61 protein-coding genes and 1 tRNA gene (1 of these 62 cut by a window edge) are annotated in these 101,840 nt (G+C 36.7%); 46 read left to right on the top strand and 16 right to left on the bottom strand.

Annotated features, from left to right (window positions below; genetic code table 11):
- Positions 1 to 495 precede the first annotated feature (495 nt).
- From fucP to JOD96_RS13600, 7 genes are all read right to left on the bottom strand, one after another.
- Positions 496 to 1,797 (bottom strand): L-fucose:H+ symporter permease, encoded by a 1,302-nt coding sequence (fucP, locus tag JOD96_RS13630; protein WP_209564788.1) that lies wholly within the window; start codon positions 1,795 to 1,797, stop codon positions 496 to 498.
- A gap of 87 nt (positions 1,798 to 1,884) precedes the next feature.
- A complete protein-coding gene (locus tag JOD96_RS13625) occupies positions 1,885 to 2,331 on the bottom strand; it encodes a MaoC/PaaZ C-terminal domain-containing protein (protein WP_209564787.1) in 447 nt (148 codons plus the stop codon).
- Between the two features lie 82 nt (positions 2,332 to 2,413).
- The gene (locus tag JOD96_RS13620) at positions 2,414 to 3,478 is read right to left on the bottom strand and encodes a Gfo/Idh/MocA family protein (RefSeq protein ID WP_209564786.1); all 1,065 of its coding nucleotides are present in this window, start codon (positions 3,476 to 3,478) and stop codon (positions 2,414 to 2,416) included.
- 53 nt (positions 3,479 to 3,531) lie between these two features.
- On the bottom strand, positions 3,532 to 4,758 hold the full coding sequence (locus JOD96_RS13615) for an extracellular solute-binding protein (RefSeq protein WP_209564785.1): 1,227 nt from the start codon (positions 4,756 to 4,758) through the stop codon (positions 3,532 to 3,534).
- Positions 4,758 to 5,897 (bottom strand): CaiB/BaiF CoA transferase family protein, encoded by a 1,140-nt coding sequence (locus tag JOD96_RS13610; RefSeq protein ID WP_209564784.1) that lies wholly within the window; start codon positions 5,895 to 5,897, stop codon positions 4,758 to 4,760. Before JOD96_RS13610 ends, JOD96_RS13615 begins: the two co-directional genes overlap by 1 nt.
- 1 nt (position 5,898) lies before the next feature.
- Positions 5,899 to 7,044: a CaiB/BaiF CoA transferase family protein gene (locus JOD96_RS13605; protein ID WP_209564783.1), complete on the bottom strand. Its 1,146-nt coding sequence runs from the start codon at positions 7,042 to 7,044 to the stop codon at positions 5,899 to 5,901.
- Positions 7,041 to 8,189 (bottom strand): ABC transporter substrate-binding protein, encoded by a 1,149-nt coding sequence (locus JOD96_RS13600; RefSeq protein WP_209564782.1) that lies wholly within the window; start codon positions 8,187 to 8,189, stop codon positions 7,041 to 7,043. Before JOD96_RS13600 ends, JOD96_RS13605 begins: the two co-directional genes overlap by 4 nt.
- A 325-nt stretch (positions 8,190 to 8,514) precedes the next feature.
- On the opposite strand from JOD96_RS13600, the gene JOD96_RS13595 reads away from it, so the two are divergent.
- From JOD96_RS13595 to JOD96_RS13555, 9 genes are all read left to right on the top strand, one after another.
- Complete coding sequence (locus JOD96_RS13595) at positions 8,515 to 9,279, top strand: SDR family NAD(P)-dependent oxidoreductase (RefSeq protein WP_209564781.1); 765 nt, start codon at positions 8,515 to 8,517, stop codon at positions 9,277 to 9,279.
- A 195-nt stretch (positions 9,280 to 9,474) separates the two neighbouring features.
- On the top strand, positions 9,475 to 10,329 hold the full coding sequence (locus tag JOD96_RS13590; protein WP_209564780.1) for a fumarylacetoacetate hydrolase family protein: 855 nt from the start codon (positions 9,475 to 9,477) through the stop codon (positions 10,327 to 10,329).
- Between the two features lie 18 nt (positions 10,330 to 10,347).
- Complete coding sequence (locus JOD96_RS13585) at positions 10,348 to 11,361, top strand: zinc-binding alcohol dehydrogenase family protein (protein ID WP_209564779.1); 1,014 nt, start codon at positions 10,348 to 10,350, stop codon at positions 11,359 to 11,361.
- A gap of 71 nt (positions 11,362 to 11,432) precedes the next feature.
- Positions 11,433 to 12,230 carry an SDR family oxidoreductase gene (locus JOD96_RS13580; RefSeq protein ID WP_209564778.1) on the top strand — a complete coding sequence of 266 codons (798 nt, stop codon included), beginning with the start codon at positions 11,433 to 11,435 and terminating at the stop codon, positions 12,228 to 12,230.
- Positions 12,231 to 12,236: 6 nt separating this feature from the next.
- Entirely contained in the window at positions 12,237 to 13,067 is an 831-nt protein-coding gene (locus JOD96_RS13575) for an amidohydrolase family protein (protein WP_209564777.1), read from the top strand.
- Positions 13,068 to 13,248: 181 nt separating this feature from the next.
- Positions 13,249 to 15,390, top strand: coding sequence for a bifunctional aldolase/short-chain dehydrogenase (locus tag JOD96_RS13570; RefSeq protein ID WP_209564776.1), 2,142 nt, complete (start codon positions 13,249 to 13,251; stop codon positions 15,388 to 15,390).
- 335 nt (positions 15,391 to 15,725) lie between these two features.
- The gene (locus JOD96_RS13565; protein ID WP_209564775.1) at positions 15,726 to 18,230 is read left to right on the top strand and encodes an L-rhamnose mutarotase; all 2,505 of its coding nucleotides are present in this window, start codon (positions 15,726 to 15,728) and stop codon (positions 18,228 to 18,230) included.
- 196 nt (positions 18,231 to 18,426) lie between these two features.
- A complete protein-coding gene (locus tag JOD96_RS13560) occupies positions 18,427 to 19,491 on the top strand; it encodes a Gfo/Idh/MocA family protein (protein WP_209564774.1) in 1,065 nt (354 codons plus the stop codon).
- Positions 19,488 to 21,068: a sodium:solute symporter gene (locus tag JOD96_RS13555; protein WP_209564773.1), complete on the top strand. Its 1,581-nt coding sequence runs from the start codon at positions 19,488 to 19,490 to the stop codon at positions 21,066 to 21,068. Before JOD96_RS13560 ends, JOD96_RS13555 begins: the two co-directional genes overlap by 4 nt.
- A 368-nt stretch (positions 21,069 to 21,436) precedes the next feature.
- Here JOD96_RS13555 and JOD96_RS13550 read toward each other — a convergent pair whose 3' ends face one another.
- Positions 21,437 to 22,651 (bottom strand): MFS transporter, encoded by a 1,215-nt coding sequence (locus JOD96_RS13550; protein ID WP_209564772.1) that lies wholly within the window; start codon positions 22,649 to 22,651, stop codon positions 21,437 to 21,439.
- Positions 22,652 to 22,752: 101 nt separating this feature from the next.
- Between JOD96_RS13550 and JOD96_RS13545 the strand changes: the two genes are divergently transcribed.
- From JOD96_RS13545 to JOD96_RS13400, 30 genes are all read left to right on the top strand, one after another.
- The gene (locus JOD96_RS13545) at positions 22,753 to 23,571 is read left to right on the top strand and encodes an AraC family transcriptional regulator (protein WP_209564771.1); all 819 of its coding nucleotides are present in this window, start codon (positions 22,753 to 22,755) and stop codon (positions 23,569 to 23,571) included.
- Positions 23,572 to 23,922: 351 nt separating this feature from the next.
- Complete coding sequence (locus JOD96_RS13540) at positions 23,923 to 26,109, top strand: alpha-rhamnosidase (RefSeq protein ID WP_209564770.1); 2,187 nt, start codon at positions 23,923 to 23,925, stop codon at positions 26,107 to 26,109.
- A 242-nt stretch (positions 26,110 to 26,351) separates the two neighbouring features.
- The gene (locus tag JOD96_RS13535) at positions 26,352 to 27,977 is read left to right on the top strand and encodes a hypothetical protein (RefSeq protein ID WP_245188415.1); all 1,626 of its coding nucleotides are present in this window, start codon (positions 26,352 to 26,354) and stop codon (positions 27,975 to 27,977) included.
- 139 nt (positions 27,978 to 28,116) lie between these two features.
- A complete protein-coding gene (locus JOD96_RS13530; protein WP_209564768.1) occupies positions 28,117 to 29,238 on the top strand; it encodes a glycosylase in 1,122 nt (373 codons plus the stop codon).
- 248 nt (positions 29,239 to 29,486) lie between these two features.
- Positions 29,487 to 32,765, top strand: coding sequence for a glycoside hydrolase family 2 TIM barrel-domain containing protein (locus JOD96_RS13525; RefSeq protein ID WP_245188414.1), 3,279 nt, complete (start codon positions 29,487 to 29,489; stop codon positions 32,763 to 32,765).
- 203 nt (positions 32,766 to 32,968) lie between these two features.
- A complete protein-coding gene (locus JOD96_RS13520; RefSeq protein ID WP_209564766.1) occupies positions 32,969 to 36,373 on the top strand; it encodes a glycosyl hydrolase in 3,405 nt (1,134 codons plus the stop codon).
- 280 nt (positions 36,374 to 36,653) lie between these two features.
- The gene (locus tag JOD96_RS13515) at positions 36,654 to 38,087 is read left to right on the top strand and encodes a sialate O-acetylesterase (protein ID WP_209564765.1); all 1,434 of its coding nucleotides are present in this window, start codon (positions 36,654 to 36,656) and stop codon (positions 38,085 to 38,087) included.
- A 182-nt stretch (positions 38,088 to 38,269) separates the two neighbouring features.
- Complete coding sequence (locus JOD96_RS13510; protein ID WP_245188413.1) at positions 38,270 to 40,600, top strand: DUF5703 domain-containing protein; 2,331 nt, start codon at positions 38,270 to 38,272, stop codon at positions 40,598 to 40,600.
- A 6-nt stretch (positions 40,601 to 40,606) separates the two neighbouring features.
- Positions 40,607 to 43,057 (top strand): polysaccharide lyase family 1 protein, encoded by a 2,451-nt coding sequence (locus JOD96_RS13505; RefSeq protein ID WP_209564764.1) that lies wholly within the window; start codon positions 40,607 to 40,609, stop codon positions 43,055 to 43,057.
- Positions 43,058 to 43,297: 240 nt separating this feature from the next.
- The gene (locus JOD96_RS13500) at positions 43,298 to 45,316 is read left to right on the top strand and encodes a glycoside hydrolase family 127 protein (protein ID WP_209564763.1); all 2,019 of its coding nucleotides are present in this window, start codon (positions 43,298 to 43,300) and stop codon (positions 45,314 to 45,316) included.
- Between the two features lie 612 nt (positions 45,317 to 45,928).
- The gene (locus tag JOD96_RS13495) at positions 45,929 to 49,303 is read left to right on the top strand and encodes a SusC/RagA family TonB-linked outer membrane protein (protein ID WP_209564762.1); all 3,375 of its coding nucleotides are present in this window, start codon (positions 45,929 to 45,931) and stop codon (positions 49,301 to 49,303) included.
- 18 nt (positions 49,304 to 49,321) lie between these two features.
- Complete coding sequence (locus JOD96_RS13490) at positions 49,322 to 51,289, top strand: RagB/SusD family nutrient uptake outer membrane protein (RefSeq protein ID WP_209564761.1); 1,968 nt, start codon at positions 49,322 to 49,324, stop codon at positions 51,287 to 51,289.
- Between the two features lie 94 nt (positions 51,290 to 51,383).
- Positions 51,384 to 53,093 carry a polysaccharide lyase gene (locus tag JOD96_RS13485; RefSeq protein WP_209564760.1) on the top strand — a complete coding sequence of 570 codons (1,710 nt, stop codon included), beginning with the start codon at positions 51,384 to 51,386 and terminating at the stop codon, positions 53,091 to 53,093.
- Between the two features lie 225 nt (positions 53,094 to 53,318).
- Positions 53,319 to 53,996, top strand: coding sequence for a DUF3826 domain-containing protein (locus JOD96_RS13480; RefSeq protein ID WP_209564759.1), 678 nt, complete (start codon positions 53,319 to 53,321; stop codon positions 53,994 to 53,996).
- 105 nt (positions 53,997 to 54,101) lie between these two features.
- Complete coding sequence (locus JOD96_RS13475) at positions 54,102 to 55,808, top strand: polysaccharide lyase (RefSeq protein WP_209564758.1); 1,707 nt, start codon at positions 54,102 to 54,104, stop codon at positions 55,806 to 55,808.
- 287 nt (positions 55,809 to 56,095) lie between these two features.
- Positions 56,096 to 59,194: a DUF6298 domain-containing protein gene (locus JOD96_RS13470; protein WP_209564757.1), complete on the top strand. Its 3,099-nt coding sequence runs from the start codon at positions 56,096 to 56,098 to the stop codon at positions 59,192 to 59,194.
- Positions 59,195 to 59,352: 158 nt separating this feature from the next.
- Positions 59,353 to 60,753, top strand: coding sequence for a glycoside hydrolase family 140 protein (locus JOD96_RS13465; RefSeq protein ID WP_209564756.1), 1,401 nt, complete (start codon positions 59,353 to 59,355; stop codon positions 60,751 to 60,753).
- A 157-nt stretch (positions 60,754 to 60,910) separates the two neighbouring features.
- A complete protein-coding gene (locus tag JOD96_RS13460) occupies positions 60,911 to 62,479 on the top strand; it encodes a glycoside hydrolase family 28 protein (RefSeq protein ID WP_209564755.1) in 1,569 nt (522 codons plus the stop codon).
- A 106-nt stretch (positions 62,480 to 62,585) separates the two neighbouring features.
- Complete coding sequence (locus JOD96_RS13455) at positions 62,586 to 63,503, top strand: glycoside hydrolase family 43 protein (RefSeq protein WP_209564754.1); 918 nt, start codon at positions 62,586 to 62,588, stop codon at positions 63,501 to 63,503.
- A 67-nt stretch (positions 63,504 to 63,570) separates the two neighbouring features.
- Positions 63,571 to 65,433 carry a six-hairpin glycosidase gene (locus JOD96_RS13450; RefSeq protein ID WP_209564753.1) on the top strand — a complete coding sequence of 621 codons (1,863 nt, stop codon included), beginning with the start codon at positions 63,571 to 63,573 and terminating at the stop codon, positions 65,431 to 65,433.
- A gap of 151 nt (positions 65,434 to 65,584) precedes the next feature.
- Positions 65,585 to 68,335 (top strand): glycoside hydrolase family 78 protein, encoded by a 2,751-nt coding sequence (locus JOD96_RS13445; RefSeq protein WP_209564752.1) that lies wholly within the window; start codon positions 65,585 to 65,587, stop codon positions 68,333 to 68,335.
- Between the two features lie 156 nt (positions 68,336 to 68,491).
- On the top strand, positions 68,492 to 69,919 hold the full coding sequence (locus tag JOD96_RS13440; RefSeq protein ID WP_209564751.1) for an acetylxylan esterase: 1,428 nt from the start codon (positions 68,492 to 68,494) through the stop codon (positions 69,917 to 69,919).
- Between the two features lie 261 nt (positions 69,920 to 70,180).
- Positions 70,181 to 72,631: a glycosyl hydrolase family 95 catalytic domain-containing protein gene (locus tag JOD96_RS13435; protein ID WP_209564750.1), complete on the top strand. Its 2,451-nt coding sequence runs from the start codon at positions 70,181 to 70,183 to the stop codon at positions 72,629 to 72,631.
- Positions 72,632 to 72,864: 233 nt separating this feature from the next.
- A complete protein-coding gene (locus tag JOD96_RS13430) occupies positions 72,865 to 74,430 on the top strand; it encodes an MGH1-like glycoside hydrolase domain-containing protein (RefSeq protein ID WP_209564749.1) in 1,566 nt (521 codons plus the stop codon).
- Between the two features lie 184 nt (positions 74,431 to 74,614).
- Positions 74,615 to 77,371 (top strand): alpha-L-rhamnosidase, encoded by a 2,757-nt coding sequence (locus tag JOD96_RS13425; RefSeq protein ID WP_209564748.1) that lies wholly within the window; start codon positions 74,615 to 74,617, stop codon positions 77,369 to 77,371.
- A 137-nt stretch (positions 77,372 to 77,508) separates the two neighbouring features.
- A complete protein-coding gene (locus tag JOD96_RS13420) occupies positions 77,509 to 78,654 on the top strand; it encodes a sialidase family protein (RefSeq protein ID WP_209564747.1) in 1,146 nt (381 codons plus the stop codon).
- 158 nt (positions 78,655 to 78,812) lie between these two features.
- Positions 78,813 to 79,706: a sugar phosphate isomerase/epimerase family protein gene (locus tag JOD96_RS13415; RefSeq protein WP_209564746.1), complete on the top strand. Its 894-nt coding sequence runs from the start codon at positions 78,813 to 78,815 to the stop codon at positions 79,704 to 79,706.
- A 226-nt stretch (positions 79,707 to 79,932) separates the two neighbouring features.
- Positions 79,933 to 82,662 (top strand): glycoside hydrolase family 20 zincin-like fold domain-containing protein, encoded by a 2,730-nt coding sequence (locus JOD96_RS13410; protein WP_209564745.1) that lies wholly within the window; start codon positions 79,933 to 79,935, stop codon positions 82,660 to 82,662.
- Positions 82,663 to 82,937: 275 nt separating this feature from the next.
- Positions 82,938 to 86,459, top strand: coding sequence for a malectin domain-containing carbohydrate-binding protein (locus tag JOD96_RS13405; RefSeq protein WP_209564744.1), 3,522 nt, complete (start codon positions 82,938 to 82,940; stop codon positions 86,457 to 86,459).
- Between the two features lie 199 nt (positions 86,460 to 86,658).
- A complete protein-coding gene (locus tag JOD96_RS13400; protein ID WP_209564743.1) occupies positions 86,659 to 89,085 on the top strand; it encodes a sugar-binding domain-containing protein in 2,427 nt (808 codons plus the stop codon).
- A 58-nt stretch (positions 89,086 to 89,143) separates the two neighbouring features.
- On the opposite strand, the gene JOD96_RS13395 is transcribed toward JOD96_RS13400, so the two are convergent.
- The 3 genes from JOD96_RS13395 to JOD96_RS13385 form a co-directional block, all read right to left on the bottom strand.
- The gene (locus tag JOD96_RS13395) at positions 89,144 to 89,731 is read right to left on the bottom strand and encodes an archaemetzincin (RefSeq protein ID WP_209564742.1); all 588 of its coding nucleotides are present in this window, start codon (positions 89,729 to 89,731) and stop codon (positions 89,144 to 89,146) included.
- A gap of 212 nt (positions 89,732 to 89,943) precedes the next feature.
- Positions 89,944 to 90,021: transfer RNA gene (locus tag JOD96_RS13390), tRNA-Val, on the bottom strand.
- Between the two features lie 167 nt (positions 90,022 to 90,188).
- Complete coding sequence (locus tag JOD96_RS13385) at positions 90,189 to 91,415, bottom strand: bifunctional folylpolyglutamate synthase/dihydrofolate synthase (RefSeq protein ID WP_209564741.1); 1,227 nt, start codon at positions 91,413 to 91,415, stop codon at positions 90,189 to 90,191.
- Between the two features lie 130 nt (positions 91,416 to 91,545).
- Between JOD96_RS13385 and JOD96_RS13380 the strand changes: the two genes are divergently transcribed.
- Both JOD96_RS13380 and JOD96_RS13375 read left to right on the top strand, forming a co-directional pair.
- Complete coding sequence (locus JOD96_RS13380) at positions 91,546 to 92,238, top strand: MotA/TolQ/ExbB proton channel family protein (protein ID WP_209564740.1); 693 nt, start codon at positions 91,546 to 91,548, stop codon at positions 92,236 to 92,238.
- Positions 92,239 to 92,241: 3 nt separating this feature from the next.
- Complete coding sequence (locus JOD96_RS13375; protein ID WP_173972596.1) at positions 92,242 to 92,637, top strand: ExbD/TolR family protein; 396 nt, start codon at positions 92,242 to 92,244, stop codon at positions 92,635 to 92,637.
- 299 nt (positions 92,638 to 92,936) lie between these two features.
- Here the strand turns inward: JOD96_RS13375 and JOD96_RS13370 are convergent, their stop codons facing one another.
- The 3 genes from JOD96_RS13370 to JOD96_RS13360 form a co-directional block, all read right to left on the bottom strand.
- Positions 92,937 to 93,836: an energy transducer TonB gene (locus JOD96_RS13370; protein ID WP_209564739.1), complete on the bottom strand. Its 900-nt coding sequence runs from the start codon at positions 93,834 to 93,836 to the stop codon at positions 92,937 to 92,939.
- Positions 93,837 to 94,146: 310 nt separating this feature from the next.
- Positions 94,147 to 95,373: a Glu/Leu/Phe/Val dehydrogenase dimerization domain-containing protein gene (locus JOD96_RS13365; protein WP_209564738.1), complete on the bottom strand. Its 1,227-nt coding sequence runs from the start codon at positions 95,371 to 95,373 to the stop codon at positions 94,147 to 94,149.
- 142 nt (positions 95,374 to 95,515) lie between these two features.
- Positions 95,516 to 96,091 (bottom strand): chalcone isomerase family protein, encoded by a 576-nt coding sequence (locus JOD96_RS13360; RefSeq protein WP_209564737.1) that lies wholly within the window; start codon positions 96,089 to 96,091, stop codon positions 95,516 to 95,518.
- A 437-nt stretch (positions 96,092 to 96,528) separates the two neighbouring features.
- Between JOD96_RS13360 and JOD96_RS13355 the strand changes: the two genes are divergently transcribed.
- The 5 genes from JOD96_RS13355 (at position 96,529) to JOD96_RS13335 (ending at position 100,860) form a co-directional block, all read left to right on the top strand.
- A complete protein-coding gene (locus tag JOD96_RS13355; protein WP_209564736.1) occupies positions 96,529 to 97,671 on the top strand; it encodes an acyl-CoA dehydrogenase in 1,143 nt (380 codons plus the stop codon).
- A 139-nt stretch (positions 97,672 to 97,810) separates the two neighbouring features.
- Complete coding sequence (locus JOD96_RS13350; RefSeq protein ID WP_209564735.1) at positions 97,811 to 98,788, top strand: M20/M25/M40 family metallo-hydrolase; 978 nt, start codon at positions 97,811 to 97,813, stop codon at positions 98,786 to 98,788.
- 35 nt (positions 98,789 to 98,823) lie between these two features.
- A complete protein-coding gene (locus tag JOD96_RS13345; protein WP_209564734.1) occupies positions 98,824 to 99,501 on the top strand; it encodes an SDR family NAD(P)-dependent oxidoreductase in 678 nt (225 codons plus the stop codon).
- A gap of 78 nt (positions 99,502 to 99,579) precedes the next feature.
- A complete protein-coding gene (locus JOD96_RS13340; protein WP_209564733.1) occupies positions 99,580 to 100,188 on the top strand; it encodes a SprT-like domain-containing protein in 609 nt (202 codons plus the stop codon).
- Between the two features lie 72 nt (positions 100,189 to 100,260).
- Positions 100,261 to 100,860, top strand: coding sequence for a hypothetical protein (locus tag JOD96_RS13335; RefSeq protein WP_209564732.1), 600 nt, complete (start codon positions 100,261 to 100,263; stop codon positions 100,858 to 100,860).
- Between the two features lie 95 nt (positions 100,861 to 100,955).
- Here JOD96_RS13335 and JOD96_RS13330 read toward each other — a convergent pair whose 3' ends face one another.
- A complete protein-coding gene (locus JOD96_RS13330) occupies positions 100,956 to 101,717 on the bottom strand; it encodes an ABC transporter ATP-binding protein (RefSeq protein WP_209564731.1) in 762 nt (253 codons plus the stop codon).
- Positions 101,717 to 101,840, bottom strand: partial view of an MlaE family ABC transporter permease gene (locus JOD96_RS13325; protein ID WP_209564730.1) — the end only. Its footprint extends 623 nt past the window's final position; only the last 124 of its 747 coding nucleotides appear in the window; its start codon lies beyond the right edge, outside the window — the gene reads right to left on this strand; its stop codon occupies positions 101,717 to 101,719. The genes JOD96_RS13330 and JOD96_RS13325 overlap by 1 nt, the downstream gene beginning before the upstream one ends.

Raw genomic sequence — 101,840 nt, 5'->3', positions numbered from 1 at the left:
AACTTCAAAAGCTCTATAGGGGTCATATAAAATTCTTAGATTGCAAAGTTCTTGTTTTATTTTGACATTTCCTCCCCAAGCTTTGTGCTTCATCCGAAATCATAGTGCTTCTCCCAAAGAACTTAAGGCATAAATATTTCGTCCGCTAAAAAGAAGAATTACATATTTCTCACACTACTAAAGTGAGACCCTTTTAAATTAATTTTATTGCCTAATTGGTTTTCTCCAATTAGACTTCTCCTCATCTAAACAAAATAAGTTTCTTAAAAACGATATTTTTATAGCTAATTCAGTTCATTATTAAGAATGCCAGATACAATCTATATGGTATAATGAATTATGATTTATAATACTTTTATAAAATATATAGAGTAAATGTTTTATAAAGCATATTTTATTGTAAAATGAGAATTAAAAAACTCCATCATTTCTGATAGAGTTCTGAATGTTTTAAAAAAAATAATTGTATTTCTATGAAGGACTTATTGGGAAATACTATTTTACTGTTCTTACCCTTCTTCCAAAAAGACCAAAATAAAGTATTATAATAAAGCAAAACAGTGGAATGATATATCCTGACTGAATATCGTCATGTTTAATATCGATTAAAGTTCCCATAGCATAAGGAAGTATTGCTCCTCCAACAATTGACATTACTAACCAGGAAGAGCCTGTTTCAGTATTGGATTTTAGTCCCACAAGACCCAAAGAAAATATTGTTGGAAACATAATTGACATAAAAAAACCGATTCCCCCTAATGCATAAATTACATAAATTCCTGTTCCGTATATGGCAACTAGGCAAAGAATAACACTTATAACACAATAGATAGAAAGGAGTATATGATCTTTTACAAATTTTAGAAAAAAGGTCCCGATAAAACGTCCAGCCATAAATAAAAACCCATAAATGCCTAAATAATATCCCGCTGTTTTTTCATCTAATCCAGCCCCTTGTTGTGCAATTCTAATAAAAAAGCTTGTGATACATACCTGAGCACCCACATAGAAAAACTGTGCTACTACGGCCCAACTTAAGTGAGAAAATTTCAAAACTGAGAAAAATCCCGGCTTGATTTCGGTTTCAGTATGTTGTGGTTTCATGCTAGGCAAATGCATAAAATAAAATATCACAGCAACTAGAATCAATACAGTACCTAGAATTATATAAGGAAGTTTTACTGCGGATGCTTCCTGTAATAGATAAGCCGCTTTGGTAGCTTCTGGCATAGCTGCCATTTCGGTTGCTGTATGATTCTTTCCTGAAAGTATAAATAATGAGCCAACAATAGGCGCAACCATTGCGGCCAATCCGTTGAATGATGCAGCTAAATTTAATCTTTTAGAAGACGATTCTGCCGGCCCTAAAATTGCTGCATATGGATTTGCACTTGTTTCCAGAATAGTCAATCCACAGCCGATTACAAATAGAGCAAAGAGAAATAATTCATATGTTCTTGTATTCGCTGCTGGAACAAATAGAAAGGCACCTGCAGCAAAAACCAGTAATCCGGTAATTATACTATTTTTATAGCCAAATTTTTTAATGAGTATTCCAGCTGGAATAGCCATAATAAAATACGCAAAAAATACTGAGGTATCAATCAATGTCGATTGGCGATTGTTTAATTCGCATGCCTTCTTTAAATGAGGAATCAAGATAGAATCGAGATTATGTGCCATTCCCCAAAGGAAAAATAAGCTTGTAATTAAGATGAATGGCAAAAGATATTTATTGCCATTTCCTCCTTCAGTTGGTACTTGGTGCTGATCGCCGGTTTGGTTTGTTATTTGCATTGGTTAAATAGTTTTATTTTAGTTTAAAAGGATAAAAGCTCAGAGATAAAATTATATTCAGGCTTTTATTAGCCTGTCTTTGTAGCTCTATAATAATTTTTTCTTCACTAGAAGCAAATGATCACATACCAGAACAACTTCTCCTTTCTGATTGATAATTTCCACATGTTCTGTAACAGTTCCCATATCAGCTTTTTTAGCTTCTCCTTTTTCAGAAATAGTAATTTCAGAATGAATAGTATCACCGATATGAACAGGCTTTACAAATCGCATACGATCATATCCTTTTGAAAAAGCTTCAGGATTTATTTCAGATGCTGTTAAGCCAATTCCAATACTAAAGACCATTGTTCCATGAGCAATTCGTTGTCCAAAAGGTTGCGTCTTACACCATTCTTCATCCATATGATGGGGAAAGAAATCTCCAGTATGGCCGGCATGAACCACAAAATCAGTTTCGGTTATGGTTCTTCCGAATGTTACTCGTTTATCATTGAGTTTATAATCTTCAAAAAAAGTTGATTTGAAATACATAGTTTTTAGTTTTATAAATTTGAAAGCCAAAATTTGAAAAACACATTTGTTCAGGATTCAAAATTTTGGCTTTCGACTTAAATTATAATTCGTTTAGAGAGATTCCACCCTTGTTACTTATATAACATGCTTCAACCACTTTCATGGTATCTAAAACATCCTGAACACTTGCCAGTAATTTAGAATCTGAACCTTCTTTAAATCGCATTAAATTCGACATGGTACCTATGAAGGCTTCCGGAAACCAGGAACCTTCAAGATTCACTTTTTTCCATTGATATTCGCCATTTTCATTTTCAACGGCATATTCAAAAATGTCAGGAAGACCGTTAGGATAATTCATCAATAAGCCCATTTTTGCTTTAATAGCGCCCTTTGTTCCTTCCCATTTAATATAGCTTTCTTCGTGTTCTGGTCCAAAGTGATGATCGTGATTAGTATTGATGACGACATGCATGTTTTCGCCATAATCTAAAATAATTGTTGAGCGGCTTGAAGATAATTTCTTTAACGGATGCTTGGCTGTTTTTGCCATTACACTCTTCGGATTTCCGAGAAAGGAGCGAATGCAATCGATATAATGAACACTATGAAAAAGAATTTCCAATCTGGCGTGTTCCTTAATTAAGGGAAACAATTCCCACGGAGTATTTACTGTCACTTTAAACTCAAGATCATATAAATCTCCAATCATTCCTTCATTAATCAAATATCTTGCAGCGCTTACAAATGGAGAAAACCTAAGCTGAAAATTAATTGCAGCAACCAGGTTTTTCCTTTCACAAACTTCAACGATTTCACGTGCTTGTGCCAAATCATTACCCATTGGTTTCTGAATTAGAACTGCAGCACCGTCGGGAAGTTGTTCTAAAATCTCAATATATTGATCAGGTAAAACGGTAATGTCATAAACAGTATTTTTAGGAGTATTTTTTACGGCTTCGGAAACATTCTCAAAAACGTGTTCAATTTTGAATTGTTTCGCTAGATCATGCGCTTTCGATATTGTTCTGTTAGTAATGCCAAATACGGTAAAGCCAGCCATTTCGTAAGCAGGCAAATGCGCATCTTTCACAATTCCACTTGCACCGATGATGATAACAGGCTGTTTGGTTTCGGGCAGTAAAGGTTTGTATGGAATATTCATTTTTTAATGTTTTGGGTTCGTAAATCTTGTCAGAATATAAGTTTGACAAGTTCTTAGTTCCTTAATTGCTGAATCGCACTTTGCGTCTCCTCTAAAAGTGTTTCAGACGTAATGTCAGTTTCTATTGCTTTCAATACCATTTGATCAATCAATTCAGCTACTTTTGGCCATATTGCAGTCTGTGGTAAAGTAAGTGCGTTCTCGTGCAGCATTTCTAATTTGTGATAAAACGGAATAATCTTGTTTATTTCAGAATCGTTCCATGTTGATTTTCTACATCCGATTCCGCCTTCGATAGTTAAAAGTTTATCATTTTCAGGAGAAATTGCAAATTGTAAAAAATCATACGCTACTTTTTGATGTTTACTTCCCGAACCAATAGTATACAGCCAATATACATTTAGAGAAGCTGTTTTATGATTTTTATCAAATGGAAGTTGGGTGATATCAACTTTACCTTTTACTTTAGATTTCTCAATTACTTCGCACATCGAAGCAAATCCAAACCAGTTAATGGCCATCGCTGCTTGTCCTTCGGCGAAAGCCAAACCAGCCTCTACTGAGCCAAAACTTTTAGATTTTGGATGAACAGCATTTTTATTATTAACAATAGATCTGTAGAAATCTAAAGCTTCTACTGCTGAAGACTGATTGATGTTAATATTATTTAGCTTGTTTGTTAAAGTACCGCCACGAGTCCATAATTGAAGGCAAAAATCAAAAACCATATTGTGACCATCCGGGAAATTGGCAAAAACACAACCATATAGTTCTTCTTCAGGCCGGTTAAAGAAAGTTGCAATCTGAACAAATTCTTCCCATGTTTTAGGAGGCTGAAGTTCATAACCAAATTGCTTTTTGAAGTTTTCTTTTTCTATTGAATTTTCAAACAGGTCTTTTCGAAAAATCAGACATTCTGGCCCATCATGAAACGGAAGCCCATAAGTGCCACGATTAATTTGCTGTAAATGCAATAGCGAATTGTGCCAGCCATCAGGATAATTTTGAGGAGGATTTACATTGATAAATGAAGTTAAATCCAGAATCGCATTTTCGTTTGCTGCATCAAAAACCCAGTCTGTATTAAGGTGTGCAATATCCCATTTTCCATTTAGAAGCCCTTTTTTTGTAATTGTTTCTTCGTAAAGATCATGCAATTCTAAGGGAATCATTTCAGCTTCAGCCTGAATATTATTTTTCAGACAAAATACATCCCACAGCTTTTGCAGAGTAGTTTCAAAAGGGGCAAATTTTCTAACAGCGATTCTTATTTTTTCCATCAGCAATCAATAAATTCTTTAATAATTCGCTCGTTATCCTGGCCTAATTTTGGAGAACCTTTACCTGAAATTAAATATTCACCGTCAATTTTTATTGGGCATCTGGTTGTTTTGTACTGATATCCATCAGTCATTTGAACTTCTTGTGTAAAGTCTAAAACCTTAAAACCATCTTCTGCAAAAAGCTGTTGATAATTTAAAACACTTGCACACCAAATGTCTGCCGGTTCTAAAATATTTAACCAAAATTCGGTATTCTGAGTTTGCAGGTGCGAAGCAAGAATATTTTTGATTGCGTCTCGCAGCACAAATTTATTTTCCGGGAATTCCAGTAATGCATCACATTTTAAGAGTGAAGCCAAAACAGGAATGGATCCCATAGCCAAAGCTAAGTAGCCATTTCTTGTTTGGTAAATTCCGTATGGTGCTCCCAAATAGGCATGCGCACTGTTGCTTTTTGTTCTTACAGGTAATTCGCCTCCATCATTAAAATGTGTAGTAATCGTTTCAAACTGAAAATCGTAAGCAGATTCTAACATGCTTACTTCAATTTTTGCTCCAATATTATGAGTTGCTTTTCTGTATAACCCAGCCAGAATGCCCTGGGCCAAATGTGCACCAGCCAGCATATCAACTATTGATAATCCCATTGGTACAGGGCCATCATCCTGATTACCGCTTAGCCAGGTCAGGGCAGTAAGGGATTGTAATAATAAATCCTGTCCCGGTAAATCTTTTAAATCAGGATGAGTGCCAAAGCCTGAAATCGATCCGTAAATCACACTTGGATTTATTTCTTTGACGTCATCATAGCTTAATCCAATTCGTTCCATAACTCCAGGTCTGAAATTATGCATGACAACATCGGCTTTTGCTAATAATTTTTTTAATTTTTGTAGTTCATCGACTTGTTTAAAATCAATTGCAAAAGATTCTTTGTTTCTATTGATAGTATGAAATACAGAAGATTCTCCATTCATTATCAAATCAGAAGTATATAAGGTACGGCATATATCGCCAGTTCCCGGTTTTTCAATTTTTATAACGCGTGCGCCTAGATCAGCTAGTCTTAAACTGGCTGATGGACCCGAAAGAAACTGGCTGAAATCTATGACTAAATAATCTTCTAAAGGTTTCATTCTAATCGTTTAAAAATTGTTTGTGTATGTTCTCATTATCCTCACCCACTTTTGGAGCTGCTTTTTTACTTATCAAAATATCTCCGTCTAATTGTATTGGACTTCTGGTGGTTACCAGGCTTTTGCCATCTGAATTTTTTACGGTTTGTTTTAAACTCAAATCATCTACAAAAGGCTGACTGTCCAGTTCTTTGTAATTAAGAACTTTGCCACACCAGATTCCTTCTTTTTGAAGTAAGTTAATCCAGTAATCTACTTTTTGTGTAATTATTTTTTTACTTAATATTTTTCTTATTTCATCTCTTGAGGCAAACCATTGGTGTTTATCAGCATACTTGCTTAAATCTAATCCAAGGGTTTTTCCGATAAAAAGTAAATCGCCCATTGCTAAAGAAAGATAACCGTCCTGAGTTTGATAAACCCCATACGGAGCACTCAAAAACGCATGAGCACTTCCTTTTACATCTCCTCTTTCCGGTAATTGCCCGCCATCATTCAGAAAAGAAGTAATAGCTTCAAATTGAACATCCAGAATAGACTCCAATAAGCTTACTTCTACCAAAACCCCTTTTCCAGTTTTAGCTCTTTTGAGTAAGGCAGCCAAAATTCCCTGAACAAAATGGTTTCCACACATTAAATCGGCTACAGCCAATCCAAACGGAACCGGTCCCTGACTTTTTCTTCCGCTTAGCCAACTTAAGCCCGAAAGAGATTGCAATAGCAAATCCTGTCCCGGTTTTTTTGCCCATGGGCCTTTATTTCCATATCCGGTTATTGTTCCATATATAATTTTTGGATTTATTGTCAAAGTCTGATCAAAATCTAATCCTATCTTTTCCATTACACCAGGTCTAAAATTATGCGTCATAATATCAGCTTTGGCAATCAGTTTCTTTATTAAAACCAGATCATCCGGATTTTTAAGATCGGCTGCAAAAGATTCCTTATTTCTGTTAATGGTATGAAATAACAAACTGCTGTCATCAACAAAAAGATCTTTAATACTTAATTGCCTGCAGGCTTCACCCTTTATTGGCCGTTCAATTTTTATAACTCTCGCACCCAAATCGGCCAATTTTAAACCAGCAGAAGGACCGGCCAGAAACTGACAGAATTCAAGAACGATTAATCCTTCTAAAGGTTTCATGTTGTTTGCAGGTTTAAAGATTTAGCGTAAAGCGCATCTATTTCTTCTAAAACTTGTTCCTCGTTACCGCCATTCATCAAATAGTCACGAACAATATCTCCTGCATGATCCTGAAAATACATATGTCCGGAATACCTCGGACGAAGAAAAGCTCTTTCTAAAGCAGGTAAGGTATTTTTGAAATAATGATGAGTTAATTGATTGATTCTTTCGCTTTTCCATGCTTGTAAATGTCCTGGCTGGCCTCCATTATCCGCAAAAATATTCTGTTGTACGTGCGACGAGCCTGTAAATTCTGCATATTTTATAGCTTCCGAAATGTTTTTGCTAAAAGAAGAAACTGCAAGGCCTGTTCCTCCCAAAGAAGAAATCATCGATTTATTATTTAATTTAACTAAATCATAAAAATGAAGAAGTTTTCGGCTATACCCTGTTCGCGAATAATTAGAATAACCATAAGCAAAAGGACAATAAGCGATTTCATCTGAGTTGACCATAGCTTCATACACCTGAATTGGGTTTCTGTTAAAATTTGCAGGATCAATAAGCTGAGCTAATTCTCTAAACATTTGCAAAGCTTTTTTTCCTGTTTCTTTTGAAGCAACTTTATCTTCAGATTGAAAAGGAGCTTCATTCAAACTACAGCAAAACATATAAAAACTCATTAAAACATCTACAGGAATACCTGCAAAAGCGACAAGTCCTTTTTTTGCTAAAATCAGTAACTCGTCATAAGTCTCAGGTACTTTTAAACCTTGTTTTTCTAGAATGTCCAAACGTGCCGCCGCCACCGGAGTAGCGGCATCAATAGGCAAAGCCCAAAGTTTGTTGCTGAAAACATAACTTCCGTACGAATGCCCAACAGTATTTGCTTCCTGATCTTTAATGTAATCAGCCGAAAGATGATCGGAGAGGGGGAGTATGGCGTTAGTATGCGCCCCAAAACCTGTCCAGGGATGATCGATAACCAATAAGTCAAACCTTTTAGCCAAATCTTCGATTGAAGCATCTGCAAATTCCTGTAAACTTCTTTTCTCCCAGGTAATTTCAATTTCCGGATTTAATTCGGTAAAGCGCTGTGCCGTTGCAACCACAGGTAGTAAACCTCTTGTATGATTCCACGTTATACCTTTTAATACTGCCATTTTTATAGAATTATGTTGTCGTGATGTTAAATAGAAATAATAAATGTAAAAAATACAATTACAAAATTATAAATAAGATTGAGATGACCAAGAAAATGTAACTTTTTACATTAATTTTTTTGCACAAAGTTTGATAACGATGTATTTTTTTTACAATGGCAATAAAAAATGTTATAATTTTTTAAAGAATGATCATTTTATTATATTAGTAAAAAAATAAAATGCAAAATTATATTTAATCGATTACATTTGTAATTGTGTTTTTTACATTTATTATTTTTGCCAAATTATTACAATATATTTTAAGGACTAATACAGATAAATAATGTTTTCATTACAAAATAAAAAAGCTGTCGTAACCGGAGGCGGCAGCGGAATTGGAAGAGCAATTGCAACCCTTTTCGCAAAACAGGGCGCGGAAGTACACATACTAGATTTAACTCTCGAAAGTGCTAAGGAAGCAGTTGAGGATATTAAAAAATTGGGAGGAACAGTGTTTTCGTATGCTTGTAACGTAGCCAGCCAAAAAGAGGTTGTAGCCACTTTTGAGTCGATTGGAAATATTGACATACTAATTAATAATGCCGGAATTGCCAATGTGGGGAAAGTAGACACGACATCAGAATCTGATTTTGACCGTGTTATGGAAGTAAATGTAAAAGGAGTTTATAATTGCTTGTATGCTGCAATTCCGCAATTCAGAATTTCAAGCGGCGGTGTTATCATCAATATGGCTTCTATCGCAGCGTGGGTGGGTATACCAGACAGATTTGCTTATTCTACAGCAAAAGGAGCGGTAATGGCGATGACATTATCAGTAGCTAAAGATTATATGAACGAAAATATCAGATGTAATTCTATTTCACCTGCAAGAGTTCATACACCATTTGTAGACGGTTTTATTTCAAAAAATTATGCCGGAAAAGAAGCAGAAATGTTTGAAAAACTATCCAAATCACAACCAATAGGAAGAATGGGAAAACCTGAAGAAATTGCTGCTTTAGCTTTGTACCTGTGTAGTGATGAAGCCGGATTTATTACAGGCTGCGATTATCCTATCGATGGTGGTTTTATCAAGTTAAATAATTGAGAAAAGAGGCTAAGGTTCTGAGATGCTAAGATTCTAAGGTTTTTTTAGACTTAGAACCTCAGAACCTTAGTTTCTTAGAACCTTAAAAAAAGAAAAATAAATAATTAAAAAGTTACTAAGGTTTTAAGTAGCCATGAGAAAAGAAAACTTAGAGCCTCAGAACCTTAGCAACTTAGAACCTTAAAAAAGAAAAAAATGAAATTAATACGTTTTGGAGAAATCGGAAAAGAAAAACCAGGAGTTTTAATTGGTGAAAAAAGATATGATGTTTCGGCAATTGTTTCGGATTTTAATGAAAGTTTTTTTGAAGAAAATGGTCTCGAAAAATTGCAAAAAGCATTAGCCGATAATCCGACTTTGCCAGAAGTGGATGCAAATGTGCGTTTAGGTTCCCCTGTGGCAAGGCCATCTAAAATAATATGCATTGGTTTAAACTACGTAGATCACTGTAAAGAAACAAACGCACCGATTCCAACAGAGCCAATTATATTTTTTAAATCAACGACTTCTCTGTGTGGTCCCGATGATGATTTGATTATTCCTAAAAATAGTGAAAAAACAGACTGGGAAGTTGAACTTGCATTTGTAGTTGGAAAAAAAGCAAGTTATGTCGAAGAAGCAGAAGCATTAGACTATGTTGCAGGATATGCTCTTCTTAATGATTACAGTGAAAGAGCTTTTCAGCTTGAGCGTGGCGGGCAATGGGCAAAAGGAAAAGGAAGTGATACATTTGCTCCCCTCGGACCATTTTTGGCCACTAAAGACGAAGTAAGAGATGTAAACAATTTATCAATGTGGCTTACCGTAAATGGTAAAAAATACCAGGATAGTAATACCTTAAATTTAGTTTTCAAGATTCCATATTTAGTGCATTATTTAAGTCAGTTTATGACCTTGCTTCCTGGTGATATTATCAGTACCGGAACACCTCCGGGAGTTGGTCTGGGTATAAAACCAGATCCGATTTATCTTAAAGCAGGAGATGTTGTAGAATTGGGAATCGAAGGTTTGGGTACAAGTAAACAAACTGCGGTTGCATACTCTAAATAATTTAAAGAAAAATCTAAGATGAAATTTATAGTATGTGAAAAGCCACAGGAATTTATTCTGAAAGAAAAACCAATTCCCGAACCAAAAGACGGGGAAGTTTTACTGAAAATAAAAAGAATCGGAATTTGCGGAACAGATATTCATGCTTTTGGAGGGACACAACCTTACTTTGAATATCCCAGGATTTTGGGGCATGAACTTGCAGCAGAATATATTAAAGGAAACGCCAAAGGTTTTACACCAGGAGATAAAGTAACTTTTATTCCTTATTTTAATTGCGGAAAATGTGTTGCCTGTAGAAACGGACTCACAAACTGTTGTGTCAATATTAAAGTTTTTGGAGTTCATATTGATGGCGGAATGGCTGAATATGTTACAATTCCGGAGCAATATTTACTTCATGGCCAGGGTTTAGATTACGATGATCTTGCTTTGGTTGAACCTTTAGCAATTGCAGCTCACGGTGTAAGAAGAGCAGCGGTTAAGGCGACAGATACGGTTTTGGTAATGGGTGCAGGACCAATTGGAATTGGACTTATTCAGTTTGCTAAAATCGCCGGAGCCAGAGTTATTGTTATGGATATTAATGAGTACAGACTAAATTTCTGTAAAGAAGCGCTCAACGCAGATGCAACTATAAATCCATTAAACGACGACGTCGCAGCAAAACTGGCTGAAATTACAAATGGTGATATGGCCAATGTTGTAATTGATGCAACTGGAAACCGAAATGTAATGAATGGAGCTTTTAACTACATTTCTCATGGAGGGCGATTTGTTTTAGTCGGACTTCAAAAAGGAGAATTGAGTTTTAGCCATCCTGATTTTCATAAAAGAGAATCTACTTTGATGAGTAGCAGAAATGCAACAATTGAAGATTTTGAATATGTGATGAAATGCCTGAAAGAAGGGAAAATAGATCCAAAAAAATACATTACGCACAGAACTGGTTTTACAGAAATGATAGATGATTTTGCAAAGCTAATAGATCCTAAGAATAATGTCATCAAAGCATTAATCGAAATAGAATAATTTGTATCTGTAAAATTTAAGTCGAAAGAAACCTTTTCAGGTTTAGCTAGATAACCTTAATAACCACAAAAATGGATTTAAATTTAAAAAATAAAGTTGTTGTTGTTTCCGGTTCAGCCGGAAAGAAGGGCAGTATAGGAGAAACTATTATTAACCGGTTAGCAGATGAAGGCGCAATTCCGGTTTTGGTAGACAGAAATGACAGAGGTTTTGGTTATGCTGAAAATCTTCAAAAAAGAGGAATCGATTCTATATTCGTTCAAACCGATGTAACCGATCCTGTTGAAATGGAAAATGCAGTAAAAACTATTGTAGAAAAATACGGGAGAATCGATGCCTTAATTAATAATGTTGGAGTAAACGACGGAGCCGGCTTAGATTCAAGTTACGAGGATTTCATGAATTCTCTAAAGCTGAACGTGGTGAGCTATTTTTTATTGGCCAAATTTTCACTTCCGTACCTAAAGGAGTCTAAAGGAAATATCCTGAATATAGGTTCTAAAGTTGCTTTGACAGGACAAGGAGGAACTTCAGGTTACGCTGCTGCAAAAGGAGGAGTTCTGGGGCTTACCAGAGAATGGGCAGTTGATTTGATTCAATTCGGAATTCGCTCGAATGCAATTATTATCGCCGAAAGTTATACTCCGGCATACGAAGACTGGATTAAAACATTACCAGACGGAGAAGTTGTTTTGAAAAAAATCAATAAAAGTATTCCGTTTGAAGGAAGAATGACAAAAACAGAAGAAATTGCAGATACAGCACTTTTCATTATTTCAGATCGTTCTTCTCATACAACCGGGCAATTTGTTTTTGTTGATGGAGGATACGTACATCTGGATCGTGCTTTAATCAACGATGTAAATTAAAATTCTATGAATAACAGAATTGACGCACATCAGCATTTTTGGAAATTTGATCCTGTAAGAGACAGTTGGATCGATCATACCATGCAGAAAATTCAAAAGGATTTTTTGCCGGAAGATCTTTTGTGGCTGCTTACAGAAAATAATTTTGAAGGCTGTGTAGCTGTTCAGGCAAGTCAATCTGAAGAAGAAACAAAATTTTTAGTAGATCTGGCAAAAAACAATGACTTTATAAAAGGTGTTGTAGGTTGGGCAGACTTGTGCAGTAAAAATATTGCAGAAAGATTAGGTCATTTTTCAAGTCAGGAAAAAATTAAAGGTTTCAGGCATGTCGTTCAGGGAGAACCGGATGATTTTATGTTTAGAAAAGATTTTCGAAATGGAATTGCTGCATTAAAACAGTACAACTACACATATGATATTCTCATTTTTCATCGTCAGTTACCCGCAGCAATAAATTTAATTCAGACTTTTCCCGATCAGGCATTTGTTATTGACCATATTGCAAAACCGGATATTAAATCGGGTGACATATTATTGTGGAAAAAAGGCATCGAAGAAATTGCAAAACATGAAAATGTCTTGTGCAAAATTTCAGGAATGGTGACCGAAGCCGATTGGAATTTATGGAAAACGGATGAATTAAAACCCTATCTTGATGTTGTCTTTGAGAGTTTTTCTATCGATAAACTAATGTTTGGCTCTGACTGGCCAGTTTGCAATGTAGCGGCAGATTATGCTACAGTTGTAAAAACACTTGAAGATTATATTTCGCATTTTTCAATTGAAGATCAAAATAAGATTTGGTATCAAAATGCAAAATTATTCTATAAACTCTGATTTAAATAAAGATTATACAAAAAAGCGCTTCCAAAATCAACTCCGGCTGATAAATTTGGAAGCACTTTTTTTATGCTAAAAAAATATCGCAAAAAGTGATTTTGACAAAGGATAGTACAGGATAGTTATATTTTTTACATTCTCTTATTTTACATTCAGATTGATAGTTAAAATAACGCAAATGTCGAATACAATTATAACCAATATGAATTTTAAGCACGTCAGCTATTTATGGGATGAGAGCAAAGCATCGGCTTTGTCAGGAGATGAAGTAGCGCTTTTTATTTATCGTTCCAATATACTGGGAGCCGATTTAAGGCTAACCAACTATGGGGGAGGCAACACCTCGGTAAAGATCACAGACAAAGACCCCTTAACGGGAAGCACTTCGGAGGTAATGTGGATCAAGGGCTCTGGAGGCGATATCGGCACACTGACAAAATCAGGCTGTGCAGCCCTATATTTAGAAAGGCTCCGTAACCTTGAAAACGTTTACAGAGGCATTGAATTCGAGGACGAAATGGTGGAATTATTTAATCACTGTATTTTTGATCTGGCTTCAAAAGCGCCATCCATCGATACACCCCTGCACGGGTTTTTGCCCTTCAAACATATCGACCACCTGCACCCCGATGCAGCCATTGCCATTGCAGCGGCCAAAGACGGGGCGAGAATCACCGAAGAACTCTTCAACGGCGAAATCGGCTGGGTAGGCTGGCAGCGTCCCGGCTTCGACCTTGGATTACAATTAAGGGCATGCCTTGAAGAGGCAGCCAAAAAAGGAAAAAAACTAAGAGGCATCATACTGGGCTCCCACGGATTATTTACCTGGGGGGAGACCTCATACGAAAGTTATATCAACACACTGGAAGTAATTGAGAAATGTGCTGAATACCTGGAGAACAGCTACGAAAAAAAACGTCCCGTATTCGGAGGACAAAAAATACAGAGTTTACCGGAAAACGAACGTAAACTAAAAGCGGCAAAAGTAGCTCCAATTTTAAGAGGATTCTGCTCGTCAGAGCGCCAGATGATCGGGCATTATACCGACGATGCGAGGGTTCTGGAATTCATCAACTCAAATGATCTGGAAAAACTGGCCCCGCTAGGGACTTCCTGTCCGGACCATTTTTTGAGAACCAAAATCAGCCCGTTGGTTTTGGAACTCGATCCAAACGAGGACCTGTCCGACCCGGAAGCCGTAAAAGCAAAACTAAAACCTGCTTTTGAAGCCTACAGGGCATTATACAAAGAATATTACAACAACTGTAAAAAAGATAATTCGCCAGCCATGCGTGACCCAAATCCAGTGGTAATATTATATCCGGGAGTTGGAATGTTCACTTTTGCCAAAGACAAAACCATGGCAAGACTGGCATCTGAATATTATGTGAATGCAGTAAATGTGATGAAAGGCGCCGAAGCCGTTTCAGAATACACCTCACTTCCGCATCAGGAAGCCTTTGATATCGAATACTGGTTACTCGAAGAAGCCAAGCTTCAAAGAATGCCAAAACCAAAAGCACTCTCTGGAAGGGTAGCACTGATTACCGGATCGGGCGGAGGAATAGGCAAGGCGATAGCAAAGAAATTTGCCCAGGAAGGCGCCTGTGTGATCATCAACGATATCAACGAGGAACGCCTGCAGGAAACAACAGCAGATTTCATTAAATCATTTGGAAAAGATACCGTCGCAGGCACATTATTGAATGTCACCGATGAGAAAAGCACAGAAAAAGCATTAGACGAAGCTTGTCTGGCATTTGGAGGCGTGGACATTGTGGTGAACAATGCCGGAATCAGTATCTCCAAATCAATAGCCGAACACAGCCTTGAGGAATGGGACCGTTTATACGATATCCTGGTAAAAGGGCAGTTCATAGTTTCAAAAGCTGCAATAGAAGTCATGCGCAAACAGGGATTTGGAGGGGATATAGTGAACATCGTCTCCAAGAATGCGGTAGTTGCAGGCCCTAACAATCCGGGTTACGGCTCGGCCAAAGCCGCCCAGGCACACCTCACGCGCCTTATGGCGGCAGAACTGGGTACGGATAAAATCCGTGTGAACACGGTAAACCCCGATGCAGTGATCTCCGACTCGAACATCTGGTCGGGAGGCTGGGCAGAAGGACGTGCAAAAGCATACGGGGTTACCGTAGAGGAGCTTCCGGCATACTATGCCAAACGCACCTTACTGAATGAAATCATATTGCCTGATGATATTGCAAACGCCTGTTTTGCATTTGTGGGCGGTTTACTGGGTAAATCGACCGGAAATGCACTAAACGTAGACGGTGGCGTTGCAATGGGCTTCTATAGATAATAATTAGTTTTTTTAAGTTTGTTTAAGCAAAAGTGGTTTTTTGTGCTATTTGACGCCCGTGTATTCGGGCGTTAAATTTTTTAAACAACAATAGCATAGAGATTTAAATCTCAGAAATAGAAAATCCATTTTTTAAGATGGATTTTTTTGTTTCCAAAAATAAAGATACCTTTTAGAATTTGCAGGAGGGTACAGGATGCAAATATTGCTATGTTCTGTTAAATTGGACAATTATTTAATTAAAGTGTTAAAAACACATTTATTTGTAAAATTAATATTGTTTAAATTGAATGCCTCATAATTTTATTCCAGAAAAAAATCAAAAAAATTAACTAATGCGTTTAAATACTTTCACTAAAATACTGATCTGTTTTGTTATAATCTGTACTACATTCTCGATGAATGCAGCTGAGATATGGGTATCAAAAAATGGAAATGACAAAAATCCAGGAACCAAAGTGAATCCTCTGGCTACTATACAAATGGCCGTTAGAAACGCCCGTGAGCTAAGAAGATTAAAAGATCCCTCGATAAAAGACGGAATCCGAATCATTGTAACGGATGGAACGTATTATTTAAACGAACCATTATTTATCAGACCAGAAGATTCAGGAACTGCAGATAGCCCAACGACAATTGAAGCAGATGTAAATGCAACACCAATCATAAGCGGCGGTATAGAAATAAAAAACTGGAAAAAAATTAGCGTTTTAAATGGTAAAAAAGGGATATTTTGGGTAGCCGATGCACCTCAAAAAGCAGGTGAAATTATCAATTACCGACAATTATGGGTGAACGGAAAAAAAGCCATGAGAGCCAAAAACACTGCCGGAAACCAAATGGATCGAATTCTTTCCTGGGATGCGGCAACAGAAACTTGTTGGATTCCCTTCAAAGATAAATCCATTAAGTACGAACCGGGAATGGAAATGTTTATTGTACAATGGTGGTCGACTGCCAATCTTCGAATTAAAAATATAGAAATACAAAAAGACAGCGCCAGACTTTCATTTGAACAGCCTGAAAGCCGTATTCAGAGCGAACATCCGTGGCCAGCGCCGTGGATTTCTAAAAACAACGGAAACTCTGCGTTTTATTTAAACAACGGAATTTCATTATTGAATGAACCCGGAGAATGGTATTTGGATAAAAAAAATGCTAAAATCTACTATATTCCGAGAGCTGGAGAAGATATGAATTCGGCTAAAGTGACGGTCCCAGTTTTAGAAAACTTAGTACAACTTAAAGGAACAATCGATTCTCCTGTAAGTCATTTTAGATTTAAAGGCATATCATTTCAATACAGCAATTGGCTCCGACCTTCGCAACAAGGCCATGTTCCGTTGCAGGCGGGAATGTACTTGTTAGATGCTTACAAATTGAAAATTCCGGGAACACCAAATCAGACGAATTTAGAAAATCAGGGTTGGGTGGGTCGACCGAGAGCAGCAGTTGAAATAAATTATTCAAATAATATTCAGTTTGAATCTTGTCGTTTTGAGCATCTGGCATCTACTGGTTTAGATTTGAATAAAGGCACAAATCACAATGTCATTAAGGGAAATTTATTTAAAGACATTGGCGGAAATGCGCTTACAATTGGTATATTTTCTGAAGAAGCTTTTGAAGCACATTTGCCTTTAATAATCAAAGATGAAAGAGAAATTTGCTCTGATGAATTAATCGCAGACAATTTAATTACCAATGTTGCCAATGAAGATTGGGGATGTTTAGGAATTGCAGCCGGCTTTGTAAAAAATCTAACTATTGAACATAATGAAATTTCAGATGTTGCGTACAGTGGCATTTCGATGGGCTGGGGCTGGACGCATACCAAAAACGTGATGGAAAACAATAAAATCCTGGCGAACAAAATTCATCATTATGCCAAACATTTACATGATGTTTCGGGAATCTACACACTTTCATCACAACCCAACAGCCGAATCGAAGAAAATTATATCGATAAAGTCTACAACAGTCCCTATGCACACGATCCTTTTTTGTGGCTGTATTTGTATACTGATGAAGGAAGCGAAGGTTTTACCATTAAAAACAACTGGATTGCCGAAAAGAAAATCCTAAAAAATCATAATGGACCAAAAGGAAATATTTGGGAACACAACGATCCGTATGTAAGCACCAAAATTAAAGATGCAGCCGGAATCAGAGCGCCTTATGCAGTTTTAGAAAAAGAAGTTGTAATTGATGAACAGTGGGGATTGCAGGAAATGCCAAAACCGTACGCGATTGAATTAATAGGTTCTGATTTTGATCTCGAAAAAATCAAATCAACTTTGGTTGGTTTCAGAATTGTGGGTCAGGAATTGTACCAATGGAAAAATCATTTGGTGATTTACGGAAAAATGAATCAGCCGGAAAGAACAAAGCGGAAACTAGCTTTGGCTTTTCCTTCTTTAGAAATTAAAATTTATGAAGATTTGGTTTATGACTTTCAAAATTTTGAAAGATGCAAAGACTCTAAACCAGCATCTGAGTGGGAAAATATTGTCTTGGCAGCCAATTTAGTTGATGATTCAAAAATGCAAAAAGAATATGTCGATTATCACACGACGCAATTCGAGAAATGGCCAGAAATCGCAAAAGGATTCTGCAACGCCGATTTTCAGCAATTGCAGGTTTTCAAAAAGGATAGACAATTGATTCTGGTCATCAGTGTTCCGAAAGGAGAAAATCTGGACAAACTAAATCCCAAAACAACAGAAAACAATCCGCGTGTAGACGAATGGAACGCTTTAATGAAAAAATACCAAACGGGAATCGAAGGCGCAAAAACAGACGAAACCTGGATATTTTTAAACAAAGTAGAAAGTAAATAATGGTATATGACTTATCCTAACAGGTTTCCAAAACCTGTTAGGTATTCTTAAGTTCAAAGAAATACAAGCCACAGATTAAAGGATTAAAAGAATTTGTAATCTGTATTAATCTTTTAATCTGTGGCAAAAATATATACCTAACAGGTTTTTGAAACTTTTTAGGATAACATACTATCAAAACCTAAATTAAATACCAATGTTAAAAATAGCCATTCTAGGACTTGGAGAAGGACGAAGCACAATGTCTGCTGCTATAGAAAGTTCAAAATTAGAGCTTGTCAAAATATGCGACAGAAACGAAGATTTGTGTAAACAAAGAGCAAAAGAATTCGATTTTCATTCGTATACAACGAATTATGAAGATATTTTAAATGATGAATCAATAGATATTATTGCGATTTATACACCAGATCATTTGCACGCAGAACATGTAAAACAAGCTCTTCTTCATGGCAAACACGTTGTCTGTACAAAACCGTTTATTGATGACCTTTCTGATGCCAAAGCATTATTAGAATTGAGTAAAACATCGGGCAAAAAAGTTTTCATCGGACAAAGTTCGCGTTTCTTTGAACCTGCTAAAAGACAAAGAGCCGATTTTGAAGCGGGTTTAATTGGGGATTTAATTACCATTGAAGCCCAATATCATGCGGATCACAGATGGTTTTTAAAGAAAGAATGGTCGCTTTTGCAATCGTTTAAATGGTTGTACGGAGGTTTGAGTCATCCTGTAGATTTCATTAGATGGTATCTTCCAAATATTCAGGAAGTAATGGGTTACGGAATGATCAGCAGCAACGGAAAAAATGCCGGATTAAAAAATGAAGACACCATGCATTTCATCTTCAAAGCAACCGACGGCAGAATTGCCAGAGTTAGTGGCGTTTATACATCGCCAACGCAACCTGCACAGCGTGACAGTGGCATGAGTACGATTCTGCGGGCAACAGAAGGAGCAAGTCAGGCCGATTATCACGAATTGCGTTATGCAGTGACAGACAAAACAGGAGAAGAAAAAGTGATTACCTGGGGCGACAGTACTATTAAATATTATTTCCGTTTTGAAGGACAAAGTCATCATGGCGGGGAATATCAAAATTATTTAGAATATTTTGCGGATAGTATCGAGCAAGGTTTTGAAGCTTATCCAAACATGGAAGAAGGAATTGGAACCGTGGCTTTACTTCAGGCAATGGATAAATCTTTGCAAACTGGAATGCCGGTTAAAATCGCCGATATTCTTAACGAATACGGACTATGAACAGTATCTACGATAAATTAACAACGCTCGATTTTATAATTGTTGCCGTGTATTTGGTGACTTTATTGGTCATTGGTTATGTAGTAAGCGTGAAGCAGAGCAAGAAAAACGAAACACTTTTTCTGGCGTCTAATTCGTTGAGCTGGTACAGTATTGGATTTAATATGTGGGGGACTAATGTTGGGCCGTCATCGTTATTGGCTTTTGCGAGTATTGGTTATGCAACCGGAATTGTAGCCGGAAATTTTGAGTGGTATGCGTTTGTTTTTTTACTGCTTTTGGCGATGGTTTTTGCACCCAAATATATTGCGAGTAAAGTAAGTACAATGCCCGAATATATGGGAAAACGCTATGGCGACAGTACGCAGAATATTCTGGCCTGGTATGCTATGGTAAAAATTTTGGTAAGCTGGTTATCGTTGGGATTATTCAGCGGAGGCGTTTTAGTACGTCAGATTTTAGGAATTCCGATGTGGCAGAGTGTTACTGTTTTAGTGATATTTTCCGGGATATTTACGTTTGCCGGAGGCTTAAAAGCAATTGCAAAAGTGAATGTTTTTCAGATGATTTTGCTAATTGTGGTTTCATTGACTTTGTCTTATTTAGGTTTGCAAAAATTAGGCGGAATCGATGTTTTAATTTCCAAAACACCCTCTAACTTCTGGAATTTGGTACAGCCTGCAAACGATGCGCACTACCCATGGCCGGCTATTTTGTTGGGATATCCGGTTGCGGCAGTAGCGTTTTTCTGTACCGATCAATCTATGGTGCAGAGTGTTTTAGGAGCGAAGAATTTAGAACAGGGACAACTAGGAGTAAACTTCATAGGCTGGTTAAAAGTGATGGCTTTGCCATTGTTTATTCTGCCTGGAATTTTATGCTACGCTTTATATCCAGAATTAGGAAGCAATTCTGATTTGGCTTATATGACAATGGTCACAAATTTATTCCCAAGCGGAATGAACGGTTTAGTAATTTGTGTCATGATTGCGGTTTTGGTAGGAACAATTGGTTCTTCTTTAAATGCTTTAAGCACCGTTTTCACCAATGATATTTACGTAAAGAAAATCAACCCGGCAGCGACTATCAAAGATCAAATTAAAATAGGACGTTTGACAATTGCTGCCGGCTGTGTTTTTGCTATTTTGATTGCCATTGCGATTGATAATATCAAAGGACAAAATTTGTTTAATATTTTTCAGGCCGTTTTAGGATTCTTGGCACCGTCTTTATCGGTTGTGTTTTTGCTGAGTGTTTTCTGGAAACGTACCACAAAAAAAGCGGTAAATGCTACATTATCCTGGGGGTCAGCTTTTAGTTTATTTGTTGGAGTTTTATACTTATGGATTTTTCCTGCAGATAAATATCCGGTTTGGCCGCACTTTTTATTGATTTCATTTTACATTTTTGCTGTACTTTTAATTGCAGCAATTATTATTTCATTAACCGATAGAAATCCTGAAGTTAATTTTTCTGATGAAACGGATATTCCTAAGACTAGTAAGAAAGTGAAGTTGTTGTTTGGTTTGTTAGGATTGATGATTTTGGCTTTGTATTTGTTTTTTAATGGAAATTAAGTTTTAAAGGTAAAAATATTCAAACCTTTCCCGTGGTTTCAACCACGAGAAACGTAATATGAGAAATGCAATGTTATATATCTAGCAGCATCCCAGTAGTTGAAACCACTGGCTATGTTTTGAAAAGGATATTTAATAAAAAACACATAGTTTCACTAAGAAAGCTATATGTTTTTTTTGAATTGCCTCCAGTTTTAACTGGAGGTATATATAATAAGAATAAAAAAAGGCTTTAGCCAAATTATAGATATTATTTGGCTAAAGCCTTTGAGCTTTGTATTATTTCTCATCCAGCTAAAGCTGGACGCAATTAAAACTTAATTTTTTAGATAAAAACTTTGCGTCTTAGCGACTTTGCGAGATTAAAACTAATCCTGAGCTTTCTTTCTCTTCTCCAAATTAGGCAAAAACCCAGTAATAACCCCAATCAAAGGCAAAAACGCACAAATCTTAAATACATATTCAATACTTGTGGTATCAGCAATTCTTCCTAAAATAGCAGAACCCAAACCACCCATTCCGAAAGCAAATCCGAAGAAAAGGCCGGCAACAAGTCCGACTTTTCCGGGCATTAATTCAGTTGCATACACTAAAATCGCAGAGAATGCAGAAGAAAGAATTAATCCGATAATTACAGATAAAGTTCCAACCCAAAATAAGGAAACATAAGGCAGCAACATAGTAAAAGGAGCCACGCCAAGAATCGAAACCCAGATTACATATTTTCTGCCGTATCGGTCTCCAATTGGCCCGCCAATCAAAGTTCCTGCAGCAACAGCGCCCGAGAACAAGAATAAATACACCTGAGACTGCTGAATCGAAATATGGAATTTATCAATCAAAAAGAAAGTGTAGTAACTTGTAATACTGCTCATGTAGAAATACTTAGAGAAAATCAGCACCAATAAAATAATCAGCGAACCAATCACCCTGTTTTTAGACAAATGATGCGTTTCAATTTGGTGAGAAGCTTTATTCGCATTTCTTTCAGATAAATGTGCGGTGTACCAAATCGCAATTTTATAAAGGGCAAAAACGCCAACTAATGCAATAATACAAAACCACGCCACATAAGATTGCCCATGCGGAATAATGATAAATGCAGCCAATAAAGGACCGATAGCACTTCCTGCATTTCCTCCCAATTGAAAAATTGACTGTGCTAAACCTTTTTTTCCGCCCGAGGCTAAATGCGCCACTCTGGAAGATTCAGGATGAAAAATCGAAGATCCAATTCCGATTAAACTTACAGATAATAATAGATAAGTAAAGCTTGAAGCAATCGAAACAAGGAAAAGTCCGACCATTGTAAAACACATTCCAATGATTAAGGAATAAGGTCTGGAATTTTTATCCGTATACATTCCCACAAACGGCTGTAAAATAGAAGCGACAATTTGATATGTAAAAGTGATGATTCCGATTTGAGAAAAACTTAAATGAAAATTTTCCTTTATCAGCGGATAAATTGAAGGCACAACAGCCTGTAAAAGATCATTAATTAAATGAGAAAAACTTATGATAAATAAGATCGAATAAGTGGTTTTTTTAACTATATCAGGATTTGCTTTAATAGTGTCCATGAGTTATTTTTTGATTTTTAAATTAAGTTTAAAAACAACAGCTGTATTATTTTTTACAAAGATCAAAAGAATAGTAATGTCAGAATTGCTATATTTGGACAATGAATAACCAGATTCAGACATATCGATTAGCACAGGATTACGGATATCAGGTGAATCCGTCGATACCTGTAATTGGTTATACCGAGATGGTTACCAATGAAATGTGTATCTCGCATTCGCATCCCAGAGGTCAGCTTATTTATGCAACGCGCGGTGTAATGAATGTCGTAGTAGGACATCATATTTGGGTTGTAAATCCGTTGCAGGGCCTATGGCTTCCTGGCGGCGTAGAACATCAGGTAACTTTTCAGAAAGACGTTAATTATTACAGCGTTTTTATCGATCCGTCTGCAATGGGCGGATTGCCCATAAACAGTTTTTCGTTTGATATTCCGATGTTCTTAAAACAATTGATTTTTAAAATTATTTCTTTTGGAACTGCTGGAAATCTTACCCCTTCGCAGCGGAGAATTATAGAAGTTTTTCTGGATGAATTGGCTTTAATTGAACCGAGCGCCACTTTTCTTCCCACAACAAATCACGAAAGATTGCAAAAAGTCGTAGAGCTTTTAATGAGTGATGTTGCAAGTAAAAATACCATAGATCATTATGCCGAAATCTCATTTATGAGTACCAGAACTTTATCCCGATTATTTATTAAAGAATTGGGAATGAATTTCAGCGATTGGCGCACGCGACTAAAATTATTAGAAGCCATAAAACGACTAGGCGAAAAACAATCCATTAAAGAAATTGCTTTTAATTTGGGTTACGAAACGACAAGCGCCTTTATTTATATGTTTAAAAAGCATTTAGGCAAAACACCTTCCAATTATATTTTAGAAGATCAAAATGATTCGGAAAAGATGATTGCTTAGATCATAAGCTAAATTAGAACGCCGATAAAACGGATTTACTTCGTAAAGACGCAGATTTACACAGATTTTAATTTCAGTAAAACAACTTTGTCAAAGTTCAAAACTTTGACAAAGTTATTGAAGAGAACCAAAAGAAAAATCCGTGACAATCTGCGTCTTCGCGATAGCGAATCCGTTTCATCAGCGTCCCATAAAATTCTAACATCATTTTTTTTAGTACTAAAAAAGTGATAAGCCATAATTTTTCCCTTAAAAAATTATCAAAAAGAACTGTTTTTTATGAAATAGCAGGATAGTACAGGTTGTCAAATGTGTAGATAACACTTATCTTTAGCTCCAAAAAAAAGATAAATGCAAAGCCGATTTTCCATATTTAGATTTTTGTTTGTTTGTGTTATTTTATTTTCTACGACGATTTTGTTCGCTCAGGAAAAAACAAAAGAAGCAACATGGATCTGGTATCCAGGTGATTTTGAAGTTTTGTTAAGCAATAAAATGCAGGTAAGACGTACAGAGCGCGAAGCAGTATTTCCACCGCTTTGGCAATATTACAGTCCGTATGCCCTAGTAACTTTTCAAACCGAAGTCGATATTCCGGAACCAGATGAGGTAAAAATCTATACAGAAGGATCTTTTCAATTTCTCTTAGATGGTGTTCAGGTTTATGGACAGCCAAAATCAATAAAAATTCCTGCCGGAAAACACAAAATCTCATTCAAAGTATACAATCAGGAAGTTTTGCCGGCTATTTATATTGCAGGAAAATATGTTAAATCTGATGCGTCATGGAAGGTTACCAACGAAGATAAACTCTGGATTGATGAAGCCGGAAAAGCACAACAATCCGGAACACCATGGATGCCAGTCGGTTCCTGGAATTTCAATTTGCCAGAGAGTAAACCTTCTGAATTTAAACTGACAACCAAACCCTTAAACGCAAAAAAAACAGAAAAAATAGGAGCTGGCACATTGGTAGATTTTGGAAAGGAAACTTTTGGTTATATCAAAATTCATGGCTTAAAAGGAAAAGGCAAAATAGCACTTTATTATGGTGAATCTCGTGAGGAAGCGCTGGATACTGCCAAATGTGAAACACTAAACCATTTATCTTTTGATGGAAACCAGCCTGAAACCTACACTCATGATGGATCGAAAGCATTCCGCTATGTTCAGGTACAGGCAGATGCAACGGTAAAATATGATTCAATTTCGATGCTGTATGAATATTTGCCCTTAGATTATCGTGGAGCATTCAAATCTTCAGACCAACAATTGAATCAAATTTGGGATGTGTCTGCTTACACGATGCATTTAACATCCCGCGAATTTTTCATAGACGGAATTAAACGCGACCGCTGGGTGTGGTCTGGCGATGCTTATCAAAGTTATTTAATGAATTATTATTTATTCTTTGATTCTGCTTCTGTAGAGCGAACACTATTGGCGCTTCGTGGTAAAGAACCTGTAACGGCTCATATCAATATCATCATGGATTATTCGCTGTATTGGTTTGTAGGGGTTTACGATTATTATTTACACACCGGCGATACGAAATTCATCAAAACTTTTTATCCACGAATGAAATCACTGATGGAATTCTGTTTAGAAAGAAGAAACAAAAACGGATTCCTGGAACCTTTAGAAGGCGACTGGGTTTTTATTGATTGGGCAGACGGATTACCAAAAACCGGCGAGGTGAGTTTTGAGCAAATGCTTTTAGCAAGAAGTTTAGAAGCCATGTCAGTTAGTGCTAAAATTGCCGGTGAAAATGAAGACCAAAAACAGTATCAAAAATTAGCGGATGATTTAAAAGCAAAATTATTTGACGTGTTTTGGGATAAAAAAGAAAACGTGATGAAGCATCAGCGTATAGACGGTAAAATGCAGAATATTGTAACCAGATATGCTAATATGTTCGGTATTTTTTTCAATTATTTTACTGAAGAACAAAAACAAAGTATAAAAAAGAAGGTCTTGCTCAATGATGATATTCTTAAAATCACAACACCATACATGCGTTTTTACGAGTTGGAAGCCTTATGTGCTATGGGCGAACAAGATTATGTGTTGAAAGAAATGAAAGACTATTGGGGCGGAATGTTAAAAGAGGGAGCAACTTCTTTCTGGGAAGAATACAATCCAAATAAAAAAGGAACAGAACATTTAGCAATGTATGGACGACCTTATGGAAAAAGTCTTTGCCATGCCTGGGGTTCTAGTCCAATTTATTTATTAGGAAAATATTATTTAGGAGTAAAACCATTACAACCAGGTTATGCCGAATATGAAATCAAACCGAATTTAGGTGGTTTACAATGGATGCAGGGAAAAGTGCCAACACCAAACGGTGAAGTTGAATTGTATTGCAGCACCAAAGAAATAAAAGTAAAAGCAGCTGAAGGCGAAGGAAAATTGATCTTCGAAAGTTCAAACAAACCGAAAACAAATTCAGGAACGATTACAGAATTAGCAAAAAATAAATATCAATTGATTGTGCAGCCGAATGTGGAGTATAAAATAAGTTATAAAGCAATTTAAGTTCTTCGTAATTAGTGCCTAGTCCTTAGTGATTAGTTGTTAGTCCTTAGTTTGGAACGTCTAGTTTGTCATTCCGAGGAACGAGGAACCACACACGTAACCACAAGATTGTCGACTATTGTTGCGGAATTTCTAGTGCGATTTCTCCCTTCGGTCGAAATGACAAAAAGCAAAAAAATAAAAAAACAATGTTTTCAAAAAATACAAAATACAATTTCAAATTAAAAACAGTTTTTCTACTGATGTTTTCAGTGTGCTTTCAATTTTCAGTTTTAGCACAAAATTCAAGCTGGAAACCCGCCTCTTTTGAACTCGTAAAATCAAACTACAAAACATTCAAAACCACACAATACGCACATGTATTTGCGGGAAGTAAACATAATATTGTTCGTTTAGCTCCGGAATTACAAGGTCTGACAGGAGTTGAACTTCCTTTAAATCAATATAAAAATGCAACAAATGCTCCATTACAATTAAAATTTAAAGAAACTGTTCAGGTTTTGATTGGTATTTTTAATGAAAATAATTCCGAATATCTTCCGGCAGATAAAATTCAAAATGCAAAATTGGTTTTAGAAAACGGACTGACCATTACAGGTTTACCTCCCGTAAATGTGTATGCCGTTTCCTATTCAAAAGGAACACAGACGATAAATCCGGGAAAAGGATTATTTGCCTTTTTAGGAGTGGTAAAAGCTTCTGAAAAATTAGAAAAAAGAAACGCAGCATTTCCAGACGGAAAACTTTGGAATCCAACTTTTATTGTAGAAGGATTTTCAGATGAAAAACCACTTTTCGAAATTATGGGAGGAGAAAACAAACCCGTTATTGATGAAGGAATGTCTGGAACAGAAGGAATTCAGGGAGGTTTTGAAGGCGGAAGAGTAGTAAAAGTAGGCGATACGTATCATATGTTTCCAACAGAAAGAGCAGGAGAGAGAGGTGTTGATTATTACTACGATCGTGTAAAAACCAGAATTGGTCACTGGACAAGTAAAGATGCCATCACTTGGAAAAGAGAATCAACCATTTACCAAGCCAGCGGAACTTATGCCGTTACAGAAGATGATAACCCAATGAATGATCGCCGTGCCGCAATTTGGTCGTATATGCCGGTTTTTAACGAAAAGGCAAACAAATGGTACGGTTATTATTTGGCTTATACGGTTAGTAAAGAAATAGAACCAAATCACTCTTTTGGAAGAATTTGGAGATGCGAATCTACCGTAGAAGGAATCAACGGAATTGGCGGACCTTATAAAGATATGGGAATTATTATGGAACCGGGATTAGATTCCCAGCCTTGGGAAGGACGTCAGGGAGTTGCTTCATTTTTCCCCTATAAAGTTGGCGATAAATATTTCGGATTTTACAGCGGTGCTTATCCATTTAATTCTTGGGCAGATTATCCCAAGAAATCAGGTAAAGGCTGGTTTGTGGCTTTGGCCGAATCAAAAAGTTTAGAAGGGCCATGGCAAAGAATGAACAAAGGTTTGGAACCCATTAAAACAATGCACCCAACTTTTGTCGAAAATCCGATCGTGAGCCAATTACCAAATGGAATGTACATCGCTATTTTTGACGGAGGCCCAGACGGCTGGGGACATCACTTACCCAATATGATGGCATATTCATTATCTGCAGACGGCATTAAATGGTCAGAAGCAAGATATTTACCCATAGAAACAAAAGTCAATAAATGGTGGGATATTATGAGAACGCCTTTATGCTTAATTCCAGAAGGAAACGATGTCTACACAATTGTGTATAATGCTATTGATTTAAAAAGAAGATTTCATCCAACAGGAATGGTAAAAGTTAAACTGAACAAAGATGTGATGGAAACAAGATTATCAGAATTGAAATAGAAGCAAGAGTAGAGAATAGAACATAGAATATAGAAACTTTGCGACTTCGCGACTCTGCGAGATTATTTCACCAGCATAGTTTCACAAAGATTAGAAAAACTTAGGGCCTTAGCGACTTCGTGGCAAAACAACATAACGAATGAAAATTAAATATTTACTAATAACCATTTCAGCACTTGCCATAACCGGCTGTGCAACCAAATACAAGAAACGCGACATTACCGAAACCGTAATGCAGGAAATTTATAACGAAATAAAAACACCTTATAAATACGGTTTAGTGATGGTTCTAACAGACAACTCCTATAAAATGGATTGCCCGAGCGTGTTTAGAAAAGACGGTAAATGGTTTATGACGTATTTAATTTACGACGGAAGAGGTTACGAAACCTGGCTTGCCGAAAGCGATGATTTACTAAACTGGAAATATCTGGGAAAAGTAATGTCTTTCTCAGAAAATGAAAAACATTGGGATGTTAACCAAAAAGCAGGATATATTTCGCTGCAAGATCCAACCTGGGGCGGAAGCTACGAATGGAAAAAATACGATGATAAATACTGGATGAGTTATTTTGGCGGAGACAGTAAAGGTTACGAAGCAGGAGTTTTATCTATCGGAATGGCATATACAAAAGAATCACCAACAAAACCACACGAATTCGAAAGATTAGAGAATCCGGTTTTAACACCAAAAGACAAAGACGCCAGATGGTGGGACAATAGTACGATGTATAAAAACAGTGTGATTCGCGATAAAGACAAAGTTACGGGGCACAATTTTATCATGTATTACAATGCGCGAGGCGATAGTTTAAATCCTGCAAAAGGCGCAGAGCGTATTGCTATGGCAGTATCGAACGACATGAAAGAGTGGAAACGTTATGGCAATAAACCTTTAATCAATCATCATAAAGGAATCTCAGGAGATGCTTATATTCAGCGTATTAATGATACCTGGGTTATGTTTTATTTTGGAGCTTTTTGGACGGGGTGGAATCAAGGTGCATTTAACCGTTTTGCAGTTTCGAATGATTTAGTAAACTGGACAGACTGGAAAGGAGAAGATTTAATCAAATCATCTGAACCCTATGATGATCTGTTTGCACACAAATCATTTGTTGTAAAACATGACGGAGTAGTATATCATTTTTACTGCGCCGTAAACAAAGCCGAACAAAGAGGAATTGCCGTTGCAACTTCTAAAGATGTAGGAAAAAGCAGATTGAATTTTGTTGCACCGCCGGAGAAGAAGAAAAGATAAAAGTATTAAGATATAATGAGTTCTAGAGCTGACAGGTTTTTAAAACCTGTCAGCTCTAAACCAGAAGATAATTAAAGACACAATTTTGTCATTTCGAGGAACGAGAAATCACACTAGTAACCACAAAGATTGGCGATTATAGTTGCGGAATTTCTAGTGCGATTCCTCCTTCGTCGGAATGACAAAAAAATAAAAATAAAATAATGTTTAAGCCAAATCATATTCAGCAATTTTTCAACTTTCGATTTTTGACTTTCGATTTTTTGACAGTAGTTTTAATTCTCACATCTTACACGACTCATGCCCAATCCGTAACAGGAGAACCTGCGGGAATACCTGAATTACATAAAAAATACCAATTTGCGCCTTGGGAAGATCCCACCGTTACAAGCATTAATAGACAGCCATCAAGAGCGACCGCATATTCATATACAAGTATTGAAGACGCTTTAAAAGGCGACAGAACCAAAAGCCGAATCCAAATGCTGAACGGCGATTGGGATTTTAAATATGCCGTAAATTTAAAAGAAGCAAATAAAGAATTTTACAAATCAAAAGTGTCGGCTTGGGACAAAATAGAAGTGCCGTCAAACTGGGAAATGAAAGGATATGATAACCCAATTTACAAAAGTGCCGTTTATCCGTTTCGCCCAATAAACCCGCCTTATATTCCGAAAGATTATAACGGAATTGGTTCTTATCAGCGCAGTTTTACAGTTCCCGCCAATTGGAAAGATATGACCGTAACCCTGCATTTTGGAGCCGTAAGTTCAGGATTTCAGGTTTGGTTAAACGGAGAATTTTTAGGTTATGGCGAAGATAGTTTTCTGCCATCAGAATTTGATATTACGCCGTATTTAAAAGAAGGCGAAAATGTAGTTTCGGTGCAGGTAATTCGCTGGGCAGATGGTTCTTATCTCGAAGATCAGGATCACTGGCGTATGAGCGGCATCCAACGTGAAGTTTTCATTATGGCAGAGCCAAAACTGCGCATTCAGGATTTCTTTGTTCAAACCAAACTAGACAAACAATACACGGACGCGATTTTTAAACTGCGTCCGAAAGTACAAAATCTGACAGGAGAAAAAGTTAAAGATTACACCATGAATGTTCAATTGTACGATGCCAATAATATAGCAATGTTCAAAGAACCGCTTCAAAGACCTGTGCTCGATTTAATCAACGAAAGTTATCCTCGTCTGGACAATGTTCGTTTTGGATTTTTTCAGGAAACCATTCAAAATCCAAAAAAATGGAGTGCCGAAGAGCCGAATTTATACACAATGGTTCTTTCAATAAAAGATAAAAACGGCAATGTTACCGAAGCCAAAAGCTGTAAAGTAGGTTTCCGTTCGATTGAATTCTCCAAGGAGAATGGAAAAATGCTCATCAACGGAAAAGAAACCTATGTCTATGGCGTAAACCGTCACGATCATCATCCGACAAGAGGAAAAGCCGTTACCAGAGAAGATATCAAACAAGATATTACCACGATTAAAAAGTTCAATTTCAATTTTATACGTACCAGCCATTACCCAAACGATCCTTATTTTTACGAATTATGCGATCAATACGGAATCATGGTGATGGACGAAGCGAATCAGGAAACACACGGAATTGGCGGTAAATTGAGCAACGATCCTAAATGGACAAACGCTTATCTGGAGCGCATGACCCGAATGGTAGAACGAGATAAAAATCATCCGTCTGTCGTGATGTGGAGTTTGGGTAATGAAGGCGGAAAAGGACCAAATCACGCTGCAATGTCGGGTTGGGTGCATGATTTCGACATTACGCGTCCCGTGCATTACGAACCGGCACAGGGAAATGCAAAACTAGACGGATATATTGATCCGCTTGATCCTGGATATCCTAAAACGATTGATCACGCGTACCGTTTTGAAAATCCGCAGGATGATTCGTATGTCGATATGGTGAGCCGTTTCTATCCAGGCGTTTTCACTCCCAAATTTTTAGTCGATCAAAAGAAAGATACAAGGCCCATTATTTTCGTTGAATATTCTCATGCCATGGGAAATTCAGTTGGAAATTTAAAAGAATTATGGGATGAATTCCGCTCACTTCCAAGAGTAATCGGAGGTTGTATTTGGGAATTTAAAGATCAGGGATTGGTAAAATTTGATTCCAGATCAGGACAGAATTATTTTGCTCACGGAGGAGATTTTGGCGAAAAATACCACGACGGAAACTTCAATACAAAAGGAATTGTAGATTCTAACGGAAAACCAAAAGGATCAATTTTTGAGAATAAATGGGTGTATCAGCTAGCAATTTCGACTTTAAACGGAAATCAGTTAGAAATTAAAAATCGCCAGTCGGTTAAATCATTAGAAGCTTATATTCCGGTTTTAAAAATCTTAGAAAACGGGAATATCATTAAAACTCATATTTTAAAACCTTTAAAAGTCGAGGCAGGGCAATCAACGATTTTGAATGTAAGTCAGTATCTGCCAAAAATGAAAAGCGATGCCGAGTATATTTTGAATATAGAATTCCAACTTTCTAAAGATGAACTTTGGGCGTCAAAAGGTTACGCTGTCGCGGAAGATCAATTTGTGTTGAAAAAGAGAGAAGCAGTTTCGCCTGAATCCAAAAGAGAAACTTTAAACGTTTCAGAGTCCGATTCTGATTTTAAAATCAAAGGAAAAACTTTCGATATTACAGTCAATAAAGAAAATGGTGCTTTGAGTTCGTATATTTTCAATGGAGAAGAACAAGTTTTTGCTCCATTACTTCCAAATTTTGTTAGACCCTTGACAGATAACGATAAAAGAGGCTGGAAATCTCAAAAATTGTTGAAACAATGGTACAAAGCAAAACCAAAATTGGTAAACATTTCAATAGACAAATCGGCTTCGGAAATTAAAATTACAAGCGATTACGAAATTATAAAAGACAGTGCCAGCGTAAATGTGGTTTACAACATCCTGCCAAACGGATTGATAAAAGTAGATTACAGTCTAAAGGCTTCGAACAAACTGCCAAACATTCCAAAAATCGGAATGCAGATGGGTGTTCAGCGAAAATTTGACCAGATTTCGTGGTACGGAAAAGGGGAATTGGAAAATTACAACGACAGAAGTTTTGGTTCGTTTGTGGGCAAATATTCGCTTCCAATTAATGACTTTATCGAACATTATGTAAAGCCTCAGGAAAATGGAAACCGATGTGATGTGAGATGGATGGCATTGACAACACCACAAAAAAACAGCGGATTTTTGATCGTAAACGATTCAAAAGTTTTAAGCATGAGCGCATGGCCGTATACACAGGAAAACCTGAGCACTGCCACACATACATACGAATTAAAAGATCCGGGATTTTTAACGGTAAATATCGATCTAATGCAAATGGGAGTTGGAGGAAACGACAGCTGGACATTGGTTGCTCAGCCAATTGAGCAATATCAAATTAAATCAGGAAATTATCAATATAGTTTTTATTTGACCCCTTTCAGCGGTTCAAAAAATGAATTAGAAAACAGTTTAAAGAAATTAAAATATTAAGTAAGATCTATCTATCCTAACAGGTTTCCAAAACCTGTTAGGTATTTTAGTTTAGGAAAATTAAAAATTAAAGATATAGTTTGTCATCCTGACGAAGGAAGGATCACACTAGCAGCTCGACAAAGATTGGCGATTCTCTGTGTAGAGTTCCGTGTGTGATCCTTCCTTCGTCAGGATGACAAAAGAAAAAATAAGCAATAACAATGTTTCAAAAAAAACACTTCTTTTTTATCCTTCTGTTTGCGAGCTTAGTCTCCGCACAGGAAATCCATAAAAAAGAAAAAACACCTTTTCAACCAACCCTAGAATCCTCAAAACCGTGGACCTATTGGTATTGGATGCAAAGCGCCTATTCTAAAGAAGTCATTACGGCTGATTTAGAAGCGATGAAAAGAGCAGGGATCGAAGGTGCATATTTAATGACGATAAAAGGCCCGGCAAATCCGCCATTGCTTAATCCGCCGGTTTTGCAGTTGAGTAAAGAATTCTGGGAATTGGTGCGTTGGGCTTTAATTGAAGCAGATAGAGTAGGAGTGAAAATTGGTTTTCATCCCGCAGATGGTTTTGCCGTTGCCGGAGGGCCGTGGATTACGCCCGAACTATCAATGCAAAAAGTAGTTTGGAAAGATACAATTGTTAGCGGAAACAACTTCAAAAACCTAAAATTAGCCGTTCCAAAACATTACAAAGACTATTATAAAGACATTGCGACATTTGCGATTCCGGTGCAAGAAAGTTTTATTACATCGAATAAAAAACGTCCAAAAATAACATCAACCAATCCGGAATCTGATGCGACAATTTTAAGTTCATCAGAGAAAGACGGATTATTTAGAATGCCGAAAAAAGGATGGATTCAATATGAATTTGAGGAACCATTTTTGTGTAAATCCATTCAAATAGAAACCAAAGGAAATAACTATCAGGCACATCGCTTAATTGTTGAATACAGTAATGATGGCGTAAATTTTAAAAGTTTAGGAAGACTAACAACGCCGCGTCATGGTTGGCAGGATGTCGATGCATTTTATACCCACAGTATTATACCCACAAAAGCCAAATATTTCCGTTTTGTTTACGATCCCGAAGGAACAGAACCCGGCGCAGAAGATTTGGATCCAGCAAAATGGAATCAAGGCTTAAAAGTCGCCAAAATCTATTTGTCAAGCGAACCTTTAATCGATAATTATCAGGGGAAATCGGGAGCGATTTGGCGTTTAAGTCCGCAAGTAACCGAAAAAGGAATCAGTACAGAAAACTGCATCGATCCTTCAAAAATGATTAATATTTCGAAATTTGTGGATGCAAATGGAGTTTTAAACTGGAAAGCTTCCGCGAAAGCGAATTGGAGAATCATCCGTTTCGGTCAGACTTCTACAGGTCATGAAAATGCAACGGCCGGTGCGGGAAGAGGTTTAGAAGTAGACAAGTTCAATAAAGAAGCCATTCGTTTTCAGCTCGATCATTGGTTTGGAGAAATGCTTCGCGTTGCTGGTCCCGAATTAGCATCAAAAGTGGTTAAAATCCTGCACATGGACAGCTGGGAATGCGGAAGCCAGAATTGGTCGCCTGTTTTTAGAAACGAATTCAAAACCCGAAGAGGTTACGATATTGTAGATTATCTGCCTGTAATGGCGGGAATTCCCGTAAAAGATATTCAGACTTCTGAGAAAGTTTTATACGATGTTAGAAAAACAATTTCAGAATTGGTGGCCGATAATTTCTTCGGGACTTTAAGACAAATTGCCGATGATGCAAATATAAAATTCAGTTCAGAAAATGTAGCGCCAACCATGATGAGCGATGGACTTTTACATTTTAAATATATCGATTATCCGAGTGGTGAGTTTTGGCTGAAAAGCCCAACGCACGACAAACCAAACGATATGTCAGACGCCATTTCGGCCGGACATATTTACGGAAAAGATATTATTCAGGCCGAGGCTTTCACGGCTTTAAAAATGGATTGGGACGAACACCCGGGAAATTTAAAAGTGGTTGCCGATAGAAATTATGCACTTGGAATTAACCGTTTTTTCTATCACGTTTTTGTGCATAATCCGTGGCTGGACAGAAAACCCGGAATGACTCTGGACGGAATAGGAACCTATTTCCAGAGAGACCAGACTTGGTGGGAGCCCGGAAAAGCTTGGTTTGAATACTGCCAAAGAGTGCAGTTTCATTTACAAAAAGGAAAACCGGTTATTGATTTGGCTGTTTTTATTGGCGAAGATTTGCCTTCTCGTTCTGTACTTCCGGATCGTTTAGTGCCTTTTATTCCGAATGTTTTTGGAGCAGCAAGAATTGAAAGCGAGTCTGTTCGTTTAAAAAATGAAGGACAGCCAACCGCAAAGATGCCAAAAGAAGTATCCTATTCTAAAAATTTAACCGATTTATCACAATGGACTAATGCGATGAATGGTTATCAATACGATTCATTCAATTCGGATGTTTTGATTAACCGCGGAAAATTTGAAAACGGAAAAATATCGTTTGGAGGCGGAATCGAATACGGCGCTTTATTGTTTCCGGGAAGTCATAAAATGGCACCAAATAAACTGCTTTCTTTGGCTTCTGCCGAAAAAATCCTGCAGTTAGTAAAAGACGGTGCAACGATTTTCGTAGATGAAAAACCAAATTTACAGCCTGGCTTACAATCCAATGAAGATTTTAAAAAATGGCAAAATGTTGTTGATGAAATTTGGAACAATTCAAATGCAACAACTTGGAAAATAGGAAAAGGAACAGTTATTAAGTTACCGTATTTAGAAAATGATTTTGCTTCAATTGGCATTACACAAGACGTTTATTTTCCGAAATTAAACAGGGCCGATTCTGAAACCATTGCTTGGGCACATCGCAAATCGAATACAGAAGATATTTACTTTATTTCGAATCAAAAAGGAGAAAAAAGATCGTTTGAAGCTTCGTTTAGAATTATTGAAAAAATTCCGGTTTGGTACAATCCGGTGACCGATACAACTTCGGCTTTAGCCAATTGGAAAATCGAAAATGGCAGAACAATTGTAGATATTAATTTGGATGCAAACGAATCTGGTTTTGTCATTTTTAAAGAAAACACAAAAGAAGTTCTGGCACAGGGTTATCAAAAAGGTTTAGAATTTGAAAACGTTCAGACATTAGATGAAAATTGGGAATTGCAATTTGATCCGGAATACAAAGGTCCAAAAGAAATAGTAAAAATCAACAAATTGTTTGATTGGAGCACTTCTGAAAATGAACAAATTAAATATTATTCCGGAACTGCAGTTTATAAAAAAGATTTTGTCTGGAAAGGAAAAGACACTGATAAAATCTGGATTGATTTAGGTGAAATTGCCAATATAGCCGAAATTAAAATCAACGGAAAAGATTGTGGCACGCTTTGGACTTTTCCTTATAAAACAGCTATTTCGCAAGCCTTGAAAAAAGGAAAAAACACAATCGAAATCAAGATCACCAATACATGGGCGAACCGTTTAATGGGCGATCAGAAATTACCAAAAGAACAAAGGTCAACGTGGACAAATGCGACTTATAGATTAGAAGGAGAACCGTTGTTGAAGGCGGGATTATTTGGGCCAGTAAACATTGTAAAAGAAAAATAAAAGTTAGCCACAGATTAAAGGATTAAAAAAGATTATTAATCTGTGATAAGAGAAAAGTAAAATCAATTGCCTCCAGCTTCAGCTGGAGGTTTAGAAAAAATTAAGTATTGGGCTTTAGCCAAACTATTTTTTTTGGCTAAAGCCTTAGGAATTGAAAAATTTTATGACCTCCAGTTAAACTGGAGGCAATTCAAATAATATAGAAATAAAAAAATAAAAATATAGCCAAAGAGAAAAAATCTAAATAATCCTTTTAATCTGTGGCAAAATAAAATAGAAAATGAGAAATTTTAAAAATTCAATTATTGCATTTGTTATTGCTTTGTCAAGCTTTCAACTCCATGCAAAAATCAAACTGCCGGCATTATTTACAGATAATATGATGCTGCAGCAAAAGGCTAATGCACCTATTTGGGGCTGGGCAGAAAAGAACGCAAATGTTGTAATAAAAACATCTTGGAATTCTAAAACCTATAAAGTAAAAGCGGACAATTCCGGAAAATGGAAAACAGAATTGCAAACACCATCATTCGGCGGACCGTTTACTATTGAAGTGTCAGAAGGAAGCGAAAAAATAACAATTAAAAACGTTTTAATTGGCGAGGTTTGGCTTTGTTCCGGACAATCGAATATGGAAATGCCGTTAAAAGGATTTCCGGGTCAGCCCGTTAAAAACGGAAACGAAATCATCGTGCGTTCAAGCAATAAAAATATACGATTAATTACAATTCCGCGTGCTACGGTTTTGGAACCTTTACAAGATTTTGAAGGAAAATGGGAAGTCGCATCGCCAAAATCAACCTCAAATTTTAGCGCAACGGCCTGGTATTTTGGTTCGCTTTTGCAGGAAGTTTTGGATGTTCCGGTTGGTTTGATTCATGTTTCTTACGGCGGTTCAAGCATGGAAGCCTGGATGAATCAGGAAATGCTGAAAGATTTTGCCAGCGCTAAAATTCCGACTACAAAAGAAGAACTGGCAAAAGATCCCAATCGTGTGCCGACGACTTTATTTAACGGAATGCTTTCGCCTGTAATTGGTTACGGAATAAAAGGTTGTATCTGGTATCAGGGAGAATCCAATTATGAAAGAGCTTCGGAGTATACCGCTTTGATGAAAAAAATGGTTTCAAGCTGGAGAATGTTATGGAAACAAGGAGATTTTCCTTTTTATTTTGCCCAGATTGCACCGTTTAATTATGCTTCTTTTCATCCAAAAGACTATTTGGAGAAATACAATTCGGCTTATTTGAGAGAAGCGCAGTTTAAGGCTTCAAAGGAAATTCCGAATTCCGGAATGGCCGTTTTAATGGATGTTGGCGAAGAAAATAACATTCATCCAATGGACAAAGAAAAAGGCGGAAACCGACTAGCTTTTCAGGCTCTGGCCAAAACATACGGAATTGAAGGTTTCGAATTCGAAAGTCCGAAATACAAATCAATGGAAATAAAGGACGGATCTGTAACAGTTTCTTTTGATGATGTTGCGAACGGAATTACCTCTTACGATAAAGAAGTTTTAGGCTTTGAATTGGCAGGAGAAGACAAAGTTTTTTATCCGGCGAAAACGGTTGCCCGCAGAAAATCAGTGGTTTTAACTTCAGATAAAGTAAAGAAACCTGTTGCTGTTCGCTATTTATGGAAAGATTTTGCAAAAGCAGAATTGTTTAGTGCGGGAGGTTTGCCGGTGTCGTCTTTTAGAACGGATGAATGGTAATTTTATAATTTGATAATTGTTAATTATGAGTTTGAAATCTAGTTTGTCATTCCGAGGAACGAGGGATCACACGCGTAAATCGACAAAGATTGAAGACATGCCGCGCGGAGTTTCGAGTGTGGTTCTTCGTTCCTCAGAATGACAAACCAGACGCTTAAAATGAAATAAATAAAATAATAAGTTTGAAAAATACAATTTACATCTTCTTTTTCTTCATTACGCTTTTCGCGAAAGCGCAAATTCCTGTGCTTGAAAATTACGATCAGGTTTGGAAAACGCAGAGCCAAAATTCATCAGAATCTATGCCTTTAGGGGGCGGTGATATTGGTATGAATGTCTGGGTAGAAAAAGGTGATTTGTATTTTTATTTTTCGCGAAGCGGGACTTTTGACGAACACAATACTTTATTGAAATTAGGGCGTGTAAAAGTAACCTTAACGCCAAACCCATTTGCAGGGGCAGCAGGTTTTCATCAGGAATTAAAATTAAAAGACGGTTATATTATAATTGGGCAGAATGACACAAAAATTAAACTTTGGGTTGATGTTTTTAAACCAATAATTCATTTGGATTTAGAAAGTAAAAATGCCTTGAAAATGACGGCTTCGTATGAAAGCTGGCGTTATAAAAACCGCGATTCAAAAGGAAAAGCAAATAATGCCAATTCCTATAAATGGGCGCCTCAGGGAGAAATTGTTACGTATAAAGATTCGATTTCATTTGAAAACAACGGCATCAAATTCTATCACAGAAACAGGGAAAATACCGTTTTTGATGTGGCAGTGAAACAGCAGAAAATGGAATCGGTAAAAGACCAAATGCTAAACCCGATTGCCAGTTTGACTTTTGGCGGATTTATGACCGGTGATAATTTAAAACCAGACGGAACGTATCTAGGAAAATACCAATCGACAGATTTTAAAGGGTTTAATTTATCAAGTATAAAACCCTCTAAAAAACATTCATTACAGCTTTATTTAAATACCAGTCAATCCGATTTAAATAATTGGAATAGTGAATTAAAAAGTCAAATTTCATCAAACAAAAACACTTCAAAACAAGCAGAAAAAAACACGATAAAATGGTGGAATAATTTCTGGGACCGCAGTTTTATTTTTACGCAGAAAAATCAATCGATTAAGAAAGATTCGGTGTATCAAATCGGGCAGAATTATCAGTTATTCCGTTATATGTTAGCATGTAACGCTTATGGAAAATACCCAACCAAATTTAATGGCGGACTTTTTACAGTTGATCCCGTTTTTACCAATCCAGATTTAGATTTCACGCCTGATTTTAGAAATTGGGGAGGAGGAACCATGACGGCTCAAAACCAGCGATTGGTTTATTTTCCGATGATAAAAAACGGAGATTTTGACATGATGAAATCGCAGCTGGATTATTATTTGAGTTTACAGAAAAATGCTGAATTAAGAAGCAAAGTTTATTGGAATCATAACGGTGCTTCTTTTACAGAACAACTGGAAAATTTCGGTTTACCAAATCCTGCAGAATACGAATGGAAACGTCCCGAAGATTATGATCCGGGTATGGAATATAATGCCTGGCTGGAGTATGAATGGGACACGGTTTTTGAATTCTGCCAAATGATGTTGCAGCAAAAAGAATATGCAGGCGAAGACATTCAGAAATACAATTCGTTTATTATCAGCTGTCTTCGTTTTTTTGATGAACATTATCAATATCTGGCGAAACAACGAGGAAGAAAAGCCTTAGACGGAAACGGAAAATTAGTTTTATATCCGGGTTCAGGCGCTGAAACTTATAAAATGGCGTATAATGCCAATAGTACAATTTCGGCTTTACAGGTAATTACAGCCAATCTTTTAAACCTTTCTGAAAAAGAACTATCAAACGAAGGACTGGAATATCTAAAAGGTTTTCAAAAGAGAATTCCGCCTTTGAATTTTGGGCAAATTGAAAATCATAAAGTTTTGGTTCCGGCGAAATCCTGGGAAAGAGTCAATAACTCTGAAGTACCCCAATTGTATCCCGTTTATCCGTGGGGCATTTATGGTATTGGAAAACCAGATTTAGAAACGGCTTTAAATACTTATAAATACGATTCAGATGCGGTAAAATTCAGAAGTCATATTGGCTGGAAACAGGATAATATTTTTGCGGCAAGATTGGGTTTAACCAAAGAAGCTGCGAAATATAATACAATGAAAATGGCAAATTCAGACCGACGTTTCCCTGCCTTTTGGGGACCGGGTTTTGACTGGGTTCCGGATCATAATTGGGGCGGCGCAGGAATGATTGGCATGCAGGAAATGCTTTTGCAGGAAAGTGATGGAAAAATTTATCTTTTTCCATCCTGGCCAAAAGACTGGAACGTTCATTTTAAATTACACGCAAAACAGAATACAACCGTTGAAGTACAATTGCTAAACGGCGAATTGAAAGTTTTAAAGGTAATTCCGGAAGGAAGAAAAAAAGACATTATAAATCTGTTAGGAAAATCTGAAACAGAAAAAACGAAATTAAATTAAACCAAAATGATAAAGAAATTAATGGGTTCTTTGACTCTGGCAATGCTTTTAACGGCAAATGCACAAGCACAGAATACAGATAAACAAATTGTAAAAGTAGACTTTGATTTTTTTCAAAGAAGATTAGAAGAAGTTCACGATCCGGGTTATGATTCCTGGGTGATTAATGAAGGAAAAGAAGATGCTAAATCCTTCAATACTGTATCCTTTAAACTAAAAGGAAACTTTACATCGAAATGGTATAAAGTTGGAATGAGCGCTCCGCATTATAACAGATTAGGAAGCGACGGTTTGATTACGGCTGAAAATTTAGAATTGAAAATCAGCGGATTGAATGCTGGAAAACATACGCTTTTGACTTTTCATAATGCTTTTGATGTGATTACGGGAAAAACCTTTTCTCCAATAAAGATTTTCGTTAACGGAAAGCTTCAGGAAACGGTAAATGCGAGTCAGAGAGCCAATGCTAAAATTGATGCGGCTATGTCGTATATTACTTTTAATGCTGAAAAAGGGAAGGATGTGATCGTTCGTTTTGAAATTGATCCGACTTCTAATCCTGATGTTATAAAACAGATTGTGATTAATGGTTTTGAAATTGATACGCCAAACTTAATGAATCAGGCGCGTACACCGGAGCCAAAAAATCGTGACGAACATGTTGAAGTATCCAAAACCTTAATCTTAAAATGGGATGCTCCAAAAAGTGTTGCGTCTCATAAATTGTATTTTGGTGAAGACAGAAATGCGGTAGAGAATGCAACAGATTCTTCAAGAGAATTCAAAGGAAAACTGACTGCTAACTCTTTTACAGTTTCCGATTTATACAGTGGTACAACTTATTACTGGAGAGTTGACGAAGTTGATGCTAAAGGCGAGGTAACGTTAGGAAATGTTTGGTCGTTTAAACCTGCACAATTGGCTTTTCCGGGAGCGGAAGGTTACGGACGCTATGCCGTAGGAGGTCGTGGTGGAAAAGTGATTGAAGTAACGAATTTAAACGATGATGGACCAGGAAGTTTACGCGATGCTGTCAATCAGGAAATTGGACCCAGAACGATTGTTTTTAATGTTTCGGGAAATATAAAACTTGCTTCGAGATTAGTGGTAAATCAGCCTTATGTTACTGTTGCGGGACAAACAGCGCCGGGCGAAGGAATCACGATCAGCAGAGCGCCAATTGGGTTGACTGGAAATGACGGTGTTGTACGATTTTTGAAAGTTAGAATTGGCGGCGGAAGAACTTTTGACGGGATGGGATTAACTGGTGCAGATTACAGCATTATTGATCACTGCTCAATCAGCTGGACGATCGATGAATCATTTAGTTCTCGTAGTGCCCATCATATTACATTGCAAAGAACTTTAATTTCTGAAGCTTTGAACGTGGCGGGTCATGGTAAATACGAAGAAGGGAAAATGCACGGTTATGCAGCAACAATTGGCGGGGATATCGGCAGTTTTCATCATAACTTATTGGCGCACAACTACGGTAGAAACTGGAGTATTGGCGGCGGTTTAAGCGGTGACGGATTCTACACAGGAAGATTGGATATCACAAATAATGTGGTGTACAATTGGGGAAAAAGAACAACTGACGGAGGAGCAAATGAAGTGAATTTTGTAAACAATTATTACAAACCCGGAGGTTCAACGGCAATTTTTGTGGCCTTAAATGCACAACATGAAGGAGTTGGAAAAGGAATGCAGCGTTATTATTTTGATGGAAATGTTATGCCGGGTTATTTTGATGAGAAATCTCAGGAGAAAGGAAGAAAATTTACTACCACAAATAAAGAGAAAGTCGACTATGAAACTTTTGTAGACAAACCCTTTTTTGCATCGTATGTAGCAACACAATCAGCGAAAGCGGCTTATAAAAATGTACTTTCAGATGTTGGTGCCAATCAGCCGTTTTTTGACAAACATGATAACCGAATTGTGGATGAAACTTTAAAAGGAACTTTTACTTATAAAGGAAGCAAAAGTGGTTTGGCAGGTATGATTGACAATGAAGAAGATGCCGGCGGATGGCCAAATTTTGCCTCTGAAACTCGCCCTGCAGATTGGGATACGGATCACGACGGATTGCCAAACTGGTGGGAAAAAGCCTTAAGTTTAAACGAAAATTCAAAAGCCGGAGATTTCTCCGATGCGAATCAGGATACTGACAAAGACGGATTTACACAATTGGATACTTATTTAGACTGGATGGCACAGCCTCATTATTTTGTGAATACTGGAGATAAAAAAGTTTTAAATGCAACTGATTTTTTCAAAGGATATGAAAATAAACCAGTTTACACGTTCTCAGATCTTAAAAACGGAAAAGTGGTTTTACAAGGAAAAGAAATTCAGTTTACAGCTATCGAGAAAGGATTAGCTTCTTTCATCCTAACCGTAAAAGATGCAGACGGAGATTCAATGAACAGAACTATCAATTTCTTTGTGAAATAAAAAAGAAGTTGCCACGAATTACACGAATTTCCACTAATTTTTTTCCGCACTTATTCTAAAAATAATTTGTGGAAATTCGTGTAATTCGTGGCAAGATAAAAATCTGCAAGATCTGCGTGAAAAAATTAACCCCGCAGATTTTGCAGATTAAGCAGATAAAAAGAAATCCGTTTTAATCCCCGTTTTACTTTAGCAATCCGTATCATCCGCGTTACAATAATTCACAACAAAATTATTAAAATGAAAAAGAACATCATCATATCATCTTTATTCCTTTCAACAGTAATTTTTGCTCAGAATAAAGGTTTAGTTGCCAATTCAGAAAGTCCCTATTCGAAATTGCAAAGCGTCGGCCTGCAAGATGTAAAATGGACAAACGGTTTTTGGAAAGAGCAATTTGATGTCGAAACCAAAAATACACTGCCGTACATGTGGGATTTGTATCATAATGATGAAATTTCGCATGCGTATAAAAACTTTGAAATTGCAGCCGGAGAAAGTAAAGGAACTTTTAAAGGACCTTCATTTCATGATGGTGATTTCTACAAGATTTTTGAAGGAATGGCAGCAACGTATGCCGTTACAAAGGACAAAAAACTAGATCAGGAAATGGATAAAGCCATTGCGCTTTTCGCGAAAGTACAGCGCAAAGACGGCTACATTCATACTCCGGTTTTAATTGATGAACGTTGGGGAACTTTAGGGCCTGAAGAAGTTAAAAAACAATTGGGTTTTGAAAAATACAACATGGGGCATTTAATGACTGCGGCCTGCATTCATTATCGTGCAACCGGAAAAACGAACTTTTTGAATATTGCAAAAGGTGTTGCCGATTTCTTATATGATTTCTACAAAAAAGCTTCTCCGGAATTGGCTCGAAATGCCATTTGCCCGTCACATTATATGGGAATTGTCGAAATGTACAGAACGACCAAAAATCCGAAATATCTGGAATTGGCCAATAATTTAATTGACATTCGTGGAACCACAAATGACGGAACCGATGACAATCAGGACAGAATTCCGTTTAGACAGCAAACCACCGCAATGGGTCACGCCGTAAGAGCGAATTATCTATACGCCGGAGTTGCCGATTTATATGCAGAAACCGGAGAAAAGAAATTATTAGACAATTTAGAATCTATTTGGGATGATGTGACCTACCGAAAAATGTACATTACCGGTGCTTGCGGTTCTTTGTACGATGGAGTTTCACCAGACGGAACTTCTTATAACCCCACAGAGGTACAAAAAATTCATCAGGCTTATGGCCGTCCTTTTCAATTGCCAAATGCTACGGCTCATACAGAAACCTGCGCTAATATTGGAAATGTTTTGTGGAACTGGCGTATGCTGCAAATTACCGGCGATGCCAAATATGCTGATATTGTAGAATTGGCTTTGTATAACAGCGTGCTTTCGGGAATGGATTTAGAAGGAGAAAAATTTCTTTACAACAATCCGCTGAATGTTTCTAATGATCTGCCGTTTGAACAGCGTTGGGGAAATGAGCGCAAAGGTTATATTGCCTTATCAAACTGCTGTGCGCCAAACGTAACACGAACTGTTGCCGAAGTTGGAAATTATGCTTACAATCTTTCAAAAGAAGGTTTGTATGTGAATTTATACGGAAGTAATCAATTGAAAACAAAATCTTTAAACGGAGAAGAAATCGAAATTGAACAGCAAACCAATTATCCTTGGGACGGAAAAATAACTTTAAAAATTATAAAAGCACCCAAAGATTTACTGAATTTCTTTTTAAGAATTCCGGGTTGGAGTCAAAATGCTTCGGTTTCAATTAATAATGCAAGTATTAATGATAAAATTGCTTCTGGTACGTATTTGCAATTGAATCAAAAATGGAAAAAAGGAGATGTAATCGAATTAAATCTTCCGATGCCGGTAGAACTGATGCAGGCAAATCCGTTAGTCGAAGAAGTTAAAAATCAGGTTGCTGTAAAAAGAGGACCTTTGGTGTATTGTTTAGAATCAGATCAGCTTCCGGCAAATACTAGTGTAAACGATGTTGCTCTGGATATCAGTTCTAAATTCAATACCAGCTTTTTTACTTTAAACAATAGAAAATTATTAAATATTGAGGCCAATGCTATAATCTCTGTAGATAATTCGTGGAACAAAACATTATACAAGCCTCTTTCCTCCAACGATGTGACTTCAGTTCCGGTAAAATTGATTCCGTATTTTGCCTGGGGAAATAAAGGAAAAGGCGAAATGACGGTTTGGATGTCGCATTGAGCTGAGGTTAATAATTGGTAGATCAATGAATTTTAAGGTTTTAAAATCAATCATTGGTCAGAATTTACCGTTTAAAAAGATTTTTTTTTGATATTCCATTTCTAAAATTATATAACTAGCCTTCAATGTATTTGTAAGTTTTTTATTTTGAAAAAACTATTGTTTTTAACTCTCTTAAAACTTAAAAATATAAAATACTACCGCCACCTAATAAATTCTATATCAGTTGACCAGCTTCTAAATTTTGAAAAATAAACAGGTTAAAGGAAGTTTTGCTTTGTTTTTTATTGTTTTATGTTTTAAAGCGTTTAAAAATTTAACAAAAACTCAAAGCAACTCTTTCTTTTTTTTCTTTCGTGTATTTTTTCTTTCATATTTTTATCAATATAATTTTTTTAACTGATTTTTTTTGAGATTATACGATTCATACAGGATAGAACAGGACGGTTGTAATGTAGCGTCGTTATATTTTTGGAATACAAAAAATAAATGTGTTTTTGACATTTAAAGAAATACTTTAAGATTTATTTAAATATTTTTTATCTTGAATAGACCCATAATTTTTTCATGACTAAACTAACAATCTAATAACCTAACCAAAAAAAACAATTTATGAAACAAGCACTTATAAAAAGATGTAGTTTTCTTTTGTTTACACTGATGAGTGTATTGAGTTATGCTCAAAACTCAGAACATGTAATAGTAACAGGAACAGTTACTGATAACTCAGGACTGTTGATTCCTGGAGTTAACGTGACTGAAAAATCTACAAAAAATACTGTAACTACAGATTACAGTGGAAAGTACAAAATTAAGGTAAAGAGCGGAGCAACATTGGTTTTCTCTTTTATCGGAATGAAAAAAGTCGAGTTGCCATTAAACGGACGTGTTATTGTTAATACGAGCATGCAGGATGATTCTAATCAATTAGAAAACATTGTAGTGGTTGGTTATGGTACTCAGAGAAAAAAGGAACTTACGGGTGCTATTGCTACAATAAACACGGACAATCTTATTGATTTGCCAGTAACAAACCTTTCTGATGCTTTGAAAGGATTAGTTCCGGGTGTTTCTGTTACAAGTGGATCAGGCCGTCCCGGAGAGGCTGGAAGTATTCAGATTCGTCAGACTTTCGGATTTTCCAAGGATGGAAACTTTACAATACCGTTGGTAATCATTGACGATATGATACAGGTTGACCCTGCGACTGGTAAACCAACACTGGAACAGTTCAACAGATTAGATCCTTCTGAAATTGAAAGTATGACTGTTCTAAAAGATGGTTCTGCGGCTATTTATGGTGCCCGTGCATCTCAAGGTGCAATTGTTATAAAAACAAAACGTGGTAAAGCTGGTAAGGCAAAGTTCAATTACAACAGTCAGTTTGCTGTAAATGATGCGGTTAGTCATAGTAAAGTATTAAATGCTTATGAGTTTGGAGTTTTTAGTAATAGATATTTCACCTCTCAAAACCCTACTATTGAAACGTTTAAATTGTATTCTCCGGCTGAACTGGAAGAAATGAAAAATTTAGATTATAATTGGTTAGAAGAAGCCTGGAGACCAGCGATTCAACAAAAACACACTTTTTCTGTTAGTGGCGGTAGTGAAGACGTTACTTATTTTGCAGGAGCTACTTATTTTACTCAGGATGCGAATCTGGGATATCAAAAATATGACAAATGGAATTTCCGTACAGGAATAAACGCTAAAATTGCAAAAGGATTAGATTTTTCTGCTTCGATTTCAGGTAATGCCGGAACTGTTGATAAATCTTTTACTAAAGCGTCAGCTAATATTAGTGATGGTAGTTACGCATCTGCTTCAGGTGGGGAACAGGCTGATTATGGATTTTTACTTCACATGCCACAGCATGTTCCGTGGCAGACAGTTGTTGATGGAAAACAATATTATGTATCGCCATTTCCTAACTCAAATAAAAATTTCCAAAGCGCTAATGCTAATAACAATATTGCCGGATGGAATTATTTTGCGAACCTAAATAATGGTTCACACCAGATTACAGAAGATAATTCATATAATGTTAATGCTTCTTTGAATTATAAGATACAAGCTGTTAAAGGTTTGTCTTTCAAAGTTAACTATGCAAGAACTCAAAGTTCAAGCTATACAGAACAGATTCAATTACCTTACGATCTGGCAAGAATCAGAAACTATGAGTTGTTAGGTAATCACCTTGCAAGTGCAGCGAATCCTACTTTTTATAATGCCACAACAAATCCTGATGGTGATTATATTTTGGATACAAACATAAGAAATTCAAGGGTTTATTATAATAATACTGATAGTAAAAGTACTCAAGGAGACTTTTTAATTAACTATGACAGAACTTTTGGAGATCATCAGATTGGAGCAATGGTTGGTGGTGAAGCTTCAGAAGTTTATAATACATTTACGCGTTTAGCTTTCGAACAAACGGGCAAAGATTACTTAGGAGATTACCGTACAGCAGGGACATTAAGTCAGTCAAATAGCCAGGCAACAAAGGTTGAAGGAGGAACATTATCATACTTTGGACGTTTCAATTATAACTATAAACAAAAATATTTATTCCAGTTTCTTTTCCGTAGTGATGCTTCTACGAAATTCGCACCTGAAAATTATTGGGGATATTTCCCATCACTTCAATTGGGTTGGGTAGTTTCTAAAGAAGAATGGTTTGAAAAAAATGTACCATGGGTTGATTTCTTTAAAATTCGTTACTCTATCGGTAAAACAGGAAAAGACAATATACAACCATGGAGGTGGTCTCAGTTTTATGATGTTATTGTTGATAAAGGTTTTCAATTTGGGTCTAATGGAGGAACTAATGGTATAGGTTTAACACCTAGAGTAACTCCTAACAGAGGTGTAACATGGGACACTACAGTAAAAAATAACTTAGGTTTTGATTTGAATGTTTTAAAGAACAGACTGAATATTACTGCAGATTTCTATTATGATAAATCAACAAGCATATTAACAGATATGAGTAGTGCTACAGGCGTACCAATTTCTGTTGGAGGTGCATTTGCAGAACAAAACTATGGTGCAATTGATGCATGGGGATCAGAGTTTAGTATCTCATGGAGTGATAAAATAAAAAGCGACGTTAGCTATGATGTGGGAATTAATTTTAGCTTTAACAATAATGAAGTAAAAAAATATCCTGATCAGGGTAATGTACTTCCGTCTAATAATGCAACAAGAGTAGGAAATTCTGTTGGTTTCAACCCGGTTTGGGGATTCAAAGTATGGAAAGGAACATCTACTGGTGACGGTATTCTTCGTACAGATGAAGATATTGCCAACTATTGGGCTTATTTAACAGAGCGTGCAACTGAAGTTGGCGGTACGCCAAAGTATTTTGATATCAATTCTGCTTCAGGAATAAGAAAAGGTTCATTGGCCTATCAGGATGTTGCAGGACAACTTAACCCTGATGGAACTTTAGCACCTGCAGATGGTCAGATCGCAAAAGATAATGATTATGTGAAATTGGCAAATAGCAGTAGAACTTACGGGTTTACTACAAACTTAGGATTTAAAGCCAAAGGGTTTTATCTAAGAACTCAAATTGCAACTTCATGGGGAGGAACTAACTTCGTTGATTTAGTAAACCAAGGAACATCATCGACTCACAATATGTGGTCTCGTGAAAGTTTCTGGAGTGATATGTATTCTGAGGATAACCCAAATGGTAAATATCCTAACGTAGCGCAATGGACCTATATGTCAAGCCCTTCAGATTTCTGGGAAATAAATACTTTCCGTTGTTTTGTTAGAAACTTAAGTGTTGGATATGAAATTCCTAAAAAGGTTTTCAAAGATACTAAGATATCAGGCATAACTTTAGGAGTTACCGGGAATAACCTTTGGGATTTATACAATCCTTATCCGGATCATTACCGTAACATGTATGATAATTCTTCTGTAAACTATCCTACACTTAGAACATGGTCGCTTAATTTTAACGTATCATTCTAATTTAAATTAAAAGTAATTATGAAAACACCATTTAAATATATAACATTATCGCTTTTGATGGCATTAGGTACTTCATGCAGTGATGATTTTTTAGAAGATAAGAAGAGTATTGGTTTGTATGATGATACGTTTTACCAAACTCAGGAACGTGCGCAGGCCTATGTAGATAACCAGTACTATGATTTTTTTAGTGCATATAAATCTCCTATATCAACTGTAGTCGGATCATTTACTGATACCAATTCCAGATTAACAGAAGAGCTTGGAGGCACACAGGATTATATCAATCCAAACAAAACCTTAGTTAATGCTGCAGAAGCGAGCACTTATTACGGTGCTAAACTTACAACCAGTATTAATAATCATCCTTACAACAGAATTAGAGAATGTAATGCTTTTCTGGAAGAAATTGATGTAAAAGGTTCTAATCTGGATAAAACATTTCGCGACCGTGCAAAAGGACAGATGTATTATCTGAGAGCTATACAATATTTTGATTTAATGCGTACCTATGGCGGAGTTCCTATTGTAACTACGTACCAGAATGCATCAGCAGACGATCCAACTATTCAGTTGCCAAGAGCAAAAGTTTCTGAAGTTGTTGCTCAGATAGTAAAAGATTTAGATATGGCAGCTTCTTTATTACCAGGAAGATGGGATACTGAATACGGTCGTTTTACAAGAGGAGCAGCTTTAGCTCAAAAATCAAGAGTTTTACTAACTTTTGCAAGTCCGTTGTTTAATAAAAACTGGGATGGTGCTAATGACCGCTGGGACGCAGCTTTGAAAGCCGGACTGGAAGCAGAGGCTCAATTGACACAAGACGGATATGGATTGTATGGCAATTCAATCAAACAATGGGAGTCAATGTTTCTAATAGATAATGCATTTTGCTCTGAAGCGATAACTGTTCAGCTTTGTGGATCAGGTGTAACACCTAATGTAACAAATAATTCATGGGAGAAAGGAATTCGTCTGCCTAGTTTAGGTGGAAGTGGAGGAATCTCTGCTCCTAAAGAAATGATTGATTTGTTCCCTATGAAAAATGGTTTAAGACCAACAGCAGCAAATGGATATAATGATTTCACTTTTTTTGTTGACAGAGACCCTAGGTTTTACAGAACATTTGCTTTTTCTGGAGTAAAATGGGGATATAAAGAAACCCCAAATGCTGTTCTATGGGCTTATCGTTGGGTAGATGGCAGTAACAAAGCAGGTTTCTCTGAATCAAATAATTCAATTTCAAGCCCGGCATTTGTTAGAAAAATGAGTAATACAGCGGCAAGTAAAGAAACTAACTTCCAATATTCAGGAACTGATATTATGGAATATCGTTATGCTGAATTATTGTTAAACATTGCAGAATGTTATGCAGCATTGGGTCAGACAAATAATGCTGTAGCTTATTTAGGAAGAATTAGAAGCCGTGTTGGTATTCCTTCTGCAAATAATTACGGAATAGGTACTCCGACAGATAAATATGCAGCAATTGAAGCAGTTTTATATGAGCGCAGAGTAGAATTAGCTTACGAAGGAAAACGTTTCTGGGACGTTCAGAGATGGATGTTGTATGATAACGCAGTGCTTCCTGGACTTAGTGGGGGGACTGTTACTAAGTTAGGTTTGACCCCAATTAATGGAACAAAACGTACAGGAAACTTTTTACAATACAAAAATACAGCAGCATCATCAACTACTGATCCTTTAACTGCTGCTCGTGCCGGTATTGTAGTAGATCCGGACGCAGCTAATTTTGATGCACAGCTAACAGCCTTGGCAGCGTTTTATAATACCAACTTTACTCGTACCGCATTAGTTACGCCTATGGATAGCTTTAATGGTGCAGCTGTTAATATTAAATTTAATCCTAATTATTATATTAATGGGCTTCATACAACCCCATTGACTCAAAACCCATGGTTATTACAAACTATAGGCTGGAATGATAATTTTGGAGGAACTGGAACTTTCAATTATCAAGAATAAATATCAAATGAATTAGTATATAAACTTTTCACCTGTATTCGTCAAAAGATACAGGTGATTTGTTTAAACAGAATTACCAAAAGAAAGAATTAACATGAAAAATTCCGCATTATTTATCGCATCCCTGCTTTTTTTAGGAAGTGCAAAATGTTTTGCTCAATATCCGAAGATAAGCCCAGAAGTTCAGGCTCAGGAAAAAGCAATTAAAGAAGAAGCTGCAAAACTTTCTGATGAGGCTTGGGAAAAAGCTTTAGTTGTTATTGAAAAAGAAGCCAGACAAGGAAAACCATACATTCCGTGGGCATCCCGACCAAATGATTTACCACAGGCAGAGATTCCTGCTTTTCCAGGAGCTGAAGGAGGAGGAATGTTTACTTATGGAGGTCGTGGCGGAAATGTTTACACTGTGACAAGTTTAGAAGATCGCGGACCTGGGACTTTACGTGAAGCCTGCGAACAAGGAGGAGCCAGAATTGTAGTTTTTAATGTTGCCGGAATTATCAGAATCAAAAGTCCGTTAATTATTCGTGCACCTTACATCACAATCGCAGGACAAACTGCTCCTGGTGACGGAATTTGTATTGCAGGAGAATCAATTTGGATTGATACTCATGACGTAATTATCAGACACATGCGTTTCCGCAGAGGAGAAACTTTTGTAGGCCGTCGTGACGATGCAATTGGAGGAAATCCTGTTGGAAACATCATGATCGACCACGTTTCTGCAACTTGGGGATTAGATGAAAACATGTCTATGTACAGACACATGTACAGCCCGGGTGCAGGATATCCGGACGAAAAGAAACCAACAGTAAACATTACAATCCAAAACAGTTTATTTGGAGAAGCTTTGGATACGTACAATCATGCTTTCGGTAGTACTTTAGGAGGAGAAAATTGCTCTTTTATGAGAAATATGTGGGCAAATAACGCGGGTAGAAATCCTTCAATCGGGTGGAACGGGATTTTCAATTTTGTGAATAACGTCGTTTTCAACTGGTATAACCGATCTACTGATGGGGGAGATTATACAGCCAACTACAACATCATCAATAACTTTTACAAACCAGGCCCGGTAACCGATTTAACACAGCCAATAAGCTACAGAATCTTAAAGCCGGAATCAGGAAGAAGTAAATTGTCTTATATGGTTTTTGGTAGAGCTTACGTAAACGGAAACATTGTAAATAACAACGAAAAAGTAACAAAAGACAACTGGGATGGCGGAATTCAGATTGAAAATAAAAAAGGTGAATTAATGTCTTATGATGAAGCCAAAGATTATTTTGCTAAAATGAAAAGCGACAAGCCTTTCCCAATGCCTTGGTTCCGCCCGTTCATGAAAGCAGACGAAGCATACGAATTTGTATTGAAAAACGTAGGAGCAACTTTACCAATTAGAGATAAAGTAGATGAAAGAATCGTAAGAACAGTAAAAACAGGAGTTCCTGAATATGCAAAAAGATTAGAGAAAAAAGAATTCTACCAATTCGAGCACAGACGTTTACCAATGGATTCCTATAAAAAAGGAATTATTACAGATATCTCTCAGGTTGGAGGATACCCGGAATACAAAGGAAAACCATATGTAGATACAGACAAAGACGGTATACCGGATGCATGGGAGAAAAAATACGGATTAAATCCAAACGACCCATCAGATGCAAAAGGAGATTTAAACGGTGATGGATATTCTAATATCGAAGATTACATCAATGGTGTAAATCCGGCAATAAAAGTAGACTGGAAAGATTTAGCTAATAACAAAGAAACTTTGGTTAGACCTTTATTAGATTTAAAATAATTTTTGAAAACATAGCAGTAAATAATTGAAAGTTTAAATCTTCTTTATAATGCTGTAAAATTGCTCTCAAAGTCGCTAAATCTCAAAGATTATAAAAGTAAAAGCATAAAAAACTTTGCATCTTAGCGACTTTGCGAGTTTAAAAAAGTAAAATAGACAAAAAATCAATTGACTTTTTTTAGCCACAGAAACTATGTTTTACAATACAATTAAAAAATAAAAATCATGGCACTAAGTAAAATAAATGCTGTTCTATTATTGTTGGTATTTGCATTTTCAACTTTAAATGCACAACAGCATCTGGATCCGGAATATGTTAAGGTTACCAACGAAAGAGCAGCAAAAATCGTTACCAAATTAGATTTACAAAATGCTGAAAAAGAAAAAGCAGTTTCAAATATTATCGCGCAGCAATTTAGAGATTTAAGCGAAATTCAGGATGGAAGAGATGCTGAAATCAAAAAAGTTAAAGAAGATGCGGGTTTAGCAAAAGAAAAACAAAATGAAAAAATTGATAAACTGAAAGCAAAAGCAGACGAATCAATTGCAAAATTGCATAAATCTTATCTTAAAAAATTAGGTAAAGAATTATCAGAAGACAAAATTACTGAAGTTAAAGACGGAATGACTTATGGCGTACTGCCTATAACAGTTGCAGGCTACAATGATATGCTTCCTAATTTAACCGCAGAACAAAAAGATTATATCTACAAAGCTTTAGTTGAAGCCAGAGAACATGCAATGGATGGTGGTTCCTCTAAAGAAAAACACGGCTGGTTTGGTAAATACAAAGGAAGAATCAATAATTATTTATCCAAACAAGGTTACGATTTAAATAAAGAAAGTAAAGATTGGCACGAGCGTGTTGAGCAAAGAGAAAAAGCAAAAGCAGGTAATAAATAGTCCCCGGTCCTTAGTGATAAGTACTTAGTAAAGAGTAAGAATTCAAAAACACTAAGAACTAATCACTAAGAACAAGTTACTAATCACTAAGAACTATACTAACAAATGCAAAATATTTTCCCCAACCATACTTTAAAAAGAACATTTTTGGCATTGTCATTTTGTTCACTTGTATCTTCGGCGTACGCACAATATCCCGTAATTCCAAAACCAGTTCAGGAAAAAGCGGATGCGTTGCTGGCTGACGAAGAAAAAAGACTAAACGAAATTTGGACCAGCAATTATCATATTATTCAGGAAGAAGCCAAACATGGAAAACCTTATTTACCCTGGGCATCTTACCCAAAGGATTTTGTTCAGGCAGATATTCCTGCTTTTCCTGGAGCTGAAGGTGGCGGAGCGTTTACACAAGGCGGCCGTGGCGGAAAAATATTTGTAGTTACCAGTTTAGAAGACAGCGGAAAAGGAACTTTTAGAGAAGCCTGCGAAGCAGTAGGAGCAAGAACTATCGTATTTAACGTTTCCGGAATTATTCAATTGAAAAAAAGAATCAGCATGCGTGCGCCTTACGTAACCATTGCAGGGCAAACTGCACCGGGTGACGGAATTTGTATCGCTGGCGAAACACTTGAAATCGATACGCATGACGTCATTATCCGACATGTACGCTTTAGAAGAGGGGCTACAGAAGTGACCAGAAGAGACGATGCCTTAGGCGGAAACCCAATGGGAAATATTATCATAGACCACTGCTCAGTAAGCTGGGGATTAGACGAAAATATTTCGCTTTACAGACATCAGTTTGCAGCGAATGCAAAATCGAAACTGGAGAAATTGCCGGCTTGTAATATTACCATTCAGAATACCATTTCATCAGAAGGTTTAGATACGTACAATCACGCTTTTGGAAGCACAATTGGTGGATTAAACAGTACGTTTATGCGCAATTTATGGGCAGATAATATCTCCAGAAACGCTTCTATCGGAATGTACGGCGATTTTAATTTTGTAAACAATGTGGTATTCAATTGGTGGAATCGTACGTTGGATGGCGGTGATTATCGTTCGATGTTAAACATCATCAATAATTATTTCAAACCGGGACCAATTACTCCTGCAGATCAGCCAATTCGTTACAGAATTGTAAAACCGGAATCAGGTTATATTCAGCCAAAACAATATGGAAGAGCCTATGTTTCAGGAAATTTTATGGCTGGATCTCCAGAAGTTACAGCAGATAACTGGAACGGCGGGGTACAACTGGAAGATCTTCCGGAAGCTGAAAAGAAATCATTTTTAGAAGCAATCAAACAGCCAAAACCATTCTCAATGCCTGCCTTCAAAATTATGAAAGCTGAAGAAGCGTATGAATTTGTTTTGAATAACGTAGGAGCAACAATTCCAAAAAGAGATGCCGTTGACGAAAGAATTATTAAACAAGTACGCACCGGAAAAATTGAAGTAAAAGACGGTTTAGAAAACGCAATTGGAAAGGAATTTATTAAAAGAAGATTGCCTGCTGACTCTTATAAAAAGGGAATTATTACACATCCTGATCAGGTTGGCGGATATCCGGTTTACAAAGGAAAATCCTATAAAGATTCTGATAATGACGGAATTCCGGATGCATGGGAAAAGAAATTCGGACTAAACCCAAATGATTCTTCCGATGCCAACAAAGATGCAAACGGAGACGGATATACCAATATCGAAAAATATTTCAACGGAATTGATCCAAAATCTAAAACAGATTGGACAAAAACAGAAAATAACACCGATACATTGGCTAACTTAAAAGAATTATTACAATAAAGTCTTAAATTTAGTCACCAGATATCCTAAACGTATCCTAACAGGTTTCCAAAACCTGTTAGGTATAATGAAGATAAAGAATAAACCCAAAGTTTGTCATTTCGACGAAGGAGAAATCACACGCGTAACTCGACAAAGATTGACGATTTCAGAACGGTGTTTCTAGTGCGATTTCTCCTTCGTCGAAATGACAAGATTGAGGAAAATGTAAATTTTAAAATAATATTGAGTTGAATTTTATCCAATTAAAAAATATAATTCCTTCTTTCAAAAACACATTAGTTTTAATGTGTTTTACTCTGTCATTTGTTGGAAACATCATAGCACAAAATAATTTCCCCGACATTATCAAAACCAAAGAAGGAAAACTTTCTTTCACAACAGATAATAAAGGAAACCAAATTCTTGATTTTTCTTATGCCGGATATATGGCTTCTGAAAAAGCAATTCCGAATTTAGAAAACAAAATTTTCGTTTCACGACAAGAAGAAGATGCCACTCAAAAAATTCAAAACGCCATTGATTATGTCAGCAATTTAAAGCCTGATAGATCGGGTTTTAGAGGAGCGGTTTTGTTAGACAAAGGAACTTTTAAAATCAGTGGGACTTTATACATCAGAAAATCAGGAGTAGTTTTAAGAGGAAGCGGCAATAGCGAAAACGGAACCGTTCTTCTGGGGACCGGATTAGAAAGAGAATCCCTAATTAGAATTTTGGGTGTAAACGATAAAATGTACAAAGATACTTTTGAATTCAACAATGCTTATACGCCTTTAGGAACTCAAAAAATTCAATTAAAAAACACTTCAAAATTAAAAGTTGCTGATGAAATCGAAATCAGCAAACCTTTAACGGATAATTTTATCAAGGAATTAAACATGCAGGATTTTGGAGGAGAAACCTCCTGGATTGGCTGGAAAAAAGGAGCCTGGGATATGACATGGAATCGTGTTGTAACCAAAATTAACGGAAATGAAGTTACGCTAAACGCGCCAATTACCATGTCTCTGGATGAAGTTTTCGGAACTTCAAAAGTAACTGTTTATTCCTGGCCGGGCAGAATTGAAAATAACGGAATCGAAAATATTTTCATAAAATCAACTTTTAATCCTTCCAATTTAAAAGACGAAGAGCATCGCTGGCAGGCTATTAGCATTGAAAACACTAGAAATGCGTGGGTAAAACAAGTTAATTTCAAACATTTTGCAGGCGGAGCAGTAACCATTTTAAAAACTTCACAGCAAATTACAGTTGAAGATTGTATTGCAACAGAACCAATTTCTGAAATAGCGTCTTTTAGAAGACATACTTTTTATACTGAAGGGCAGCAAACACTTTTCCAACGTTGTTATTCAGAATTCGGAAATCATGATTTTGCGGTTGGAGGATTTGGTACCACCGGGCCAAACGTTTTTATACAATGCGAATCGCATTTGCCGTATGAGAATAGCGGAGCGATAGGAAGCTGGGCAACCGGAGTTTTATTTGACATTGCCAATATCGACGGAAAAGCATTGAGTTACAATAACAGAGAACAAGGCGGAAGAGGCGCCGGATGGACTGCAGCGAATTCTGTAATTTGGGAGTCATCAGCATCAAAAATAGAATGTTACAGTCCGCCAACAGCTCAAAACTGGGCTTTTGGAGTTTGGGGACAATTTGGAGGAAACGGACACTGGAAAGATGTAAACGGACACATTAGTCCTAGAAGTTTGTTTTATGCGCAGTTAGAAGCAAGATTAGGAAAACTTCCGGTTCAGTCTTTTATTTACGATTTGGGTTCAGAACCTTCGTCAAGTCCAACAATGGAAGTAGCGGCAGAATTGACAAAAAATTCAGCAACAACTGCAAAAAGTTTACCAGAATGGATTGCAGAAGTTTCAAAATTGAATTCGATCAACAGCAATAATTCAGGATTGAAAAATGCTAATGATTTAAAAAGTACAGAAAATAAAACAGCAAAAAATACATCAAAAATTAAAATAGAAAATGGTTTATTGATTTTTGAAGGAAAACTAATCGCCGGAAAAGAAACAAACGTAGCCTGGTGGAGAGGAGATTTAACCGATGATTTTGTCAATAAATCGACACCACATATAACGCGTTTTGTACCGGGAAGAACAGGAAACGGACTCACCGATAAAGTGCAGGAAACAGTAGATTATTTAACGAAAAATAATATTGTTGCCCTGGAACACAATTACGGTTTATGGTACGATCGCAGAATGGATGATCACGAGCGTGTACGACGAATTGATGCCGATGTCTGGCCTCCGTTTTACGAACAGCCTTTTGCGAGAAGCGGACAAGATTTGGCATGGGATCATTTGAGTAAATACGACTTAACAAAATTTAACGATTGGTACTGGAATCGCTTAGCTGAGTTTGCAACCCTTGCAGAACCAAACGGACAATTGTTAATCAATCAGCAATATTTTCAGCACAATATACTAGAAGCCGGAGCGCATTGGTCAAGTTCGCCCTGGCGTTCAGCAAACAATATCAACAATACCGGATTTCCGGAGCCGCCACCGTACGCAGGAGACAAACGTATTTTTATGGCCGAGCAGTTTTATGATATTACGAATGCAGATAGAAGAAAATTACATCAGGGATTCATAAGAAAATCCTTAGAAAATTTTCAGGAAAACAGCAACGTAATTCAGTTAACAAGTGCCGAATATACTGGCCCGCTTCATTTTATGGAATTTTGGCTAGACGAAGCTCAAAAATGGAAAGACGAAACCCATAAAAACGGAATCATCGGCTTAAGCGCAACAAAAGATGTGCAGGATGCTATTTTAAACGATGCCAAAAGAACCAAAACAGTCGATTTAATTGACATTCGTTATTGGTATTATAAAGAAGACGGATCATCTTATGCGCCAGAAGGAGGAAAAAATTTAGCACCAAGACAACACGCCAGAAAATTAAAAACCGGAAAAGAAACAGACAATCAGGTTTATAGAGCCGTTCGGGAATACCGCGAAAAATATCCTGAAAAAGTAATTTTATATTCAACCGATGGTTCTTCAAGATTTGGATGGCCGGCTTTAATGGCGGGAGCTTCAATGCCAAACATTCCAAAAATCGAACTGCCTGAATTTTATTCCGCTTTAAGCGAAATGAAATTAGTTGCCGGAAATATGTTTTCAGACAACCTATGGAAATTAGAAAACAAAGGAAAAAGCTATCTTTTCTATTTAAAAAACGATCAGGAAATTTCAATTGATTTATCAAACACAAAAGGAACTTTCGAAGTATACGTGATAAACGCAACAACAGGAATTTTTACAAAAAAAGCAAACATAAGCGGAGGAAAATCAATAGTAATTCCGCAGTCAGAAATAAAAGAAAAAGTGCTTTTTGTAGTGAAGAAAGGTTAGCCACAGATTTAACAGATTAAAAGGATTAAAAATTAGAATTAAAATTAATCTGCTGAATCTGCAAAATCTGCGATAAAAATTTAAATACAAAGCTTGGAAAAATCCATTAAATCAGTATAATCTGTGGCAAAATAAAACACAATTCAAAACAAACCAAAATGAATCTGAAAAGTAAATATCTCTACGCCCTCGCTATAAGCTTTCTGCTAATGGCACAAAGCGGATATTCTCAATCTGCAGAAAAAGGCGCTTTGCCAAAAATCAAAGTGTCTCAAAATCAACATTATTTTGTAACCGAAAATGAGAAACCATTTTTCTGGTTAGGAGATACCGGCTGGTTAACATTCGGAAAACTGGACAGAGCAGGAGTAGATCAATACTTTAAAGACAGAAAAGAAAAAGGATTCAATGTAGTTCAGGTCATGGTTTTGCACAATATTAATGCTGTAAATGTCTACGGAAGTGCCGCTTTGATTAACGAAGATGTATCTAAACCTTTTATTACCGCCGGAAATAATTTCAATAACAAACAAGAATACGATTATTGGGATCACGTAGATTATACTTTAGAAGTAGCCCGCAAAAACGGAATCTATTTAGCCATGGTTCCGGTTTGGGGAACCAACGTTTCTAAAGGAAATAAAGTCAGCAAAGAACAGGCAATAGAATATGCAACGTTTTTGGCCAACCGTTACAAAAACAAAACCAACGTAATCTGGTTAAATGGCGGTGATACCCACGGAAATGAATTTATGGACATCTGGAACGCGATTGGAAATACTTTAAAAACCAACAATCCAGATCAGTTAGTGACTTTTCACCCTTTCGGAAGAACCGATTCTTCAGAAAACTATCATAACGCAAAATGGTTAGATTTCAACATGTTCCAGTCAGGTCACAGAAGATACGATCAGGATTCAGTGAAAACGAATTTCAAAGAAGATAATTATAAATTTGTTTTAAGAGATTTCGAATTAAAACCAACCAAACCTACGCTTGACGGAGAACCATCATACGAAGGAATTCCGCATGGTTTGCACGACACTTTACAGCCAAAATGGTCCGATAATGATGTTCGTCGTTACGGATATTGGTCGGTTCTTTCAGGTGCTGCCGGTTACACCTACGGACACAATGCCGTAATGCAAATGTTTAGAAAAGGCGATAAACGTGCTTACGGAAACAAAGAATTATGGACATCGGCAATTAATGCACCGGGAGCAAAACAAATGGTTTATATAAAAAAATTGATGTTGCAATTTCCTTTTTTAGAAGGAGTTCCGGATCAAACCTTAATCGCCAACCAAGGATCCGGGTATGATTATTTACCCGCCATAAGAGGACAAAATTACGCTTTGATTTACACCTACAACGGAAAAAGAATGGAAGTGAATATGGGTAAAATTGTCGGTGATAAAGTAAAAGCAAGCTGGTACAATCCAAAAAACGGAAAAGAAATCAAAATTGGAATTGTTAACAATACAGGAACAAAAGAGTTCCAGCCTCTGGGAATCAAAAAAGATGGTAATGACTGGGTTTTGATTTTGCTATCGAAGTAAAAAACATTTAATCGAGCAGTTTGTCATCCTGACGGAGGAAGGACCACACAAGCAACTCGACAAAGAAACTCAACAAAGATTCGCGAAATACTGTGCAGAGTTTCTTGTGTGGTCCTTCCTCCGTCAGGATGACAAAAATGAGAAAACAACAACAACTATGAAAAACATACTAATATTACTATTCTTCATCACAGGATTTAACACCGCTTTCGCGAACGACAGCTGGCTGAATATCCTAAACGAAGGAGGAAACAACAAAGGAATTAAATGTACAGAAGCCATTCAAAACGCCATTGAAAAAGCATCTAAAAACGGCGGAGGAACAATATTTTTCCCTGCCGGGGAATATTTAACCGGAGCATTAAAACTAAAAAGCAACATCACGATTCATTTGGATTCGGGTGCGCTTTTGAAGTTTTCAGACAATTTTGACGATTATCTTCCGTACGTAGAAATGCGTTATGAAGGACTGGTAATGAAATCTTTCTCGCCACTATTCTATGCCAAAGATGCCGAAAACATTACCATAAAAGGAAGAGGAGTTATCGACGGACAAGGAAAAGCATGGTGGAATGAAGTGTACAGAATTGAAACCGCAAAAGGACCAATTCCGCAAACGAAATACCAAAAAATGTGGGAAGAACAAAATCAGGGAGTTGTCTATTCTCCTTATTATAAAAGAACGATTGACAAGAAATTTTTCAGACCTTCTTTCTTTCAGGCCTATGGCTGTAAAAATATTTTAATTGAAGGCGTTACGTTTCAAAATTCACCTTTCTGGACGATCAATCCGGAGTTTTGTGATAATGTAACCGTAAACGGAATTTCAATTTTTAATCCGCATTCGCCAAACACAGACGGAATCAATCCTTCGTCCTGTACCAATGTTCATATTTCAAATTGCCACATTAGCGTAGGCGATGATTGCATTACGATTAAATCAGGTAGAGATGCAGACGGCCGTAAATACGGAAAAGCAACAGAAAATGTAACCATTACCAATTGTACCATGTTAAGCGGTCACGGCGGTGTTGTTATTGGAAGTGAAATGTCTGGCGGAATCAAGAAGATCACGATTTCAAATTGTGTTTTTGACGGAACTGATCGCGGAATCCGTATCAAATCAGCTCGTGGTCGTGGCGGTGTTGTAGAAGATATTCGTGTCGATAATATCGTCATGAAAAACATCAAAGAAGAAGCCATTATTTTGGATTTATTCTACGATAAAGATAATGCTGCAGAACCGGTTACAGAACGTACACCCATTTTCAGAAACATTCACATTAGTAATGTTACAGGCGGAAATGTAAATAAAGCCGGATTTGTTCGCGGAATTTCTGAAATGCCAATTCAGAATATTTCTTTTTCAAATATTAATATGGATGGCAAAGAAGGTTTTACGGTAAATACCGCAACAGATATTGAGTTTCACGACGTAAAAGTAAACGCTACCATTGGTTCGTCTTTTAAAATATCAGATTCAAAAAATCTTATTTTAGATAATGTGGGCTCATCAACACCCATAAAAGGAGTTCCGGTAATTAAAATTGAAAATGCCTCGAATATCATGATCAATAATAATTTTCCATTTAATGCAACAGATATTTTTATTGAAGCTGATGGAAAAGAAACCCAGAGTATTTTCCTGAAAAATAATGTTTTTAATAACGTAACAACAACAGTTAAAAAAGGAAAAGACCTGGATAAAAAAGCGATTACAGAATAAGAAGTTCGCACGATCCTGCAAGGTTTTTAAAACCTTGTAGGTATTTGATTGCGCATAACTATACCTACAAGGTTTTGGAAACCTTGCAGGAAAGAAAAAACAAAGAATGAAAAAAATAGTCATCATACTAATTCTCTTCTTTTTTGCGATGAGTTATTCGCAGAAAAAGAAAGACTTATATCTTTTTACGTCGTTTAGAGAACCCGCAACCGAAGGTTTGTATCTGGCTTACAGCGAAGACGGTTACAACTGGAAAGGTTTGGAAGGATCATTCTTAAAACCAGAAATCGGCGCAAGTAAAATCATGCGCGATCCATCCATCACAAAAGGAGCAGACGGAACCTATCACATGGTCTGGACAACCGACTGGAAAGGCGGAAACGGTTTTGGATATGCCAGTTCTAAAGATTTGATTTATTGGTCAGAACAACAATATATTCCGGTTATGAAAAACGAACCAGAAGTCGTAAACGTTTGGGCACCGGAAATTTTTTATGATGATGTCAAAAAAGAATACATTATTATTTGGGCCTCAACAATTCCGTTTCGATTTGAAAAAGGAGTGGAAGAAGAGAAGAACAACCACAGAATGTATTATGTAACGACTAAAGATTTTAAAACCTTTTCAGATACAAAATTATATTACGATCCAGGCTTCAGCGTGATCGATTGTGTAATAGTAAAGAAAGCGAAGAAAGATTATGTTTTGGTTTTGAAAGACAATACAAGACCAATGCGTAATATAAAAGTAGCCTTCGGAAAATCGCCTTTAGGACCATTCAGTAAAATTTCTGCGCCTTTGACGGAATATTTATCGGAAGGACCAACAGTCGTTAAAGTCGGTAAAAACTGGTTGTTGTATTATGACAATTACGGCTCAAAAAATTATAAAGCCTTAAGCACTTCAGATTTTGTTCATTTTGAAGATGTTTCCTCAAAAATAACTCTTCCGGAAGGACACAAACACGGAACGATTACCACAATATCTGAAGAAGTTTTAAAAGGATTGAAAGACAAGAAATAATGCTCAACGAAACCTAACAGGTTTTTAAAACCTGTTAGGTCTGATCAGTATCAAAAAAGAAAATAAAATGATTACTCTCCAAAACATAAAAACCAACATTTTTACAACAGCCGTAATCGTGTTGATTGCTACAGCTGTAAATGCTCAAAACGACACCGTGCGTTATGTTGGTAAAACACTTTCAAATGTAGATTATCACCACGGGCAGTTGACTCCGGCAGTAGGCGTTCATGCGACGCAGATTATGCGTGCCAGCCGTGAACATCCTGAAAAAGCAGATGGTTTTGGATGGACCTACAATCACCAGCCCACCATGGCATATTGGAATGACACTTTTTATCTGCAATATCTGAGTGATCCCGCGGGAGAACATATTCCGCCTAGCCAGACATTGATTATGACTTCAAAAGATGGTGTGGCCTGGAAAATGCCAAAAGTAATTTTTCCTATTTATCATATTCCTGACGGGTGGAAAAAAGAAGGCGTTGAAGGCGTAGCTAAAAATCTCGACGCGATTATGCACCAAAGAATGGGATTCTATACTTCAAAAGACAAACGACTTTTTGCCCTGGCGTATTACGGAATTGCCATGGATGAAAAAGACGATCCCAACGATGGAAAAGGAATTGGACGTGTCATTCGTGAAATCAAAAAAGACGGAAGTTTTGGCGAAATTTATTTCATCAGATACAACAAATCCTGGGACAAGTCAAAATCGGCTTTTCCATTTTATACTCAGGCAAAAGACAAAGGTTTAAAGAAAGCGTGCGAAGAAATTCTTTCAGATCCTTTGATTTTACAGCAATGGGTTGAAGAAGCCGATCGCGACGACGAATTGATTCCATTAAAAAAACCTTACAAAGCGCTTAGTTCGTATCATTTACCAAATGGCGATGTAGTCGGTTTATGGAAACACGCTTTAACGTCGATCAGTAAAGATGGCGGAAAATCGTGGGAATATATGCCTGTTCGTGCGCCCGGTTTTGTAAATAGCAACGCCAAAATCTGGGGACAAAAAACATCTGATAATCGTTATGCGACTGTTTATAATCCATCAGAATATCGTTGGCCTTTGGCGATTTCAACAAGTGATGATGGTTTGAATTACAAAGATTTATTATTGGTTCATGGCGAAATCAGTCCGATGCGTTATGGCGGAAACTACAAATCTGCAGGCCCGCAATACGTTCGTGGAATTTCTGAAGGTGACGGAACTCCGCCTGACGGAAAACTTTGGGTGAGTTACAGTGTAAACAAAGAAGATATTTGGGTAGCATCGATTCCCGTTCCGGTTACTGCTGTTGTAAACGAAAATGCAAATGATATTTTTAATGAACTTCCTGACGGACAAGAATTAAAGTTATGGAACACCTACGATTTGGCGTGGGCTTCGACCAAAATCGAAAAGAAAGACGGTAAAAAATGGTTAACTTTAAGAGATCAGGATCATTTTGATTATGCCCGTGCAGAACGTGTTATTCCGTTTGCAGAGAAAATGGAAGTCACTTTTACAGTTAAACCGGAACAAAATAATCACGGTTTATTGCAGGTTGAATTTCAAAACAAACAAGGATTGCCTGCCGTAAGATTGACTTTTGATGCGGACGGACAATTGAAAACAAAAACCGGAGCGCGTTTCAATACCATCGCCAAATACGAAGCCGGAAAAGAATATAAAGTAAATGTAAAACTGAATGTGAAAACACGTTCGTACACGATAAAAGTAAATGACGAAAAAGAATCAACAAGGATATTTTATGCTCCGGTAGATGGTTTTGAAAGAATTATGTTCCGCACAGGCGAACAGAGATATTCACCAAATCCGGACACAGCGCCAGACACGGATGACTACGATGATTTGCCTCAAACCGGAAAATTAATCCCGGAAGCAGTTTTTAATATTCAGTCGTTGATAACGAAAAAGTTGTAAAGTTGAGCGCAATCTTGTCATCCTGAGGAACGAAGGACCACACAAGAAACTCCTCAAAGTTGATCGACAATCATTGTCGAGCTACTTGTGTGATCCTTCCTTCGTCAGGATGACAAAAAAGAAGCAATATTTTGTAGACAAACAAATAATAATGAAGAATTTCAAAAATATAGTATTAGCAATTTGTCTTTTAGTAACGCTCGTTTCTAAAGGGCAAATTTCGGCTATAAATTTAACCACAGAAATGGCCGAAAATCCATTGGCTGTGGTTCAAAAGCAGCCCAGATTTAGTTGGCAATTGGTTTCTAAAGAATCGAATGCAACACAAATAGGTTATCAGATTTTGGTTGCTTCATCTGAAGAGAAATTAAAAATTGACGAAGGGGATATTTGGAATAGTTTGAGAATAAACTCTAATGAAAACCTCTATATCGCTTACGGCGGAAATCCGTTAAAAACCGAAACCAAATATTTCTGGAAGGTTAAAGTATGGAATCAGGAAGGCAAAGTTTCTAAATGGAGTAAAACCGCTTTTTTTAGAACCGCTTCATTAGAATCAAATCTAAATCCGGTTTGGATAGGTGCGATTACAAAAGCCGACAGTCATTTGCCCGAAGGCAGAAATTTTCACTCGGCAACTTATAAAAGAGAGAAAAAAGACGCGATCATTAATGCTTCAGATTCTTTGTCACGCAGAAGTATTATGCTTCGTAAATCATTTTCGGTAAAAAAAGAAATCAAAGAAGCGGTTGTTTATATTTCTGGTTTAGGGCATTATGAATTAATGCTCAATGGTGAAAAAGTGGGCAACAGCGAATTTGCTCCTTTATGGACCGATTATGATAAAACCGTCAATTATAATACGTATGAATTATCAGGCAAAGACTTGCAAAAAGGCGAAAATGTTATTGGCGTACTTTTAGGAAACGGCATGTACAATACGCTCGCAGAAAGATATACCAAGTTTTTTGTGAGTTTTGGTCCGCCGACGTTGTTTTTCAAAATGAAAATTACTTACAAAGACGGCTCAGAAGAAATCATAAAATCAGACGAAAGCTGGAAATACAGTAAAAGCCCAATTAACTACAATAGTATTTTTGGAGGAGAAGATTACAATGCCAATTTAGAGCAAAAAGGCTGGAACGGCAAAGGTTTCAAAGATTTGGACTGGAAAAAAGTTGTAATTCAGGAAGCACCAAAAGGAGTTTTAAGACCACAGACTGCACCTCCCGTTACGATTCAGAAACAATATGAAATAAAAACGGTAAAAGAACTGAAACCTAATTTTTATGTTTTTGATATGGGGCAGAATCTTTCAGGATTTCCAACCATTAAAGTAAAAGGAAAAAAGGGGCAGACTATTCGTGTGTGGGTAGCCGAAGGTTTAAATGAAGACGGAACTATTGCGCAGGGAAGATCCGGAAAACCTTATTATTACGATTATACTCTAAAAGGAAAAGGCACCGAAGAATGGACGCCAAAATTCAGCTTCTACGGATTCCAATACATTCAGATAGAGAATATCAATTACAAAGAAGCTAAAAACAAAGAACTTCCTACGGTCGTTGATTTAAAATCGAATTTCATTTACAATTCGGCTGGAGAAGCAGGAAGTTTTGCATGTTCGAACGAAATTTTCAATAAGACGCACGAGCTGATTAACAATTCGATAAAAAGTAATTTCCAAAGCGTTTTTACCGATTGTCCGCAGCGTGAAAAATTAGGCTGGTTAGAAGAAATTCATTTAAATGGTCCGGGTTTAATGTTCAATTATAACCTCCAAAATTTTATTCCTGCCACGATGCAGAATATTTCTGATTCACAACGAGATAACGGCTTAATCCCGACCATCGTTCCTGAATATGTAGTTTTTGGAGGCGATTTTACCGATTCTCCAGAATGGGGCGTGACAGCCGTAATTCTGCCATGGATGTATTACGAATATTACGGCGACGCTTCTTTATTGGAAAGATATTTTCCTGTAATGAAAAAGTACGTGGATTATTTAGGAACAAAATCTACAAACCACATCGTATCTCACGGATTAGGCGATTGGTACGATTACGGAACACACGCAGCAGGATATTCAAAAAACAGTCCGATTGCACTTTCTGCGACAAGTCATTATTTTTATGGAGCGAGTTTGGTGGCAAAGGCAGCTAAATTGTTGAACAAAACAGATGATATTTCGAAATATGAAACTTTGGCTTTAGATATAAAAAATGCTTTTAACAAGGAATTTTTCAATCCAGAAACCAAACAATACGGCACAAACAGTCAGTTTAGTAATGCTGTTCCGGTTTTTATGGATATTGTAGAACCGCAATACAAAGAAGCGGTTATGCAGAATTTAATTGCCGATATTAAAGCAAAAGGTGACCGATTAACAACGGGTGATGTTGGAAACCGTTATTTGTTTCAGGCTCTGGCACAAAATGGCGAAAATGAAACCATGTATAAAATGCACAATCATTATGATGCGCCGGGTTATGGTTTTCAGATTAAATTTGGCCTGACTACGTTAACCGAGCAATGGGATCCGAGAAAGGGAAACTCCTGGAATCATTTTATGCTTGGGCAAATTGAAGAATGGTTTTATCAAAGTTTAGCCGGAATTAAAGCCGACCCGAAAAATCCGGGATTCAGGCATTTTTTCATTCAGCCGGAAGTGGTGGGCGATATGACTTTCGCGAAAGCGGACTATCAATCGGTTTACGGAAAAATTGTTTCGTCCTGGGAAAAGAAAGAGGGTAAATTTATTTTGCAGGTTGAAATTCCGGTGAATACATCGGCAACCATAAAATTGCCAGTTGCAAAAGATACAGAGATAAGAGTAAATGAAAAAGTAACTAAAAACCTGAGATTTGGATCAGGAAAATATACAATTGAATGTAAAATTTAGAACGCAGATGACACTGATTCGCTTTTGCGAAGACGCAGATTATACGGATTTTTTTATTTGCTTTATCAGATTAAAGATTAAAAAAAAATCCGTTTTTATCCGCGTCTTTACGAAGTAAATCCGTTTCATCAGCGTTTAAAATCTCAACAATATAAAATGAAGAATCTCAAAAAAATAATATTTACAATTGCAGCTTCGATTTGTGCTTTGACATTTGCCAATGCGCAAAGCACCTCTGACACTAATTTTAGAGAACCCGTTTCAGAAACATTAAAGAAAATAGAAACTGTTTTTAACGTAACAATAAACGACGACCGAGGCTTACTAAAAGGGAAAGAACTAGATTATGCCGATTGGAGAATCGAACCCGGAAATCTCGCTATTTCGTTAACTAACATTCTGGCACCGTTTGAGTTGATGTATTTCAAACAGCCCGACGGGACTTACATTATCAGAAAATACGAAAACCATAAAGTTTCTGTCGATAAAGGAAAAGAACGTTTGTTCTATTTGGAAAGCCTTTATTCAACTAAACAACAATGGGAAAAACGTAAAAAAGAGTTAAAAGCGTGTATGATTACGTCATTTGGTTTAGACAAGGCGCCCCCAACACCAAAGTCTAAGCCACTTTTAACTCCAAAAAGAATTTATAAAGATTACAGCGTTGAGAATATTGCCCTGGAGATTTTGCCGGGAGTTTATGCAACGGGTTCGATTTACAAACCGTATCCGCTAAATAAAAAAGCAGCAATTATTCTAACGCCAGACGGACATTTCGGCGACGGAAGATATAGAAAAGACGAGCAGTACCGCTGTGCAATGATGGCCAAAATGGGCGCTATTGTAGTAAGTTATGATTTGTTTGCGTGGGGAGAATCATTATTGCAATTTCCGGAACAAACGCACAGAAACAGTATTGCATCGACGGTTCAGGTTTTGAGCGGTATTCGATTATTGGATTATTTGGCAACAATAAAAAATGCCGATGTGACAAGAGTGGGTGTTACAGGCGGTTCTGGCGGAGGTTCGCACACGATGTTTTTAGCAGCTTTAGATGACAGAATCAAAGTTTCGGCTCCGGTTGTAATGGTTTCGTCTCACTTTTCAGGCGGTTGTCCATGCGAAAGCGGACGTGGCATTCACCTTTGCGGTAATGGAACCAATAACGCTGAAATTTCAGCCATGATGGCTCCAAAACCACAATTGATTGTTTCGGATGGAAAAGACTGGACATTGGCAGTTCCGGAATTGGAATTTCCTTTTATCCAGAGAACCTATGAATTGTACGGAAAGAAAGATTTAGTCGAAAATGCACATTTTGCCAAAGAAGGACATGATTTCGGCGTTTCAAAACGTATGGCTCTGTATCCGTTTATGGCAAAATATTTAGGCTTGGATTTAAATAAGGTTAAAAATGATAAAGGCGAAATCGACGAGTCGACTTGTGTGATTGAACCTTATGACAAATTATATGTATTTGGAAATAAAGCCGAAAATTTACCAAAAAATGCTCTGAAAGATATCGACAAATTATACGAAATGTTTGGCGAGAAAAATAATAAGATTTACGAGGTTAAAAAGTAAAAGTTATTTGCCACTAATTTCACTAATTGGCACGAATTTTTTTTGCCACAGATTAAAAAGATTAAAGGATTTTTTTATCTCCCTAATCTGCAAAATCTGCGAGAGTGTTTTTTTTTCACGCAGATGTTGCAGATCTGGCAGATTTTTTAATCAGTGAAAATCCTTTAATATGTGGCAAAATAAATTAGAGAAATTGAAATAAAAATTTTTAAAAAAATTAGTGCCAATTCGTCTAATTCGTGGCAAAAAAATAAATAGAACATGAAGTTAAGAAATAAAATTACAGCAATCTGTCTCGGAATTTTTTCGCTTACTGCAACAGCACAAAACGATCTGAAATTATGGTACGATAAACCCGCTGCCATCTGGAACGAAGCTCTGCCTTTAGGGAATGGTCGTTTGGGAGCGATGGTTTTTGGAGATCCGGCGGTAGAGCGTTTGCAATTGAATGAAGAAACCATTTGGGCAGGTTCTCCCAACAGCAATGCACACTCAAAATCTTTGAAAGCATTACCAATTGTCCGCCAGTTAATTTTTGACGGAAAATTTGATGAAGCACAGGAACTGGCAACGCAGGATATCATGTCGCAAACCAATGACGGAATGCCGTATCAGACTTTTGGAAGCGTTTATATTTCTTTTGCCGGACATCAAAAATATACTGATTATTACAGAGATTTAGATATTACCAATGCGACAGCAAAAGTAAAATACAAAGTTAACGGCGTTGAATTTACCAGAGAAATTTTAACCGCATTTTCAGATCAGGTAATTGCAGTGAAACTTTCGGCCAGTAAGCCTGGACAAATTACCTGTAATGTTTTCATGAACAGTCCGATTGATAAAACGGTAGCTTCGACAGAAGGAAACCAAATTATACTCTCAGGTTTAGGAACTAATTTTGAAGGCGTAAAAGGAAAAGTAAAGTTTCAGGGGCGACTTACCGCTAAAAATAAAGGCGGAGAAATTGATGCGAGCAACGGCGTTTTAAGCATCAACAAAGCCGACGAAGTAACCTTATACATTTCGATTGCAACGAATTTTAAAAATTATAAAGACATATCGGGCGATGAAATTGCCAAAAGCAAGGGTTATTTGGCTAAGGCCGAAGTAAAAGATTTTGAAACCATTAAAAAATCACATGTCGATTATTATCAAAAATTCTTCAACAGAGTAGCTTTAGACTTAGGTTCAAATGATTTGGTGCAGCAACCAACAAACGAAAGAATCAGGGATTTTTCGAAACAATTTGATCCGCAATTGGCAGCTCTATATTTTCAGTTCGGGCGTTATCTTTTAATTTCGAGTTCACAGCCAGGCGGACAACCAGCCAACTTACAAGGAATTTGGAATGATATGGTAACACCGCCTTGGGATAGTAAATACACGACAAACATCAATGTCGAAATGAATTATTGGCCGGCACAGGTCACCAATCTTCAGGAAATGCACGAACCTTTTGTTCAAATGGCAAAAGAACTGGCTGTTACGGGTGCAGAAACAGCCAGAATGATGTACGGTGCAAACGGTTGGGTTTTACATCATAATACTGATATCTGGCGCGTTACGGCTCCTGTAGATTCGGCAGCATCTGGAATGTGGCCAACAGGCGGTGCCTGGGTTTGTCAGGATTTATGGGAAAGGTATTTATACACAGGAGATAAAAAATATCTGGAAGAAATTTATCCGATTATGAAAGGAGCAGCAGATTTTTTCCTTGATTTTATGGTTGTAGATCCCAATACAAAATATTTGGTTGTAGTGCCTTCGAGTTCACCTGAGAATACACATGCGGGCGGAACCGGAAAAGCAACAATCGCGTCTGGAACTACAATGGACAACCAGTTGGTTTTTGATTTGTTTACGCATGTTATCGAAGCTTCGAAATTGGTTTCGCGAGATGCTGCTTATGTAAAAAAAGTAAGTGAAGCTCTGGCAAAAATGCCTCCAATGAAAGTGGGAAAACACAATCAGTTACAAGAGTGGCAGGACGATTGGGATAATCCGAAAGACAATCACCGACATGTTTCGCATTTGTACGGATTATATCCGAGTAACCAGATTTCGGCAACAAAAACACCTGAATTATTTGAAGCAGCAAAACAATCACTAATTTACAGAACAGACGAATCCACAGGTTGGTCAATGGGCTGGAAAGTAAATTTATGGGCCAGATTATTAGACGGAAATCATGCTTATAAACTGATTCAGGATCAGTTACACTTGGTAACAGCAGAACAAAGAAAAGGCGGCGGAACGTACCCAAATATGTTAGACGCGCATCAGCCCTTTCAAATTGATGGTAACTTTGGATGCACAGCCGGTTTTGCCGAAATGTTAATGCAGAATCAGGAAGATGCAATTCATTTATTACCTGCTTTACCAAGTGTTTGGAAAGACGGAAGCATAAAAGGTTTAGTTGCCAGAGGCGGATTTGTAATTGATATGACCTGGAAAAACAATAAAGTTTCGGAGTTGAAAATCTATTCTAAAATTGGAGGAAATTGTAGATTGAAAGTAGAGAATACTTTAAAAGGATCTTCGCTTAAAAAAGCAAAAGGGAAAAATACAAATCCGTTGTTTTATGATGTTGAAGTGAAGAAACCGATTATTTCGGATCAGGCGAATCTGAAAAAAGTACAATTGCCAACTTATACTATTTATGATGTGAATATGAAAGCAGGGCAGACGTATACTTTTACAGGGAATTAATAAATGTTGTATCCTAACAGGTTTTTAAAACCTGTTAGGTATTAATTTTAGATAACGATTATCTGAATTGTCTCCAGCTTTAGCTGAAGAATAAAAGAAGAAAATTCTTTGGCTTTAGCCTAACTAAGCATTCGGCTAAAGCCATTGGAGATACATTTATTACAACCTCCAGCTAAAGCAGGAGGCAACTCAAAAACAAGAACAAAAAAACAAAGTTGAATAATAATTCTAATATGTTACAAAATTTCAAATACAAAATAGTTGGTTTTATAATTTTGATTGCAACTTTAAACAGCTGTAAATCGGGCGCAGACTATTCTCAAAAAGGAAAATCGGTTATTTTAAAAGAAAAAAACTTCAAACATTATGTTGACTATTTCAATACGATGGAGGATGAGAATTTAAAATTTGCGATTCCGAATGATTCGGCTTGGACTTGGATGGAAAATAATATTCCGTTGTTTGAATGTCCGCAGCAAAACTTTGAGGAAATCTATTATTTCCGTTGGTGGAGTGCGAGAAAACACATTAAGAAAACACCTCAGGGATTTGCCATTACCGAGTTTTTGGTAGATCGTTCTTATGCTGATAAATACAATATGATTAGTTGTGCGTTAGGACATCATATTAATGAATTTCGATGGGTTCATGATCCGCAATATTTGGAGCAGGACGTTCATTTATGGTTTAGAGGAAATGAGGGCAAGCCAATGAAAAAGTTAAGAACGTTTAGCAGCTGGACTGCGGATGCTTTATACAACAAGTATTTAGTAAATAAAGATGATAAATTTTTACTGGATATGTACCCGGATTTAGTTTCGGAATATAAAGCTTGGGAAGGTGACAGAAAACGCAAAGACGGTTTGTTTTGGCAGTTTGATGTAAAAGACGGAATGGAAGAATCGTTGAGCGGTGCCAGAAAATTTAGAAATGCGCGCCCAACAATTAACAGTTATATGTTTGGAAATGCAACTGCTTTGGCGAAAATTGCAAAGCTAAAAGGCGACGCAAAACAAGAAAGTTATTTTGAGGCAAAAGCAGATACACTGCAAAAATTAGTAGAAACAAAACTGTGGAATTCGAAAAGCGAATTCTTTGAAACCTTTACAGAAAAAGATACTTTAGCGCAGGTGCGTGAAGCAATCGGATTTATTCCGTGGTATTTTAATTTGCCACAAAAAAATAAAGGTTTTGAAAAAGCCTGGGAACAGATTAAAGACGAAAAAGGATTTTCTGCACCTTTTGGTTTGACTACGGCAGAAAGAAGAAGTCCGCGTTTTAGAACTCACGGAACGGGAACCTGCGAATGGGACGGCGCTGTTTGGCCTTTTGCCAGTTCGCAAACCTTGACTGCTTTGGCCAATGTGCTGAACAATTACGATCAGAATTTTGTTACAAAGTCTGATTATTTCAAACAAATGAATTTATATGTAGAGTCCCAATATTACAGAGGAAGGCCGTATGTTGGAGAATATCTGGACGAAACTACAGGATATTGGTTAATGGGCGACAGGGAAAGAAGCCGTTACTATAATCATTCGACCTTCAACGATTTGATGATTACAGGATTGGTAGGTTTACGCCCAAGAGCAGATGAAAAGATTGAGGTGAATCCGTTGATTCCGCAGGATAAATGGGATTGGTTTTGTCTGGATAACGTTTTGTATCATGGTAATATTATTACGATTCTTTGGGACAAAACAGGAGAAAAATATAAAAAAGGAAAAGGTTTCAGGATCTTTAAAAACGGGAAAGAAATTGCGGTTTCTGAGAGATTGGAGAAGTTGGTTTCTGAGTAAGAATGGAACGCGGATGACGCGGATTTCTTCCGTTTGGTTTGTCATCCCGAGGAACGAGGGAACACACTTGGGGATTCGACAAAGATTGTCGACAATCCATGCGGAGTTTATAGTGTGGCCCTTTTCCCGAAGCCTCGGGATCAGGATGACAAAAAAGGGAATAATATTAGCTTAAATTAATACTATGAAAAAGTTTTTTTTACATCTAACCATAATCATTTCGCTTTTTACAATTTCGGCGCAAGCCCAAAATAAAATCAGCGTTACAGATTTAAAATGTGAAATGCTGACCAATCCGGAAGGAATTGACGTTTTGCAGCCGAGATTAAGCTGGAAAATAAAAGCAAACATAAACGATGTAAAACAAACTCATTACCAAATTTTGGCTTCTTCATCTTTAGAAAAACTAAATGCAGGAAATGGAGATTTATGGGACAGCGGAAAAGTGCAAAGTGATGAATCTGTTAATGTAATTTATAACGGTAAAAAACTAAAAGACCGACAAGATGTTTACTGGAAAGTAATTGTTTCTACGAATAAAGGCGAAGTTAAATCAACAGAAAATGCACATTTCAGCATCGGGCTCCTCACCTATGCCGACTGGAAATCAACCCGATGGATTGGCTACGAAAAAGCTTCTCCGGGAGATAGTATTTCGCAGTATTCGAGATTGTCAGCCAGATATTTACGAAAAGAAATCGATCTTAAGAAAAAAGTTAAGAGCGCCAAAGTCTACATCATGGGTATGGGCTTGTATGAGTTGTACATTAACGGAAATAAAATTGGCGATCAGGTTTTGGCTCCCGTTCCTACAGATTATACCAAGAATGTAAAATACAATGTTTTTGATGTGACTTCGCAATTTCAGGAAGGCAAAAATGTGTTGGGAACAATTTTGGGAAATGGCCGTTTTTTTACCATGCGTCAGGATTATAAACCGTATAAAATCAAAACTTTTGGGTATCCGAAAATGGCTTTGCAATTGTTTGTAGAATACACAGATGGAAGTAAAGATGTAATTCGCACAGATGATAGCTGGAAAATTAAGACAGACGGTCCTATTTTATCCAACAATGAATACGACGGAGAAGAATATGACGCCCGCAAAGAAATGAAAGGGTGGAATACCACGAATTTTGATGATAAAAAATGGCTTTCGGCAGAATATGTGCAGGAACCAGGCGGATTTTACGAAGGTCAGATGTCAGCTAATATGAAAATAAAAGGCGAGGTAAAACCTATTTCGATCACAAAAACTCCAAAGGGAACTTATATTTTGGATATGGGTCAGAATATGGTAGGCTGGTTACAATTAAAAGTGAAAGGAAATGCTGGCGATAAAATCACGATGAAATTTGCAGAGTCATTACAAAAAGATGGTTCATTGTACATTGCCAATTTGCGTGATGCAAAAACAACTGATATTTATACTTTAAAAGGCGAAGGCGAAGAAGTTTGGGAACCAAGATTTATTTTTCACGGTTTCAGGTTTGTTGAAATTTCAGGTTTTAAAACAAAACCAGGTTTAGAAAATTTTGTTGGTAAAATCGTTTACGATGACATTGCCACAACTGGAACTTTCGATTCTTCTAATCCGACTATGAATCAGATTTTTAAAAATGCATGGTGGGGAATCAGCGGTAATTATAAAGGAATGCCAATTGATTGTCCGCAGCGAAATGAGCGTCAGCCGTGGTTGGGAGATAGAACGACCGGAGCTTATGGCGAAAGTTTTTTATTTGATAATCAGACTTTGTACGCCAAATGGCTGGATGATATTAAGAACGCACAAACTATAGATGGCGGAATCCCGGATGTTGCGCCTGCCTTCTGGCGTTATTATGGGGATAATGTAACCTGGCCGGGAACGTATATTACGGTTGCAGATATGCTCTATCATCAATTTGGAGATAAAAAAGTTATTGAAAAACAATATCCGTCTATGAAAAAATGGATGGATTATATGGAAGAAAATTATCTGGTCGATGATATTATGACCAAAGATAAATACGGTGATTGGTGTGTTCCGCCAGAATCATTAGAATTAATCCGTTCTAAAGATCCGGCTCGTTTAACGGATGGTGAATTGATTTCGAGTGCCTTTTTCTATCAGCTTCTAAACATTATGAAGAAGTTTGCCGTGATCGCACATGCTGAAAAAGATATTGCACATTATGATGATTTGACCTCAAGAATTAAAAAAGCATTTAACGATAAATATTTTAATACGGCAAAAAATAATTACGCCAATAATACGGTAACGGCTAATTTACTGCCTTTGACCTTCGGAATGGTTCCGGCAGAACTGCAGCAGAAAGTTTTTGAAAATTTAGTTCATGAAGTAGAAGTGACTAAAAATGGCCATGTAAGCACAGGAGTAATTGGAACGCAGTTTTTAATGCGAACGCTGACTAATTTTGGTCGGGGCGATCTGGCTTTCAAATTAGCATCCAACAAAACCTATCCGAGTTGGGGTTATATGGTCGAAAATGGCGCAACTACAATTTGGGAACTTTGGAACGGGAACACGGCCGATCCTGCTATGAATTCTCAAAATCACGTGATGCTTTTGGGCGATTTACTAATTTGGTATTATGAAAATATGGCCGGAATAAAAAGCAATCCTGAAACTCCGGGTTTCAAACAAATCATTATGAAACCAGATTTTAATGCGGGTTTAACTTATGTAAACGCTTCATATGAATCCATTTGCGGAACCATTAAAAGCGACTGGAAGAAGTCTAAAAGCAAACTTGACTGGAAAATTACGATTCCTGCAAACAGCTCTGCGTTGGTTTATCTGCCTGCTTCTGAGGCTTCTGCTGTTACCATAGACAATCAAAAATTAGACAAAGCTTTTTCAACTTCTTACAAATTAGAGCACAATTATCTGGTTTTAAATTTGTCATCCGGTTCTTATTCTATTTCTGTAAAGCGTTAATTTTAGACAATTCGGGACAGTACAGGATACATCTTTAATTTTTTAGTGTCATTTTTACATTTATTAAATAATTTTGTGCGAAAAATTATTAGGAATGTATTTATAATCAAAAATTTTAATTCATAATAAAATTAAGAATGAAGATAGCAAAATTGATATTTGTCTTGTTTGGACTGTTCCTTTTAGGAAGTTGTAAATCGGCTTTAGAAAAAAAGACCTGGAAAGAAGGTATTTTAGTAGATGAATTTATTTATGATAAAGCACCTTATCCGTCTTGCCATGCAGTTACAATTGTCGAAACAACAAATGGCGATTTAGTTTCATCCTGGTTTGGAGGAACAAAAGAAAGACACCCTGATGTTTGTATTTATGTAAGCATCAAACCAAAAGGAAGTGATAAATGGGGTGAAGGCGTTAAAGTAGCCGACGGCGTTATGCCGGAAGGCCCAAGACTACCAACATGGAATCCGGTTTTGTATCAAATTCCGGGTGGTGATTTAATGCTTTTCTACAAAATAGGACCAAAACCATCAGAATGGTGGGGCGTAATCAGAACTTCATCTGATGGAGGAAAAACCTGGTCTGAGGCAAAAAAAATGCCGGATGGTTTTTTAGGGCCAATCAAAAATAAACCGGTTTTATTAAGCAACGGAACTTTATTATGTCCGTCAAGTATTGAAGGTGACGGCTGGAGACTGCGCATGGAATCGACTCCTGATTTTGGCAAAACCTGGGTAATGGGCGATACGCTTCCGAGAGGAAAACAAAAAATCAATGCCATCCAGCCCAGTATATTATTCCACAAAGACGGCAGTATTCAGGCCATTGGCAGAACCAGAAATAGAGCTATTTTCAGCACTTTTTCAAAAGACAACGGAAAAACGTGGTCTGATGTAGAATTGATCGGACTTCCAAACAACAATTCAGGAACAGATGCCGTAACCCTTAAAAACGGAAAACATTTATTAGTGTACAATCACGTTTTGCCTCCCGGAAAAGAAGCAAAAGGCCCAAGAACGCCTTTGAATGTTTCTGTTTCTGATGACGGAATTAACTGGAAAGCCGCTTTGGTTTTAGAAGATTCAAAAATCAGCCAATATTCTTATCCGTCTATGATTCAGAGTTCTGACGGAATGGTGCATATTGTTTATACCTGGAGAAGAGAAAAACTGAAATACGTAAAAGTCGATCCAAGCAAACTAAAAGCATTTCCTATCAAAAACGGAATCTGGCCTGGTGATGAAAATAAAGTTGTAACGGCTGTTAAGGCTGAAGAGGAATAAGATTTAAAAAATTTAACCATTAAGATATTAAGTTTATTAAGCAGCACAGTTGAAAAAAAATAACCATTAAGATAAGCTTAATTTTCTTAGATCATAAAGTTTATTAAGCATTGCTACGCTTAACTTCCTTAATATCTTAATGGTAAAAACTAATATTTATGAATTTAGCTCATTTCAAGAAAAGCAATATTATCGCAATCTTAGCAGTTTTATCCTGTTCATTCAACAGTTGTGCAACGGCTCAGGCATCAAAAAACGAACAACAGTATAAAGTGGCAGTTTGCGACTGGATGATTTTAAAAAGACAAAAATTAGGTGCTTTCGGTTTAGCGGCAGAAATTAAAGCTGACGGAATCGAACTGGACATGGGAGGATTAGGAAATCGCCCAACTTTTGAAAGTAAATTGGGAGATCCCGTAGAACGACAAAAATTCCTCGATAAATCGAAAGAAACAGGAGTTGGAATCAGCTCCATTGCGATGTCCGGATTTTATGCGCAGTCTTTTGCCAAAAGAGAAATTACCCCAATGATCGACGACTGCATCAAAACGATGAAAGATATGAACGTAAAAGTGGCATACCTTCCGTTAGGAACTCAAAGTGATTTGATTAAATATCCCGAATTGCGTCCGGAAGTAATCAGGAGATTAAAATGGGCAGGAGAACAAGTTGGTAAAATTGATGGCGTTATTGCAATTGAAACTTCATTAAGCGCGAAAGAAGAGAAAAAGCTGTTGGAAGAAGTGGGTTCAAAATATATCAAAAGTTCTTTCAACTTTGCGAATGCAGTAGATAACGGCAGAGATATTGTATCAGAATTAAAAATCTTAGGCAAGAAACATTTAGCTCAGATTCACGCTTCAAATACCGATAAAGTCTGGCTGGAAAATGATACAGCGATTGACATGCCAAAAATAAAACAAACGCTGGATGAAATGAAATGGAGTGGCTGGCTTATTGTAGAGCGTTCTCGCGATGTTACGCAAGTACACAATGTAAGAGCCAATTACGGCGCTAACGTGGCCTATTTGAAAAAGATTTTTCAGAATTAATTATTTATAGCCACAGATTAAAGGATTAAAAAGATTTTTTTTATCTGTGAAAATCTTTTAATCTGTGGCAAAAAAGCATCTCATTTTTGTCATCCCGAGGAACGAGGGATCACACTCGGACTCGACAAAGATTGGTGATTTTCTGTGAGGAGTTTCTAATGTGATTTCTCCTTCGTCGAAATGACAAACCAGATCGATAAGACTCCAAGAATAAAAACACAATACAATGAAATATTTAAGCTTACTTTTTTTAGGTTTCTGCGTCTCTTTCGCGACAGCGCAAAATGTCACAATTGTTAGTGATGCCAATGCGCCAAGAGCAAAATTTGGAGCCGAAAAACTATCCGAAACATTATCTGCCAAAGGATTCAAAATCAATACTTCCAATAAAATCACAAAATCAAAAGATCAGGTAATTGTTATTGGAGAAAAAGGAACTGATTTTTGGAAACAAAATGCAAAAAACGCCAAAATCGACGATAGCAAACTGACAAAAAAAGAAGGTTTTCAAATTCGCAGTCAAAAAAATATCATTTACATTGAAGGAACAGATGCAACCGGAGCGCTATATGGCGCAATGGAATTAGCAGACCGAATTAAAGATTCTGGAAAACTTCCATCAGAAATCAATATCGAAGACAGTCCCGAAATGGTTTTAAGAGGCGCTTGTATTGGCGTTCAAAAACCAGTTTATCTTCCGGGAAGAGATGTTTACGAATATCCGTACACGCCGGAAACTTTTCCTTGGTTTTACGATAAAAAGCTTTGGATTAAGTATTTGGATATGCTGGTAGAAAACAGAATGAATTCCTTGTATTTATGGAACGGGCATCCTTTTGCATCTTTGGTAAAATTAAAAGACTATCCGTTTGCGCTTGAAGTAAGCGAAGCCGATTTTAAAAAGAATGAGGAAATCTACAAATTCCTAACCGAAGAAGCCAACAAAAGAGGTATCTGGGTCATTCAGATGTTTTATAATATCATTGTTTCCAAACCTTTTGCAGAACATTATAATATAAAAACGCAGGATCGTTCGCGACCAATTACACCAGAAATTGCCGATTATACCAAAAAATCAATTACAGCATTTATCGAAAAATATCCAAATGTCGGATTATTAGTTTGCCTTGGCGAAGCCATAAATACGATTGATGACGATGTCGAATGGTTTACCAAAACCATTATTCCCGGCGTTCAGGACGGATTAAAAACACTGGGAATCAAAGAAGAACCGCCAATCATTTTGCGCGCTCACGATACAGATGCACCTTTGGTTATGGAAAAATCACTCCCTTTGTATAAAAATCTGTACACGATGCATAAGTATAATGGCGAATCATTAACGACATACACTCCGGGCGGACCTTGGGGAGAAATTCATAAAAAATTAAGCTCGTTAAATTCCGTGCATATTTCTAATGTACACATTTTGGCCAATTTAGAGCCTTTTAGATATGGCTCACCAGAGTTTATCCAAAAAACAGTTCAGGCGATGCACAGCGCCCACGGAGCCAACGCATTGCATTTATATCCGCAAGCGTCCTATTGGGACTGGCCTTATACAGCCGATAAAACCAAAACCGGAGAACGATTACTCGAAATGGATCGCGACTGGATTTGGTACAAAGCATGGGCGAGATATGCCTGGGACAGTAAAAGAGACAAAAACGAAGAAATTAAGTTTTGGGATAAAGATCTGGCGGCTAAATACGGAACCGATTTAGAAGCTGCAGACAATATCAAAAAAGCATACGACGAATCTGGAGAAATTGCGCCAAAAACCTTAAGACGTTTCGGAATCACAGAAGGAAACCGCCAAACGTTATTGCTAGGAATGTTCGAAAGCCAATTGGTCAATCCGGCAAAATGGCGTGTGTATCCCGGATTTCACGAATCGTGCGGACCAGCGGGAGAACTGCTTTTAGAATATGCTAAAAAAGAATGGAATAAGCAGCCACATTCAGGTGAGCTTCCAACCCAGATTATTGCCGAAATCACAGAACACGGACGATTGGCTGTTGAAGCAATCGACAAAGCCGAAAAAAGCGTAACCAAAGACAAAGAAGAATTTCTGCGTCTAAAAAACGACATTCATGCTTATAAAGCTTTTGCCGATTTCTTTTCAGAAAAAGTAAAAGCTGCTATATTGGTATTACGATATAGTTATTCTAACGATATTACCGATCTGGACAAAGCAATGCCTCATCTGGAGAAAAGCATCGAGCATTACGAGTTATTGGTAAATTTAACCAAAGATAGTTATCTCTATGCCAACAGTATGCAAACCGCACAACGCCGAATCCCGATTGGAGGCGACGACGGAAACAACAAAACCTGGGCAGAATTGTTACCACATTACGAACGTGAATTAGCCAATTTTAAAAGAAATTTAGATTTGCTAAAAGCATCAAAAGATGGTAAAATCGAAACCAAAGAAGGAAAACCATGGCAACCCGTTGATGTAACATTACTAAGCGAAAGCAAAGGAACTTACGCCGTAAAAAATGGCACAAAAGTATACGGAACCCCAATTTCAGAATTGATTAAAGTGGCTCCGGAACTGCAAAACTTAAAAGGAATTGCGTTTGAGGAAACAGAACAAAATGAAAAAGGAACGCATCTGAAATTTAAAAATACCAAACCTGTAAAACTGGTTGTTGGTTATTTCAATTCAGATCAAAAGCGATTTTTATTTCCGCCGAGTTTAGAAACAGATGCTGCCGGAAATGCACACGGTCAGGCCGAAGTAATTTTGGCCAGCGCCATGAATTTAAAAGAGTTACCGCGTGTAAATATTCATACCTATACTTTTCAGCCCGGCGAAAATAAGCTAGATTTGGGCAAAGGAAGAGTTTTGATTTTAGGATTCATAGACGCCAATCAAACCGTTACGCCACGCGATGTGGGCTATATCGATGCAGGAGAAAAAGGTGCGATCGACTGGTTATTTTATTAATAATAATAATTTGGGCGTGTTCGCCGCGGCGAATCGGGCTGTACGTTCCCGCTTCCCGATGAAAAATCGGGAGAGCTCCACTGCCATCCCTCACGCGAGCAATACGTTAACCTAGACCAGACAGGTTTTTATCCCGATGCTTCGGGACTGTTAGGTCTGTTTAAAGAATCAATGATTCCTGCAAGGTTTCCAAAACCTTGTAGGTATTCTCTAAAATGATCGTAAAAAATATCAAACCTACAAGGTTTTGGAAACCTTGCAGGAACTTAGGAAATATGAAAAAAATAGTTTTTTTTATTTTTTGTTTTTTTTCAAGCCTTTGCTTTGTTTGGAGTCAAAGCAAAAGTTCAGTCCGTAAAGAAATTTCGCTGAACTCGTCTTGGGAAACCGTAATATTGGATAATCTTCCGCTGAAAGAAGAAGATTTTGTAGAAAATCCAAAAACTGATTCCAATTGGAACAAGGTAAACGTGCCTCACAATTGGGATCAGTATTATGGTTTTAGAAGAACAAAACACGGCAATCTACACGGTACAGCGTGGTACAAAAAGACATTAAAGCTAGAAAAAAAAGACAGTTCAAAACGCTTATTTTTATATTTCGAAGGCGTAAGCTCTTATGCAACAGTTTGGGTAAACGGTAAAAAAGTGGGCGAACACAAAGGTGGAAGAACTACTTTTACAGTAGACATTACAAAAGCAATTCATTTCGATAAAGAAAATACAATTTTAGTTAAAGCTGCGCATCCGTCCTTTATTGCAGATCTTCCGTGGGTTTGTGGCGGCTGCTCAGGCGAGTGGGGCTTTTCTGAAGGTTCTCAGCCCATGGGGATTTTCAGACCGGTTTCGCTGGTCGTAACAAATGATGTTAGAATCGAACCGTTTGGAGTTCATATCTGGAACGACAAATCAGTTTCAAAACAAAAAGCGATTCTTCATACCAACACAGAAATCAAGAACTACGGTACTACAGACCGAAATCTAACGATCGAGAATATACTTTTTGATGCTTCAGGGAAAAAAACTGTTATTATAAAAAGTGACATCAAATATATTTCTGGGCAAACAAAAGAAATAACACAGACACTTCCGGAAATTTTAAATCCAAAATTATGGTCGCCTTCCAATCCGTATTTATACAAACTCGTAACTTCTGTTTATGAAAACGGAAAAATAATCGATCAGTTAACCACGCCTTATGGAATCCGCTGGGTGAGCTGGCCAGTGAGCCGAGACGGGAAAGACAATCGTTTTTTTATCAATGACGAACCTTTATTTATTAACGGAACCTGCGAATACGAACATTTAATTGGAAACAGCCATTCATTTTCAGACGAAATGATTCATTCCAGAATCGAACAAATAAAAGCCGGTGGGTTTAATGCCTTTCGAGAAGCACATCAGCCGCATAATTTGTTATATCAAAAAGAATTAGACGAAAACGGAATCTTGTTTTGGAGTCAGTTTTCAGCACACATTTGGTACGATACTCAGGAATTCAAAGAAAATTTCAAAACCTTATTACGCGAGTGGATTAAAGAACGTAGAAACAGCCCGTCTGTAGTGATGTGGGGTTTGCAGAACGAAAGTACAATTCCGAAGGAATTTGCAGAAGAATGCACCCAGATCATCCGCGAAATGGATCCGTTATCGGCTTCGCAAAGAATTGTAACGACTTGTAACGGCGGAGAAGGAACAGATTGGAATGTGGTTCAAAATTGGTCAGGAACGTACGGCGGTGATCCTCTAAAATATCACTTGGAAATGAGCACGCAATTGCTAAACGGCGAATACGGTGCATGGCGTTCAGCCGATTTGCATACCGAAGGTGAGTTTGACCAGAAAGGAACGTTGAGCGAAAACCGTTTTTCTCAATTAATGGAAATTAAAGTCCGCGAAGCCGAATCGGTAAAAGATAAAATTGCGGGACAATTCAACTGGCTTTTTGCTTCGCATGAAAATCCGGGAAGAGTTCAAAATGGAGAAGGTTTTAGGGATATTGACAAAGTTGGCCCTGTAAATTACAAAGGACTTTTCACCATTTGGGGAGAACCGCTGGATGCGTTTTACATGTACCGCGCCAATTATGTTTCAAACAAAACCAGTCCGATGGTGTATATTGTTTCGCACACCTGGCCTAGCCGTTGGGATTCGGCAGGAATAAAAAACGGAATCGATATTTATTCTAATTGTGATGAAGTAGAATTGTTTAATGATGTCAATAAATCTTCACTTGGAAAACTAAAAAATCCGGGAATCGGAAAGCATTTTCAGTTTAACAATGTCAATGTTCAGTACAACGTTTTGTATGCTGTGGGTTATGTGAATGGAAAAGCGGTTGCCAAAGATTATATTGTTTTGAACACACTTACGAAAGCACCAAATTTAAATGCTTTAACTGCTGACAAAGCCGATATTTTAAAAGAAAAAAAGGGATACAATTATATTTACAGAGTAAACTGCGGTGGTTCTGAAATGACAGACAGTTCAGGAAATACCTGGTTTACCGATACACACAAAAACGGACAACATACCTATGGTTCTTTGTCGTGGACAGATAATTTTGAAAAATTACCGGATTTCTTCGCGAGCCAAAGAACCACTTTTGACCCAATCGACGGTACAAAAGATCCTGAATTGTTTCAGAGTTTTAGATACGGAGTTGACAAATTGCGCTATGAATTTCCTGTAGCAGACGGAGAATATTTAGTAGAATTATATTTCACTGAGCCCTGGTACGGAACAGGAGGCGGAATGGATTGCAAAGGCTGGCGTTTGTTTGATGTTGCCATAAATGAAAATGTAGTTTTAAAAGATTTTGATATCTGGTCAGAAGCCGGACACGATAAAGCGTTGAAAAAAACATTTTTGGTAAAAAGCAAAAACGGAAAAATTGTGATTTCGTTTCCAAATGTAAAAGCGGGACAAGCAATTATATCGGCAATTGCCATTGGTACAAAAAAGAGATTTGAAAAACCTGCAGATCAATCTCCAAAAAACATTCAGAATCTGGTTTTGGATTCTTATGACAAAACAAACCGGGTAGCTTCGTGGCTCGATATTAATTCAAAGCAATTTTCAGATACTGATGTTGTTTTTACCGAATTGCCAGCGGAACTATTTGGTGCCGATTATATACAGTTTTCGGCAAGTTCTAAAAATAAAGGTTCGTTTACAGCAAAAGAAGAATCTACAATTTTTATCTTGGCTGACAGTAAAATCAAAGAATCTGCTTCGTTATCAGATTATAAAAAAATAGAAGAAAAAGCTAAAAATAGTAATCGTACGGAATTTTCTGTTTACACTAAAAAAGTAAAAAAAGGAGAAAATGTTCTTTTTGATAACTCTCAATCGATAAATACAATTGCAATTGTGCCAACGTATGATATGGGCGAAAAAGACGACTCAAGACCAATCGTTATTATCGAAGCAGAAAAAGCTAAAACGACAGGAATTGGAATCGAAAGAGGAAATTTCAAAAAAGCAGATTATATTGAGTTTACCAAAAAGACAACAAACAGCATTGAGTTTGAAGTAAAACCAGGAGTTGCCGGAATTTATTTGATGCGTTTCCGTTTTATGAATAAAAACGAAACGCCATTAAAAGTCAAATTTAAAATGGAAGATGCCTACGGAATTTTAATGCGAAACGACACAATTGAGTTTTTCCCTTCGTCAGAAAAATGGAAAGTTTTAAACACAACTTCTGGCGGTTATATTAATGCCGGAACGTATAAAATTACGCTGGAAGGAGAGGATTTGAAAGGATTGATGTTGGATAATTTTGAGTTTCAATAGGTTTTTTTTTGAGGGGTAAAGGGGCAGAGGTGCAAAGGTTTTTACAGATGCAAGCACAATCTTGTCATCCTGAGGAACGAAGGACCACACTCTGGATTCGACAAAGATTGGCGACATTCTGTACGGAGTTTCTTGTGTGGTCCTTCGTTCCTCAGGATGACAAAGCGAGAGTAAATAGAAAGAATAAAAAATAATTGTAATGATTAAACATAAAACCATTTTACAAAATACCGTAATAGCTTTAGTAATATTGCTTACTACGACAACTTTCGCGCAAGGGAAACAACCCAGAATAATCGAAGACTTCAATAAAAACTGGAGCTTCAAATTAGGCGATTATCCAACGGCAGTTCAATCCAATTTCAATACAGCAGATTGGCGAACATTACAATTGCCTCACGACTGGAGCATTGAAGGCGCTTTTAACAAAGACAATAAAACAAAGCAGGCACAAGGATTTTTGCCGGCAGGAAAAGGCTGGTACCGCAAGGTTTTTACTGTTCCTGCAAATTGGAAAAACAAAACAGTTTCGGTTGAATTTGACGGTGTTTTTAAAAATAGCGAAGTATTCATCAATGGAAAATCTTTAGGAATTCGCCCAAATGGTTATATCTCATTTGGATATGATTTGTCGCAATATTTAAATTTCGGAAAGGAAAATGTTATTGCCGTAAAAGTTGATAATGATGCACAGCCCAATTCCAGATGGTACACAGGTTCCGGAATTTATAGAAATGTACGTTTGGTCGCCACCGAAAAATTGCATGTAGGGAAGTGGGGAACTTTTGTAACGACTCCCGAAGTTTCTGCAGAAAAATCGAAAATACAGGTAGAAGTTACAATTGATAACGATAACGCTGATGCGAAAGAGTTTAAATTGGTTACTTCTATTTTAAATGCGGAAAATAAGGAAGTGGCGAATTTTACTTCAACAGAAAAAATCGGAGCAAAAATTTCAGAAAAAAAGATTCAGGATTTGGCTTTGAATCAGCCGAAATTATGGAGTACAGAAAATCCGTATTTGTATAAAGTAGTTACGAAAGTGTATGAGAAATCGAAATTGGTTGACAACTACGAAACGCCGTTGGGTTTTAGATTTTTTAGTTTTGATGCCGAGAAAGGATTTTCTTTAAACGGAAAACCAACCAAAATATTGGGAGTTTGCCTGCACCATGATAACGGAGCTTTGGGCGCGGTAGAAAATATTCATGCGGTTCGCAGAAAACTGACTTTGCTGAAAGAAATGGGAGCAAACGCCATCAGGATGTCTCATAATCCACATTCGTTGGAAATGATGCAATTGTGCGACGAAATGGGTTTCATCGTTCAGGACGAAGCTTTTGATGTTTGGAAAAAGAAAAAAGTGACGAATGATTACCATAAAGACTGGGATGCATGGCACAAACAGGATCTGGAAGATTTTATCAAAAGAGACCGTAATCATCCATCGGTGATGATGTGGAGTATTGGTAATGAAATTAGAGAGCAATTTGACTCGACAGGAATTGCAATTACCAGGGAATTAGCCAAAATCGTAAAATCTCTCGATACAACCCGTCCTGTGACTTCGGCTTTGACCGAAAATATAATTGAGAAAAATTTTATTTATCAGTCGGGAGCTTTGGATCTTTTGGGCTTCAATTACAAACATGAAGATTATAAAGATTTTCCGGTTCGATTTAAAGGGCAAAAAATATTGGCTTCAGAAAGTGTTTCGGCACTTCAAACGCGTGGACATTACGATTTACCCGACGGAATCAAGGCCTGGCCAACCAAACACGGCGCTCCGTTTGACGGTAATGCCGATTGGACGGTTTCGGCTTATGATCAGGTGAAATCGTATTGGGGTGCAACGCATGAAGAAAACTGGAAAACGATCAAAAAACAGGATTTTATGGCGGGAACTTTTATCTGGACCGGTTTTGATTATATCGGTGAACCAGATCCGTATCCGTATCCGGCAAGAAGTTCTTATTTCGGAATCATCGATTTGGCGGGACTTCCAAAAGATGTGTATTATATGTACCAGAGCGAATGGACGACAAAACCTGTTCTGCACATTTTCCCGCATTGGAACTGGAAAAAAGATCAGGAAGTCGACGTTTGGGCGTATTACAACAATGCCGATGAGGTGGAATTATTCTTAAACGGAAAATCTCTCGGAAAAAAATCAAAACAAAATGATGATCTTCATATTTCATGGCGTGTTAAGTTTGAACCGGGCACTATAAAAGCCATTTCAAGAAAAGATGGAAAAGTTGTTTTAGAAAAAGAAATTCACACCGCTGGCGAAGCTTCTAAAATTGATTTAAAAGCAGATAAAACCACGATCAAAAATGATACTTACGATTTGGTTTATGTAACGGTTTCTATAGTGGACAAAGACGGGAATCTTCTGCCAAATGCAACAGATTTAATTAATTTTGAAGTTTCCGGAGGAGGAAAGCTGGTTGGTGTCGATAATGGTTATCAGGCTAATCTGGACTCTTTTAAAGCGAATTCGTGCAAACTTTTTAATGGCAAATGTATTGCTATTATCCAATCGAATGGAAAGAAAGAAAAAATTCAGTTGAAGGCTTTGACCGGAAGTTTACAAAGTTCAACAATTGAAGTCAAAGTCGAATAATTTATGGTTCGTAAAGACGCAGGGTTTCCCCAGATCGTTTGAAGTCAGATTTGCCATATCATTTTAAGTTCCATTTTTTCGATTTTAAAAAATTAAGGCAGCTTTTACAGAAGTTTTTTTCCTGATCAATCGGATTTCCGCCTTCGGCATCTCTCATTAGGCACGTTTTGGTTTTGCAATGCGATAAGCCTTCGGTATGGCCTAATTCGTGTAAAACAACTTTATAAAATTGCTCTTTTTTATTTTTATCAGACAATCTAAAATCGGAGACAACGCAAGCTCTGCCAGGATGATATCCTAACCCCATAACACCCCAATCCTGGTGATTGTCTTTTGTGGTACTAATGTCTTTGTTAGAAAGCCCTACGATTACAGAATCTTTGCCAATTTCAGATTTTAAATATTTGATAATACTATCAGCGCGAAATCTATTTCGAGGCTTATTATAAGAGCCAGAAGGAAAATCAATTGATTTTCTAAGTACAACGTTTGAATTAATTTTCTTAATTTTTTCTAATACTTCTTGTGCAGCAATAGACTGAAAGTTCCCTAAAGGCTGAAGAACTATTACTTTTGAATTGCCATTTACTTTGGCTTGCTTACAAGACAGAAATGCAAAAAGCAGTATATAAATTAATTTATTCATGGTGAGGAAAGTTTTTTTGCTGGTTCAAAGATGGTATTATAAAAATTCAATTTTCAAATAGTGAAATTATTAATTATATCAGTTTTCCAAAGATTTTCTGGTCATAATTTTCGTGTTGATCCAATATCGTGTTGATCCGTGGAAATGACAAATGCTTTGCGGAAGAAAAATAAAACCATAAAAAAAACTCCTTAATTTCTTAAGGAGTTTCTTGGTGGGCGATGAGGGGTTCGAACCCCCGACCCCCTCGGTGTAAACGAGGTGCTCTGAACCAGCTGAGCTAATCGCCCTATTTTACTAGGTTGCTATCGTTTGTGATTGCGAGTGCAAATATACGCTAGTTTTTGAGTTCTGCAAAGAAAATCAAATAAAAAATAAAACTTTTTTTGAAATAGATTATATCTTGCTGTTTATGAATTTGTTATTAAAATGATTTTTTTTCAAATATTAAAAGCTTTTACAACAAAGGTAATTCTGCTACTACAAAAGTGCTTCCACCAACATAAATAAAATCATTTTTACCTGCATTTTTCTTCGCTTCCAGAAAAGCAGCCTCTACAGAATCATACTTTTCGCCTTTCAAATTATATTTTTCGGCAGCGTTTTGCAGAATTTCGGTGCTTAAACCCCGCGAAGAATCAGGCCTGCAAAAATAATAGTGAGCCTTTTTTGGAAAAAGAGGCAAAATAGAATCCAGGTCTTTATCGTTTACAACGCCCAAAACAATATGAAGATTTTCAAAAGTCTCTTTCTGGATTTGGTTCATTACAACCGCAAGACCGTGTTTGTTGTGGGCGGTGTCGCAAATTATTTTCGGGTTTTCGCCCAGCTGCTGCCATCTTCCTTGCAGGCCTGTGTTTTTGACAACACGCAATAAGCCTGATTTTACATTTTTATCAGAAACTTTAAATTCACTCTGATCATTCAAAACAGCAATTGTCTGCTGGACAGTTTTTTTATTATGAAATTGATAATCGCCAATTAAATCAGACGGAAAAACTTCTGAAATTAATTCTGAGGCAAAATAAATCGGTGCATTTTTTTCTCCGGCTTTAGCCAAAAATACCGCTTTTGTTTCCGGAATATATTCGCCGATAACAACAGGAATATTTGGTTTGATAATTCCGGCTTTTTCTCCCGCAATTTGGCTGTGTGTCGTGCCTAAAAACTGCGTGTGATCTAAGTCGATATTGGTAATAACAGAAACCAAAGGAGTAATAATGTTAGTAGCATCCAGTCTTCCGCCAAGGCCAACTTCTATTATGGCAATATCTGTTTTTTCGGATGCAAAATAGTCAAATGCCAAACCAACAGACATTTCGAAGAAACTCATGTCATTTGCCTCAAAGAAATCTTTGTGTTTTGCGATAAATTCACACACAAAATTTTCTGAAATCTCCTTTCCGTTTATTTTAATTCTTTCTCTGAAATCTTTTAAATGCGGAGAAGTATATAAACCCACTTTGTATCCGGCCTCCTGAAGTACAGATGCCAGCATATGCGATGTTGATCCTTTTCCGTTGGTTCCCGCAACGTGAATACACTTTAAACCACGCTCAGGATTGCCAAGATGCTCCGCCAGTAATTTAATATTGGTTAAGTCTTCTTTGTAAGCCGAAGCGCCCTGAAGCTGATACATTGGCAGTTGGTTAAACATCCAGTTTGTGGTCTCTTGATAGTTCATTTATTTAGATAAAATAGTTGCAGATTGAAATAATTTTCGATTTTTTTAGTTTATTATTACAGTGAAAATTATCTTTAGTGCAAATTTCAAATATTTTTTAGAATTAATTATTAAAAACCAGAATTAATATATGTTTAGTTTTATTCAATTACAAACAGATACAATCGCGCAAGCCTCAAATGTTGTTATAGAAAAGATAGCACCTGAAACTGAAATTTCAATGTTTGGCTTTATTATGAAGGGGGGAGTTTTCTTAATTCCAATTGCGATTTTATTGTTTTACACTATTTATGTAATCTTTGAGCGTTATATGTATATAAGCCGGGCGTCAAAAATTGACGGCAGATTAATGCAGGATGTTGGAGATAAATTGAACTCTGGTAATATTGAACTGGCAAGAACAATTGTAGAAAGAAGTAATACCGCTGCAGGAAAAATTCTCAAAGAAGGAGTTTTGGTAATCGGCCGCCCAATTGCAGAAATCGAATCAAACATGGACCGTGCCGCCGATATAGAAATTGGTGAAATGGAAAGACATTTGGGCCATCTTGGGCTAATTGCCGGTATTGCGCCAACACTTGGTTTTATCGGAACTATCTCCGGGGTTATCAAGATTTTTTACAGCATCTCAGTTACAGAAAATATTAGTATCGGAAATATTTCCGGTGGTTTATACGAAAAAATGATCAGTTCAGGTTCCGGATTAATTGTGGGTATTATTGCCTATAGTGCCTACCACTTGCTAAACGGAAAAATTGATAATTTTGCCTTAAAGATTCAAAAACAGATTTTAGAATTTGTCAATATAATTCAAAGAGCATAAGATATGTCTATCAAGAGAAAAAGAAGATTTCATGCTGAGGTAGCAACTTCGTCACTAAGTGATATTATGTTTTTCCTGTTGTTGTTTTTCTTAATTATCTCAACACTGGCAAATCCTAATGTTATCAAGATGACATTGCCCAAAGCAAAATCAAATGAAAAAACCAACAAACAGCTTATAAGCTTATCAGTTACAGAAGATAAAAAGTTTTTCATAGATAAAGAACCCGTTGATTTTGAAAATCTGGAGACTTCTTTGATGTCAAAAATAGGAGCAGATAAAGAACAAACTGTTGTTGTCAGAATTCCGTTTAATTTGCAGGTACAGGATTTAGTAGATGTATTGCAGATAGGAGTCAAGAACAATTTGAAATTTGTTATTGCTACCAGCCCAAAATAAGAATAATATCAGGGCGTGACCAGAATAAATAAAATGGGCTAATCAGCTAATGTTGATAAGCCCATTTTTTTATTCTGGTCGGGCTATTCGCCGCTATCTCTCACGCGAGCAAAACAACATTGTCTTTGCGAGGAACGAAGCAATCTCATGTTGTATATCACACAATATTAATTGCTAGTGAGATTGCTTAGTTCCTCGCAAAGATTTACGAGATCTATATAAAAAAAGGCTTTCTGAAATATTTCAGAAAGCCTTTTTTTATATAGATCAAATTCGTGAGAATTGGTGAAATCCGTGTTTTAATTCAGACTAAAATTATAAATAATCTTACCAACCTGTTTTGCAGGAGCGTTATCGTCAGATTCCCATTTTGTATTCATAGCGGCTAATTTTGCCTGATCCAGTAAACATCTTGCTGTGTTAGTAGTTCCTTTTATACCTGGAGTTGCGCTGATTGTTTTACCGTTTTGATCTACCGTAATTTCAACTACAACTTTTCCTTCTTCGTTACAAGTATATTTTGGTGCAGGTTTAGATAATGCTTTTCTGGTTCCTAAAGAATAACCTGAACCGCCACCCGAACCTCCGCCGCTTCCGGCTCCGTAACCGCTTCCTGTGCCAATGCCGCTTCCGGTTCCGTTTCCGCCACCGGTACCACCGCCAGATCCACCAGTTCCGTAATATCCGTTTGAGCCTAAACTACCGTTTGCTTTTCCTTTGTTTCCTGCCGCTTTATCATCTCCGTCACCGCCTTTCTTAGATCCTTTTAGAATACTTGACAAGGCATCATTTGTAGAATTTGAAACTTTTGGCTTTTCAGGAGCAGGTTTTGTTACAGGTTTTTCTACCTGAGCAGGTTTTTTTGGTTTTTCTTTGGTCGGAATAATCACATCATTTTCAGAAGTTGTATTTTCCTGAGTAATGATTGCTTCATCCGGCGTTGCTTTTGCCGGTGTTTGTTTGGCTTCATTTTTTACATTAAGCACTTCACTTTTATAATTTGCTCCAGAGCCTAAATCGCTGTCACCAAAATTTACAGTCACACCGCCACCGCCGCCGCCTTCTGCAAGTGCAACATTGTTATCCGGATTATATGGAGGCCAAAAACGAATAAAAAACAGCAATACAATGATTACCGCATATATAGCAGTAGTGAGTAGTAATGATTTCTTTTGATCTGAAGAAATAGGAGAACTCATTTAATTCTGAATTTGTAAGTGTATTAAATAAAAACGTTTAAAAGTAGTAAAAATTGTTTAGAACATGCGAGAGAATTTAACCGCAAAGTTCGCAAGGTTTTACGTAAGGAACGTCAATTTATTTTTCGCAAAGTCGCAGAGTCGCAAAGCTTTTCTTTTTTAAGTTTTTCTTTGCGACTCTGCGACTTTGCGAGATTAAAACAAACAGCTTTGCGAACTTAGCGTAAACCTTCGTACATTGCGGTTAAATGTTAATAAAAAAGCGAGCTAAAAACTAATTTAGCCCGCTTAAAAATAAAGTATAAAAAAATTATACTAATTGTTTCAGTGCAATCTCAAAAGCAGTTGCGCTAATATTTGTTTTTGATGAGCTCAAAGCATGAGCTTTTACAATTGCATTTTTTATAATATCCGAAGTATCATTAAAAATTGCCTCATCTGTCATCTGAACTTTTTTCTCCATAAAATAAGCAAAGACTCTTGCCATTCCGCAGTTTGAAATAAAATCAGGGATCAAACTTACTTTATGATCTACTTCTTCCATAATCGAACCAAAGAAAATTTCTTTGTCAGCAAAAGGAACATTCGCCCCACATGAAATTACTTCCAGTCCGTTTGCAATTAAGCTGTCTATTTGAGTTTGTTGTACCAATCTTGAAGCGGCACAAGGCGTGAAAATTTCAGCTCCGATAGTCCAGATTTTAGAATTGATTTCCTCAAACGGAATCATATTATCAGCAACTAATTTATTTCCGTCTTTGTTTAAAAACAACGTTCTGATTTCTTCAAAAGAAAAACCTTCTTCGTTGATTAATCCTCCGTCGCGGTCAATAATTCCGATTACTTTTGCGCCCATTTCAGCCAAATAAAAAGCGGCAGCAGAACCCACATTTCCAAATCCCTGAACGATTGCTTTTTTGCCTTTAATATCTCCGCCATATGTAGCGTAAAAATGACGGACAGCTTCTGCAACACCATATCCTGTAATCATATCGGCAACAGTATATTTGCGGGTTACATCTGGTGAGAATTTTGGGTTTTCGATTACCTTGATAACACCTTGGCGCAATTGACCGATTCTGTTGATTTTATCTGCTTCTGTTGGTTTAAAGTGCCCGTTAAAAACACCTTCCTGCGGATGCCATACACCACATTCTTCTGTCATTGGGATTACTTCATGGATTTCATCAACATTTAAGTCCCCTCCCGTTCCGTAATAACTTTTTAGTAAAGGTGAAACTGCTTTGTACCAACGCTGTAAAACTCCCTTTTTGCGTGGATCATTAGGGTCAAAATTAATTCCGGATTTAGCGCCTCCAATAGCAGGACCAGAAACTGAGAATTTAACTTCCATAGTTTTGGCCAAAGATAAAACTTCATTCATATCTAAGCCCTTTCTCATTCTTGTTCCTCCACCCGCAGCTCCTCCACGAAGTGAATTAATTACTGTCCAACCTTCGGCTTCTGTTTCAGAATCTTTCCAGTTAAAAACAATTTCAGGTTCTTTATTTTCAAATTGCTGTAATAAATCTTTCATTTTGTTGTGATATGTTTATTTTGCGTAAAAGTATAAAATAGAATAATGCGAATAATGTATTTTGTATCAATTTTATAAGACAAAAAAAAGAAAGCCGAAAACATTGCGTTTTCGGCTTCAAAATATATCTGAAACTAGAAAATTACATTCCTAATAAGTTTTTCTTCAAAGTTTCGTCAACCGGTTTGTTTGAAAGCCAGATTCCGAATAATGCTTTTTTGAAATCAAATCCCGGAACTTTTCCTTTAAGGACTTCATTTTTGTAAACATTTATTGTTTGGTCAAAAGGATTGTAAGCCAGAACAAAAACATCTTTTTCTGTAATTGCATCACTCAAAAACTTTTTAAAATCTTCAATCCTAGGTCTTAACTCTTCAAGATTGCTTCCCGCTGATTTTTCAAAACCGGTATTCATCGCTTTTGTCAGTTTATTTGAAGAAACCATAGACGAAGTAATTTCTATCCTGATTGCCATTTCTGTATCACTGTCAATAATAAATTGAGGATCCTGACTCAACTGTGATAAATATAATGCCTGAACATACACTTCCAACCACATTTTTGATCTTCCGCCGGCACCATTTAATTGTAATGTTTTGTTTTGGAATTCAATTTTTCTCGGTACTGTAACACCATTAACTTCTAATGTTGTCTGGGCAGAAACGGTCGAAAATTGTAAACCTAAAAGAATGGTTAATACAAGTAAAATCTTTTTCATACGCTATCAATAATTTAATTTTTTAGGGCAAAAATAATCTAATTTATAATTTTTGACTATTTTAATTTGATGTTTTTTTTTAAAATCCTACTATTTATTAATTTGTAGGGTATTCATAATCATAATAGTAGGAGTTGTTTTACGTACATATACGTGTTTTTGTCAGATTTGGTTTTTTTGAGATTATAATAATTTAACAATTTTTAGTGAACGGGTTTTCATCAATAATTTAACTCTTAAATTTTAAAGAAAACATTGTCAATTTGATGTGTGGAAGTCAAAAAATCAATAAAATCACGAAAACGTTATCGTGATTAATGATAATATCTTAAAATTATATGCACGCATTGTTAATTCGCATTTAAAAATTATCTTTGGAAGCCTTTATTTGAGCAAAAAACTTCAAAAAACAAAAACAAAAACAAAAAAATATAAATATGGATTTCAATCTTACCGAAGAACACTTAATGATTCAGCAAGCTGCAAGAGATTTTGCTCAAAACGAATTGTTGCCAGGTGTTATCGAACGTGACGAAAAACAAATTTTTCCGACAGAGCAAGTAAAAAAAATGGGACAATTGGGTTTCATGGGTATGATGGTTGATCCTAAATATGGAGGCAGCGGTTTAGATGCTATTTCATATGTTATTGCTATGGAAGAAATTTCTAAAGTTGATGCTTCGGCCTCAGTGGTAATGTCTGTAAACAACTCTTTGGTTTGCTGGGGATTACAGGAATATGGTACAGAAGAACAAAAACAAAAATATTTACCAGGTTTAGCTTCTGGAGAAATTCACGGTGCTTTTTGTTTGAGCGAACCGGAAGCGGGCAGTGATGCAACTTCGCAAAAAACTACAGCTATTGATATGGGTGACCATTATTTGGTAAACGGAACAAAAAACTGGATTACAAACGGGAACACTGCATCTGTATATCTGGTAATTGCCCAAACGCATCCTGAGTTAAAACATAAGGGAATCAATGCCCTGATTATGACAAAAGATATGCCTGGATTCTCTGTTGGACCAAAAGAGCAAAAAATGGGAATCCGTGGTTCTGATACACATTCATTAATGTTCAATGATGTAAAAGTTCCTAAAGAAAACAGAATAGGTGAAGACGGTTTCGGGTTTAAGTTTGCGATGAAAACTTTGGCAGGAGGCCGTATCGGAATTGCATCTCAGGCTTTGGGAATTGCATCCGGAGCTTATGAACTGGCTTTAAAGTATTCAAAAGAACGTAAAGCTTTTGGAACAGAAATCTGTAACCATCAGGCCATTGCTTTTAAATTGGCAGATATGGCTGTTAATATTGAAGCGGCGCGTCACTTATGTATGAAAGCAGCCTGGGACAAGGACCAACATAAAAACTATGATGTAAGTGGTGCAATGGCAAAACTATTTGCTTCGCAGGTCGCTATGGACACAGCTGTAGAGGCTGTTCAGATTCATGGAGGAAACGGTTATGTAAAAGAATATCACGTAGAGCGTTTTATGCGTGATGCTAAAATTACACAAATTTATGAAGGAACTTCTGAGATCCAAAAAATTGTAATTTCAAGATCAGTTATCGCAGGATAATTTTCTAAATATTAAAAATAGAAATGACCCTTTCAGCTTTTTTGGCTTCGAAAGGGTTTTTTTATAAATATTTTTTTTACTTTCATGACATTATACTTTAACCACTTTACTTAACTTTTATATTTTAATCAAATCTTTTATGAAAAAACTATACTTTCTTCTGCCGTTTATTCTGTTAGGCTGTAAATCAAATACTTCTTCTGTAAGTGATAAACCTTCAAAAGAAAATTCTAAACCTGTCGAAATTACTTATAAAGTAGCACAAACGGAAGTTTCTGATTTTTTAAAATATCTTTCTTCCGATGAATTGGAAGGACGCGAAACAGGAACAAAAGGAATAGAAAAAGCGGCTGAATTTTTAGAAGATTTTTTAAAGAAAAATAATGTGAAGCCTTATTTTAAAACCTATCGTGATACACTGACTAATTTTAAATCGCCGGCATTTAATATTGTTGGTGTTATTGAAGGAAATGATCCGGAACTTAAAAAAGAGTTTGTGGTTTTGAGTGCACACTACGATCATATTGGTGTAGAAAAAAACAAAAAAGAAGATGTTATTAATAATGGTGCAAACGATGATGCTTCCGGAGTAACTGCTGTGGCCGAAATGTCAAAATATTTTGCTCAGACAAAATCGAACAAAAGAAGTATTCTGGTAGTGTTTTTTGCCGGAGAAGAAAAAGGGTTATTAGGTTCTAAAAGCCTGGTTCAGAAACTTAAAAAGCAAAACTTCAATTTATATGCCCAATTGAATATCGAAATGATTGGTGTGCCAATGAAACGTGATTATCTGGCCTACATTACTGGTTTTGATAAATCAAATATGGCTGATAAAATCAATGAATATACAGGCAAAAAAACAATTGGCTTTTTGCCAAAAGAAGCAGAATATAAATTGTTTTACAGATCTGATAATTATTCATTCTACGAAGCTTTCAAAAAACCTTGTCAGTCTATAAGTACTTTTGACTTTGAAAATTTTGAGTTTTATCATCACCCTTCAGATGAATTCAAACTAATGGATATTTCGCATATGACTTCTTTTATACAGGAATTTTTACCTGCTGTAACGCAAATCGCGAGTTCTAATGAGCAGGAAATTACAATGAATAATTAACGGTTCTTTTTGAGCGTTTTGTTTATTTTTGCTTCATGAAAAATATTATTGTAACAGGAACAAGCAGAGGTATTGGTTTTGAATTGGCTTTGCAGTTCGCAAATGCCGGAAATCAGGTATTGGCTATTTCCAGAAAAATTCCGCAGGCACTTTTAGAACATAAAAATGTAACGTGCTTATCTGTTGATTTATCAAACGAATCAGAACTGTATCAGGTTGAAAATTTTCTTTCATCGGCATGGAAAAAAGTAGATGCTTTGGTTCATAATGCAGGCGCTTTGTTGCTAAAGCCTTTTGCAGAAACAACTCAGGCAGATTTTGAAAGTATTTATAAAGTAAATGTATTTGCGGTTGCGAACTTAACCCGTATTTGCCTGCCTTATTTAGATAAAGGAAGTCACGTAGTAACAATCAGTTCGATCGGTGGTGTGAGAGGAAGCTTAAAATTTGCAGGATTAGCGGCCTACAGTTCAAGTAAAGGGGCTGTAATTACCTTAACAGAATTATTAGCAGAAGAATATAAAGAAAAAGGAATTTCATTTAATGTACTTGCTTTAGGCTCAGTTCAGACTGAAATGTTGAATGAGGCTTTTCCGGGTTATCAGGCGCCAATTTCAGCCGAAGGAATGGCAACCTATATTTATGATTTCACATTAAACGGAAATAAATATTTTAATGGAAAAGTTTTAGAGGTTTCATCTACCAACCCTTAATTATGAATTATTATTGTCAGGCTGAGCGGAGTCGAAGCCCTTTACTTCTAACTTTTAACAAATAACTTTTTACCTAAATTGAGCGATACTTTAGCAAAATACATACCCGAACATGCTGTAAAGCCTGTTTTTGAATTGATTGTTGCCAATCAGGTTCATCTGAAAATTGTAAATGAGCGCCAGACGCGTCATGGTGATTACAGACGTGGCCATACAGGTAAGCATGAAATTACGGTAAATGCTAGTTTAAATAAATATCGTTTTTTGATGACTTTGATTCATGAAATTGCACATTTAGTCGCTTTTGAAAAGTTTGGCCGAAACATAAAACCGCACGGGGAAGAATGGAAATTTACTTTTCAGCGATTAATGGTTCCTTTTATTCGTCCTGAGATTTTCCCGGGCCATTTATTACCGCTATTGGCGAGGCATTTTAAGAATCCTTCGGCGAGCAGCGATACCGATACAACATTATCTTTGGCTCTCAAACAATACGATAAAGAAAACGATAAAAATTATGTTTTTGAGATTCCTTACGGAAGCTTGTTCAGAATTAAAAATGGTAAAATATTCAAAAAGATTGCTGTTAGAACAAAACGTTTCGAATGTTTGGAAATCAGTTCTGGAAAATTATACTTGTTTAATCCTAATGCCGAGGTAGAATTAATTAATCAAAAGTTTCAATAAGTAAAAATCCAAATTCCAATTGTAGAAACTGGAATTTGGATTTTTTATTCGGGTTAACTAAATATAAAAAATATGGTAAAAAAACTACTTAAGGTTATTTTTGTTCTGATATTCACTAATTCAATTTATGCACAAGAATCTAATCATATTGAGTTAAAAGAAAAATCAAATCCAATTGTTTATGCTGAGGCTTTTGGCGGTTTTTCATGTATGGATCATTTTGGTCTGATTGGTGGCGGAGAATTAAATTATCAATATAAAAAAGACATTTTTAGCTTTAGGTATTCGCATCTTGCGGGATATGTAAAACGGGATAGTGTATTTTCTTTTGCTAATGTAGAAGATAATGATGAATATGCCTTATTATATGGGAAAAGATGGTCAAATAACAGCCATTCTTTTAGTGTGTCTGCCGGAGTAAGTTCTAATAATTTGAAACTGACCAGCAGAGACTTTGATAATTTTCAATATGAAAGATTTTATGGTATGCCTTTCGAAGCCAACTTTAAATGGTTTTATCCTAAAAGAAAATCTCATTTAATATACAACGCATTAATTCCTAGTATTGGGATTAAATTTTTTGGCACGATATCTAAACATACTTTTGTTGGAGTAGGATTATCGTTAGGTTTCGGATTTAGTAAAAAATACTCAGAAGAAAAGTTAGAATAAACCCAATATCAAAGTTTCAATAAAATATAAAATCCCAAACTCCAGTTATAAGTTGGAATTTGGGATTTTATATTTTAAATAATTGCTATATTTTACTAGCCTTTCAAATAAGCTTCTCTTACTTTTTTGAACAGATTAGAAGAATAAACAAATTTCACAATGTCTTTGTTGTCAGTTCTAAAGATTTCTTCTTTATTTCCCTGCCATGCCTTAAGTCCTTTTTTTAAGAAAACAATATTTTCTCCAATCTCCATAACAGAGTTCATATCGTGCGTATTAATTACGGTTGTAATATTGTATTCTCTAGTAATTTCCTGAATAAGGTTATCAATCAAAGTAGAGGTATTTGGATCCAGACCTGAGTTAGGTTCATCACAAAATAAATACTTAGGGTTGTTTACAATAGCGCGGGCAATTGCAACACGTTTTTGCATCCCTCCAGAAATCTCAGACGGTAACTTTTTATGAGCTTCAACAAGGTTTACGCGCTCTAAAACAAAATCTACACGTTCCTTTATTTTAGCTTTATTATCGTTGGTAAACATTTTTAATGGGAAAGCCACATTTTCTGCTACAGTCATCGAATCAAACAATGCACTTCCCTGAAAAACCATTCCTATTTCGGTTCTTAATTCACGTTTTTCATCGCGGTCTAAATCAGAATAAACTCTTCCATCAAATTCGATGGTTCCTGAATCAGGAGTATGAATTCCCAGTAGTGTTTTTAGTAAGACCGTTTTTCCAGATCCACTTTGTCCAATAATCAGGTTCGTTTTTCCAGTTTCAAAAACTGTCGAAACACCTTTTAAAACTTTACTGTCTGCAAATGATTTTTCTATGTTTTTTACTTCTATCATTATCCTAATAATAATTGGGTTAATATATAATTAAAAAGAATGATACAAACCGATGTCCATACAAATGATACCGTACTGGCTTTGCCAACTTCTAATGCTCCGCCTTTCATATAATATCCATGA

Source organism: Flavobacterium sp. 1355 (genome assembly GCF_017833415.1).
Taxonomy (GTDB): domain Bacteria; phylum Bacteroidota; class Bacteroidia; order Flavobacteriales; family Flavobacteriaceae; genus Flavobacterium.
Note: the sequence above shows the minus strand (reverse complement) of the source record. Positions and strands in the feature narration are given on the sequence as shown.

What these genes read in the sequence shown, in the direction of transcription:
- fucP (WP_209564788.1), bottom strand. Translation starts at nt 1,797, where the DNA reads ATGCAAATAACAAACCAAACCGGCGATCAGCACCAAGTACCAACTGAA.
- JOD96_RS13625 (WP_209564787.1), bottom strand. Translation starts at nt 2,331, where the DNA reads ATGTATTTCAAATCAACTTTTTTTGAAGATTATAAACTCAATGATAAA.
- JOD96_RS13620 (WP_209564786.1), bottom strand. Translation starts at nt 3,478, where the DNA reads ATGAATATTCCATACAAACCTTTACTGCCCGAAACCAAACAGCCTGTT.
- JOD96_RS13615 (WP_209564785.1), bottom strand. Translation starts at nt 4,758, where the DNA reads ATGGAAAAAATAAGAATCGCTGTTAGAAAATTTGCCCCTTTTGAAACT.
- JOD96_RS13610 (WP_209564784.1), bottom strand. Translation starts at nt 5,897, where the DNA reads ATGAAACCTTTAGAAGATTATTTAGTCATAGATTTCAGCCAGTTTCTT.
- JOD96_RS13605 (WP_209564783.1), bottom strand. Translation starts at nt 7,044, where the DNA reads ATGAAACCTTTAGAAGGATTAATCGTTCTTGAATTCTGTCAGTTTCTG.
- JOD96_RS13600 (WP_209564782.1), bottom strand. Translation starts at nt 8,189, where the DNA reads ATGGCAGTATTAAAAGGTATAACGTGGAATCATACAAGAGGTTTACTA.
- JOD96_RS13595 (WP_209564781.1), top strand. Translation starts at nt 8,515, where the DNA reads ATGTTTTCATTACAAAATAAAAAAGCTGTCGTAACCGGAGGCGGCAGC.
- JOD96_RS13590 (WP_209564780.1), top strand. Translation starts at nt 9,475, where the DNA reads ATGAAATTAATACGTTTTGGAGAAATCGGAAAAGAAAAACCAGGAGTT.
- JOD96_RS13585 (WP_209564779.1), top strand. Translation starts at nt 10,348, where the DNA reads ATGAAATTTATAGTATGTGAAAAGCCACAGGAATTTATTCTGAAAGAA.
- JOD96_RS13580 (WP_209564778.1), top strand. Translation starts at nt 11,433, where the DNA reads ATGGATTTAAATTTAAAAAATAAAGTTGTTGTTGTTTCCGGTTCAGCC.
- JOD96_RS13575 (WP_209564777.1), top strand. Translation starts at nt 12,237, where the DNA reads ATGAATAACAGAATTGACGCACATCAGCATTTTTGGAAATTTGATCCT.
- JOD96_RS13570 (WP_209564776.1), top strand. Translation starts at nt 13,249, where the DNA reads ATGTCGAATACAATTATAACCAATATGAATTTTAAGCACGTCAGCTAT.
- JOD96_RS13565 (WP_209564775.1), top strand. Translation starts at nt 15,726, where the DNA reads ATGCGTTTAAATACTTTCACTAAAATACTGATCTGTTTTGTTATAATC.
- JOD96_RS13560 (WP_209564774.1), top strand. Translation starts at nt 18,427, where the DNA reads ATGTTAAAAATAGCCATTCTAGGACTTGGAGAAGGACGAAGCACAATG.
- JOD96_RS13555 (WP_209564773.1), top strand. Translation starts at nt 19,488, where the DNA reads ATGAACAGTATCTACGATAAATTAACAACGCTCGATTTTATAATTGTT.
- JOD96_RS13550 (WP_209564772.1), bottom strand. Translation starts at nt 22,651, where the DNA reads ATGGACACTATTAAAGCAAATCCTGATATAGTTAAAAAAACCACTTAT.
- JOD96_RS13545 (WP_209564771.1), top strand. Translation starts at nt 22,753, where the DNA reads ATGAATAACCAGATTCAGACATATCGATTAGCACAGGATTACGGATAT.
- JOD96_RS13540 (WP_209564770.1), top strand. Translation starts at nt 23,923, where the DNA reads ATGCAAAGCCGATTTTCCATATTTAGATTTTTGTTTGTTTGTGTTATT.
- JOD96_RS13535 (WP_245188415.1), top strand. Translation starts at nt 26,352, where the DNA reads ATGTTTTCAGTGTGCTTTCAATTTTCAGTTTTAGCACAAAATTCAAGC.
- JOD96_RS13530 (WP_209564768.1), top strand. Translation starts at nt 28,117, where the DNA reads ATGAAAATTAAATATTTACTAATAACCATTTCAGCACTTGCCATAACC.
- JOD96_RS13520 (WP_209564766.1), top strand. Translation starts at nt 32,969, where the DNA reads ATGTTTCAAAAAAAACACTTCTTTTTTATCCTTCTGTTTGCGAGCTTA.
- JOD96_RS13515 (WP_209564765.1), top strand. Translation starts at nt 36,654, where the DNA reads ATGAGAAATTTTAAAAATTCAATTATTGCATTTGTTATTGCTTTGTCA.
- JOD96_RS13505 (WP_209564764.1), top strand. Translation starts at nt 40,607, where the DNA reads ATGATAAAGAAATTAATGGGTTCTTTGACTCTGGCAATGCTTTTAACG.
- JOD96_RS13500 (WP_209564763.1), top strand. Translation starts at nt 43,298, where the DNA reads ATGAAAAAGAACATCATCATATCATCTTTATTCCTTTCAACAGTAATT.
- JOD96_RS13495 (WP_209564762.1), top strand. Translation starts at nt 45,929, where the DNA reads ATGAAACAAGCACTTATAAAAAGATGTAGTTTTCTTTTGTTTACACTG.
- JOD96_RS13490 (WP_209564761.1), top strand. Translation starts at nt 49,322, where the DNA reads ATGAAAACACCATTTAAATATATAACATTATCGCTTTTGATGGCATTA.
- JOD96_RS13485 (WP_209564760.1), top strand. Translation starts at nt 51,384, where the DNA reads ATGAAAAATTCCGCATTATTTATCGCATCCCTGCTTTTTTTAGGAAGT.
- JOD96_RS13480 (WP_209564759.1), top strand. Translation starts at nt 53,319, where the DNA reads ATGGCACTAAGTAAAATAAATGCTGTTCTATTATTGTTGGTATTTGCA.
- JOD96_RS13475 (WP_209564758.1), top strand. Translation starts at nt 54,102, where the DNA reads ATGCAAAATATTTTCCCCAACCATACTTTAAAAAGAACATTTTTGGCA.
- JOD96_RS13470 (WP_209564757.1), top strand. Translation starts at nt 56,096, where the DNA reads ATGTGTTTTACTCTGTCATTTGTTGGAAACATCATAGCACAAAATAAT.
- JOD96_RS13465 (WP_209564756.1), top strand. Translation starts at nt 59,353, where the DNA reads ATGAATCTGAAAAGTAAATATCTCTACGCCCTCGCTATAAGCTTTCTG.
- JOD96_RS13460 (WP_209564755.1), top strand. Translation starts at nt 60,911, where the DNA reads ATGAAAAACATACTAATATTACTATTCTTCATCACAGGATTTAACACC.
- JOD96_RS13455 (WP_209564754.1), top strand. Translation starts at nt 62,586, where the DNA reads ATGAAAAAAATAGTCATCATACTAATTCTCTTCTTTTTTGCGATGAGT.
- JOD96_RS13450 (WP_209564753.1), top strand. Translation starts at nt 63,571, where the DNA reads ATGATTACTCTCCAAAACATAAAAACCAACATTTTTACAACAGCCGTA.
- JOD96_RS13445 (WP_209564752.1), top strand. Translation starts at nt 65,585, where the DNA reads ATGAAGAATTTCAAAAATATAGTATTAGCAATTTGTCTTTTAGTAACG.
- JOD96_RS13440 (WP_209564751.1), top strand. Translation starts at nt 68,492, where the DNA reads ATGAAGAATCTCAAAAAAATAATATTTACAATTGCAGCTTCGATTTGT.
- JOD96_RS13435 (WP_209564750.1), top strand. Translation starts at nt 70,181, where the DNA reads ATGAAGTTAAGAAATAAAATTACAGCAATCTGTCTCGGAATTTTTTCG.
- JOD96_RS13430 (WP_209564749.1), top strand. Translation starts at nt 72,865, where the DNA reads ATGTTACAAAATTTCAAATACAAAATAGTTGGTTTTATAATTTTGATT.
- JOD96_RS13425 (WP_209564748.1), top strand. Translation starts at nt 74,615, where the DNA reads ATGAAAAAGTTTTTTTTACATCTAACCATAATCATTTCGCTTTTTACA.
- JOD96_RS13420 (WP_209564747.1), top strand. Translation starts at nt 77,509, where the DNA reads ATGAAGATAGCAAAATTGATATTTGTCTTGTTTGGACTGTTCCTTTTA.
- JOD96_RS13415 (WP_209564746.1), top strand. Translation starts at nt 78,813, where the DNA reads ATGAATTTAGCTCATTTCAAGAAAAGCAATATTATCGCAATCTTAGCA.
- JOD96_RS13410 (WP_209564745.1), top strand. Translation starts at nt 79,933, where the DNA reads ATGAAATATTTAAGCTTACTTTTTTTAGGTTTCTGCGTCTCTTTCGCG.
- JOD96_RS13405 (WP_209564744.1), top strand. Translation starts at nt 82,938, where the DNA reads ATGAAAAAAATAGTTTTTTTTATTTTTTGTTTTTTTTCAAGCCTTTGC.
- JOD96_RS13400 (WP_209564743.1), top strand. Translation starts at nt 86,659, where the DNA reads ATGATTAAACATAAAACCATTTTACAAAATACCGTAATAGCTTTAGTA.
- JOD96_RS13395 (WP_209564742.1), bottom strand. Translation starts at nt 89,731, where the DNA reads ATGAATAAATTAATTTATATACTGCTTTTTGCATTTCTGTCTTGTAAG.
- JOD96_RS13385 (WP_209564741.1), bottom strand. Translation starts at nt 91,415, where the DNA reads ATGAACTATCAAGAGACCACAAACTGGATGTTTAACCAACTGCCAATG.
- JOD96_RS13380 (WP_209564740.1), top strand. Translation starts at nt 91,546, where the DNA reads ATGTTTAGTTTTATTCAATTACAAACAGATACAATCGCGCAAGCCTCA.
- JOD96_RS13375 (WP_173972596.1), top strand. Translation starts at nt 92,242, where the DNA reads ATGTCTATCAAGAGAAAAAGAAGATTTCATGCTGAGGTAGCAACTTCG.
- JOD96_RS13370 (WP_209564739.1), bottom strand. Translation starts at nt 93,836, where the DNA reads ATGAGTTCTCCTATTTCTTCAGATCAAAAGAAATCATTACTACTCACT.
- JOD96_RS13365 (WP_209564738.1), bottom strand. Translation starts at nt 95,373, where the DNA reads ATGAAAGATTTATTACAGCAATTTGAAAATAAAGAACCTGAAATTGTT.
- JOD96_RS13360 (WP_209564737.1), bottom strand. Translation starts at nt 96,091, where the DNA reads ATGAAAAAGATTTTACTTGTATTAACCATTCTTTTAGGTTTACAATTT.
- JOD96_RS13355 (WP_209564736.1), top strand. Translation starts at nt 96,529, where the DNA reads ATGGATTTCAATCTTACCGAAGAACACTTAATGATTCAGCAAGCTGCA.
- JOD96_RS13350 (WP_209564735.1), top strand. Translation starts at nt 97,811, where the DNA reads ATGAAAAAACTATACTTTCTTCTGCCGTTTATTCTGTTAGGCTGTAAA.
- JOD96_RS13345 (WP_209564734.1), top strand. Translation starts at nt 98,824, where the DNA reads ATGAAAAATATTATTGTAACAGGAACAAGCAGAGGTATTGGTTTTGAA.
- JOD96_RS13335 (WP_209564732.1), top strand. Translation starts at nt 100,261, where the DNA reads ATGGTAAAAAAACTACTTAAGGTTATTTTTGTTCTGATATTCACTAAT.
- JOD96_RS13330 (WP_209564731.1), bottom strand. Translation starts at nt 101,717, where the DNA reads ATGATAGAAGTAAAAAACATAGAAAAATCATTTGCAGACAGTAAAGTT.